The following is a 114,077-nucleotide window of genomic DNA, read 5'->3' on the forward strand; positions in this document are numbered from 1 at the left end:
TTACTGCCATTTGGGCGCAAGCGTGCTGCAGCGAGAGAAAAATATCGACAGTTTGTACATGCAGGAGCCGGTGATAGTTTATGGGATAAGCTAAAACAGCAGGTGTATTTAGGGAGCGATGAGTTTATAGCCCGTCATCAACTGGATTTGTCAGTTGAATCTGGAGATATCAGTGAGGTACCCGCGTGTCAACGTCGAAAGCAGCCACGAGCATTAGTTGACTATCAGGAAATGGAAGAGACGAGGGATGGCGCGATCATTGCGGCATTTAATAGTGGAGGCTATACACAAAAAGAAATTGGTGAATTTTTTGGACTTCATTATTCTAGAGTTAGCCGCATAGTGGCAAGAGGAAAGACCTGACCCCTATGGTTTCACATCTAGATTCGCTCTCTTTTCCATTGTATGCAGATGTTTGTGAACGAGAGGATGAACTTAAAATGAAAGTAGCGGATTACAAGCGAAGTAAAATGAAAGCATGGGGAACGTACTAATGAAATGGTCAAATTATTATAGATTTCTCTCAGTAGCTTTTATTTTTGGTTTTTCATCGTTACTTCATGCCAACCAGCCAATTGATGGGCTAACACCCGAGCAAGCTTACCAGCAAGGTACGCTGCTCTACCAACAGAATAAATATAATCAAGCCAAACCACTATTAAAGTTTGCGGCAGACCATAATCATTCTCCGGCCGCAGCAATGTATGCTTCAATGCTTTTTTCCAATACATTTATTCAGTCAGAAGGAGAACACGAATACACTTTAAAATCTGCGGAACTGGGTAATGTGTTGGCGATGGTTGCCGCATCGAGTCGAAGAGCATTGAGTGGCCGCGAGCATTGGCGAACAAAAGTGACCCCAATACTAGAGCGACAAGCAAAAAAAGATGATGCGTTGGCGATGCGCTTGCTTTCAATGCTAACCGCTTTCGAAGATGAATCGGTTTCGTTTGATTGGTTAGTTGAAGCCGCAGAGTCGGGAGATGCATTCTCACAGCATCAACTTGCGCGGCACTATGAGATGGGCGACGGTTGGTTTATTCTCCCCGGTAAACGTGAGAAAGAAACGGAACGTTTTTTCAAAGCGGCAGCGGATTCAGGTTATTGGTTAGGTATGCTCGATTATGCAGATCGCCTTAAAAATCGCGGTAATATTAAAGGTTATCAATCAATCATTGATGAGCTAGTTGAAGCTGGGGACGCATTGTCAATTTTGGGGATCTCGGGTAGCTATGTTGATGCTAGGGAATATGAGTTAGCTGCGTATTACAGCAAAATTTATCTAGATTCTATGGGCAATGAAGGCAAGCAAAGTGGATATAAGGCAGCTCAGTCAATTTATGATGAAGCTACTTTACCTCTTACCCCAGAACAGATTAAACAAGTCGATTTAAAAGTCCAACAATACCTAAAAACTCACACGGTTCGTTATCAAAAACGCATCAAGGATTACGAGTACACGTTAGATTCTTTTCAATGATTCAATCCCCACCAGGGTCGCACATCGCGGCCTCTTTTGTACTTAGCTCCTGAGCTACAGCCATGATTTCAAACACTCTATCGTGCTAACTACTTAAATAAAAATTTAATAAACAATTTGATTACCTGTCTTCATTTAAGATGAAAACTCGCATGTTTGTTGTTCGAAGAGGCTATTGCGAGATGGCTCGTTATGCAAAAAATGTCGTATGTGATTGTGTTTATTCATTTGCGTTTTTATGTGAATAAATAGGGTGTAATTGGCCAGATAATCATCGATAAATCTAAGTTTTCACTTAAACGATGCAATGCATGCAGTAAAGTGTGATTTGCGTCCAAATTACTTGTGTAACAAAACATAAATAGCGTTAGAATAAAGTGATAAAAATTAAATAGTTTGCTGACTTTTTTATTGCTTATGCTGCTTAAATTTCGAAATTACACTGGCTTTACTCTTGTTGAGCTGGTGGTGACAATCATTATCCTCTCAATTCTAGGAGCCGTGGCCTACACGAGGTTTCCGTCTATCTCGGGTTTTACCTTACCAAGCTATTGCCATGTGGCGAAGTCGGCGGTGCGCCGCGTGCAAACCCAAGCGATGAATGATGTTGCGAGTAGCTCTGCTTATCAAATCATCGTCACACCCACTGAATTGACTTGGCATAATGCGAGCCTTGATCTCAACGATAGTCCAAACTGTAGTGGTTCATTTTGCAGTCGATTGGTTGCGATCAGTGAGAAAGATCTTCAGCGTGGGGTTCGCTTTTCACCACAACAATTCTCGTTTGATACCATGGGCCGCTTTGTTAGTGCCGCTCGTAGCAGTAACAACCAAGCGTTAATAGAGCTTTCATCACCGCGAGAAGCCAGTAAGCAAATCATCGTCTACCGAGAAGGATACGTTGATGGTTGCTCATAACCCCCTTTGCTCACTCAAGAGTCATCACCGTTCCCATCAGCACGGGTTTAGTCTAATTGAGAATGTCATCGCGATTTGCCTGGCAGGATTTTTGATGATTGCCTTTTCCTCGTTGCTGGCCCCTGCGGCGGTGCAGAGTGCCGATGCTTTGACTCAACAACGAGCATCACAACTTGCTACCTGGCTGCTGCAAGAGATGTATTCGCGTGAATTTGATGAGGTCAATATTCAGCATATTGAGCGATGTGGTAGTGATTCTCTTGCCTGCTCTAGTGAGGTAGGAATAGACAGCAATGATATGAATAACCTTCGCGATGATTTTGATGATTACGATACCCATGGTGTCGCTATGCCCATTAGCGAGTTTGGGTTAAATATTGATGGTGCGTATCAAGGCTTTTTGGTCACAATAGCGGTTCGTTATGCAAATGACCAATTTCAAGCTCTACCGCTTGGAAGTGCTCCCACTCCGACCAAAATAGTTACTCTGACGATTCAACGCGGTCAAGATGGACAAGCGCTGACGTTTAATGCGTTTCGGAGTAATTATTAATGCTAAAACAGACGATTGCCCCGATGTTAACGACGAAACAAACACGCCCAAGCTTCGGCTTTACGCTGATTGAGATGGTGGTGAGCATGGTCATTATTGGCATCATTAGTATTGGACTGATCAATTATGGCGTCATTAGCTCCACCTTGTATATGGACTCAAAATACCGCTTATCAGCATTAGAAGAGGCGCGTTTTCTTCTTGCCCGTTTTGGTCGTGAATTGCCCAATTCGGTGCCGATGAGTCCAAGAACTCTCGGTGAAGGTGAGTGCATTGAATATATCCCCATGCTTTATGTGGGTGAGTTTTTGCCTGACCAGTTAGATCTTAGTGTTCAGCACACTGAAACGGTCATTCCTCTCACTCATCCTATTCGAGCGTCGTTGCTCGCGCAGTGTTTTATTGATGCTAAGCAGCCCTGTTTAGTCAGTATCTATCCGAGAAAATCACAAGAACTATATCTTGGAGCGAACGTAGATAACCAAATTTACACTTTAAAGTCGGTAGGGAATCAGTCTTTAACCGTTGATGAAAGTATGTTGAGAAGGCCGTTAACCCCTTCAAATCGACTATTTGTCTATCAGCCCTTTGCACGACAAATGTGCGCAACAGCGCAGCAAATGCGTTATTACCCCAACTATCCCTTGAAAGAGGCAGGACAAGGTGTGGTCAACACAGAAGAGTGGACGCCCTTTGCCAAGCAGTTGAGTGGGAGCCAACCTGTTTTTTCTCTCGGCTTTAATGGTACCTATTCGAGCACCGCGAGTATGAAGTTTTCGTTGAAGGTTAATCAAGGCACAGAAACAGTGGAGTTTATGCAAAATGCACAAATCCTCAATGGTCAATAAACGACAGCAAGGCAGTGCGCTTTTGGTGATTTTGTTTGTGATAGTGATCGCCACCTTCTTTGCCGCGCAGTTGTTTCAGTTAACCAAACAATCTAACCAAGCCAACACTTATGAAGTGCTTAGTACCCGTGCTTACTGGGGCGCTCGCTCATTGGTAGAAAGGTTGGTGTATGAAATTACCCCCGTCGCGGGAACGAAAAAAGCATCATGTTTGCCTTCATACCAGATAGAAGCATTTCCAAGTTGCCGTTTTGAGGCGAGTTGTACCCCTAATGGTGAGGCGACGATAGTTACCTCTACCGCCATATGTTCTGAGCAGGCGTATCGAGTGAGCCGTAAGTTTGAAGTAGAGGTTAGACCGTGAGTAAAAAGCTATTTTTATTGATGTTGACGCTGTTTTTCTCCGCATTCGCATCTGCCCAAAATGGTCATAATCAAGGTAATGGTAATCGTCATCCTCATGGTTATTCAGTTTCTGGCTTTGTCTTCGAACACTACAATTTTGGTGGTTACTCACGTGACTTTTTCCCCGGAGCTAGTGGCATGGTGGCGATGGATAGAACGCCAATCGATGTCAGGTTGAGCAGCAACAATAATCAGAATCGAGTCTACACCGCTCGCACGGACTGGCGAGGCCAATTTTGGTTTAATCGGATTCCCAATGGAACGTACATATTAACGTTGCCCTATGTTCGCCCGATGGGCGCGGATAAAGATGGTCAAATTTATTCTGAGCGTGGCGACTGTAATGAGTGTCTACCTGTTCAGGTATGGCCATATGTAAGCGATCACTATCAGCGAACAGTGGTCGTTAATGGTGGTAATGTTTACGATGCCAACATCGGTTTTAGCTATAGTGTGGTGAACAATAATAACGACTCCGGCGTAGGCTCATTGCGTCAGTTTTTGCTCAATACGCGTTACTTAACCACTGGGCGTCATCCTACCCGCTTAGAGAAAGAAAATCTGCGTCAAGAGTGGCACCCAAGTGGGGTCGACAATGCGATTTTTACTCGTCAACTGGCTGACATCGTTCTGCAATCACCACTGGAAATTTACGATACCGAAGACACTTATGTTGATGCTCGTGTTCGTTTAGGAAGTGGGCGACCACTTACACTCAATAACCGTCGAAACAAACCTCAACAAGGTGATTACGGGATAAAAATCACCAACAGTGAAGAGCTTCGGATTGCAGGAATGAACTGGAATTATTTTGATGATGCGGTTTATCTTGATCATAGTGAAGAGGTCGAAGTTACCGATAACAGTTTCAATCATACCCGCGATTCCGGTGTTAAGTTGGTACGCAGTGATGAGAACATCATTTCACGCAATATGTTTAACGACACGGTAAACAAAGAGGCCAATCAGGAAGAGGCGGCCGCCGTTTTCTTAGAGTATTCCTCAGAAAATCAAGTAACTGGAAATGCGTTTTATGACACCGGTGATGATCACCAATCGGACAGCCTATTTCGTTGGCACGTTTCAGCGGTACGTGTTTACTACGGCAATAAGAACCTCATAAGCCAGAACACTTTTTCTAATACCCGCGGGTTAGCGATTGACTTACGCTCGGTCGAGCATGCTGGGCAAATTACACGCAATAATGGGCTTTATGACTGGTCTGCAGGTGCCAGTAATAACGGGATTGATTACCCAATGTTGCAAGCCGTAAACCTTGATGGCACCGCATCTGGCACGGTGACACTTAGAAACATTGGTGACGGGAGTGCGGTGTGTCGCCAAACCATCAGTGATGTTTCGGTAGAACTGTATAAAGCTGATGGTCAAGTAAGTGATTCGACCATTGAAGGTACTGCGTTTATAGGCTCTTGTCGGTTAAATTCCCAAGGCGCTATCGCGGGTTGTAATTTAGACCATTCTCGCTTTGCTGCCGGTGATCCAATTACCTCAATCGCGATTGATAAGTGCGGTAATACCTCTGAAATGGGTCAAGTGATCACCAGTGAAGACGATGGGAGTTATGATTACGGTGATGCGCCGAACCAAGATTTGCATACCGGTTGGGGCAAGGCTCGTTTTCCAGTACTTAAAGCCGATAATGGCGCCAGACATCGCGTGAAAGCCAATACGTGTTTGTTACCCGTTGGGGCTAGTGAGTGCGCATTTCATGTGGATGAAGAGAAAGAGGGCCAGCCGTCACGTTATGCGAGTGCAGATCAAGAAGATGATGGCGTAAAAATTAATCCAAATAACAGCGAATTAAGCAACGCAGCGATGCCGGTTCTTATGACGGGCTATCTGGATCGTGATGGACGTGAGCAACGTGTCGACAACCAAATTTCTGTTAATGCATCGAAGGCTGGTTATATCTCGGTGTGGTTAGATAAAAACCAAGATGGCAGTTGGCAAGGATTTGAGCGCAATACTCGTCCAGTGTCAGAAATGCTACTTGACCGTTATCCAGTTAACGCCGGTGAAAATGTGATTAATGGGCTTTATCTTTCGCCTTACGATGTGCATGGTGAGAGTTGGCTGCGTATTCGTTACTCGACCGATCAAAACGCTGTAGCACAACCGACGGGTGTCGCGCTTGATGGTGAGGTAGAAGATTACCGTGTTTGGATTGCAGCGCCTTCGCTCGAAGTTGCAGGCTGTGAAGCCGGGCTGCAAAACGGCTCATTTGAACACTTCTTCATTGAGAAAGAACATAATGGCTGGGATACGCCAGAAAGTTCAGTTGCCGGTTGGTCGATTGAGCAACTTGATCCGACACTCAATCCACAAGACTATTTTCCAGTCGAACCGCGCCGGAGCAATATTGAGTTTAACCGTTATGACTATTATGTGAGGCAACCTTCGTCTGATGGCAGTCTTAATGTGGCGGAAATGAACGTTTATAACCCAACCATGATGTACCAAGATATTGTGACAAAACCGGGTGATAAAATTCGTTGGTCATTTGATTACTCTAACCGCACAGTGCCCAACGATGGTAAAAATGACCAGATTTCGTTGTTGTTTGGTAGCCCAAATAGCCAGTTGGTTGAAGATCGTGTGATTGATGGCCAAGATCGTTGGGTTAAATATACCGGCGTTTATACAGTACCTGCTGGTCAGTACGTTACACGTATTGCGTTTCGATCTAATTATCCTACGGTGGCATCGTCGGGGAATATCTTAGATAACGCTAAATTTGGTTGTGAAATTGGCTATGACTATGGTGATTTACCAAGTCGTTATGGTCAATTAAATCAAACTCGTTATGAAGTCGTGCCGAACCTTTATATCGGTGAAGAAGCGCCTGATACCGAATTAGCGGCTCAGATCTCTGAGTCTGCTAGTGGCGATGATCAAACGGGCTTTAACGATGAACGTACCTTTGCTAGTCCTGTAATACTTAAAAAGCAACATAAGCTAGAAATAGCAGACTTGAAAGTGGTCAACAGCACTGGGAAAGCCGCCAAACTTGATGCATGGATTGATTTCAATCGCGATGGGGTGATGGAAGACAAAGAGCGCGCCGCGCCGCATACGATCCAATCAAAACATGGCGCGCAAAACGTGACTTTGACTTGGAACGGTATCAACCCGAATAAATGGACCACGCAAGACTCTTCATTCTTACGCTTAGTGTTGTCACAAGATTCCTCTTCTCGCCGTCAAAATGGTGAGGTAGAAGATCATCTGGTCTATTTCACAAATGATGATCTCTTGCCACAACCGGGTCGCTGCGATGGATTTATTCAGGTCAAAGACCCACAAGGCAGCGGCCGTTATCAATACGCAAAATGGGTCGCTAGTGGCGGGCAATTAGCGATTGAAAGCATTAACCCCGCACTTGCGACTGATGAAATTAAGGTGGTAGGGCAAAATCCCATTGATGGTTTAACCTACGGAGTGGGCTCTGATCTCCGTTATGGTTGCACATCTGGTAGTCGATCTGGCTGTGAAGTGCACTTATTTGTTGCAGACCAAAGTCGTAATCCGGCTGCTGAGTTTCATCATTTAGTGCCGTTGCGTGCAGCACATGATGGTGTGACTATCCTTGATAAAGAGGGGCATCGCTATACATTCCGTGCTGATGAAATCTTTAATACGCAAAAGAGTGCTGACAATGGCTCGAAAAAACTATCACGTGCCAATTCCGGTGATGTCAGTCTGGATGGGCGTTACTTAGTGATTGGCCGCGGAGTATGGCGTAGCTTAGTTCGTATCGATTTGAAGACGGGCGTGTTTGATACCATTCAACTTGATATTCCACAAGGAGAAGGTACGCCGTGGAGCGCCGATTTTGCGTTTAATCCGCAGTTCGGCGACAGCCGCTACGTGTATGGGTTATCGGGGGACCTCAAGTCACTGTATCGAATCGCTATTGTCGATATCTCTGCGCGTGAAAAAGCGGGCAGCTATTCTCGCTTGCCGTTGAAGTTAGTGCTCAATTCCAGTTTGTCGGTAAACAATCCGCAATGGCCAGTAAAAGATCGTAGCGGTAAGTTAGCTTCTGGTGGTGTTGGTATCAACAAAGGCGGCATTGTCTTTGCGATGACGAATGGAGGTTTGCATGATCTTAACCAAAATGGCCGACTCGATTCAGCAGAGCTAAAGATGCCAACGACGGCACTGTATTCGATTGATATTGCTAAACAAGAAATTCGTTTTGAGCTACAAGGTGTTGAAGAGTCGACGACTAGTAACGATGCGGGTGGTTGTGCGATTCATGCCGATTATGGTGATGTACCTGAAGCGCTCGAAGGCGGTAACCCTGCGCGTCACTTAGGTTCAAGTGAATTACTTAAGTTGGGTCATCACTGGTCGGCGGATATAGGCCCGGGTCATGATGGCTATGCTGATTCCGATTTTTCCGATGATGGTGTGATCATTCGTGACAAAACCAGCGGCAGCGAAATAAGTTTGCCGAACGGAGCACTGCTGCCACTGCGAAGTTATGCGATTTTACTTGATAAGCGTGGTGGCGGACAAGCGACGGCATGGGTTAACTGGGGTAATGATACCCAATGGCACAGTGTCAATTTGAATAAGGGCATCGATGTGCCTCTTAATGCAGGAGCTCGAGGTTATTTACGCGTTCGCTACGCCGATCGTGCTGTCTCCAGCCCTTATGGGGAAGCGCCTTCGGGTGAAGTTGAAGACATCAGTTTTGCGATTGGTAACCCAATTAAAGGTATCAAGGTGACCGCGCCCGGTTCACCACTGACCTGTGAAGTGGCGGAATATCGTATTCTTCTCGACGTGGAAGGCGGCGTGTTATCACAAGATCTCAATGTTGATGTCAGCTTTGAAAATCCACCGAGTGGCTGCTGGTTTGACGCATCGCCATTTGGTCGTGCAGATGCCGCTTCGCATTCTCGATGTTCAGGTAACAGCAAAACAATATTGTTCAATAAGAATGGCAGTTTGAATCGTTCAATTTGGGTCGCAACCGATTCTGAATTAGGTCCGGTCACATTAAAAGCCAGTGCTAAAGATGTTGGTTTTGATAAAGATTCGGCGCAATTTAGTAAAACGGGCTTTAAGATCGTGCCATATCAAGCGCCTCAATATTATAAAGCCGGACAAGAGTTTTCTCTGCAACTGGCTCGTAAAGTCGCTCTAGAAGATCAAACAAGTTGCGCGATTGATACCGACTACCAAGGGGATAAAACATTTACATGGCGCTATAACCAAGGCCTTGAGCCTGTTCTGGGTGACATGTCTCTGCAAGGTAAAACGCTCAATGCCAAAGGTGAAAAGCGCACGGTTTCGTTCTCCAATGGCGTGAGTGAAGTGTTGCCAGCAAGCTACACAGAATCAGGTAGCTTGAATATTGAAGCTGATTACCAGTTAGCAGAAGGGTTGCCAAAATCGGCGGATATAAGCTTGAGCGTTAATCCTTATGCGCTGGTGGTAAAACGTAATTACAGTGCCAACGATAGCAAGGTGGAAAACCGGGGTATTCAGCAGCCTTTTGTCTCGGCCGGTACTCCTTTTATGGTTGAGGTTGCGGCGGTAACAAAAGATGGCACGGTCACCCGTAATTTCAATGCCTCGCTAGCCAGTGGTAAAACAGGGTTTGATAGCGGTGTTGTGGTACCCGTTAGCCAAACGAGCAACGCACCACGATTAAGTGCACCGAATGGATTGAATCGCGTTTTTACCAACGGGCTATTAACCAACCGTTTTGAATATGACAACGTTGGTGCGATAAGTACTCATTGGGCGGTAGACCGCTATGCAGGGCAAACAGGATTAGCCAGTTTCCTCGATACGCAGCAAACCAGTGACGCATTGGAGAATTACGACCAAGTCGGATATTTTTATCCTGACTATATGTTGCTATCGAGTCAATTCTCAGTACCTATGACGCACGATGGTGAACCGTGGACATATTTCGGTAAGCCGGATGTGGCTCTCGCATTTTCGCTTAGTGCAAAAAGTGCCAATCATCGTGATTTGAGTTTTTATGATGCGAGTGTACTAAGTGCTGCTGAGAAGCCACTGCTTGCAAGTATGAAATTTGATTACGGTAACCTAGCAATGCCAAGCTGCAATCAACAACTGTTGGTTGATGAGGACAATCAGCCACTTGATTTCGCTCAGTCATGGAGCAAGGGCCAGTGGCAGTTAAAAGATTACACCGCGATGTTTTATCGAGATGTGGGATGTAAGCAGCCGTTGAGTGATGTGGCATTGCAAGCGTCAGTGTCTAGCAATGTGGCGGGACGTACGATTCCCATTTACCAAAATAGCGATATGGACACCGATCTCAGTGGTGAACCTATTCCGCTTGGTGAATCTGTCGATGTTCGATTTGGTCGCCTAGTGGTTAATAACGCATCAGGGCCGATTGATCAGTTATTACCGATGGCGATACGTGCAGAATATTGGCAGGGTAGCCGATTTATCAATAATGAGTGGGATCAATGGTCTCAGATTGGCCAAAGCGGTATTGCCAACTTACCGACGATGGAGCACATAAAAACCTCTCCAGCCAAAGATGGACAAGCGGCCCCAGTCATCATGGCGGGATCAATGGAGACAAATAGCATCAGCAATGGCCAAGTGACCACGCATATCGGCGGCAATACACCGGGGTACGCTCGCGTGCCATTAACTTTTAGTGGCGGCGCTGAAAAATGGCTCGGTTATTGTTGGTTAATTGATGATGCATCGACATCTGCGTCAAGCGAGTGTCGTCGCCAAGTGGATTACTGGCAAGCCCCTGAGGCTCTCGCAACATTTGGGGTATCGGCTGGCTCGAATAACGTGATCTATTTTATGGAAAAATATCAGTAGTGAAGCGCTATCTAGCGGTGAAAAAGTAGCGATTAAAAACGAGATTTAATCTATAAGTAAAAGCCCCAAAATTTGGGGCTTTTTTAGTTGTGCAGCATGGCTAGTTTCGAGTGTTAGATAAGCGACAAATAAGCCATTTGATTAAGGGGCAAAGGCTCGCACAATGGTGGTCACGATGGTTGATACCTTATGTTCCAGTTCCTCGGCTTCAGGGCGAGGAAGAATATCGAGAACTTGAGGCCAAAAAAGCAGTCCTTGGAACACGCTAACATAAACACTGGTAATGGTTTGTTCATCGTCGGCGACCAGCTTGCCGCTTGCGAGTGCTTTGCTAAACCAGGCGCTGACTGCGCGAGTACGATAGAGGCGCTGGGTAATGCTTTTGGCTAGATCAGGCTGGCGGAAAAATTCCATCACAATGGTACGTGATAGAGCGATACCATAAGTGTTATACATCACATCAATTTCACGTAATGTCACAAGCCTTAACTGCTCTTCGAGTGGTGCGTTTTCATCAAATGGATAATCGACATTGCGCACAATATTTTCTTGAATATCAACCAGAACTTCTTCAAATAACAGTTCTTTGCTTTCGAAGTGGCGATATAAAGTCCGTTTAGAAACTTCTGCTGCAGCGGAGACATTGTTCATGTTCGCGGCTGAAAACCCATTTTGAATGAACTCTTCTTTTGCGGCTTCAATGATAGCAAGCCGTTTTTGTTCTGAACGGGTCATCTAGCTTCTCCTTAAGTGCGATGTGACGCGGGCAATATCACTAGTCTAGCAATATGCGCCGCGAAGGTAAACTTTTGAGTTTACTTTACTTGAAAGCTCCAATAAAATCCCAAAAAATAAACTCATGAGTTTACATTTATTCGCTCTAATTTAGAGCAGATGCAATCTTTGCCTCTTAGGAGAACAACGTGAAAAAAGCGCACAATACCGCCACTTCTGCGAAGTTAAAATCACTCGCATTGGCGATAGGTATCTCTTTATCTGGTGTAATATTGACTGGCTGCGGTGCTGAAGCCGAAACGCCAGTGGTTAAAAAATCGGTTAAGCCGGCATTAACGGAAACCGTAACGGCAAGTCGTGGCGACAATTTGAGCTTTAATGGTGTGGTCCGTGCTGCAGAGCGTGCAGACCTATCGTTTCGTATTGGTGGCCGTTTAACTGACATCATGGTGAAAGAGGGTGATCGTGTCATTCAAGGTCAGCTATTAGCCCGTTTGGATTCTCGAGATGCGGAGATTGCATTAGCGTCAGCTCGTTTAGAGTTAAATAACGTTGAAGCCGAATACCAACGCGCAAAGGCGATTTACGAAAAGAGCAAAGCGATTTCAAAAAGCAGTCTCGATGAGCTAACTACACGTTATAACTTGGCGAAAAACCGTCGTGATGAAGCGCAACGTCAGCTTGATTACACTCGTATTGAAGCGCCATTTGCCGGCATTATCGGCCGCAAGCTGGTTGATAACCACATGCAAATCCAAGCAAATGCGCCAGTGTTCACTTTGCATGATTTGAGCGATATGGAAGTGGTTATCCACATTCCTGATAGCGTGATGCTTTCGGGCTTACGTAGTACAGAAGCGAAAGCGGAAATCAGTGCGATTCCAAGTCAGTTATTTGATTTGAGTTTACGTTCTTACGCGACTCAAGCCGATCCAATCTCGCAAACTTACGCCGTGGTATTAGGGTTTAAAAATCTTAATGGTTATCGCGTATTGCCGGGTATGACGGTGAAAGTGTTGCCTGCCGAGCAAGATAATGATCTTGAGAATCCTTTGATTACACTGCCAATTACCGCGGTTGTGCCGGATAACCAAGGCAAGCAGTTTGTTTGGCTAGTTGGAGCCGATAACACTGTAGAGAAACGCTTTGTTGAGGTTGGGGCATTAAGCCGTGATCGCGTCGTGATCAACGACCACCTTGAGTTAGGCGATAAAGTGGTGATCGCTGGCGTATCAAGCTTATTAGAGGGAATGGAAATCCGCCCAATGAGTAATGATGCCCAAGGCAATAACGAGGCGCACTGATGAATATTGCTCGCTATACCATCGCAAAACGCACCAGTGTGTGGGTGATGATTGCCCTGATTTTGTTGGGTGGTTACATCAGCTACTTAAAATTGGGCCGGTTTGAAGACCCTGAATTTGTCATTCGCCAAGCCGTGATCAATACCGCTTACTCAGGCGCGACAGCGCAAGAAGTTTCGGATGAAGTGACCGATTTAATCGAAGGGGCGGTGCAATCGCTGCAAGAGCTCAAAGAGGTTAAATCAGTCTCCAAACAAGGCATGTCGGAAGTCACGGTTGAGATCAAATTGGAATTTGCCAAGAGCTCAGCAGAACTGCAACAAGTGTGGGATAAGTTAAGACGTAAAATTGCCGATGTGCAGCGTCAATTACCTCCAGGAGCAGGGCCGTCGATTGTTAATGATGACTTCTCCGATGTTTATGCTTTGTTCTTTGCGGTAACCGGTGACGGTTACAGTGACAAGCAGTTACAAGATTATGTTGATGGCCTACGTCGTCAGTTGGTGCTTGTACCGGGCGTCGCAAAAACGGCGACGCTAGCTGAGCGTCAAGAGACCATTTTTGTTGAGATCTCGAGTGAGCGCTTAGCGAAGTTTGGCGTTTCGGCACAGCAAGTGTTCCAAGTATTGCAAAAGCAAAACGTGGTGACGGTGGCGGGTGCGATCGAAACCACTGATATGCGCATCCCGGTGATCCCAGATTCCAATATTCGCTCGTTTGATGATCTGCGTAATCTGCAAGTGGGCGTCGGCCAAGGCAATACAGTGATGCGCTTAGGCGACATTGCCACGGTGACTCGTGGCTATCAAGAGCCGGCAAGCATGTTGATGCGTTATAACGGTCAACGCGCGGTTGGATTTGGTATCTCGAATGTCACTGGCGGTAACGTGGTGGATATGGGCGACGCGGTAAAAGTGCGCCTTGCTGAACTTGAAGACCAACGTCCTTTGGGAATGGAATTACACGTTATTTCGATGCAGTCAGATTCGGTTCGTGCTTCAGTGGCGAACTTTATCGATAACCTGATTGCGGCGGTAGCGATTGTATTTATCGTATTGCTGCTGTTTATGGGCGTACGCTCGGGCATCATCATCGGCTTTGTATTATTGCTGACGGTTGCCGCCACGTTATGCATCATGTTCATCGAAGATATCGCCATGCAGCGTATTTCGCTGGGCGCATTGATTATTGCTCTGGGTATGTTGGTAGATAACGCTATCGTGGTAACTGATGGCATTTTAGTCCGTTTGCAACAAAACCCAGAGGAAGACAAAGAGACCATCGTTTCAGAAGTGGTGGATGCGACTAAATGGCCGCTGCTTGGTGGTACCGTTGTGGGTATCTGTGCGTTCAGTGCGATTGGTTTGTCACCGTCGGATATGGGTGAATACGCAGGTTCATTGTTTTGGGTAATTCTTTACTCAATGTTCTTGAGCTGGGTGTTTGCGGTGACGATTACGCCAATGCTCTGCTTTGATTTCTTAAAAGTAAAAGCGAGCAAAGGGGAAATCAAAGTTGGCCGTATGATGTCGATGTACAAAGCGCTATTGGCTTGGGTACTAAGACACCGTTTGGCCAGCATGATGATGTTGCTGGGTTTGATGACTGTGGCGATCTACAGTTTGAAATATGTGCCTCCGGGCTTTATGCCTGATTCACAGCGCCCGCAGTTCGTGGTGGATGTTTACTTGCCGCAAGGTTCGGATATCAGCCGTGTTGAGCGCATGATTGCGAATATTGAACAAGACGTTAAAGCCAAAGAAGGCGTGACCAATATTGCGAGTTTCATTGGTGGCGGCGGTTTACGCTTTATGCTGACCTATTCACCAGAAGCACGTAATACCAGCTATGGTCAGTTATTGATTGATATCGATGACTATAAAAAGATCGCGCCGTTATTAGTAGAACTGCAAGACGAACTCGCGGTGAAATACCCAGATGCGTCGATCAAAGTATGGAAATTCATGCTAGGTCGTGGCGGCGGTAAGAAGATTGAAGCGGGCTTTAAAGGGCCAGACAGTACCGTGTTACGTCAACTTGCGGAACAAGCAAAGGCAATCATGCAAGCTGACAGCAATCTAATTGCTGTGCAAGATGATTGGCGCCAACAAGTACCTGTGCTTCGTCCAGTTTATTCAGCCGAGAAAGCGCAGCGCTTTGGTCTGACAACGCAAGAGATCAACCTAGCGATTGCCCAGACGTTATCTGGCCGTAATGTGGGTGTTTACCGTGAAGGGGATGATTTGATCCCAATCGTCGTGCGTTCACCACAGAATGAGCGTAACCACCAACGTGCGGTAGAAAATACTGAAGTGTATAGTGCAACAGCGGGTGGTTACATTCCGGTGAGCCAATTAGTCGATTCGGTTGATGTGGCTTGGCAAGATGCCATTTTGCGTCGTGTTAACCGCATGCCAACGATTATGGTGCAAGCTGACCCCGCGCCGGGCGTACTCACGTCGGATGCCTTTAATAACGTACGCGATAAGATTGAAGCGATTGAACTGCCTGCAGGTTATGAGCTGATTTGGTACGGTGAATATAAAGCGTCAAAAGATGCCAATGAAGGTCTTGCGATTTCAGCGCCATACGGTTTTGCGGCGATGATTTTATCGGTGATCTTTATGTTTAACGCAGTGCGTCAACCTTTGGTTATCTGGTTAACTGCGCCGCTTGCCGTCATTGGTGTGACGGTCGGTTTGATCGTATTCCAAACCCCATTTGAGTTTATGGCGATTCTCGGCTTCTTGAGCCTTATCGGTATGATGGTGAAGAATGCCATTGTTTTGGTGGATCAAGCGGATGTGGAAATTGCCCAAGGCAAAGCAGCCTATTTTGCGATTATTGATGCTGCAACTAGCCGTGCGCGTCCTGTATTGCTGGGGGCGCTAACCACGATTCTCGGTGTCGCACCACTGCTGATTGACCCGTTCTTTAAGAGTATGGCGGTGACCATCATGTTTGGTTTGTTGTTCGCAACCATCCTGACGTTGATTGTTATCCCTCTGTTCTACGCTCTGTTTTTCAGAGTGAAAGTCGTACAAGAGTAACCATACGCTATCGTTCAATAAAAGGATTCGATAAAAAAGCCTCCAAATTTGGAGGCTTTTCTTTGGCTACGAATCGGTATTATGTTGGCAAGGCTAATGGCTTGCGCAGAGAGAAATTGCCCCGATGTAACAACTAGAGACACATTCCCCACAGCCGTTACAGTTATCATTTAGCGTAGGCAACTGATTTGGCTGCAGCTCAATGGCACTGCGAGGACAGTCTTCATAGCACTCTTCACAATTACCGAATAATCGGGCATTGCAGCTATTAGTGAATTTAGGCCTCAAGCCAGTATCCATCGTATTGAGTGGATTTAGTGCTTGCGTGTCGCAGGCATGAATACACTTTTGGCAAAATGTGCAGTGATTTAAGCTGAGATCCAATTCTGGTCCACGAGAAGAGAGGTTAATCACGCCTTGAGGACAAGCCGCGGCACACTCGCCACATTGATTACATAAACGGTTAAACAGCGACTCTTGCACCGCTCCGAGTGGACGACCAACGTTAATGGTGGGAACGTCTGGTGTTTCAAACGTTTGGCTGACGCCGCGAGTCGCGGCTCTAAAAAAACCGCGGCGACTGGTATCAATATCGCTTTTCTCTGCCATTAACTCGTCACTGTTTGTGCTCATTTATTCTGTCTCTTGCCAGTAGTTACGGCGTTCAGTAATCACCAATTGTTGATCTTCACAGTAATACTCTAACCAACCTAACGAGAATTCAGCCAGCTGCGCGTAGAAAGCCGTTTCGGCATTGTTTTGCATGGCTGTAAGCATATAAGGTGCAAACGGCATAAGGTGTTGACTCAGTAGTTGGTTCGCGCCAGCTACATCATCTTGTTCTAAAAGCAAAGAAGTTAACATGAACATTAGGCCAATATGGTCTTCTGGCTCTCTTAACCCTGTGTCACATTGTAGGCCTTTATCGCGAATAAACTCGCGAAATTCTAAAGTCGATGAGCCAAATAAAGCGTTCTCTTTATCGAGATAAGCCGAGCCCCATGGAGGAGAGGGCATATCACCACTACCTTGTAGTAGTTGAAAAAAATCCGCTTCAAGTAAATCGGCCTCACATTGCTGTGATGACTCTGCAATATTCTTTAATATTTTGTCATCTTGAGCTGAGAAGCTATTGAGGATATTTTGCGCGGTTTCAGAAGTCGGTGAGTGAAAAAGTAGCCCACCGATTAAGCGAAAAAGGGTTGATTCATTGTGCATAGGATAAGTTTCTGAGTGTTTTCGCAGAGAATACCGAGTTACGCTTCATAATGAAATGCGTTTAATCAATAAAATATATGCAATAAATTGTTCTTAATAATGCGAAGCATTTCGATGTTATGTTTCAATAAATGTTAACTAGTTCAAAAATATGATCAGGATCTCATTTTTGAATCAGGGTGGGTTGTTTTGTGAGTAGCACGCAAAAATAGTTGATTAAGCGCAATATTAACCTTACTACTTAAGGGGTAAAAGAAGGGCAGCAAAGACCAAAGAGTCTTTTCTCACAACCAATGAGAAATTGTCCTATGAAAAAAACACTGAAAGCATTAATAACTGGTGGCCTGACAAGACGTGATTTTATCAAGTCTTCAAGTGCTGTTGGTGGTCTGGCTGCCACAGCCAGTGCAATCTCACTTCCTTTTAAATCTAGCCCTGTTGCTGCTGCTACTAACGACGCGATTGAAGAAAAAATTGTGTGGAGTGCGTGTACGGTAAACTGTGGTAGCCGTTGTCCTTTACGTATGCATGTTGTAGACGGCGAAATTAAATGGGTTGAAACCGATAATACCGGTGATGATGAATACGGTAATCACCAAGTACGTGCGTGCCTACGTGGTCGTTCAATGCGACGTCGTGTCTACAATCCGGATCGATTAAAGTACCCGATGAAACGTGTTGGTAATCGTGGTGAAGGTAAATTCAAGCGCATCACTTGGGAAGAAGCGTACGATGAAATTGCCAACAACATGAAACGCATCATTAAAGAGCACGGTAACGAAGCTATTTACCTAAACTACGGCACGGGTACGCTAGGCGGTACCGTCACTAAGTCGTGGCCACCGGCAGGCTCTTTGATCGCGCGTATGATGAACCTAAGCGGCGGCTATTTAAACCATTACGGTGATTATTCAACTGCTCAAATCAAAGAAGGTCTTAATTACACCTATGGTGGTTGGGGCGCTGGTAACTCATTCTCTGATCTTGAAAATACCAAGCTTATCGTGCAATTCGGTAACAACCCTGCTGAAACACGCATGTCGGGCGGCGGTCTGATTCACCATTTGATGGAATCGAAAGAGCGCTCGCAAGCTCGTATGATCATGATTGACCCTCGCTACACTGATACCGCGGGTGGTCGTGAAGATGAATGGATCCCAATTCGTCCGGGAACCGACGCTGCATTCATTGCTGCGATGGCTTACGTAATGATCAAAGAAGAGTTGGTTGATCAGCCATTCCTTGATAAATACTGTGTTGGTTATGATGAGAAAACCCTACCAGCATCAGCGCCGGCCAAAAGTGATTACAAGTCGTACATTTTAGGTGAAGGCCCAGATGGCATAGAAAAGACACCGGAGTGGGCGGCGAAAATCACAGGCATCCCAGTTGATACCATCATTAAAACTGCGCGTGAAATTGGTTCGACTAAGCCTTGTGCTGTGCTTCAAGGCTGGGGTCTTCAACGTACTGCCAATGGTGAGATTGCATCTCGTGCCATCGCAATGTTAGCGCTATTGACTGGTAACGTAGGTATTAACGGTGGTGGTACTGGTGCTCGTGAATCAGATTACAATATTCCGTTTGTTCGTTTCCCTACCTTAACTAACCCTGTCGCGGCTTCAATCCCGATGTTCTTATGGACAGATGCGATTGTTCGCGGCACGGAAATGACCGATCTACGTGACGGTGTTCGTGGTGTTGAGAAGCTGCGCTCGCCAATTAAGATGATCTGGAACTATGCCGGCAACTGCTTGATTAACCAGCACTCAGATATCAACAAAACTCACGATATTCTGCAAGATGATACAGCGTGTGAATTAATCGTTGTTATCGATAACCATATGACTTCTTCAGCGAAATACGCCGATATCGTTCTTCCTGACTTAACAACATCTGAGCAAGCCGATTTCTGTATGGATACTAAGGCGGCCAACATGCCTTACTTCATCTTCGCAGATAAGGCGATTGAGCCTCAGTTTGAAGCGAAAGGCATCTACGAGATCTGTTCCGAAATTTCCAAGCGAATGGGTGTGGGGGAAGCGTTTACTGAAGGTCGTGATCAAGAAGGTTGGCTACGTCACCTTTACGCACTAACTCGCGAACAAGACCCAACATTACCAGATTTTGAAACCATGCGTGAAATGGGTATCTACAAGCGACGTGATCCTAATGGTCACTTTGTTGCTTACAAAGCGTTCCGTGAAAATCCAGAGCAGAATCCACTCACTACGCCATCAGGCAAAATTGAGATTTACTCAGAGCGCTTGGCACACTTGGCTGCCACGTGGGAATTGCAAGAAGATGAAGTGATTCACCCTCTACCAATTTACGTGTCAACTTTTGATGGTTGGGATTCTAAGAAGCGACAAACCTTCCCACTTCAATTGACCGGTTTCCATTACAAAGCTCGTTGCCACTCAACTTACGGTAACGTTGATATTATCAAAGAAGCGGCTCGACAAGAGATGTGGATTAACCCGTTAGATGCGCAGTCTCGTGGTATTGAAAATGGTGATTTGATCCGTATTTTTAATGACCGTGGCGAAGTTCATATTCCGGCTAAAGTCACCCCACGTATGATGCCGGGTGTTGTCGCACTAGGTGAGGGTGCTTGGTACGCACCAGATAAGAACAAAGTGGATAAAGGTGGTTGTATTAACGTTTTGACGTCTCAGCGTCCGAGTCCGCTGGCTAAGGGTAACCCTCAGCACACTAACTTAGTAGACGTTCAACTGGTGAAGAAGGCATAAGGTTAAATCATGAAACAATACGGCTTTTATATTGATTCAAGTAAGTGCACCGGTTGTAAAACGTGTCAGCTTTCTTGTAAAGACAACAAAGATCTCGATGTGGGTGTGAACTTCCGTCGAGTGTATGAGTACGCTGGCGGTAACTGGGTAGAAGATAACGGTACATGGCGTCAGGACGTATTTTCTTACTACGTATCAATGGCATGTAACCATTGTACGAAACCTGCGTGTACTAAGGTTTGCCCAAGTGGTGCAATGCATAAACGTGCAGAAGATGGCTTTGTCGTCGTAGACACTGAGAAGTGTATCGGCTGTCAGTACTGCGGCATGGCGTGTCCTTATGGCGCTCCGCAATACAACAAAGAAAAAGGTCACATGACTAAGTGCGACGGCTGCTACGAGCGTGTCGCTGAGGGTTTGCAACCAATCTGCGTTGACTCTTGCCCACTGCGTGCGCTGGAATTTGGCCCGATTGCCGAGCTGCGTGCTAAATACGGTGACTTTGCTGAAGTGGCTCCACTGCCGAAAGCATCGTTAACGCAACCAAACATTATCATCAAACCAAACCGCCATGCGCGTCCTTGTGGGGATACCACAGGCCACTTGGCTAACCCGAAGGAGGTTTAATATGGCATGGCATGAATGGCCGCTCATCGTATTTACGGTGTTAGCGCAAACTTCGGTAGGTGCGTTTTTGGTGTTAGCAGCAATGCTTTTATTTAAGCGTTTGTCAGAGCCGACGGAAACTCGTCTACATAAAGCGATGTTTGGCTTATGGGCAATTATGGGTTTCGGCTTCTTAGCTTCAGTTATGCACCTTGGTAGCCCTTTCCGAGCGATGAACGCTTTGAATATGGTGGGCAGCTCTTGGCTATCTAATGAGATCGCGTCTGGCAGTGTGTTCTTTGCACTCGGAGGCCTGTTCTGGCTGTTGTCCGTATTGGACAAAGGCAGTGTCGCGCTGCGTAAAGCTCTGATGATTGGTGCGATGGTGGTTGGCGTGATCTTCATGTACTCAATGACGATGGTGTACATGATTGATACGGTACCAACGTGGTTCACATGGCTAACGCCAGCAGCGTTTGGCTTGACCATGGTTGTGAGCGGTTTGGCACTGGCGCATACCCTATTAGCGGTTGCAAAGCATGACAATGATTGTGCTGACAAAGCGCTGTCAGTAGCTGGTCTTATTGGCTTGTTTGCGGTTGTGATTGTGGCAATGCAATTGTCAGTTCATCTTGGCGAAGTACAAACGAGTGTAACCTCAGCATTGGCCGTTCTTCCTGATTATGCGGCAGTACAAGCGACACGCTTAGTGTTGCTCTCGATTGGCATGTTGTTATGGTTACTACCAATCATTCGCCGCAAGCCAGTGACAGCGGGTCCAATGGCGATTGCTTTTGCACTTATTGTGGTTGCTGAACTGCTAGGTCGTAGCGTGTTTTACGGCATGCATATCACCGCTGGCGTATAAACTCGAGCCGTGATGAGCTAACGAATTAGCTTTTAAACACCAAACAATATACACGAACCCAAAGCCCCGCAGAGCAATCTTGCGGGGCTTTTTATTTCGCTAAAATATCAAGTTGGCGTAGAAAGGATGATTTGTGGTTTTCTTGGTCATAATTGAGCTGATAGGTGTTGTGAAAGCCCATCGAAAGCTCAACGCCTTTGCCCTTTAGATAGACGTTATACCCATCGTAATCGGAAAATGCTTCGATGCCTAAGTAGCTTTTTCCAAGCTCCGTTTTACAACCGTTACGCATCACACATTCATACGCTAATAAAATCACATTGGAGTCGAGGTCGTTCTTCATTGTGCTCTCCCAACAAAGTTAAATTTAATTTTAGTTGGCCACTATAAATGTTTCGCTGTTCAAATCAGTATGGCTAACGAGCGCAAACCCTACCAGCCTAACGAGCAATATCAGTGCTCGGTGCTTTTACTTGGCCTAAGTTTATACGTAGCTAAACCGCTCTGAGTTTTGCGTGGGAAGGGAAAAGGGTGACAGTGGATAAGGGGGAAAATACAGGTACAAAAAAGCCCCCAAAGTTGGAGGCTTTTAATTACTTAATTCATCGGTGAATTAGGTAACGATTATTTGTTCGCTTGCTCAGCTTGATCTGCTTGGATAGCCGTTAGTGCAACTGTGTACACGATATCGTCTACTAGCGCGCCACGAGACAAGTCGTTTACAGGCTTGCGCATACCCTGCAGCATTGGACCGATAGAAACTAGGTCAGCTGAACGTTGTACTGCTTTGTAAGTCGTGTTACCAGTGTTTAGATCTGGGAATACGAATACAGTCGCTTTACCAGCTACTGGAGAGTTAGGAGCTTTAGAAGCTGCTACGTTTTCCATGATTGCTGCGTCGTACTGTAGAGGACCGTCGATGATTAGGTCAGGACGTTTCTCTTGAGCGAGTTTAGTTGCTTCACGTACTTTATCAACGTCTGCACCCTTACCAGATTCACCAGTAGAGTAAGAGATCATTGCTACGCGTGGTTCGATACCAAATGCTGCTGCAGAGTCAGCAGATTGGATAGCGATTTCAGCAAGCTGTTCAGCCGTTGGATCTGGGTTGATCGCACAGTCACCGTAAACCAATACTTGGTCAGGTAGTAGCATGAAGAACACAGAAGATACGATTGACGCATCAGGCGCAGTTTTGATGATTTGGAACGGAGGAACGATAGTGTTTGCTGTGGTATGAACCGCACCAGAAACTAGACCGTCAACTTCGTTGTTCTCAAGCATCATTGTGCCTAGGAATACTGAATCTTGTAGCTTCTCACGAGCCACAACTTCAGTCATGCCTTTCGCGCCACGTAGTTCAACTAGACGAGCAACGTAGTTTTCACGAACTGCATCTGAATCGATGATTGTTACGCCAGCACCTAGTTCAACGCCTTGTTGCGCTGCAACGCGACGGATTTCTTCTGGGTTACCTAGCAGCACACATTCAGCGATACCGCGCTCAGCACAGATAGCCGCAGCTTTAACTGTACGTGGCTCATCACCTTCAGGAAGTACGATACGCTTACCAGCTTTACGAGCGAACTCAGTAAGTTGGTAACGGAATGCTGGTGGGCTTAGACGACGAGACTTTTGCGTGCCTTCAGTCATAGACTCAATCCAGTTGCCGTCGATGTGACCTGCAACGTGATCGTTAATGAATTCGATGCGCTCTTTATCGTCCGCTGGAACTTCGATGCTGAAGCTTTGTAGGTTCAGCGAAGTCTGCCAAGTGTTACCTTGTGCTTTGAAGATTGGCAGGCCAGTATCGAATGCAGGTTTACATAGACCTTCAATTTCTTGAGGGATGTCGTAACCGCCGGTCAATAGGATTGCGCCGATTTCTACGCCGTTCATTGCTGCAAGTGCCGCTGCAACGATAACGTCAGGACGGTCAGCAGAAGTAACAAGTAGAGAGCCTGGTTTAAAGTGCTCAATCATGTTTGGTAGTGAACGTGCACAGAACGTGATGCTCTTGATGCGACGAGTGTTGATATCACCAGCGTTGATGATGTCAGCGTTTAGGTGTTGAGCCATATCGATCGCGCGAGTTGCGATTAGATCGATTGACCAAGGCACACAACCAAGTACACGAATTGGAGAAGTGTTGAAGATTTCCATCACTTTCATTTCGTTAGTTTGTGCGCTGTCTGCATCGTCAAACATTTCTGATAGGTCTGGACGAGTACGGCCAGCTTCATCTACAGGAGCGTTAAGCTTGTTGATGATAACACCAGAGATGTTTTTGTTCTTAGTACCACCGAAGTTAGAACATGCTACTTCGATACGCTCTTTAAGCTGAGCTGGGTTGTCTAGACCAGGAGTCGCAACAAGTACGATCTCTGCGCCAAGCGTTGCCGCGATTTCCGCGTTCACTTGGTTAGCGAATGGGTGCTTACGAGTTGGTACTAGACCTTCGATCAAGGTTACGTCCGCATCTTTGTTGATTTGGTTGTAACGTTCAACGATAGTTTCTAGAAGCTCATCCATGTTGTCGTTACCGATTAGGCTTTCAGCAACAGACATTTGCATTGGAGTGCCGATCTTCATATCGCTGTTCGCGCCAACGATAGTTGAAGTCAGATCAGGCTGATCGCCGCCAGAACGTGGTTGTGCGATAGGCTTGTAGAAAGAAACTTTAACGCCCTTGCGCTCCATAGTGCGCAGAACACCCATGCTAACACTAGTAAGACCAACACCAGCGCTAGTAGGGATAAGCATAATAGTACGAGACATCGACTAATTACCTTACATTATTGGATTAAAAGCTCAATTACGTATTCCCTGAAGAGTTCATGGAATAGGAGTTGAGCCCCTAAATTTCTATTTATAGAAAAACTGGCCAGCCCGAAGGCTAGCCAGTTGAGTCAATTACAGACCTGCTAGACGTGCAGTGTCTTCAGCGATAACTAGCTCTTCGTTAGTAGAGATAACCATTGCTGGGATGCGGCTGTTTGCAGTAGTGATAGTACCTTCACCACCGAAACGTGCTTTAAGGTTTGCTTCGCTGTCTACTTCGATACCGAAGATAGCTAGACGGTTAAGAACCATTTCACGGATTGGGCCAGAGTTCTCGCCGATACCGCCAGTGAAAGTGATTGCGTCTAGACGACCTTCTAGAGAAGCAGTGTAACCAGCTACGTATTTAGCTAGACGGTGACAGAACACGTCCATTGCGCGAGTTGCTTCTTCTTTCTCACCGTAGTTGTCTTCAACGAAACGACAGTCTGAAGTCACTTCAGTTAGACCTTGTAGGCCAGACTCTTTAGTTAGCATGTTGTTGATTTGCTCAACAGAGTAACCTAGTGCGTCGTGTAGGTGGAAGATGATCGCAGGGTCGATATCGCCACAACGAGTACCCATTACTAGACCTTCAAGAGGAGTTAGACCCATAGAAGTATCTACAGATTGACCGTTCTTGATTGCACATACAGATGCGCCGTTACCTAGGTGACAGTTGATGATGTTAACTTCTTCAACTGGCTTGTTTAGTAGGCCTGCAACTTCACGAGTGATGAATAGGTGTGAAGTACCGTGCATGCCGTAACGACGGATGCCGTGCTCTTTGTATAGGTTGTATGGAAGAGCGTATAGGAACGATTCTTCAGGCATAGTTTGGTGGAACGCAGTGTCGAATACAGCAACGTTTTGTAGCTCAGGGAAGTTGTGTTTAGCAGCTTCGATACCGATAAGGTGAGCTGGGTTGTGAAGAGGTGCGAAAGTCGCAGCGTCTTGGATGCCCTTAAGAACTTGATCACAAATAAGTGCTGATTGAGTGAACTGCTCGCCACCGTGAACGATACGGTGACCGATCGCGCCTAGGTTAGCTTTAAGCTCTGGCTTAGAAGCAAGAATAGTTTCTACCATGAAAGATAGTGCTTCTTCGTGTGCTGCGCCTGCGCCTAGTTGAGCTTCGTGCTTACCATCAAGTTTCCACTTCATACGAGCTTCTGGAAGACCAAGACACTCAGCAAGACCTGTTAGGTGCTCAGCACCAGTCTCTGCATCAACAATTGCAAACTTAAGAGAAGAACTACCGCAGTTTAAAACTAAAACTAGCTTTGACATGTATGACTACCTGTTAATCGTCTGATAAAAATCAGTTAGGATGAAATTTAACCACAAGAATAGTCGAGTCTAGTGTAACTGCGTACCATTCTTGCTTAAAAAGCGCTTAAATCCATGTATAAAAAGAGGTCGCTTTACCATGAAAGCAACTTGTGCAATCCTTGCAGATATCTCTCAACGTTGCCTAAATTGTAAATAAGAGCAACAATGAGATTGAGGGCGTGCCAAGGATAGCGATAATAGACAAATATAACAAAAAAAATTTGAAAGAATATTAACTTTCGTCTAATTTTTACGCGTTTAGTTGAAAGTTTCAACTTATTTTGAAGTTAAGTGCCTTGTACCGGAAGTGAGAGAGTAATATGAATAATAAAGTCGGTCTCGTTCACAGCTTACGTGATGGTCAAAAGTACATGGATACTTGGCCTGTGCGCAAAGAACTCGCGCCACTGTTTCCAGAGCAGCGCATTATAAAGGCAACACGTTTTGGTATGAAGGTAATGCCAGCCGTTGCAGCTATTAGTGTGCTTACACAAATGGTCTTTACCAATCACCAAGCGTTACCGCAAGCGGTGATAGTGGCTCTGTTTGCTATCAGTATGCCAATCCAAGGTATGTGGTGGCTAGGCAATCGCGCTAATACACAATTACCACCATCACTTGCTGGCTGGTATCGTGAGTTGCACCAAAAAATTATTGAAAGCGGTTATGCTCTAGAACCACTAAAAGCTAAGCCTCGCTATAAAGAGTTGGCGCGCATTCTAAATCGCGCGTTTCGTCACTTAGATAAAACGTCACTTGAGCGTTGGTTCTAGCAGAGAAGACTGTTCGGCCCGCCTCACTTCGGGAATCGAGATGCGGGAACGCTGCACTGCGAGAAAATACGGATAAACGAAAGGGTTGGCATTGCCGACCCTTTTTAGTTCTGGATGCGGGAACACTTCGTTGCGAGAAATACAAGAACAAATTAAACGGTTGGAGTTGCCGTAGCAGCGAGATAACTCGCTGTGTTCTCGTCTCCGTAGTTAAGCGCAACCGCGCAAAACGTTCCATAATCCGTGACCACAGAGACAAGTGTCCCCCTTGGAAAAAGAGATGTCTTTAAGTGCTTTTTTCAAAATTAAGAAAAGTTACATGGTTTGTTGGCTTGATGATAACTATGTCAATCATTCGCTTAAGTAATTGATTAACGATAGGGCTTAAAAGAATAATCCTCGTGAAAAGTTTAGGTACCCCCGTTTCATTATTTTAGGCAAGCCAGTTACGACACATGCTTGCTGCCATCTTCGAAACACTTGGGGTACCTTAGTGGACAACATCAGCGGGAATTACTTTTGAAAATACATTTTATAACCCTATTACTCGGTTTTTCTACGGCTCAAGCACTGGCTGAACAAGTGGCTTACATTGGCCAATGTGGCGTTTTAGGTATAGATAGCCAGCCAACATTCACTCATCTTAAAGCAGATACAGTCGAGGTCTACCATTACTCAGAGTTGGTGAGTGCCATTGAACAAGGCGTGGGGAACATTACGATCCCTGACGGTGTGACTATTGGCGTACCAAATCAGCGTGGGGCTATTACATTGAAACCCTATCAGTCGCTAACGAGTACAAGAGGACGATCCAATGAGCCAGGGAAATTAGTGATTGAGCCTAATTTGACCAATGACAGTGATACATATCCGGTGATCGTAGTGTCATCGGGCGTGACTATCTCTGGGCTGGTAATTGAGGGGCCAGTAAAGGTGAGTGATTCATCTAAGAAAACGATTGGAATTCAAACAAAGAGCGCTGCTCAAGGCGTTACAATCGAAAATAATGAATTGTTCGGTTGGCCTTGGGCGGCCGTATCGTTTAAGTCATCAAAGAACAATGTGGTTAAAAATAACTATATCCATAGTAACATCAAATCAGAACGAGGCTATGGAGTCGTTGTGCAAAATGGTCATGCTACAGCAAGGATAGAATGCAATGTCTTTGATCGTAATCGCCATGCGATTGCGGGAGCTGGCTTGCCAGGTGAAGGTTATGTGGCACGGTATAATCTTGTTATGCAAGGCGGGGGCCGTGGTGCTTATCACCAGTTTGATATGCATGGAGATTCGATGGGTAATGCGGGAAGTTTTGTCAAAGTTTATAGTAACTGGTTTGATTTTGGCGACTATGGCACATCGAACCGCTCTGCCATTATGGTTCGAGGCGTTCCGATTGAAGGTTGGTTAGAAGTTAGCAACAATGTGTTTAAATCGCCGTTTAAAGTCACGTCAAGGAACAACGCTATCACGGGTGTCTCTGGGGCGTTGCCAGCCATTGAGGAAATAATGCGACAAAATCAGTTTGAGCAGGCTTTCGTGTATCGTAAAAATCTATCAGGGCAATGTGAAATGCAGGTTGCTCATGAAACCATTCCACTCATTTGCTCTGCAATTGGGTATTGACGACACAGGTGATGATTAACGTAGCGAATCAAGGCATGCCTTGATTCGCTGTACAAATGGAGCTAATTAAACATTTCTATGGCTGCGTCTGGTTCGACGTAATCAAGCCCAAAAGCTTCGGCCACTTCCTTACAAGTGACTTTACCGTGAATCACATTGAGACCTTCCAAGAAGCCTTTATCGTCCAATAGAGCTTGGCGGTAGCCTTTATTGGCTAATTTGACTATATAAGGAAGCGTTGCATTATTCAGTGCAAAGGTTGAGGTACGCGCGACCGCGCCCGGCATGTTGGCGACACAGTAGTGCACGACATCATCGACGATATAAGTTGGATCGGCGTGAGTAGTAGCATGTGACGTTTCAAAACAACCGCCTTGGTCGATGGCGACATCAACAACGGCAGCGCCGGGTTTCATTTTGGCAATGTGCGCTTTCGTCACCAACTTTGGTGCCGCAGCGCCTGGAATTAATACCGCGCCAATAACAAGATCAGCAGATAGAACGTGTTTTTCGATGGCGTCTTCAGTTGAATACACCATTTTTGCGCGCCCTTGGAACTCTTCGTCCAATTTGCGAAGCGCATCAATGTTTCGATCGAGAATCGTTACATCGGCACGCATGCCGACGGCCATTCTGGCAGCGTTCGCACCGACCACACCCCCACCAATTACTACGATTTTGGCCGGTTCGACCCCTGGAACACCGCCAAGTAATAAACCACTGCCACCATGGGATTTTTCCAGTGTTTGGGCGCCAGCTTGAATCGACATACGTCCAGCAACTTCCGACATTGGTGCAAGTAGTGGCAAGCGACCCATATTATCTGTTACAGTCTCATATGCTATACAGACGGCTTTACTCTTGATTAGCTCATCAGTTTGTGGAAAATCTGGGGCTAGGTGTAGATAAGTAAATAATATCTGCCCCTCGCGGAGCATTGAACGCTCGGTAGCTTGAGGTTCTTTTACCTTAACGATCATTTCTGCTGTCGAGAAAACGTCAGCAGCAGTAGGAAGAATGGATGCGCCTACAGCGATGTAATCATCGTCTGAGAATCCAATGCCGGATCCGGCTAGGGTTTCAACAAAAACTTGGTGACCTTGAGACACTAGCTCGCGAACGCTGGCTGGAATCATGCCGACGCGATATTCGTGGTTCTTGATTTCCTTTGGTACGCCAATGATCATCCTGACTCCTCATTTTTTTTTGGTTGTAATAACTGTGTGTAGGGTAGTATTGTCGAATTAATATCTAGTATAAGAGCAAATGTTTAACATTTGATACTAAATATTAAGAAGATGTAGTATATATTTTTGCAAGGAAGTAATAAGGTGGAATAAAAAATGGCAGACAACAATAAGAAGCCGTCCAAGGATCTAGACCGTATCGATCGCAATATTCTTAATGAATTGCAGAAAGATGGTCGAATTTCAAACGTAGAATTATCAAAGCGTGTGGGCTTGTCACCAACACCATGTTTAGAACGTGTTCGTCGTCTCGAACGCCAAGGGTACATCACGGATTACACTGCGTTACTTAACCCACAGTATCTTGATGCGTCTCTATTGGTGTTTGTTGAAATTACGTTAAATCGTGGTGCGCCAGATGTGTTTGAACAGTTTAATACCGCGGTACAAAAACTGGATGACATTCAAGAGTGCCACCTAGTATCAGGTGATTTTGACTATCTATTAAAAACGCGAGTAGCTGATATGGGTGCATATCGTAAGCTGCTTGGCGATACATTACTGCGTTTACCGGGTGTAAACGACACACGTACTTACGTAGTAATGGAAGAAGTAAAACAAACTAATCAGCTAGTGATCAAAACCCGCTAATTATAGTCATTGAGGAGATGAGACCAAGCTAACAACATTTGGTTAGTGAGCCTTTGGTGCCGTTAACTAGGGTCTTTTTTGGTCAATCTCCTAGATTGTTATGTGCGCAGAGTGACAGAGGTGGAATCCCTTTCGATATTCTGACGTTAGACAATTGGGTTTTTAGCTTTGATATGGTTAAATCTATAGTCCGAGTAGCTTTGCTGCTCGGGCTATTTTTTTCCTAATAAAGATAAGTAAGTTATGTTCAAAAAGAACAGCAGTAAAGTCGAAACAATTATAAAAACCGGGGAAGAGCCTCAGTCTACCCGTTTATCGGGGCCTGAACGCCTGAAAGAGTGCAGCCTTATTGTGGCAGTACTGGCGTCTATTTTGCTCTATGTTGCCTTATTAACCTTCAGTCCTGCTGATCCATCCTGGTCGCAAACGGCGTGGGCGGGAGATATTGCGAACGCTGGCGGTATCATTGGTGCCTGGTTTGCCGACACTCTGTTCTTTTCATTTGGATCACTGGCTTACACTATTCCTTTGTTAATTGTCGTCACCGCTTGGGTTTGCTTACGTAAGCGTGATGAAGATGATCCACTTGATTTGATGCTTTGGGGTACTCGTTTCCTTGGCTTCACGATTTTAGTTCTGACCAGTTGCGCTCTTGCCGATATCAACTTTGATGATATTTGGTATTTTTCCTCTGGTGGTGTGATTGGCGATGTACTGACTAGTTTGGCGCTTCCGACGCTTAATGCCCTCGGTACGACATTGGTACTACTGTTTCTTTGGGGCGCCGGTTTTACCCTCCTCACGGGCATTTCATGGTTAACGATAGTTGATTGGCTTGGTGATTCTGCGATTAAGGCATTCACGCGCCTATTTAACCGCGTTCGTGGTGAACAAGATGAAGTGATGGAACCACAGCTCAAACAGGCGGATGAGTTTGAACGCGCATCTGTTAAAGCAACGGCTCAAGCGGATCATGACCAGAACAGTGAGCAGGATCATGAACAGCCACGTCGTTACAATATACATATGCCAGAAGCGGTCAGTGCGGTAGCAACAAGTGGTGTTGCGAATATTGCCGCGGAAAGTATTTCTGTCTCGCCGCAACAGCAAGAAGGATATCAGACTCAAGCATCAACAGTGTCGGAAGAGCCGTTGCATGAAACGTATCAACCTCACGAGGCGCCAAGCGCTGTGGGTTATAACGAACAGCAGGATCAACCATATACACAACAAGAGTTCACCCCACAGGAAGTCGCTCCGCAAGAAGCCCCTCACTATGATCCGGTTTCGAATGGTGAAGTTGAGCGTACGCGCCAACTTGAAGCGACGATTGAACAACTAGAGCAGGATGCGACTCAAGCGGATGATATGGCCGAACAGTTCATCCCACCTTGGCAGCAAGAGACAATGCCGGCAGGTGCTGCTGTTATTCAGCCTACAGAACATAACCAAGCTCCGAATGAAGTGCCTTGGCAGCAAGTTGAGCCACAAACTGCACCAGAGATTGATCAAACGCAGTTGGATGAAATTACTCAGCAAGTAGAACCCAATTCTACCCATATTGAACCAACCATTAGCTCGTTTGATGTCGTAGAACCGAGTGAACAACCGACCGCCCAACCTGCGGCCGTTGATGTGCCAATGACCGAGCCTGTGACGCTTGAACACGACAATCAAGATGAAGATGTTTCAGCATTCCAGTCAATTGTCGCTGATGCTCAAGCGAAGGTCGTTGCGAAACAAAACCCGTTCTTAGTACAACAAGAACTGAATTTACCTAAGCCGACAGAGCCACTGCCGACTTTAGAGTTGCTTTACCATCCAGAGAAGCGTGAAAACTTTATCGATCGTGAAGCGTTAGAAAATATTGCTCGTTTGGTTGAATCCAAATTGGCTGATTACAAAATTCAAGCGACCGTGGTTGATATTTTCCCAGGTCCTGTGATTACCCGTTTTGAGCTTGATTTAGCACCGGGTGTCAAAGTAAGCCGTATTTCGAGCCTCTCAATGGACTTAGCTCGCTCCCTATCTGCGATGGCAGTGCGTGTGGTTGAAGTGATCCCTGGTAAGCCTTATGTCGGTCTAGAGTTGCCGAACATGAGCCGTCAAACGGTATTTTTCTCTGATGTAGTGGGAAGCCAAACCTTTATTGATGCTAAGTCACCGACGACAGTCGTCCTTGGTCAAGACATTGCCGGTGAAGCGGTTATTGCCGATATCGCAAAAATGCCACACGTATTAGTGGCGGGTACAACCGGTTCTGGTAAATCGGTCGGTGTAAACGTGATGATTCTAAGCATGCTGTATAAAGCATCGCCAGAAGATCTGCGTTTTATCATGATCGACCCGAAAATGTTGGAGTTGTCGATTTACGAAGGTATTCCACATCTATTGTCCGAAGTGGTTACTGACATGAAAGACGCGTCCAATGCACTGCGTTGGTGTGTGGGTGAGATGGAGCGTCGTTATAAGCTGATGTCGGCACTCGGTGTACGTAACATCAAAGGCTTCAATGACAAGCTGAAAATGGCAGCCGATGCTGGTCACCCAATCCATGACCCATTGTGGAAACCGGGCGATAGCATGGATGAAGAAGCGCCATTGCTAGAAAAATTGCCTTATATCGTGGTGGTGGTCGATGAATTTGCCGACCTTATTATGGTGGTGGGTAAAAAAGTTGAAGAACTGATCGCTCGTTTGGCGCAAAAAGCACGTGCAGCCGGTGTCCACTTAATTTTGGCTACTCAGCGTCCTTCGGTTGATGTTATTACTGGCTTAATTAAAGCGAACATTCCAACCCGTATTGCCTTTACCGTTTCAACCAAAACGGACTCGCGCACGATTCTTGATCAAGGCGGTGCGGAATCATTGTTAGGTATGGGTGATATGCTCTACCTAGCGCCAGGTTCAAGCCATACTGAACGTGTTCACGGTGCTTTCGCTTCGGATGATGATGTGCATGCCGTAGTGAATAACTGGAAAGCACGTGGTAAGCCAAATTACATCGAAGAAATCATCAGTGGTGAACAGGGGCCTGAAAGCCTGTTACCAGGCGAATCGATGGAAGCGGATGAGGATACTGACCCACTATTTGACCAAGTGGTTGAGCATGTTGTGCAATCACGTCGAGGTTCAGTTTCAGGTGTTCAGCGCCGCTTCAAAATTGGTTATAACCGCGCGGCACGTATTGTTGAGCAACTTGAAGCTCAAGGCATCGTGAGTGCACCAGGACACAACGGTAACCGTGAAGTGTTAGCACCAGCGCCAGGGCGTGACATGAACTAGAACAAAGCAGGCGCAGTCTGCTTTTTAACTCTCGTCAGTGAAAATGTGGACGAGAGTTAAAGCACACGATAGCAGAAGCGCAGGTTATTCCTGCGCTTTTTTATCGATGTAAAAAAGGGCTGGCATATCGCCAACCCTATCAGTCATCGCAGACCGTTAATCTCGCTTCTAGCTCTCGCTTCTAGCTCTCGCTTCTAGCTCTCGCTTCTAGCTCTCGCTTCTAGCCCTTGCTTCTAGCTCTCGCTCTTAGCAAACTGTGCAACAACAATAAACGCCAGTGCAACCAGATTACCCGCAAAAATCACCACTAGCCATTGTGGCATCGAAAGCGTTAAGAATTGCCATACCACTTCTGCGCAATCACCGTAGGCTTCAAACATACCTGGAATCCATTGGTTCAGTGGTGCCCAGCTAGGGAAGGTCACGAACAGATCGCAAGTAGCGAAAGGGGATGGATTAAACTGGTACTCAACGTGCTGTAGAGCAAGCTCTAGGCCCTTGTAAGCTGTTGCTCCCCATGCCGCAAGACCCAGCCAGCGGACGAACGGATTTTGCGGTGCGATTAAGCCAATAATCGCTGCGCCACCAATACCCATCATTGCCACGCGCTCATAAATACACATCACACAAGGAGCCAACTCCATAACATGTTGGAAGTAGAGTGCACAGGCTTCAAAGAGAACGATGGCGAGCAACAAAAGAGACCAAGAGAGTCGCCCTTGCGAGAATGTTTTGAGTGTTGAGAGAAAATTCACGAGTAATGTCCTTTACAGAAATAAAAAAGCTCTGAATACTCAGAGCTTTTTAACGTGTAACAGTTCCCTAATCAAGGGAAATTTAGTGACCGCCTGTGACAGCAGCGCTAACTTCACCAACGTGTTGGCTGATCCAACCTGCATCGTAGAACCACGCAGTCGCAGGCTCTAGGAAGAACACGATGCCCGCTAGGCCAACTAGTGCTAGTACTAGGGTGTATGGCAGAGCCATGATAACCATGCGTCCGTATGATAGACGAATTAACGGTGCAAGTGCTGAAGTTAACAAGAATAGGAATGCAGCTTGACCGTTTGGTGTTGCAACAGAAGGTAGGTTAGTACCCGTGTTAATAGCAACCGCTAGTAGGTCGAATTGATCGCGAGTAATTTGACCATCGATCAGTGCAGATTTCACTTCGTTGATGTAAACCGTACCGACGAACACGTTATCCGATACCATCGATAGCAGACCGTTAGCAACGTAGAACAGAGCCAACTGAGTACCTTTGTCTTCAACGGCAAGTACCGCGTCGATAACAGGTTTAAATAACTCTTGGTCGATGATTACAGCCACAACCGCAAAGAACACGGCAAGTAGTGCAGTAAATGGCAGCGCCTCTTCAAACGCTTTACCCATCGAATGCTCTTCGATAACGCCAGTAAATGCGGTTGCAAGGATAATCACGGATAGACCGATTAGGCCAACAGCAGCAACGTGTAGTGCAAGGCCAACGATTAGCCATACTGCAATCGCACCTTGAACCCAAAGTTTTGCTACATCTTGGTTAGTACGCGTTTTGCGCTCTTCGTTATCGAAATCAACTAAAATTTGACGCACGCTATCAGGCAGCTCTGCACCGTAACCAAAGACTTTAAACTTTTCAACCATTGCACAGGTGAGCATGCCGCAGAAGAATACTGGGATGGTAACCGGCGCCATACGAATTAGGAATTCAGCGAATAACCAGTCAGCTTGGTCTGCGATGATCAAGTTTTGTGGTTCGCCTACCATGGTCATTACACCACCAAGGGCGGTACCCACACCTGCATGCATCAGTAGTGAACGAAGGAATGCGCGGTAGTTCTCAAGGTCATCACGAGTTAGCTCTGTAATGGTTTCATCTTGAGTATGGTCATGGTCACCAATTGGGTTACCAGAAGCCACTTTGTGGTAGATAGAGTAGAAACCGACTGCAACACTAATTACAACCGCAATAACGGTTAGTGCATCAAGGAAGGCAGAAAGGAATGCCGCGGCAAAACAGAATGCCATTGAAAGCAGAACTTTTGATCGAATACCAAGCAGCAGTTTAGTAAAGATGAACAGCAGTAGCTGTTTCATGAAGTAGATGCCAGCAACCATGAAAACGAGTAATAGCAGAACTTCGATGTTCGCCACCAGTTCATGTTTTACTTGATCGGCACTGGTCATTCCAATGGCGACAGCTTCAATTGCCAGTAGACCACCAGGTTGAAGAGGGTAGCACTTTAATGCCATCGCAAGAGTAAAAATAAACTCTGCAACTAATAGCCAACCTGCAACGAACGGATCGATGAAAAAGAATACGATCGGGTTGATAATAAGAAATGAGAAAATGGCAACTTTGTACCAATCAGGGGCTTTACCAAGAAAGTTCTTAATAAATGCATTTCCGAGTGACATCGGCATGATTCAATTACTCTTATATGTTGTTACGAATAGACACTGCGCACGCTTGAATTCACGTGGTCGGTAAACTTATGGCATACCGATGAAACAGCGACTTAGAAAAACAACACTCCGAAAACTGTCATGTGGTCTTGCCAAGTCACTCCCTGAGAAAGACAAGCACTTTTAACTTCGGTCGTCACTCTACTCTTCAGCGCTATTTAGTCAATCATTATGTTTATATTGACAAAATACGCGGCAATTAATTGTAAAAAACGCGAGCGAAGTGGCGTAAGGCTAGCATACGAGTTGTGATAAATTCTGTTTGCTGTCTCACGTCGTGCGAAAGCCAAGAATATGACGTTCTATTGAAGTGAAATAACCCCTTATATATCTGGGTTTTTGCGTTTTTGCAAAATAAGATTTAATAGAAATCCCTTTGTTTATGGGCGTTTCAGATATTTTAGCAGAGGTTAAAGTACTATTTTTTTAGTTTAGAGTTATAAAGAAATAATGACCCAGCCTTACCTGGATTAGTGTTATTACTCTATTATTGTTTTGCGAGAACTTTACAGTCTGTTTGTTTCCGATACGTAATAAGTAGTGGTATGATGAGTTTATCTGATCCCCCTATAAATAGAATATTGGAACAACTCAATGGTCATAAAGGCAAAGAGCCCTGCAGGATTCGCAGAAAAATACATAATCGAAAGTATTTGGAAAGGGCGCTTCCCTCCTGGTTCCATTCTTCCTGCTGAGCGTGAGCTTTCAGAGCTGATTGGTGTCACTCGAACCACACTACGTGAAGTACTTCAGCGACTTGCACGAGATGGTTGGTTGACAATCCAGCACGGTAAACCGACCAAAGTAAACCAGTTTATGGAAACTTCAGGTTTGCATATTCTCGACACTATGATGACCTTAGATGCTGAGAATGCGACTTCTATCGTAGAAGATTTGCTTGCAGCACGTACTAATATCAGCCCGATATTTATGCGTTACGCTTTCAAAGTAAATAAAGAAAGCTCAATGCGTACGATGCAAAATGTTATTGAATCTTGTGAGGCGCTTACAACCGCAGAATCATGGGATTCATTTATGACCGATTCACAATATGCTGACAAGATTCGTCAACATATTAAAGATGACGGTGAAAAAGATCCGCTTAAGCGTGAAGCTATTTTGATTGCGAAGACATTCAATTATTACGACTACATGCTATTTCAACGCCTCGCTTTCCATTCAGGTAACCAGATTTACGGTCTGATCTTCAATGGTCTGAAAAAGCTTTATGATCGTGTCGGCAGTTACTACTTCTCAAACCCACAAACGAGACTGTTGGCGTTGAAGTTTTACCGTGACTTGTACGAAGTTTGTGAAACGGGTGAGCGTGAACAGATCCCAGCGATTGTTCGTCAGTATGGTATCGACAGTGGCCACATTTGGCACCAAATGAAAACGACACTGCCAACCAACTTTACTGAAGATGACAGCTAGTAAGTCGCTTTAGCGAATTAAGTTGAATAAAAAGCCCATCATAGCAATATGATGGGCTTTTTAATGGCAAAAAAGTCGCATTGCTAGCCAATCTGCACAGCAAGATCGCTTTCAATGGTTGACGAACAGGCCAGAACATAGCCCTGTTCAATTTCTTCGGCGCTTAATGTCTCAAGGCTTGTGCTGCGCACAGATCCGGATGTCACCTTGCATTTGCATGAACCACAAATGCCACTACGACAGGCAACAATCAGGGGCAGTCCTGCAGCCTCTAATGTGTCAGCTAACACCGCGCCTTGCTGGGCAACGACTTCTTTGCCGAACGCTTCGACAGCAACGGATACCGCTTTCTCTTCCACTTGATCGTCTCGTTCTGACTCTGTTGTTGAGCTAACAGGTGTAAAACTTTCTTGAAAGAAATTGTTCATATCAAACCCCAGAGCCTGCAAGTTATCGTGTGTATCTTGCATAAACTGGCTTGGGCCGCACAGATAGACTGTTCGCTGCATTAAATCTGGCACCAATTGCAAAAGCCATTCTTTGTTTAAACGACCTTGTGGATGCGTTGTTCCGCTGGCATCTTTTAGTAGTAGTGACAACGTGAACTGATTTTCGGTTGCAGCCATTGACTCAAGTGCATCAAAGTAGATGGTTTGTTGAGCAGACTTCGCGACATGCAAAAACTGAACATCAACATCAGCACCATTGGCTAGCCACTGCTTGGCCATTGCATAGACGGGCGTGATGCCGCAACCTGCGCTCAGCAGTAATGCTTTTTTATTATCATTGATGCGCACTGGTGGATGATCAATCGTATTGAAGTCACCACTTGGCGGTAGGGCGAGTAGGGAGTCACCGACTTGAAGAGTATCAAGTAAATAGTTGGACACTTTACCGCCTTCCACTCGCTTGATGGTGAGTTGTAAATGAGATTCGCCAGCGATCGAACTAAGTGAATACGCGCGATATTCCATTTTTTGCTCAATTTCTACACCAACCGTAATGAATTGGCCGGGTTTAAAATCGAACTGGATGGAATCAAACGCGGCAAGTTGGCTTTCTAGCGGCGCAAGTTTAATGCTCATGGTATCGGGTGTTTCAACATACTTGTCGATGCAACGTAATTGGACGGGATGAGAGCCCTGCCATTCAAAGTACATATCTGATCTCGTTAACTATTTTCACGTAGTGGTGGCTAACGTTATGGCTAAAATGAAACTCGGCCGGATGGCTGATTAGCAGCATAACGACAAGCGCAGTGGGGTGATGGGCTGAAATTGGACCAAAAAGCCTACCCTCGAATGAGGGCAGGCTACTGGATTAAGCGCCTAGAATCGCTTGTAGGTCATCTTCAACGTTTGAGATAGAACGCATATCGAACTTCTCTTGGATGATGGCCAATAGGTTGTCGGTGAGGAATGCTGGCGCGGTTGGACCGGTATAGATGCCTTTTACACCTAAAGCGAATAGGGTAAGTAGGATCACGATTGCTTTTTGTTCAAACCACGAAAGTACCAAGGTAAGCGGAAGCTCGTTGATACCACAGTCAAACTCGTTCGCCAGGGCTAATGCTAGTTGGATCGCTGAATAGGCATCGTTACATTGACCCACATCGAGTAGACGAGGAATACCGTTGATGTCGCCAAACTGGTTTTTGTTGAAGCGGAACTTACCACAAGCAAGCGTTAGGATCAGCGTGTCTTCTGGTGCGCTAGCAGTAAAATCGGTGTAGTAACTGCGTTCTGCTTTGTCACCATCACAGCCGCCAACTAGGAAGAAGTGACGAATGTTACCTTGTTTCACTTGATCAATAACGGCAGGTGCCGCATTCATAAGCGCATTGCGACCAAACCCAACCGTGATCATCTGCTCGATCTCGTTGTGCTGGAAACCTGGTTGACTTAGAGCACATGCAATCACTGCTGAGAAATCATCACCTTCAAGATGAGCAACACCAGGCCAACCGACGATACTGCGTGTGAATAGACGGTCAGCATATTGACCCACATCTGGGTTAAGTAGGCAGTTTGATGTCATCACGATTGCGCCTGGGAAGTTAGCAAACTCTTTTTGCTGATTTTGCCATGCGCTTCCGTAGTTACCTGCAAGATGAGGGTATTTGTTCAGTTCTGGGTAACCGTGCGCAGGAAGCATTTCACCGTTGGTATAAACGTTGATGCCTTGGCCTTCGGTTTGTTGCAGAATTTTCTCTAGGTCGTGCAAGTCATGGCCTGAGACTAAAATACATTTACCTTGGCGAGTTTTTACGTTCACACTGGTTGGGGTTGGGTGACCAAAAGTCTCGGTTTCACCAAGATCAAGCATCTCCATGACTTTGTAGTTCATCAAACCGATTTCCATTGAGCACTCAAGTAGCTCATTAAGATCAGTCGGTTCAGTGCCTAGCCATGCCATGATTTTATGGTACTGCGCAAAAATAGCGGTGTCTGTTTGGCCAAGTACGCGAGCGTGTTCCATGTAAGCCGCCGCGCCTTTGAGGCCATAGAGGCAAAGAAGGCGTAAGCCTACGACATCTTCGTTGACCTGCTCTTTACCGCGGTTAACCGCTGCATTAGGTGCAAAAGCGAGGATCTGCTCTGCGTTTTCAGGTAGCTCAAAGTTCGCAACTGGGGGCGCAGATTCAAGGGTTTGGTTGGCCAGCGTTGCCGCCGCTATGGTGCTTTGCTTAAGACGATCTTTGTAGAGTGCCGCTTGGCTGGTTAGCTCCAAAATACGCTCTGGGTCGAAGTTTACGTTAGTCAATGTGGCAAAGAAAGCGCGTGGTGCCCACATATCAATTTCTTGGTCAACGATGTCAAAACGACGTGCTTGAGAAGCCCAGTAAGAAACACCTTGAAGTAGGTAAACGAGAACATCTTGAAGATCAGAGACCTCAGCGGTTTTGCCACACATGCCTTGGGCAAATGAGCAGCCTTTGATGGTTGGGGTTTGAATCGTCTGTTCACATTGAATACAGAACATAAGGGCTCTCCAGTTTACTCTAAATAATAATTGCGTGGGTCAGCAATTGTTGGCTCACACATCTGTTGTATGAAGCCTATAGAGCACAGAGTGTGCCAAAAGTTATCTTGTTGATTTTATTGTATAAATAGAATCTCATCAATCAGATTTGTTGTAATAAAGACAACGCCCTTGATGTCTTTATTACAACGTGGCGTGGCTGATCGTTAGGATTTAATCGAGAATTTTTTTCCCATTCGATATAAGTTGCCGCGATCCATTTGAAGAAAATCAGCAGCTTGTGACCATGTATTCGACGATTTGTTTAAGGCGTGCACAATTAAATCTTGTTGGTATTGCTCAACCAACAATCGCATTGGTTGACTTTCAGTAGGAAAATAGCGCGATGTGATTTTTACATCACCTCTCTCTTCTGTATCAAATTGGCTTTTTAATTCGTCAAAATGGTCGAGTTGAATTGTGGTTTTATCCTGCTGAATGGCATGTAAGGCCGCGCGTGTTAAGCAGTGTTCAAGTTCACGTATATTGCCTGGCCAAACTTGGTTTTCTAGTACTTGTAGTGCCTTCGGGTGAACATGTAGGTTCGGAGAATTAAATTGCAAACGTACTTTTTCCAGCAGGTAACCAGCCAGCACCGCTATGTCGCCCTCACGCGTACGGAGTGGAGGAACGTGAATTGGAAAAACGTTGAGACGATGGTAGAGATCAGCGCGGAAGCGACCCTGTTCAACTTCTTGTTCCAACTGACGGTTGGTTGCGGCAACGATACGGACATTAACCGTTAAATGTTGATCGCTACCGACGCGTTGCAGTTCCCCTTGTTGGATTACTCGCAGTAACTTGGCTTGCAAGATCAGGGGCAGTTCACCGATCTCATCAAGGAAAATAGTCCCGCCATCGGCTAATTCAAATTTACCAGAGCGATGGTTGTTTGCGCCAGTGAATGCCCCTTTTACATGGCCAAACAGTTCACTCTCGGCCAAACCTTCAGGCAATGCAGCACAGTTGACGTAAATCATCGGTTTATCCGCGCGGTGAGATTGCGCGTGCAGGTTGTGCGCAACCAACTCTTTACCTGTGCCGGTTTCACCGCTAATAAGCACGGCAAAATCCGATTGTGCGACGGTAGCGATATTGGTTTTTAGGCGCTCAAACTGCGGGCTAAGGCCGATCATCTCACCTTGTTGCGAGCGAGCTTGGTGGATCAGCGTTTGTGTTACGCTGCGGTGTTTACGGTTCTGCGCTTTGAGGCTTTTAAACTGGGCGATGTTACGTAACGTCGCCGCGGTTAAGGCAGCAAAGGTTGCCACTTCAACCGGATCTAAATAATCAAAGGCTCCCACGGTGAGGGCATCCATAGTTAACACGCCAACTAATTGGCCTTCTACATATAAGCTGCAGCCCAGACAGTCATGCACATCAATGGTTTGCTCTTCAGTTAACAGTACTCCATCGAAGGGGTCAGGCAGTGAGCAATTGGCATCAAAACGCACCGGTTCACGGCTATGCATAATTTGTTCAAGGCGTGGGTGGGCGCTGGGGTAGAAGCGCCGCCCTAGGATTGAGGTGGAAAGTCCTTTAACTGCGACAGGAGTAAGAAAGCCTTGTTCATCGAGAATAAACAGCGCCGCAGCATCACAAGGAAAAACGGTACTCACGCCTTCCACAAGATGCTGATACTGCTCATCACTGGTTAGGTTAGAACTTAAATTTAAAGCAATGTTGAGTAGGGTTTGTGCAAAAGGGGATGTAGGTAAAGATGACATAGCGGCGCTCAAATAAAGTAACCAGGCTATGCTAACGGCGTGATGTCAAAAGTACATCGTGCGAATGTTAAGGATGGCGTACGTTTGATTTCGATCAAAAAAATAGCCTCGAATATATCGAGGCTATTGATGAGGTTGCATAACGATTGTAAATCGATTCAGCTTAGCAATCTGAACAGTCTTCTGAGCCGCCAGCTTCCACAAACCATTGGGTCAGGTATGTTTTAAGATCTTTGAGTTCTTCAGGGCCAATGAGCGCGAGGCCAAGATCTTCTGCGCGGGTGATGTCGTTATAACGTAACGGACGAAAGCTCACCAACATCGCGCGGGCTTGTAGGCCGCCGAGTAGGTCGCGCAGCGATTCCAATTTATACAGAGTATCATCGCCATCATCACGCATGCCTTTGGTCTTACATTCAATGATGTGGAGTTTATTGTTGACCACTGAAGCGACATCCAGCTCGTTACGTACTTCACGTTCACCGAGTTGGCGATAAACTTGTACGTTGAGTGAGTGATCTTGGATGGTCGGCATATCTTGTTGAATTTGACGTACCGTGCTGTGCACTAAAGTCTCTAGCCATTCACCGTTAGAGAAGCGACGAGCTTCTTCACTGGCGAACGTTAGGATACCGGCTTGGTAGGTGGCGATATCTGCTTCAACCAAGTCGCTGAGTAGCATGTTGAGCTCACGGTAACCTTGTTGCTTTTCTGATAACTCAACGCTCAGGCGCTGCTCTTTACGACAAGTGGTTGCGAGATAGTTTAGCGTTGCGAGGCCAGGGCCTAACTCTAATGCATTACTTGCCCAACGTTCACCTAGTTCGTACAGCTTTTGGTCAAGCTGAGGGGGGGAGATCATGATCGTTGAACTCACCACGTGCACCAAACACGGTTAGGTAATCATCAATGGTGATGCGATCTTCAACTTGAGTATCTTCTTTGCCTTCTGGGTATAACCAGCAAAGTCGGTCGCTGTTTGGTTCGACAACGAAAATAGGCCAATGCAGGCTGCGGAAAACTTCGTATACCGAGAGTAGGCGATGACGAAGCCCACAACTGGCATTTAGTTTCACTTCTTCACCACGAGACTTGAGGTCACTGGCAAGTTGGCAAACAGCTTGTTTGATCTTAGCAACGTTGGCGACGTTAGGAATTTCAAAAAATTCTGAGCTGATGTTGCGTTTAGCCAGCACGCTATGAAGACGGTGGTACATCTCTTCCTGAGTTCTCACACCAATAAAAACGATGTGCTGACTGATAGTACGATTATCAAGTAGTGGCGTGACTAGTCGAATTGGATCCTGGTCAATAATGCCAACATGAACGGCCATAGTTGTTCCTCATGTTTGGCTTGCGAAACGGAAAGTTAATATGGGTAAACTAGCAAGCCTTCTTACCATATAATGTTCCCGCCTTAAAAAAACAAGGGCGATTAATCAATTTAATCGCCCTTGTTCAGTTATTTAGCCAAAAATTTACAATCACACCTTAAATCGGTGTACCAATTCGCCTTGTTGATTCGCCAATTGGGTTAGGCTACTACTGGTGTTCGCAATCTCAGCCATAGCGTGATAGCTGGAATCTGCAATGCCGTTAATCTCTTCAATGCTTTGCGCGATTTCAGCCGCCGTTTGATTTTGTTCAACCGCAGCGCTGGAAATGTGCGCACTCATATGGCTGATTTCCAAAATCAGAGATTGGATCTCTTCCATTGCACTATTGGCATTAGAAGCTTGATCAACAGACAGAGTCATATCATCCATACAGCTTTGAATCACACTGTTGGCAGACGTTGAACTGCTTTGTAGCGCGCTGATCATGTTTTCGATTTCAGAGGTGGATTCTGTGGTTCGTTGTGCCAGCACGCGGACTTCATCAGCCACCACGGCAAAACCACGGCCTTGTTCACCCGCACGCGCTGCTTCAATTGCCGCGTTCAAGGCCAGCAGATTGGTTTGTTCTGCGATGTTACGAATGACATCAAGAATAGAACCGATCTGGCTACTCATGTTTTGTAGTTCTTTCACCGCGTCAACGGACTGGTTTAAGCGTGTTTCTAATTGGTTGATAGTGGTGATGTTGGTGCTCATGATTTGGCGACCTTGTTCAGATGCCAGTTCCACTTGTCCAACCATTTCGAGTGAGCTTTGAGCGCTCTGAGCCACTTCTTCAACCGAGTGCGACATCTGGTTCATCGCTGTTGCCACGCTGGCGGTTTGCTGACGTTGCTGATTGAGTTGTGATTGTGTTCCAGTCAGTGTTTCTTGGTTGGTATTGGCGGTATGAGTAAGGTCATCAGATGCTTCATTCAAACGGACCAGTATATTGTGCAGGTTATCAGCCAAGTCATTGATGTGACCGCTAACACGGCTAAACTCGTTGTTGTAACGAATTTCGATGCGTTGAGTCATATCTCCACCGCTAAGCGCTTCTAACGTTTTTAGGATGCGAGTGAGTGGAGTACGCACGCTATGTGCGATGTGGTAACCGATACCCGCAGCAAGGGCAACGACAACCAGACAGAGGAAAATGGAACGAACTAAGCCTGAGTCATAAACCTTGCCCGCTTCAACCAAAGAAGCATTTAGGCCGTTCTGCGCGGTTTCACTGAATGAATTCAACAGCGCCATAGAGGTGTCAACTTCTTTAGTTAGGTTGGCAATGTTGCTGTATAGCGCTTGACGGGAAAGCAGGTAGTTATTGTGTTGATCGAGTACGCCACCTTTTTGGCCAATATCAATAGTGAACTGATTGACAGGCGCATCAAACTTCTCTTTCAGTGATGGCAGTTGGGTTAACAGGCCGCGGTATGAATAGTTAAGGTGTGTCACCGCTTTTTTGTTTTTCGCGACGGCTTTGGCCACAAATTCGGTGTCACTGCTTGCCAATGCATCAGAAGTAATCACTTCTGCGTCTTTCAATTTTTCAAAATAGCTGCGTGCCATTACCTTAACAGCGATCTTATCTTGGTCATCCACATACTCTTTCATTCCTGAGCTAAGCTCGGCATGTAGGCGCTGGAATTGACGTGTTGACTGTTGAACTAATTCTTGTGCTTCAAACATATTGCGATAGTTGTCCATCGCATCCGCCGCTTCAGCAAAGTAACGCTGTTCCATCGCTTTTACTTGTTCGATACGTTCGATGAGCTCAGGGCTAGTCGCACTTGCTTGTTCAAGGTCGATTAAAGTTTGATCGAAGTTGGCTTTGGCATCGATAAATTCGCCACGAATGACGTCCATGCGTTCAAAGCTCTGCGTGGTTAAATAGTCTTTGAAAAGTTTATCAGCTGTTAGTAACGCCACATTGGTTCTGTTAGACATTGAAACCAGCGGCAAAGATGTGTTGGTGACACTCGCGAAATTTTGATGAATTTGTTCCATTCCACGTAATGCTAAAATGGTGGATACTGCGAACATCAAAATGATCAATGCAAAGCCAGCGTACATCCTCCTGATCACTGAACCTTTCATAGACCTCTCCTTGTTTGAATAATTTATTATGAAAATTATCAGACTTAGGACACTTGTATTGATATCGAGACACGCATTTTATGACGCACAAGACAAAAAAAATTTTCTGGTAACAAAATTTGAGTGGTTTAGGTTAAATGAACGTTGTTTTTTATTGTGATTTTGCGAAGCATGGCGCATACTCATTCGACTATTTAGTTAAGTAAGTTTATGGAGCCACCATGGCCGAAGAGACCATTTTTAGCAAAATTATTCGTAAAGAAATTCCTGCCGATGTCGTTTATCAAGACGAATTAGTGACGGCGTTTCGTGATATTAATCCACGCGCACCTAAGCACATTTTAATCGTGCCAAACAAGCTGATCCCAACGGTCAATGATATTGAATCCGACGATGAAATGGCGATGGGTAGAATGTTTACCGTGGCTAAAAAATTGGCGAAAGAAGAAGGTATCGATCAAGACGGTTACCGTTTAATCGTGAATTGCAATTCACACGGTGGTCAAGAGGTGTATCACATTCATATGCATTTAGTGGGCGGTTGTCCATTAGGCCCTCTTTTGATGAACTAAACTGCACTTTATGTGGTCTACCAAAAAGCACGACATAACGACGTGCTTTTTCTTTTAATAAAATGGAGTGCGAATTGAAACTAACTTTTCGACTCAAGCCAGTTCGACTCATGCTGGTCATCAGCAGCTCTGTTCTGCTTTCCGCTTGTGCTAACTTCTCAGCCGGTAATTTATTTAGCCACTATAGCGCGCAAAATGAATCTGTGTATCAATCTGTTAAGCGCGGTGATTACCTCCAAGCGAAAGAAGAACTGCCGGAAGATATCGCTGGCGAGATCCTAGATAATTTCGAAAAAGGCCGCGTTTACCTGCTTAACAAAGATTATCAACAAAGCCAAGACGCTTTAGAGTTAAGTGATCGCGCGGTGAGAGTTGAGCAGGACAAAGCGGTGATATCACTCTCGGACACGGCGTCGAGTGTCGGTTCATTAGCTGTCAACGATAATCTCAAAATCTACCAACCTGCTGATTATGAATTAGGCTTTCTCCATCTATACTTAGGTTTAAATTACGTTAAAGCGAATCAACTTGATGACGCGCTAGTGGAAATGCGCCGTGCCAATCAAGTGCAAGAGCAGGCGCGTAAAGAGCGTGAACGAGCACTAGAGTCAGCGGAAAAAGAGATGAAGTCGCAAGGCCTCACTCCTAATCTTGGCAGTGTGTTAGCGAATTATCCTGATGCGGGCAAAACGCTACAGGCAGTACAAAACGCCTATTTAATGTATGTGTCGGCCCTGTTGTATGAAGCCGATAATGACTTAAATAGCGCCTATGTTGATTATCGCCGAGCATTGGCTGTGATGCCAGATAACCGTAGTGTGATTGACGGTACGATGCGTGTGGCAAAACGTTTAGGGATGCGGGATGATTTACGTCAACTCGAAAGACGTTATGGTAAAGCGCAGAACTTAGCTAAAGGACAAGCGAGAGTGATCGTCTTACAAGAGCAAGATGTGGTCGAAGCTCTGCAAGGCTGGAAATTATCTTTACCGCTTTATGACAGTCGCGGTAATGGCGCACTGTATTCTTTAGCTTTACCTTATTACCCATCGAACAATGCGCTACGTTTTGTAACGCCAAGATTGAATCAACAAGGGTTATCACAAGATTTACTGACCGATGTGAATTTAATGGCTCAGCGTGATTTGTCAGAACGAATGCCAAATATCGTGATTCGCCAAGCATTACGTGTGGTGGCTAAAGATCAATTACGTAAAGAAGCTGCTCAAGGCGACGACGTGGGTAACTTAATATTCAATGTTTGGAACACGCTCACTGAGCAGCCAGATACGCGCAGTTGGCAAACCTTGCCAGCTTCAGTTTATAGCAGTTCGACGGTGGTAAATGCCGGCGATCAGCAACTTGATATCAATGGACAGTTATACAACTTCAATGTGCCGCAAGGACAAACGGCGTTGGTATGGCTGTCTCGTCAGGGAAATAACGCCACACTGTGGCATAAGCAACTAGGAAGATTGTAATGAAGAAATTCGTTTTAGTGATCTTATCAATGTTTGCCATTGCAGCTTGTACTACTAATACATCAGGTCTGCGTATTGATGGTGGCTCGCACAGAGTTCTGTTTGCTGATTCATCCATGTCACGCAGCTTGAACGTGGATGACATCACGACCACAACGGTAGATGGTCATGCGCAAGGTATCGTGAGTTTAACGAATAATCTCAGTAGCGATCTTGACCTGCTATACCGCTTTTATTGGTATAACGATCAAGGTTTAGAGGTTAATACCAAGGTGGGAAACTGGCGACGTTTGATTATTCGCGGTGCCGAGACGCGCTCTATATCTGAAGTGTCGGTCAATCCTGACGCGACGCAATTTCGCGTGCAAATTCGAAGAAACAACGATTGAAAACGGTGGGAACTAAAGTGCTAACGCTTTGGTCAAACTGAAAAATAATGAAGGAAAGTATCATGAAAAAAAGTGTCATTGCACTGTTGGGCTTAGCGGTTGTGTTGGGCGGGTGTTCAAACCAAGTTAGCTATGGTGATGCACAAGCTGTAGAGACCACTACCATCGATTTCGGCTCAACAGATTTACAAACCATCGCTGGAGAAATGGTGGATAGCATGCTGAACTCAGGTTCTGTTGCTGCGATTACTCGTGATTCGCGTCCTATCGTATTTGTTGAGCGTATTAAAAATAAAACCAGTGAGCATATTGATACTGAGTCGATCACCGACAGTATCAGCACTAAAATGCTTAACTCGGGTAAATTCCGTTTTGTCGACATGGATCGTGTAGAAGCGGTACGTGACCAACTAAACTTCCAAAACAACGATGAGTTAGTCAATCAAAGTAATGCGATTCAATTTGGTAAAATGGTCGGTGCGCAATACATGCTGTATGGCAACCTCTCAAGCATTGCGAAATCAGCAGGCAGTGATAAAGACGTTTACTACAAAATGACCATGCGTTTGATGGATCTTGAGTCTGGCCTGATTGAATGGGCGGATGAAACAGAAATCCGCAAACAAGAATCAAAAAGCTTTTTGGGCTTGTAGTTACTAGCCAATATACGATTGGCATAAAAGAGCAAGGAACGACTTATGGCACGAATGTCATGGAATGAAGCTTGTCAGCTAGACCGCACATTGCTGTCATTAGATCGTTTCTTTGCTATGCCTCCTAACTATGGGCAAACCCTAACAGGGGGCTTAACCAATCGTTGTTGGAAAGTGGTAGAGGATAGTGGAAAGGCCTATGTTTGGCGGCCAAATACACATATAACTAAAGCTTTTTCAATTTCACGTTTTCAAGAATATCAGATTCTTGCTTCAATCGAGTCCGCGGGGATTAGCCCAAAACCAATCCATATCAATGACCAAGGTCTGTTGGTTGAATGGTTAGAAGGCCAAGCTCTCACTGATACACTCAGCGTTGATCAGTTACTTGACGCCCTTGTCGCTGTCCATTCCTTATCAACGACACGTATTCCTGTCGCTCCATTTAGTTTTACCGCTCGTGTTGATCATTATTGGATGCAACTGAAACCAGAGTTGAAGACCGAATTATATCAAACCATCTACCGTGACTGGCGCAATGCGCCGAGTTTAGCCGATGTTGGCCACACCTTATGTCATTTTGATCTTGCTGGTTACAACATGGTGGCGAGTGAGCAGGGGGCAAAAATCATTGATTGGGAATACGCGACGATTGGCGATCCGCGCTTAGATCTTACTTTAAGTATCGATGTGGCGGGCGTTGACGAAATGGATGCGATTCAGCGCTATTGCCAGCAACGTGAGCTAGAAGGGATCGACGACTGGGTTGAAGGCGTGAGAGCGTGGCGACCTCGTGCGACCATGATGGCGATGCTTTGGTACTTACTTGCGTATCAATTGTGGGGGGATGAGCATTATTTTCAGCAGGCTGAGATCCTTAAACAGCAGTTCGCTTAACCACAGTTTTGCTGTTGAGATCACTGTTTCGTAGTAGGCAAGCAAGAATATGGTTTCTCTCCCTTTAAAACCTTAGCTTTCGTGTTAGATTAAATTACGTTTGTTGCATTTAAGTGAGCTTTTCGTGAGCTGGCGTTTAAACAAACCGATTAGAATAAGGAAATAACATGATCATCTATTTACATGGCTTCGACTCTACCAGCCCAGGTAACCACGAAAAAATTCTTCAATTGCAGTTTATTGATGATGATGTCCGTTTCATCAATTACAGCACGCTTCACCCTAAGCATGATATGCAGCATCTACTCAAAGAAGTGCATAAAGTGATTGAGCAGTCAGACGATAAAAATCCCATTATTTGTGGGGTAGGGCTTGGGGGCTTTTGGTCTGAACGCGTTGGTTTCTTATGCGGTATTAAACAGGTCATTTTCAACCCAAACTTGCATCCAGAACGCACAATGCAAGGCCGTATTGATCGTCCTGAAGAGTATGATGATATTGCGACCAAATGTGTGCAAGAGTTTCGCGTTAAAAATAACAAACGCTGTTTAGTGATTTTGTCACGCGAAGATGAAATTCATAATAACCAAATTACAGCGCAAGAACTGGATGGGTACTACGATGTCATCTGGGATGAAAAACAGAGTCACAAATTCAGTAAAATCTCGCAGCACTTACAAGCGATCAAGGCTTTCAAAGAGAGCTGATTCTATCGTTATTTAAAGTTTGGCTTGAATCAAACGACGTTGCTTCAACGTCGTTTTTGTTTTTTCTATACCTTAAAAGAGGCCTTAACCAGATACCTCAGATTGTCGTCTCAGCGATGATAATCGTAAAATTTAAGCACCTCGTTACATAAAACCATACAGATTATAGTGAGTTTTTCTCATTCTCTAGTTGCGCAGTGCGTTTTGCTCTATATAATGAGTAAAATAAAATTTATTTGATAAATATCAAAAAAAATTGAGAGCGAGTGAAAAAACTTGCCCAATATTGCTGGTTGAGGCGTGTTTTTGCCCGATGAGCAAGCGACTGATACAGTCTTTCAATCCAAATACGTGTTTCATTGAGTGAACCTCTATCGCGGCGTAAGCGCGAGCTAAAAATATTTCTTCAGTTTGCAGTGCGAACTGACTCAATTTCTTAGTTTTATTATTTTAGAGGATAGTTGCTGTGACACGAATTATCGTAGTAGGTGGCGGCGCAGGCGGTTTAGAGCTTGCGACCAAACTAGGCCGTACACTTGGCCGCAAAGGTCGTGCGAATATTACTTTGGTTGACCGTAAGGCGAGCCATTTGTGGAAACCACTGTTGCATGAAGTGGCGACCGGTTCGTTAGACGAAGGGGTTGATGCATTGAGCTACCGTGCTCATGCGAAAAATCACCACTTTGATTTTCAGCTTGGTAGTCTGCAAGACATCGATCGCGAGCGCAAAGTGATCATCCTTTCTGAATTGAAAGATGAGCAAGGTGAGTTGTTAATGCCAAGCCGTGAGCTTGAGTACGATATTTTGGTACTCGCGATCGGTTCAACATCGAATGATTTCAACACGCCGGGTGTCCGTGAAAACTGTATCTTCCTAGATAGTCCTGAACAAGCTCATCGCTTCCGTACAAACATGAACAATGAGTTCCTTAAGCTGCACGCCAAAAATGGTCAAGGCACGGTGGATATTGCGATTGTTGGCGCGGGTGCAACGGGTGTTGAATTATCGGCTGAGCTACATAACGCAGTCAAAGAGCTACGTACTTACGGCTTTGGTGACCTGGATTCAAGCAAACTAAATGTGAGCCTTGTGGAAGCGGGTGAGCGTATCCTTCCTGCATTGCCACCACGTATCTCTGGTGCGGCGCATCAAGAGTTAACGAAGCTTGGTGTGAATGTACGCACCGCGACCATGGTCACTCAAGCGGACAAAGATGGCTTAACAACCAAAGATGGTGAAAAGATCCATGCGCAAATCATGGTGTGGGCTGCTGGTATTAAAGCACCTGATTTCATGAAAGAAATTGGTGGTCTGGAAAGTAACCGTATTAACCAATTGGTGGTAAAAGATACTTTGCAAACCACTCGTGATGACAACATTTTTGTTATCGGTGATTTAGCGCAATGTACGCAACCTGATGGTTCATTTGTACCGCCACGCGCTCAAGCTGCGCACCAAATGGCTAGCCGTGCGTTTAGCAATATTGTCGCTAAACTAACCGGTCGTGAGCTGAAAGCGTATGTCTACAAAGATAATGGTTCTTTAGTCTCACTAAGTCGTTTCTCGACGGTGGGTAGCCTGATGGGCAACCTGACCAAAGGATCGATGATGATCGAGGGACGTATTGCTCGCGTGGTGTACATTTCACTGTACCGTATGCACCAAATGGCGCTGCACGGTGTGTTTAAAACCGCCCTGATTATCTTGATGGGCCGCATTAACCGCGTGTTACGCCCGAACTTGAAGCTTCACTAAGCCGATGTTCTAGACATAAAAAAGAGTGCCAATGGCACTCTTTTTTTATGTCTAAATGATGGGGATCAACTGGGTATAATAGAATAGACCGCTCCACACTTGGGTTTGCCATTAAAGATAAAACGGTTCTCAGCATAGGTTTCAAATTTGGCACCGCAGGCAAGTGCTAATTTTTGACTCGCAAGATTATTTGGGTCACAAACCACTTCCAGCCGAGTCAGTTTTAAAATACCAAAACAAAACTCAATCAATGCGTCGAGCGCTTTGCGGCCATAGCCCTGCTGTTGAAATTCATCGGCAATCCAATAACCTAGGCTGGCCATATTGAAGGTTTGGTAAAACTCATTAATCGCCACCATTCCAATTAACACATCGTCACTGCGTCGGAAAATCCCAAAACCATACGCATCCGATTTAACCCAATTTAAACGCGTCGCTAATAGAAAGCGTTCTGCTTCTTTGGCGCTAAACTCGCTATGACACCAATCCACCCAGTGGTGAAGGTTTGGGGATCGGACAATGAGGCGCTCAAGCTGGCGGCTCTCTTCGGCATCGATTAAGCGTAACGTAAACTCAGTGGTAATAATTTGGTAGTCAGGACTCATAGGTGATCACAATTAACCGCAGTGAATGGTGAGTATATACCGAAATAGAGAGGGGTGTTGTGAAGCGCTCGTTGTTCGTGTCTGGCGCAAGTTATACGCTTTGGGAAAATAAAAACGCCCTCTACCTTAGAGGGCGTTTTTGATATTGCTACTGCGTGTTAGATCAAGCGACTAAGAGTCGTTGCATCAGTTGACGCGACGCACTTGAATGATCATGCCCAGTAATGGGTGGTCAAGGAAGTGGGTTTCACCGCTGCGCATGCGACGTTTTTGATCCATGCGATAGCTTTTAAGAAACTCTTCGGTATGCACTGTCGGTGTAATCTCTGTCATCAAACCCGCTTGAACCGTGTTGTCTGTGCTAAAAGTTGCGGTTTCACCAATCTCAATTTCGCGATCTTCAAGAATGATGTCACGTACACTTGGCTCTTTTAAGTCCATTTGAACATCAGCATACAGATAGTGTTCAACGTAAATCTGTAACTTACCATCAAGCTCATACAGCGGTTTAGGGATGGTGTGCTCGGTTACGCCATCAATGACGGATTCATTGCCTAGGCCAATTGGTGAACCATCAGGATTAAATTGACCAGAGTAGTCTTTACCCGCCGTGATATGGAATATCGGGGCTGATAAGCGACCTTTATCACCTTGGCGCCACGCTTTATGCATTAACACTTGAAAACCAGCGTGATTACGCAGTTTTTGTGCTTGAGCATCGAGCTTATAGTTTGCACGAGAAAGCATCTGAACGCCTTTACGAGCGCGGTAGTTGGTGTCACCAAAGCTACCTACTTTATCCATAGTGATCTCAGGCAGAGTGTTTGGCCACGATTCAGTAACTTTCTCTGCATCCACTGCGCGTTTAAATATGATCACTTCGACATCAAATTGTCGCTGCGCCAAGCTTGGCATAGCAACAAAGAAGAGAAGCAGTGCGATCAGCTTTTTCATCACAACTCCGTATTTGGGTAACTTTACCCAAAATATCTAATCTTGTTTTGGTAATAAATTTTGCTGGAATTCAGCCAGCATGTCAGTAACAAATTGAATTCTTTGCCGTCTATCCGCTAATGATACAATAAACTTGAACTTAGTTGGTCCTTCCATTGCGAATTTCTGTGGCTGAGATTGTAACAGTCTAACCAAATACATGGGATTTATGTCAGCATCAGGATAGAACTCAATATAGCCGCCCTTGTCATGAGCTTCAATCTTCTTCACTTTTAGCTGCGCTGCGGCCAGTTTAAGCTCAGCAACGGAGAGTAGATTTTTCGCCGCATCGGGCAGTAAACCAAAGCGATCAATCAATTCTACCTTTAAGTTGTTGAGATCATCTTTATCAGCCACACTTGCGATCTGCTTATACATTGATAAGCGTGTGTTCACATCTGGGATATAGTCTTCAGGCAGCAAGGCTGGGATGCGCATTTCAACTTCGGTTTGCTCACGCAGTAAGTCATCGAGTGACGGCTCTTTGCCTTCACGTAGTGCTTCTACCGCTTGCTCCAGCATTTCCATGTAGAGGGTAAAACCGACCGATTGGATTTGACCGCTTTGTTCGTCACCAAGCAGTTCACCCGCACCACGAATTTCTAAATCGTGGGTTGCCAGAGTAAAGCCAGCCCCCAAGTCTTCCAATGAAGCAATCGCATCAAGGCGCTTGATTGCGTCTTTGGTCATCGCTTTAGGATGAGGCGTGAGCAAATAGGCATACGCTTGGTGGTGTGAACGTCCTACACGACCGCGCAATTGGTGCAACTGCGCCAAACCAAGGTTGTCTGCGCGATCCATAATGATGGTGTTGGCGGTTGGTACATCAATACCCGTCTCGATAATGGTGGTACACACGAGCAAGTTAAAGCGTTGGTGATAGAAATCGTTCATCACTTTTTCTAGTTCACGTTCGCGCATTTGTCCGTGAGCGACGGTGACACGAGCTTCAGGGACTAACTTCTCTAAATCCTCGGCGACCTTATCGATGGTTTCCACTTGATTGTGTAAGAAGTAGATTTGGCCACCACGCATAATTTCACGCAAAATAGCTTCGCGGATCACAGTGTCTTCACGTTGACGGACAAAGGTTTTGATCGCCAAACGGCGTGCTGGTGGTGTGGCGATGATCGAGAGATCGCGCATGCCACTCATCGCCATGTTGAGCGTACGTGGGATTGGCGTTGCGGTTAACGTCAGAATGTCGACATCCGCGCGCATCGCTTTCATTTTCTCTTTCTGGCGAACACCAAAGCGGTGTTCTTCGTCAACGATCAGCAGACCAAGATCTTTAAAGACGATGTCATTGGACAGTAGCTTGTGTGTACCAACCACAAGGTCGACTTTGCCATCCGCGATGTCTTGCAACACCAGCTTTTGCTCTTTGGCGCTTTTAAAGCGTGACAGTACTTCGACGCGGATTGGTAAATTGGCAAAGCGGTCACGGAAGTTCTCAAAGTGCTGCTGGGCAAGCAGTGTAGTCGGCACGAGTACCGCGACTTGTTTGCCGTTGTCGGTGGCGACAAACGCCGCGCGCATTGCGACTTCGGTTTTACCAAAACCAACATCACCACACACCAAGCGGTCCATGGCTTTGGCTTGGCACATGTCTGACATCACAGCATTGATGGCCATGCTTTGGTCATCGGTCTCCTCAAAGGGGAAACCGGCTTTAAAGGTCGCGTATTGGCCTCGATCAAGCGCAAACTTGTAGCCAGGCTTGAGCTCGCGTTTGGCATACACATCGAGCAGTTCGGCCGCAACATCACGCACTTTTTCTGCTGCTTTGCGGCGCGCTTTGGTCCACGCTTCTCCACCTAGTTTATGCAGAGGTGCGCTGTCTTCAGCCCCTCCGGAATAACGGCTAATTAGATTCAGTGATGCAACAGGAACGTACAGTTTGGCTTCGTTTTGATACTCAAGCGTCACGTATTCGGTGATCATGCCGCCCGCTTCAAGCGTTTGTAAACCAAGATAACGGCCGATACCGTGATCAATATGTACCACAGGTTGGCCGGGTTTTAGCTCAGCAAGATTGCGAATAACGGCATCGCTATTGGTCGCTTTGCGATCTTTTCGGCGGCGCTGGATAACGCGATCACCCAGCAAATCACTTTCACAGATGAAGGCAATTTGATTGTCGCCATAAAGGAAGCCATGTTCGGCAGCACCAATGACGAGGGTGAATTTCTCTTTGTGTGCGAGAGCCTCGCAGAAGCTGGCACATTCAATCGGGCGCAGCTTGATACGCTGTAGTAGCTCTAACAACGCTTCGCGGCGACCTTCAGATTCTACCGAGAAGATAATCTTACCGTTGTAGCCTTCACTAAATTGACGCAGCGTGGCCATTGGCTCTTTATTTTGATGTTGAACGGTGAGTTCAGGTAGTGCCGTTATGTCTGGATTTTGGCGACCTTGTTTTCTCTTAACCGTGTCAACGCTAAGCAGTGCTTGTGGCAGTGCTTTAAATTGGGCGAATAACTCGTCCTTTTTCAGCCACAATTCATGGGGCGGAAGTAATGGTCGTAATGGATCGACTTTGCGTTGATCGTAGCGATAGTCAACATCAGTGAGGAATTGGTCGATCGCTGCTTCAATATCGCCTACCGCTATTAACTGACTGTTGTCGGGGATATAGTCAAACAGCGTTTCCGTTTGCTCAAAGAACAACGGTTGCCAATATTCGATGCCTGCAGGCCAAGTGCCTTTGCTAACCTGCATGTAGACAGATTCAGGTTCACGGCGCGCTTCGAATCGCTGACGCCAACGAATGCGGAAATCTTCAATCGCGCTTTCAGAGGTCGGAAATTCATGAGCAGGTAGCAAGCGAATTTCACTAACGTCAGTAATAGAACGTTGATTCTCGGGATCAAAGGTGCGAATGGTATCAATTTCGTCATCGAAGAAGTCGATACGGTAGGGATCATTTGACCCCATCGGGAACAAATCAATGATTGAACCTCGGCTAGCATACTCACCGGGACCAAAGACTTGATCGACATGGCGGTAACCCGATTTTTCTAACTGTAGACGCAGCTTTTCAAGTGAGAATAGATCACCGGTTTTTACCATTAATGTGTGCTGCATTAAGAAATCGCGTGGCGATTGGCGTTGCAACAGAGTATTAATCGGTACGATGGTGATGCCGTCACTTTGGGTCGGCAATTGATAGAGTCTTGCGATACGATCAGAGATGATCTCTTGGTGAGGAGAAAAATTATCGTATGGCAGGGTTTCCCAGTCAGGGAATAGACGCACGGTATGCTCAGTGAACTGCTCCAACTCTTGTTGCAGTTTTAGTGCGCTTTGCGGATCAGGCGTCGCTAACAACGTATGACCAGCGTGTTGCTCTGCTAACTCAGCAATGGCTAAAGCCAGTGCTGAGCCTGGTAAATTGCCAACGAATTTCTTATCGCCAGCACCTTGTGGATTTACAAGGTTAAGTAATGATGGTTTTGACATGTTGTTACGCTATTTTTCGCGGTTTAGAGAGCGCTGTCTTAGCAATTTTTGTTGTTGATAAAGGGCGGCCTTTATTAACAAATCTTGGTCTAAATCGCGGAGTAGGTCGTACTTGACGGAAATCACATACTGCTGGTTTTCTTGCGTACATTGAGTCACGGAGCCATAACAATAAATGGCGGCAGCAGGATGGTCGAGAAACAATTTAATGCGCAGCTTCTGGCCGATGTTTAAAGCGTTTTCGGCTTGATAGCTAAACTGGCTGGCACCAAAGGTTAATGTTTGATGACGAAGCGTAGGATCATCTTGCTGCGATAACATAAAGGTTAGCAGAAGATTGAGCTTACTATTTTGGGTGTCTAACAATTGAATGACGTGCTTAAAATCATTGCTTTTAAGTTCTGCACGAGCGGCATCATTCAGTTGGTCTAGAAAACTGAACTCACTGGCGACCAGAAATGGTGCGGGGATTTCAGACTCAAATTGGTCGAAGGTCGGATAAGGCGCATCTTCTGCCAAGGCTTCGACGTTGGCGATCATTTGATAATGAACGGAGAAATATTCTTGGTCAGACATGCAACTTTTCCTTCTATTGATGTTCTGATTATCGTCATACACGGCAACTAATCAAGGTATGTCATTGTTATCGGCGACTTAATTGCTAAATTTAACCGTGAAATGGCAATTTAACGCTATCAGCCCTTTAAATTAACCGTTACAGTATTCGTCATTATTTGGCTTTGGTTTTTGTTATGTTTCATCCAGTGTCGACCTATATTGGATTGCGCTACTTACGTGGCCGCTCTGGTGATAGGTTTAGCCGTTTTGTTTCTTATATGTCGACGGCCGGTATCACGATTGGTGTGATGTCTTTGGTGACCGTGCTCTCGGTCATGAATGGTTTTGAAGGCCAACTTAAAGGCCGCATCCTTGGTGTTCTGCCGCAGGCAATTGTTTCTCATGATGGTGGTAAAACACCGCGCACTGAGAGCGCACCGGAATTTATTCAAGCGATGTCGAGCGCCGGCCATCCAGAGCCGATTGTGCAAAGTGAAGCGGTGATTCAAAGTGCTAAAAAACTTAGCGCAGGTTTGCTTATTGGCATTGAGCCTGGCGAACATGACCCGATTGAAAAACACTTGATTGCAGGTCGCCTTTCAGATCTGCAAGCGGGTAAGTACCAACTTTTTCTCGGCAGTTCACTGGCACGTTCAATGGACTTATCGCTGGGCGATAAAGTGCGTTTGATGGTGACCAGCGCCAGTCAATTTACCCCTCTTGGCCGTATTCCTAGCCAGCGTATTTTCACTGTCGCGGGGATTTACAATACGGGTTCTGATGTTGATGGTCAGTTGATGCTAACTCATCTGGATGATGCTGCGCGCTTGATGCGTTTGAATAAAGAGACGATGACGGGATGGCGTTTATTCTTTGATGACCCATTTGTGGTCAGCGATATGAGTAGACAGCTACTACCAGAAGGGTGGCAGTGGCAAGATTGGCGTGCGCAACGAGGTGAACTGTTCCAAGCAGTACGCATGGAGAAAAACATGATGGGCTTGATGCTTGGCCTGATTGTCGGCGTTGCAGCATTTAACATTGTTTCTGCACTCATCATGGTGGTGATGGAAAAACAAGCCGAAGTGGCTATCTTGAAAACTCAAGGCATGACCGATCGCCAAGTGATGGCCATTTTTATGGTGCAAGGCGCGAGCAGTGGTGTGGTCGGTGCCGTGATTGGTGGCGGACTTGGTGTGCTCCTCTCGGCAAATCTAAATAGCTTATTAGAGAGTGCGGGTATTGCTTTGTTTTCATTTGGTGGTTCATTGCCTGTGGTGATTAATCCGCTGCAAATATTGGTTGTCGTTTCTTTGGCTGTGATGCTCAGCCTACTGGCAACACTGTTTCCTTCTTATCGAGCATCGTCTGTTAAACCTGCTGAGGCATTAAGATATGAGTGATTTACTACAGTGTCGTGATGTAACCAAGATTTATCATGAAGGGGCGCTGGAAACTCAAGTTTTGAAAGGCGTCAGCTTTGATTTGAAACGCGGCGAACTGGTCTCAATTATTGGTACCTCTGGCTCGGGTAAAAGTACCTTACTGCATGTGTTAGGCGCTTTAGATGACACTAGTGCCGGACAAGTGACTTTCTTAGGGCAAGAATTGTCCAAGCTCAGCTCAAATAAACAAGCCAAGTTGCGTAATAAGCACTTAGGCTTCGTCTACCAGTTTCATCATTTGTTGGCCGATTTTAGCGCGTTAGAAAATGTCGCAATGCCTTTGTTGATTGGTGGTATGAAAGTGGCTGAAGCGAAGCAAAAAGCGCTCGCGTTGCTCGATAAAGTCGGTCTTTCTCATCGCGTTGAGCATCGCCCATCGGAATTGTCAGGTGGTGAACGCCAACGTGTCGCGATTGCCCGAGCCTTGGTGAATAGCCCTGACCTAGTGTTAGCGGACGAGCCGACTGGCAATCTTGACCATAAAACCGCGCTGGCGATCTACGATCTGATGCGAGAGCTAAATCAGGAGTCTGGTACCGCGTTTTTAGTCGTGACTCACGATGGTGAGTTAGCTGGGAAGATGGATCGCCAATTGCACATGAAAGATGGTTTGTTGGTTGATGTGGAGGGCGTGTAGTGTTCTCTTCACTTTCCCTGTTTATTGGTCGACGTTTTAGCCGCGCTAAGCAGCGCAATAAAATGGTGTCGTTTATTTCACTCTCATCGACCATTGGTATTGCGGTAGGCGTGGCGGTGATCATCATTGGTTTATCGGCAATGAATGGCTTTGAACGTGAGTTGAAAGATCGCGTTTTATCCGTGATTCCCCATGGCGAATTTGAAGGGGTGCATGGCGCAATTCAAAACTGGCAGAACTTGCTGAACCAAGCAGAAAAACATCCTCAAATTGAAGCGGCAGCGCCTTATGTCAAACTGACCGCACTTGCGGAGCGTGGCCAGCAGCTTAAAGCGATTGAAGTCCGCGGTATTGATCCTGATAAAGAGTCTTTGGTCTCTAACTTGAGTCAGTTTATCGATCAAAAGAGTTGGCAGGCATTTCAAGCTGGACAACAACAAGTGATCCTTGGTCAAGGTGTCGCAGAGCGATTAAATGCGCAAGTAGGCGATTACATTAGTCTACTGATCCCATCGTCGGGCAGTGCTAGTAAAGTACAAACACCGAAACGCGTGCGTGTGAAGGTGGTGGGGTTACTCAAGTTGAATGGTCAGATAGACCATAACCTTGCTTTGATCCCGCTCGCGGACGCGCAAAGTTATGCCAAATTAGGCAATGGTGTTTCTGGTGTTTCGGTACGCGTGACTGATGTATTAGATACCTTGCCAATCATTCGTGAAGTGGGTAATACCCTAAATGAAGTGGTCTATTTACGTTCTTGGCAGAGCAAATATGGTTACCTTTATCGTGATATCCAGTTAGTTCGTACCATTATGTACTTGGTGATGGTTCTGGTGATTGGTGTTGCCAGTTTCAACATTGTCTCTACCTTGATGATGGCAGTCAAAGACCGCGCCGCAGAGATCGCCATTTTGCGCACCATGGGCGCCACCGATGGTTTGGTGAAGCGCATTTTTGTCTGGCAGGGCGTCTTCTCGGGCGTATTAGGCAGTCTTTTTGGTAGTGTGGTTGGCGTGCTGGTTGCGCTGAATCTCACCCCTATCATAAAAAGCCTCGAAGCACTGATTGGCCATCAATTTCTCTCTGGGGATATCTACTTTGTCGATTTCTTGCCTTCACAAGTGCTGTCGAGTGATGTGCTGTTGGTCTCGGGTACGGCGGTGGTTTTGAGTTTGCTTGCGACTTGGTATCCAGCTTCTCGTGCCAGTCAGCTAAATCCTGCTGCTGTGTTAAGTTCCAAGTAGCCGTTTGTCTTGGTAGTCGCGCCGTTAATTATCTAACGAACATAAAAAAGGACCGAAAGGTCCTTTTTTATGTTCGTTAGAGAGTGCGACTCGTTAGGCTTTAAAGCAAATATTCATACTCAAGCAACATACCAATTTCTTGATGAAATGATGGCCATTTTATATTGCTAAAAATTATTCGTTTGTCGTTGTGTCTGAGTCTATCTTAGCTTTCTAGGTAAACGGAAACGACGTTTTTGCCAGCTTCGGACCACTGAATAACGCCAAAGTCCTTTAATTCCAAAATAGCCGATCATCGCGGAGGTGACACCGCAGATCATGCAACCCAACAGGAACGGAGGACCAATGGTGCTCATTTGGTGCAGGATAAATTCCCAAGATAGCTCAAAGTGGAACGGCTGTGGAGGAACATGCATGACCAAAGCGCCCAGTTTGTAGGCAAAGTAAAACAGTACCGGCATGGTAATTGGGTTGCTAACCCATACCAAGGCGACGGAAAGAGGTAGGTTAACACCGCAGACAATCGCAAGCCCTGCAGACATGATCATTTGGCTTGGTAATGGCACAAAAGCCATAAACAAACCAACTGCAAACGCTCCTGCTGCTGAGCGGCGGTTAAGGCACCATAAGTTTGGATTATAAAGTACGTTGCCAAAAACCTTTAGTGCCTTTTGACGTTTGATCATCTCATGATCAGGCATAAAGCGTTTTATGAATTTTCTTGGCATAGGAAATTATGTCTCTCTTTCTTCATTATTGGACATTAGCGTCATTCGCTACCTTGATCATAACCGCATCACACTGGCCTAATATGCCGTCGTGGATGTGGTCAGTTCCTTGCCTAGTTTGGCTATTGCTTAGTTTCTATTGTAGAAGGCTTCGATGGGGCTGTGGAGTTGCCGCGGCACTAATCGTGATTTTGACTAGCGGCAATCTGCTACACCATCAATCAAACACCCTGTTTCAAGCCGGTTCGAATGTTACCATAAATGCCGAAGTTGACAGTCTTTTTAAGCCAATTAACCATGGCTTTCAAGGCATAGCCTCGGTTAGATCAATCAATGGTGAAAGATTGAACTACCTTTCTCGCCCTAAAGTCTACTTAATTGCTCCTAAAAATCTACAGTTGGGTGATCAGATAACCGCACAAGCTCGATTAAAGCCCGTAATTGGCGTGCTTAATGAGGTGGGGTTTGATCGAGAAAAGCACGCAATGAGCCAAGGTGTCGTGGGCATTGTTTCTATTAACCGCAATTATTCATATTTCATCGAAAGTCAGTTGTCATTCCGACAAATTTTATTTAACCGGATGTTTCAAGCATCGAATTCTCTAGCGAATCAAGGCTTGCTGTTAGCGCTTAGTTTTGGTGAACGAGCCCATATTGAACCGTCACAATGGCAGGCATTGCAGCAAAGTGGTCTTAGTCACTTGATCGCTATCTCAGGCTTACATGTCGGAATTGCATTTTCAGTGGGGTGGTTTGTTGGTTTAGGCTTAGTTCTACTCGGTTGTAAAAAAGTCTATTTACCCGTGATCTGTGGGGGCGTTGGGGCATTGGCTTACACTTGGTTGGCTGGGTTTGCGATTCCGACACAGCGTGCAATGTGGATGGTCGCGGTACTCATGGCGCTGCAGTTGACACGTACGCATACCTCCTATCGGTTTACTTGGCTGTTGGTAGTTTGTGCTTTGCTATTCACCGACCCAAAAGCGGCTTATGCCAGCAGCTTTTGGCTTTCGATTACAGCGGTCGCGATTATCTTTTTATTTCTGTCGTTGAGATTACCGTGGCGCTCAGTAATGCTTAAGGCGCTACTGATGCAACTCTGTTTGGTGGTGGTGATGGCGTTGCTGGTGGCTTGGCTCTATAACGGTCTGAGTTTGCATGGATTGCTCTACAATCTCATTTTTGTGCCTTGGTTTAGTTTTGTCATTATTCCCTTGCTGCTGTTTACTGTGGTGTTCGCCGTTTTTTTTCCGCCGCTCATTCAGTGGCTACTAAGCACTATTGATCTTCTCCTCCTGCCGCTGAGTTTGGCGCTACCACTCAGTCATTGGTTATGGTTTGAATTATCAGCACAACAGGTGTTGTTGCCTATTGTGGTTCTGTTTGGGTTGCTACTTGCATTGTTCGTGCGCGGAAAAGCGCTGTTGATCGTGTTCTTAAGCATGATCTTGGCGTTAAACGTGCGCAAAGATGAGCGTGTTTGGCGGCTGGATTTGCTTGATGTCGGCCATGGGCTCGCGCTGGTGATAGAGAAAAACAATCGGGCATTGCTTTACGATACGGGCGCGGCATGGCAGCGCACCTTCCGGGGAGCAGGCCTTAATTTGAATCAAGATGGTGTTGACGACCGAATATCGCAAGGCAGTTATGCGCAGCAGTTGATTATCCCTTGGTTGAGTCGTCGCGGAGTGATGCTCGATGGGGTTATTGTCAGTCATTTCGATAACGATCATGCTGGTGGATTAGCGGCAATAAGGCGTCGTTGGCCTGAGGCTAAAGTCTGGTCTAGCCAAACAGAGAATCGAATGACCACGGTCAATGAGGCATGCATCAAAGGGCAGCGTTGGCAATGGCAGGGAATTGATTTTGAGGTATTGTGGCCGCCAAAACTAACCTCTCGTGCTTATAATCCCCACTCCTGTGTGGTACGTGTACATGATCGAGAATATGGACATACAGTGTTGCTGACTGGGGATATTGAAGCTGTCGCACAATGGATGTTATTGCGAGGAACAGAGGCTTTACACAGTGACGTGATCGTGGTGCCACATCACGGCAGCAAAACGTCTTCTTCTACCGCTTTTATTAAACGAGTCTCGCCCCAGTTGGCTCTATCTTCGAGTGCTTTTCAAGGTCGTTGGCAGTTGCCCAACCCAGCCGTTAAAGCTCGTTATCTGGCGGCTAACGCTCAATGGCTTGATACGGGCAGTTCTGGGCAGGTAACGTTGTTCTATCGCGGGAAAAATCGCCGATTAATAACAATGCGTTCAAGCAAAGGTCTGGCATGGTATAGGCAGATGCTGCGTAAGCGAGTAGAATAGAAAGATTATTGTAAAAAGAATAAAGCACTTCTATGTCTCTAGATCAAGATGAAACAACGTGGCAAACCTTTCAACGTTTGTGGGCGTATATCCGCTTATACAAACTGGGTTTATCTGCCGCTGTGGTTGCCCTTATCATCAACGCGATTGCTGATACCTATATGGTTTCATTGTTAAAGCCCTTATTAGATGAAGGTTTTGGCAATGCGGAATCTGACTTTCTGAAAATTCTGCCATTTATTATTTTTGGTATGATGATCGTCCGTGGTTTAAGTGGGTTCGTATCTACTTACTGTTTGAGTTGGGTATCGGGCAACGTCGTGATGAAAATGCGTCGTGCTATTTTTAGTCAGTTCATGCATATGCCAGTCGCTTACTTTGATAAAGAATCGACAGGCGGACTGTTGTCTCGCATTACTTACGATTCTGAGCAAGTAGCAGGTGCGACGAGCCGTGCATTAGTGAGCATTGTTCGTGAAGGTGCGAGTATTATCGGCCTTTTGACGCTGATGTTTTGGAATAGCTGGGAACTGTCGTTGGTTCTGATCGTGGTGGCTCCAGTTGTAGCGTGGGCGATTGGCGTGGTTTCGAAACGCTTTAGAAAAGTATCGAAAAACATGCAAGATACCATGGGTCATGTCACTTCTTCTGCAGAGCAAATGCTTAAAGGTCACAAAGTAGTCCTCAGTTATGGCGGTCAAGAAGTTGAGCGTGAGCGTTTTGATGTCGTGAGCAACAGAATGCGTCAACAATCAATGAAGTTAGTTTCTGCACAAGCCGTGGCCAACCCTGTGATTCAGTTGATCGCGTCAATTGCGTTGGTGACAGTTCTGTTTCTTGCCAGTGTTGATTCGATACGCGAAACCTTAACTCCTGGTACATTCACTGTCGTATTCTCAGCAATGTTTGGTTTGATGCGCCCTTTGAAAGCGCTGACTAACGTAACCTCTGAATTCCAACGTGGTATGGCAGCGAGCCAAACCTTGTTCGCTTTGATTGATTTAGATACTGAACAGGATAACGGTAAATTTGAAAGCCAAAATGTACGTGGTGATGTAGAAGTAAAAGACGTGACGTTCACATACGCTGGTAAAGAGAAACCAGCATTGTCGAATGTGTCGTTTACCATTCCACAAGGTAAAACATTGGCTCTTGTCGGCCGCTCTGGCTCAGGTAAGAGTACTATTGCGAATCTATTCAATCGTTTCTACGACGTGGACTCAGGTTCGATTAGCCTCGATGGCCACGATGTGCGCGATTACACCCTAAAGAATTTGCGCAGCCACTTCGCTTTGGTTTCGCAAAACGTCCATTTGTTTAACGATACTATCGCCAACAATATTGCTTATGCAGCGACAGAAAAATACAGTCGTGAGCAGATTGAGCACGCGGCGCGTCTTGCACATGCGATGGATTTCATCGATAAGATGGATGAAGGGCTTGATACCGTTATTGGTGAGAATGGTGCCAGTCTATCCGGCGGTCAGCGTCAACGTATTGCGATTGCACGCGCGTTGCTGCGTGATGCGCCGGTACTGATTCTTGATGAGGCAACTTCCGCGCTGGATACTGAATCTGAAAAAGCGATTCAAGCGGCGCTGGATGAGCTACAAAAAGATAAGACCGTATTGGTGATTGCACACCGTCTTTCAACGATTGAAAAAGCCGATCAGATTTTGGTGGTTGACGAAGGTGAGATTGTTGAACGTGGTAGCCACCAAGAGCTTATTGCGCTTAAAGATGGTGCATACTCTCAGTTACACCGCATTCAATTTGGTGGTTAAGCTGTGATTGAAAAGCTTTGGTTTGAGAATCATCCAATTAAGTATCTGCTGTGGCCGCTATTATGGCCACTCAGTAAGCTATTCGGTTGGATTAGTCGCTCTCGCCGTCAAGACTATCAATCGGGTAAAAAGAGTGCTTATCGTGCTCCGGTGCCGATTATTATAGTTGGTAACATTACCGCAGGTGGTAACGGCAAAACACCAATGGTGATTTGGCTGGTGGAAAAGCTGCAAGCGCTAGGTTATACACCGGGCGTTGTTTCACGTGGCTATGGCGCAAAAGCGCCCAGTTACCCGTTAGTGGTTAACGCGGAGACTTCCACCGCTCATTGTGGCGATGAACCGAAACTGATTTTTAAGCGCACTCAAGCCGCTGTTGCGGTTGATCCAGTGCGCGCAGATGCCGTTAAAGCATTATTGCCACTGGGTGTGGACATTATTATCACCGATGATGGATTACAACATTATGCTTTAGAGCGTGATATTGAATTTGCAGTCGTGGATGGTAAACGCCGTTTTGGTAATCAACAGCTATTGCCTTTAGGTCCTTTGCGCGAAAGTGTGGAGCGCTTAGGCGAGGTCGATTTTATTGTGACTAACGGTGGACAAGCGCAGCAAGGCGAAGCTGCGATGACGCTAACACCTAGCTTAGCCGTAAATATGAAAACTCGTGAGCAAATTCCAGTAAGCCAACTCAAGGGGCTGGTTGCGATGGCGGGGATTGGTCATCCTCCGCGATTCTTCAATACACTGGAGCAATTGGGGGCGGATTTAGTTCACTGCCAAGGCTTTGCCGATCACCAAGATTTTGCGATTGCGCAATTGAACGAGTTAGCCGCTCGCGGTACACATCTGATTATGACTGAAAAAGATGCCGTCAAATGTGCGAAAGAAGCGCAAGAAAACTGGTGGTATTTACCCGTATCTGCGACTTTCTCTCATGATGATGAAATGCGCATCTTAGAACGAATTAACCAAATAAAGGAACATTATGGATCACCGTCTGCTTGAAATCGTTGCGTGCCCTGTGTGCAAAAGCAAACTGACTTACGATAAAGATAAACAAGAGTTGATTTGTAAAGCGGATCGCCTTGCTTACCCAATTAAAGAAGGCATTCCAATGCTACTCGAGCCTGAAGCACGCTCGATGAGTATGGATGAGGGCAGATAATGTCATTTACGGTTGTTATTCCAGCTCGTTATCAATCGACGCGCTTGCCGGGTAAGCCTCTTGCTGATATCGGTGGTAAGCCGATGGTGCAATGGGTATATGAGCAAGCGGTGCAAGCGGGCGCCGATCAAGTGATCATCGCGACTGACGATGAGCGTGTCGAACAAGCTGCCAAAGCATTTGGTGCGCAAGTGTGCATGACGTCACCGAATCATGAGTCGGGTACTGAACGTTTGGCAGAAGTGGTTAAGCTGATGGGCATTGCCGATGACCACATCATCGTTAACGTTCAAGGTGATGAACCACTGATCCCGCCATCAATCATCACTCAAGTGGCAGACAACTTGGCTAATAGCCAAGCACCGATGTCGACTTTGGCGGTAGAAATTAGCGATGAAGCGGAAGTCTTTAACCCGAACGCGGTTAAAGTACTGACTGACAAAGATGGTTACGCGATGTATTTCAGTCGCGCGACGATTCCTTGGGATCGCGACAATTTTGCTAACAACAATACCATTGCTCAGCCATTACTGCGCCATATCGGTATCTATGCTTATCGCGCAGGCTTTATCAATACCTACATTAACTGGCAGCCTAGTGTACTTGAGAAAATCGAGTGCTTAGAGCAGTTGCGAGTGCTGTGGTACGGTGAAAAAATTCATGTTGCCGTTGCGAAAGAAGCACCGGCAGCAGGGGTTGATACACCAGAAGATCTTCAAGCGGTGCGCGATATTATCGCTAACCGATAATAAGATCACCGCATAGAAAAAGGGGCTCTCAGAGCCCCTTTTTGTTGCTTGTTATTTGATGCTAAATACCAGAATCATAACTATTGCGCTGTGGGCAAGAGCCGATGATTTCTCTGCGGCCTGTGTCTTTGAGCTCCTCAAGAATAATATCAAAGCCCCATAGTCGATAGAGATGTTTTAACACTTCAGACGAGCTCTCATGCAGTGGGATACGGTCATGAGGTACATACTGCAATGTCATTGAGCGATCGCCACGCACATCGATATTGAACACCTGAATATTCGGTTCAAGGTTGCTGAGATTGTATTGCGCAGCTAACTTCTCGCGTATCGCCCGATAGCCCATGTCATCATGAATATGGCTAATCTCAACATAGTTCTTACGGTCATCATCGACGATTGAAAATAGCTTAAAGTCGCGGATTAACTTTGGTGACAGATATTGGCTAATAAAGCTTTCATCTTTAAAGTTCTTCATCGCAAAATGGGCGGCCTCTAGCCAATCGGTACCGGCAAGATTCGGGAACCACTCACGGTCTTCATCTGTAGGTTCTTCACAAATTCGGCGAATGTCGCGGAACATAGCAAAACCAAGCGCATAAGGGTTGATGCCACTAAAGTAAGGACTGTTGTAAGCGGGTTGAGCGACGACCGCGGTGTGACTGTGTAAAAACTCTAGAATGAAGCGTTCAGAAACCACTCCTTCATCATACAGGTGGTTCAAAATGGTGTAGTGCCAGAACGTAGCCCAACCTTCGTTCATTACCTGTGTTTGCTTTTGTGGATAGAAATACTGGCTTACTTTGCGCACGATACGGACAATCTCACGCTGCCATGATTCCAGTAGCGGTGCGTGTTTCTCGATAAAATAGAGAATGTTTTCTTGTGGTTCAGAAGGGAAGCGTACCTTGGCATCTTCTTCTTTTTCAGCTGATTTCGGTACAGTGCGCCACAAGTCATTGACCTGAGATTGTAAGTAAGCTTCACGTTCGTCTTGGCGTAGCTTCTCTTCGGCAATCGAGATTTTCTCGGGGCGTTTATAACGGTCAACGCCGTAGTTCATCAGGGCATGGCAGGAGTCGAGTAAATCTTCCACTTCATTGACGCCATACTTTTCCTCGCATTCAGCAATGTATTTTTTAGCAAACAACAAATAATCAATAATCGAACCGGCGTCAGTCCAAGTTTGGAATAGGTAATTGCCTTTAAAAAAGGAGTTGTGCCCGTAGCAGGCGTGTGCCATCACCAAAGCTTGCATGGTGACCGTGTTCTCTTCCATTAAATAAGCGATACACGGGTTAGAATTAATAACAATCTCGTAAGCTAAGCCCATTTGGCCATGCTTATAACCTTGTTCAGTTTGAATGAATTTTTTACCAAATGACCAGTGATTATAGTTAATCGGCATGCCAATACTTGAATAAGCATCCATCATTTGTTCGGAGGTAATCACCTCAATTTGATTGGGGTAAGTATCGAGGCGGTAGTGTTCAGCGACACGTTTGATTTCAACGTGATAGCGTTCAAGTAGGTTAAAGGTCCAATCGGGACCGTCGGGAAGTAACTTGCTGTTAGTCGGCTGCTTTGTCTTTGTTGTCATATTGCCTCCCTAAGCGTTTTCTTTGCTGAATAGTTCCCTAAACACAGGGAATATATCGTCAACACTGCGGATGTTTTTCATGGCAAAGTTACCAAATGCACTCTCGAGTTTTTCATATTCGTGCCACAAGGTTTGATGAGAGCGACGGGTGATTTCGATGTAAGAGAAATACTGGCACTGCGGTAACAGTGACTCTTGCATCAATTCTCGGCAGCGAGGTGAATCATCCGCCCAGTTATCCCCATCAGAAGCCTGTGCTGCGTAGATATTCCACTGTCCGACAGGGAATCGATCCGCGACGATTTCGTTCATGAGGCGCAGGGCGCTGGATACGATGGTGCCCCCCGTTTCTTGTGAGTAGAAAAACTCATGTTCGTCGACTTCTTTCGCTTGTGTGTGGTGACGAATAAAGACCACCTCGACGTTTTCATACGTACGGGTAAGAAATAGGTAAAGCAATACGTAGAAGCGTTTAGCGATATCTTTAGTCGCTTGATCCATTGAACCTGAAACGTCCATGATGCAGAACATCACCGCTTGGCTGGATGGGATAGGGCGGCGTTCGTAGTTTTTAAAGCGTAAATCGAACGTATCAATAAACGGAACGCTGTCGATTTTTTTTCGTAGCGCTTGGATCTCTTCTTTCAAGCGGCGCTCTTCAATCAGTTGCGCAGGCTCTTGGTTTTGGATTCGGTTTAACTCTTCTTCGAGTTCATGCATCATACGGCGTTTACCCGCAGTCATTGCGGTTCGACGTGCTAAAGATTGTTGCAGTGATTTGACGATCGCGATATTAGCTGGCACCCCAGCGGTTTGATAACCCGCACGATGGGTTTTCCACTCGGTGATTTTGTTGACTTGTGTTTTTTCTAAATTGGGTAGAGCGAGGTCTTCGAAGAGAATATCCAGATATTCATCTTTAGAGATTTGAAACACAAATTCGTCTTGCCCTTCGCCATCTGGGCTTGCTTCACCTTCACCCGCACCGCCACCTTGACCACCGCCTTTCGGGCGTTCAATCTTATCACCCTTAATAAATTGGTCGTTACCGGGATGCACACGTTCTTTTAAGCCGCCTTGACCTTGATGGAAAATAGGCTCATTGATGTCTTTATGCGGAATCGCAACGTCTTCGCCTGTTTCGGTATTGGTGATAGAACGACGATTGACGGCATCCGCTACCGATTCCTTGATTTTCTCTTTATGACGACGAATAAAACGCTGTCTATTTACAGCACTTTTATTCTTTCCGTTCAGTCGTCTATCGATAAATTGCGCCATGACTCACCCCTTATTTACCATGCTATTCGTCCATCGTTGATGGTAATCATTGACGGCCCGCATTGGAGACATAGCGCCAATGCGGGTTATCGTCCTTATGAGGACTTACGAACGCGTAGATACCATTCAGATAGCAGGCGTACCTGTTTCTCGGTATAGCCTTTCTCCATCATACGAGCGACGAAATCGTCATGTTTCTTCTGATCTTCAGAAGAGGTTTTACTGTTGAATGAGATAACTGGCAGCAACTCTTCGGTATTCGAGAACATTTTCTTCTCAATAACGGTACGAAGTTTCTCGTAGCTGGTCCATACCGGATTAGAGCCGTTGTTGTTGGCACGAGCGCGTAAAACGAAATTGACGATCTCATTACGGAAATCTTTCGGATTACTGATGCCAGCGGTTTTCTCAATTTTCTCTAGCTCATTGTTCAAGGCTGAGCGGTCAAACAGTTGGCCAGTTTCAGGATCACGGTACTCTTGGTCCTGAATCCAGAAGTCGGCATAGGTAACATAACGGTCAAAGATATTTTGTCCGTATTCAGAGTAGGACTCTAAGTAAGCAGTTTGAATCTCTTTACCAATGAATTCGACATAACGAGGCACGAGGTAACCTTTCAGAAATTCTAGGTACTTTTCAGAGACATCTTGTGGGAATTGCTCGCGTTCGATTTGTTGTTCGATAACGTAGAACAGATGCACTGGGTTCGCTGCCACTTCGGTTTGATCAAAGTTAAACACACGTGAAAGGATTTTGAAGGCAAAACGGGTAGAAAGCCCTGACATACCTTCATCGACACCAGCGTAATCACGGTATTCCTGATAGCTCTTCGCTTTTGGATCGGTATCTTTCAGTGTTTCACCATCGTAAACACGCATTTTTGAGAAAACCGACGAGTTTTCAGGCTCTTTCAGACGCGACAGAATACTAAATTGCGATAGCAGCTCAAGCGTACTTGGTGAGCAGGGCGCATTAGAGAGCTCTGAGTGGTCGAGTAGTTTCTGGTAAATCTTAACTTCTTCAGAAACACGCAAGCAGTAAGGCACCTTAACAATATAAACACGGTCTAGGAATGCTTCGTTGTTTTTGTTGTTACGGAAGGTTTGCCATTCCGACTCGTTCGAGTGAGCGAGGATCATGCCATCAAATGGCAATGCTGAAAGTCCCTCTGTACCGTTGTAGTTACCTTCTTGCGTTGCAGTTAATAGCGGGTGTAAAACTTTGAGCGGTGCTTTAAACATCTCAACGAATTCCATGACACCTTGGTTTGCTTTACATAAAGCACCGGAGTAGCTGTAGGCGTCTGGATCGTCTTGTGAGAAATGCTCTAGCATGCGGATATCGACTTTACCCACAAGTGATGAAATATCTTGGTTATTTTCGTCACCCGGCTCGGTTTTAGCAATCGCTAACTGATCAAGAATCGACGGTCGAACTTTAACGACTTTGAACTTGGTAATATCACCACCAAAGTCATGTAGGCGTTTGGCTGCCCAAGGTGACATGATTGATCGCAAGTAGCGCTTTTCTATGCCGTATTCTTGTTTGAGCAATTCGCCATCTTCTGCGACATCGAACAAACAAAACGGGTGGTCATTCACCGGGCTGCGTTCGCCATCAGCAGAGAGTATATAAACAGGTACTTGCTGCATTAATGCTTTTAGTTTTTCAGCTAAAGATGATTTACCACCACCCACAGGACCAAGTAGGTAGAGAATTTGTTTGCGCTCTTCCAATCCTTGAGCTGCATGTTTTAGATAAGAGACGATTTGTTCAATCGCATCCTCCATGCCATAAAAGTCTTTGAATGTTTCATAGCGCGAAATGACGCGGTTTGAAAAGATCCGACTTAGGTGAGGATCTTGAGCCGTGTCGATGACTTCTGGTTCACCTATGGCCATGAGTAAACGTTCGGCCGCGTTTGCGTATGCGCTTTTGTCATCTTTACACAATGCTAAGAAATCTTGTAAAGATAGCTCCTCATCCTTAGACGCTTCATAGCGCGCTTGGAAATGGTCGAAAATGCTCATAATGATTTCCCCTCTGAACCTGTCTAACTGACATACAACTCGCTAATAAATAACTAATCCCTCATTAATTAAGCCTAGTGTGGATTTCTAATATTGCTTAAAAAATATGGATTTATTTGCGATTAATGAAGTGACGAATGGAAGAAATAAGTGACTGATATTGAGTATGTGACGTGATGAATAAAGCGCTGAGCAATCAAACGAGCCACCTTGCGAAATGTAGCTGATCGCAACACATTGATCTGCATGGGGGATGATTTGAATTATAGAATGTCATTCTGTATAGTGCTGGTGAATGAATTTTGAACAGAGATTAGGGTATACCGTGAAAAAACAATTATTGGTCACGATGCTTGCATGTTACGCAATGTCTCCGACACTTGTGCTAGCAAACATTTCACAATGGTCGCTAGGTGTCGCGGCTTCTTATTCTCCAGCGGTGTATAAAGATACGCCGGCCAATAAGGCGGTGATTCCTGTGATTGGCTATGAAGGTGAGCATTTCTTTATGCGTGGCTTCAGTGCTGGTTACCGTTTGAATCCAATTGGTTCTACACACAATATCGTTTTTCGCGCTGTTTATGATCCTCGAACGCTCAAGCCACAAGATTCGGATAACGCTGTTGTACAACAAATGAACGAACGTAAAAGCACCATATTAGGCGGCGTAAGCTATCAGTTGATTACCATGGTGGGTATGTTTGAAGCAACGGCAGGCAGTGATATTGGCGGTAAGCACAACGGCTTATATGCTGAAGCGGCGTGGCGCTTACCCATTAGAGGGCGAGGTTGGGCTATCACGCCGGGTATTGGTTATGCCTACAACAGCGACAAGATCAATGAGCATTTATACGGGGTGAGTAAGAGTGAAGCGGCTCGTGCCGGGATTGACCACTTTGATCCTAGCTGGGATGGTCAGTATTTCATTGGTGCATCGGCCTTCATGCACCTAACACCGAACATTCGCGTCACCGGTGGTATTCGTTATACCAATTTAGAAGGTGAGATAGAAAAAAGCCCATTGATTGAATCGGGTGTTAACACCACGGGTAATATCGGTATTGCTTACGTATTTTAGTCTAGAAGATAGATGCGTATAAAAAAGGGTTGCAAGTGCAACCCTAAGATAAGCGTAATATTATTAAGCGTTAAAAATTTGCTTTAATTCGTTGGCGCACAAGTGGTATTGACGCGGACACTTGCGCCATGTCGCGAGCATGCGGCGATATTTTTCCAGCATTGGCATCTGTGCGTTGAAGTGGTGCTCACCTTTTTCAAACTGCGGGTAAAGACCTTCAGATTCCACTAGGAAACGGACGTAGTGTACTAATTTGCACTCAGTACCACAGTCAAAGCCAAGGAACTGTAAGCGGCGCTGATCGACTTCTTTGCGTTCGTGCTCTTCTAGCATGTTGTTGGATTCTTGCATCGCATGATACATTTCCATGATGTCAGTAATTTCACGACATTCATCTTCTTCAATACAGCCAAAATCTTTATTTAACTCACGCATTTGCATTACGTAGCCGCGTTCGACAATCGTTTGTAAGCGTTTGTATTTAGCCGCATTTGTTGGATCCATTTGCGACATTAAGTAGTACTGGTTAGATAGGATCAAACGTTGAGCGTTTGTCATTTCCATTGGATGGCCTCATAGTTCTAATACATCTTTATTGTGCTTAGGTTAGCCTTTTGTTGTGAGATGAAACATGATCTCAACACAGGTTTGTGAGCAAAAATGAAAACTTTTTATCTCAATATATCGGTATTTAATCTTATGTATCATCAAGATCGAAATTAGGCGAGAAATAGGGGGGGAGGCTTATGAAATGTGGCGGATAGCTTTGTTTATTTGGCTGGATAGGTGTAGTTTTAAACAGACAACTTAAGCTGCCATCGAGCAGAGTTTAAATCGATAACATCGAGTGTGATTGAATTATGAAAAAATCGATACTAGCGTTAATTTGCGCATCTTGTTTTAGTTATGCTGCCAATGCCTGCACGGGCATTTCTCTTTCCACAACCAATGATGATTACATTCAAGCGCGTACGATTGAGTGGGGACACAGTGATCTCAACAGTAAGCTGATCGTTTCTCCGCGCGATTATCGCTATACCTCAACCATGCCAGATCAAAAACAAGGGTTGAGTTGGCAGAGTAAGTACGGTTTTGCAGGTATTTCTGTTAGTGATGACAAATTTATCGCGGAAGGAGTGAATGAAAAGGGCTTGAGCGCGGGATTGTTCTATTTCCGCAATTACGGTTCGTTAGCAACTTATGACCCGCAAGACACCAGCAACAATATCACCGACATGGACTTTGTGCGTTGGATGCTGAGCCAGTTTGAAACGGTCGAGCAGGTTGAAGCTGCGCTGAGTAAAATTAAGATTGTGACCGTCTATTTTGATCAGCAAGGTAATCCGTCACCAACGGCGCACTGGCGTGTGTCGGATAAGCAAGGCAACAGTATTGTGATTGAAATAATGGATCACGGTAAAATCAATATTCACAAAAATACCGCTCAAGTGCTGACTAACTCGCCAGATTATTCATGGCATGTCACCAACTTAAACAACTACATTAATTTACATCCCGGCTCTAGTCCAAATCAAAAGTTTAACGGCGTTGATGCACAATCGTTTGGGGTCGGTTCAGCGTTTGTCGGCTTACCAGGTGACATCTCGCCTCCGTCTCGCTTTGTGCGTGCAGCGTTTTATGTTAACTCAGCTCCGGAGTTAAAAAATGGCGAGCAAGCGGTATCACAGGCGTTCCATATCCTGAACAATTTTGATATTCCATTGGGCAGTGAGTTTAATGACAAATCACATATTCCCGACTTGCCGAGTGCCACACAATGGACATCGGTTATCGATCAAAGTAACGGCTTCCTGTTCTACAAAACCATGCACGATAGCACCATTCGTCGAGTGGATTTGAATACGCTTAACTTTGATGCCAAAGCAGAAACCAAACAGGCACTGGATAGCGGCTCATTCAGCTATCAAGATGTGGTGATTAAGCCATAGATAAGGCTTTTGTTGTGTAACAAAAAGGGCGCTCCCATTGGGTAGCGCCCTTTTTAAATCGACTTGAAATAGATTAGTATTTCACATTTGAGTGGTATTGGCTGAGGATGGATTGAATGTTTTCCATCGTCTCTTTTGATGGCGGTTGTACGCCGTCAAGTGGATAGTCAAAGCCAAGTGCTTCCCATTTATGAGCACCAAGTTTGTGATAAGGCAACAGTTCAATTTTCTCTACGTTATCCATATCTTTGATGAACTCACCAAGCATGTGAGCCGCTTCATCTTCATCGGTGTAACCTGGAACCACCACGTAACGGATCCACGTTTTTTGACCAATTTTTTGTAAGTAGCGAGCAAAATCCAATACACGACGGTTGGAAACGCCAATAAATTCTTGGTGGATTTCATCTTTCATGTGCTTAAGGTCAAGCATCACCAGATCGGTCGCTTCAAGAACTTCGTCAACCACATCGGTGTGTTTGCGAATGTAGCCATTGGTGTCAAGACAAGTGTGGATGCCTTCTGCTTGAGCCGCGCGGAAAAAGTCACGGACAAATTCTGGCTGCAGCATCGCTTCACCGCCTGAACAAGTAATACCACCGCCAGATGCTTTCATGAAGTGACGATAGCTTTTTGCTTCGTTGATGATCTCTTCAACGGTCACTTCTTTACCGTCATGGGTATCCCACGTATCACGGTTATGACAATACATACAACGCATTAAACAGCCTTGAAGGAAGACAATAAAGCGAATTCCAGGACCATCGACAGTGCCACATGATTCAAAAGAATGAATACGACCAGTTGTAGACATGAGCTCATCTCTTATAAATTATTTGCCTGTTATTTTATTACAAAAACACCTTTTTAAATAGGGGTTAGCGGTCGGTGAGGGCAAATAAATGGCGTAGATACTGACATTCGAATAGCAGAATAAAAGTGTGTGCGTAATAGGTATAGAAAAGCACCTTTAAACCAATTGAACAGGGTGGACTTCAATTGGTTTATCGGGATGACGTTTAGAAGAAAGTGAACAGCGATAGACTGCCGGTACCATAGATATCGTCAGGAGCGTCTTTGTAGTCGGCGGTTTTGATGGTGGTGGCTAAACTGAGGCCATAAGAGGCGTTGTACCATGCGACGCCAACAATAGCTGTTGCTTGGTTGTGTGCGAGTGAAACCTCATATAAGTCGGGGTCTGGTAAGCCAGGGCGATCACCTTCAATGGTGATATCGTTAAACCGGTAACGCGCTTCGATGCCACCGTAAACAAACCAACCACCATTGGAGGCCCCTATCATCCCGGCTCGAAATGGATTTTCGCTATCAATATTGGCCGCTCCCATATTGCCTGCTAAATCCGTTCCCCAACGAAACATGATGCCAGTTGAGACATCACTACGGAAATTACCCACATTAAGCTCTGATACATTGGCAATTTCAAATTCGGTATTGCTACTAATGCGTTCGCGATACCAGTTAAAGTGACTGAGATAGCCGAGGTTAGCGACCATTTGATCACCAACTTGGTAGTGCCAACCTTGCGGATCATCGGAGCCGGTAATGCCATGGACAATGTCTTGAGCCTTGTCTGCAAGAGAGTTTTCCCCTGTGGTACCCAAGGTGAAATTAAAGCGTTGGGCTTGCTGAGGGTGCAAGCTGATGTAGTTTAACTCGGCATGGAGAAATCCAGCATAAGGGCGGTTATCGGCGAGAGGTTCTGTGGCTTCAATATCGGTAGGGGTGTACATTTTGTGGCCAAGAGTAATCTCATATTTATCTAAAGATGAGGCTCCCCAAAACGATAAGCTGAGCGGTTTTAAAAGGTTGTTAGGTTGGATGGCCGATGACGTGTAGGAGAGAAAAAGCCCGTTGGTGTAGTCTTGATCGACACCGAAGACACCATCGTTATCAATAGAAAACGAGAGGGTAGATCTTTCGGAAGCATAGCTAATCGACGAGGTTAACAACATCAATGTCACGATGCTCATCGACACAATGTGGACTCTTTTCATAAGACAACTTCCATGCACAAACAACGAGAGTAGAGCTCTCATAAAGATAGGAGATTATGTTACTACAAGCCCGGTGATAGGGAGCGATTAAGCGTCAAGGTTGTGCGCTTAATCCGATCTAATTTGCAGAGTTATTCAGTGGCTAAATGTGGTGGTATTGCGTATTGAAATAGGTAATAAACACACGAGTGCAGATTGAAATGCAGGCAAAAAAAAGCCCCGCTAAAAAGCGGGGCTTCATCAATCATTCAACCGAGAATTATAGAGACTCAGTGAAAGTACGTGCGATTACGTCAGCTTGTTGCTCTGCAGTTAGAGAGTTAAAGCGTACAGCGTAACCAGATACACGGATTGTTAGCTGAGGGTATTTCTCAGGGTGCTTAACTGCGTCTTCTAGAGTTTCACGGTTAAGAACGTTCACGTTTAGGTGTTGACCACCTTCGATGCCAGCTTCGTGGTGGAAGTAACCATCCATTAGGCCTGCAAGGTTAGAACGTTGGCTATCTTCTTCTTTACCTAGTGCGTTTGGCACGATAGAGAATGTGTAAGAGATACCATCTTGAGCGTCAGCAAACGGTAGTTTACCTACAGAAGTTAGTGATGCTACAGCACCTTTCTCATCACGACCGTGCATTGGGTTTGCACCAGGAGCGAAAGGAGCGCCAGCACGACGACCGTCTGGAGTGTTACCAGTTTTCTTACCGTACACAACGTTTGAAGTGATAGTAAGGATAGACTGAGTTGGGATTGCATCACGGTACATCTTAAGTTTACGGATTTTGCCCATAAACGTAGAAACTAGTTCACATGCGATGTCATCTACGCGTGAATCGTTGTTACCGAATTTAGGGTAATCGCCTTCGATTTCGAAGTCGATTGCAATGCCATCTTCGTCACGAACTGGTTTAACAGTTGCGAATTTGATTGCAGATAGTGAGTCAGCTGCAACAGATAGACCTGCGATACCACATGCCATAGTACGACGAACGTCACGGTCATGAAGAGCCATTAGAGACGCTTCGTAGCTGTATTTGTCGTGCATGTAGTGGATGCTGTTTAGTGCAGTCACGTATTGCTTAGCTAGCCAATCCATGAAGTGATCTAGACGATCCATTACTCTATCGTAATCAAGAACAGCGTCAGTCATTGGAGCTTCTTTTGGACCAACTTGCATTTTCAGCTTCTCATCAACGCCGCCGTTGATTGCGTAAAGCATAGTTTTAGCAAGGTTAGCACGAGCGCCAAAGAACTGCATTTGCTTACCAACGATCATTGGAGATACACAACATGCAATTGCGTAGTCGTCAGATTGTAGGTCAGGACGCATTAGATCATCGTTTTCGTACTGGATAGAAGAAGTATCGATAGATACTTTAGCACAGAAACGTTTGAAGCCATCAGGTAGCTGCTCAGACCAAAGTACAGTGATGTTTGGCTCTGGAGAAGGACCCATTGTGTATAGGCTGTTTAGGAAACGGAAGTTAGTACGTGTAACTAGTGTACGACCGTCAAGGCTCATACCACCCATTGACTCAGTAGCCCAGATAGGGTCACCAGAGAACAACTCATCGTATTCAGGAGTACGTAGGAAACGAACCATACGTAGCTTCATTACGAAGTGGTCGATCATTTCTTGAGCTTCAACTTCAGTGATCTTGCCAGCAGCGATATCACGCTCGATGAAGATGTCTAGGAAAGTCGAAGTACGACCTAGAGACATTGCAGCACCGTTTTGTGATTTAACAGCAGCTAGGTAGCCGAAGTAAGTCCACTGGATAGCTTCTTGAGCAGTTTGAGCTGGCTCAGAGATATCGTAGCCGTACTTAGCAGCCATTTGTTTGATTTGACCTAGAGCGCGGTGTTGCTCTGCAATTTCTTCACGAAGTTGCATAGTAGCCGTTAGGTCTTCGCCGTTCTCAAAACGCTCTTGAAGAGATTTGAATTGAGCTAGCTTGTCCTTCATTAGGAAGTCGATACCGTATAGTGCAACACGACGGTAGTCACCGATGATACGACCACGGCCGTAAGCATCTGGAAGACCAGTCAGAACACCAGACTTACGACAAGCTAGGATATCTGGAGTGTAGATATCGAATACGCCAGCGTTGTGAGTTTTACGGTACTCTGAGTAGATTTTTGAAATCATAGGGTCAAGAGTTTCACCGTATGCTTTGCAAGAACCTTCAACCATACGTACACCACCGTTAGGGATGATTGCACGTTTAAGTGGTTTCTCAGTTTGTAGACCAACGATAGTTTCTAGATCTTTTTCGATGTAGCCTGCATCGTGAGCAGTGATGGTAGAAATAACGTCAGTATCGAAATCAAGAGGCGCTTTAGTTGCGTTCTCAATTTTGATACCTTCCATTACTTTAGCCCAAAGCGTGTTAGTCGCTTCAGTACCTTCAGAAACTAGGAAAGATTCGTCGCCTTCATATGGAGCGTAGTTCTTTTGGATGAAATCACGAACGTTTACTTCGCTTTGCCACTCACCTGCAGCAAAACCTTCCCAAGCTTTAGCAAATTGCTCTGCCATGACATACCTACCTTTTTAGTAGAAAAAACACGTACTGGTTTCGCTGTTGAGCCAGCTATCCCGAGAATCGGGAACAGTACACTCTAATTAATAACAATATGTATAGCCTGTACCGTTTCGGTATTGAAACCGATCACAAACCTATAAATATTGTCACTACTCTTTATGTGGAATCTTACCAGTTCATTTTCAAGGTTACACTAAAAAAATTTTTAAACCTTAAACTAAATCAATAAATCCTAAAAAATGTTGATAAAAAAGGGGGCATATATGTTTGCCCCCCACAGTTATAGCTTAAAAATTATAGGAATGCCTTGATGCCGTATTGACCTTCAAGCATACCAACTGCAAGCATTGCAACCAAACAGATTACAAGAACACCTACAGGGATAACAATCTTATCAACGAATGATAGACGAGCAGCACGCTCTTTATCACCGATTAGACCGTTGTTATCAAGAAGCATAGTTAGTGCCCAAGCAAGAACAGGGTTAACAACTGCAGAACCAAAGATACAGATACCTGCAGCTTGTGAATCTTTAGAGTCTTTAACCATCTGCATACCTGCTTCAAGTAGAGGTAGAGATACACCTACAAGTAGAGCAACACGCATTACTGGTGGCCATACCGCGATATCCATTGGGAAACCTAGGATTGCGATGATCATAACCAATAGACCTAGCAAGATTGCGCCGCCAGGGATAGGGCGTTTAGCAATCGCTGCTGGGATCATGTATGTACCCCAAGAAGAAGTAATGTTACCACCACCAACAGCAGTACCAACCATCTGACGGATAGAACACATGGTCATTGTATCATCAACGTCCATCAGTACTTTTTCAGTCTTACGTGGGTAGTTCAGTTCTTGGAAGATACGGTGACCTAGGAAGTCTGGTGACCACATTGCAACCGCTAGAATAGCAAACGGTAGTGATGCGATGAAGTGTTGCGTGTTTGGTAGACCAAGCATCCAACCTTCGTCTGTGCTACCCCACCAGTAAACTGGGTTTAGGTTAGGAAGACCAGTTTCAGTTACGAATTTAATATCGAAACCTGCGCCTAGGATTAGAGCAATGATAAGACCGGTAAATGCACACACTGGAATTGCCAACCAACGCTTGTTCACTTTTGCAAGTAAAGCGTAAAGAGCAATCGTCACAGCAAGAACAATCAGACCAACATAACCCATGCTACCCGCTTCAACGGTGCTAGATTGCAGACCAACCGCCCACTCTTGAATAGAGGTGATTTGGCTCATGGTACCTGTTAGACCTAGGAAGATTAGCAAGCCACCGGCTGTACCTTCTGAGGTAAGGTTCACCAGTTTTGAGCCACCTTTAAGGAAGCTAAGAATCAGGCCAAAGATACCAATCAAAATTGCTAACGCAAGAGGGTGTGCACCGGCAAGAGCGATCGTACCGATTAGTGGGATCATTGGACCGTGGTTACCCGCAAGGTTCGCTTTCGGGTTAATAAAGCCAGAGGCTAGAACACAGAACAAGAATGCTGGGATAAGCATTTCTACACGAGCAACTTCGATCGCGAATTCTTTACCAAGATTTACGTGATCCCAAGCGGCTGATAAGCCTTCTGCCCAAGACATCATTACCGCTGAGTACATCGCGATGATGCCGATTGTACCAGCTAGTGCTGGAACAAGGTCTTCTAATTCGAAACGGAAATCACGACCAGGAAGGTTTAGAGCGAAGCGACGAGGCTTCATAATTTGTAGTTCGTGATCTAGGTAATCTGAACGGGTTTCGAACTCCGAAGCTGGACGGTGCAGCTCTTGGTAGCTCTTGTTCTCGATATCCGAATCAGAGTGCGGCTTATTGACTGCGTCTGACATAGATTCCTCATATAATAAAAGTTAATGGTTTTTTAAAGTCGCTTGTCTTTAATTGTGTTCTAAGCGACTGCGTAACAACGTTAAGCTTCCTGCATTGAGATCTTTATACCGCCTACGTAGCACGAAGTCTATGTGCTTTAAAATAGACGAAGATCCGAACAAAAGATCCTATTGGGGCTTTTATCTCTCGGGAGTTTAACGTGCTAATCCTGAGCAGTGATTGATTTAGATCACTTTATGAAAGAATGTGAAAGAAAACTACGCAGAATGGTTAAACTTTGACTAAGTGAAATCACAGTGCTGAAAATAGGTTTCATAATGTAATTTTTACTAGACGTATCTGAATTGTTTTATTTAGGTAGCGTGGTTGCGATGGTTGCTGAGTAAAAAGTGAGATTGTGGACGTTATTGTTAATCTTTTTGCGGGAGGTTGGCTTGATTGATTTATGGTTAATATGCAAAGAAATAAGTTTATTACACTGCGTGATGCATTAATACTCACTCATATTGATTAAATATCGAACTTATCTAGGTTAATAATTTGTTGCATGTTTTTGGTGTTAGTGCTAGTTTCAAGTTCATTGTGGGAGGAGCCCATGTAACTAAACGTGTCGTGATGCGTTTGGTTAAATTAAGTACAGGGAGTGACAGCGCATGAATGATGTACCAGCGCTTAATATCAAAAATCTGCATAAAACCTTTGGTCAAAACCAAGTATTAAAGGGCATATCTTTAGAAGCTCATAAAGGCGATGTTATCTCTATCATCGGCTCTTCCGGATCAGGTAAAAGTACTTTCCTACGTTGCATTAACCTTCTTGAAACGCCAACCGCTGGCGAGATTTGGGTCAATGGCGAATTGATCGAAATGAAAAACAATCGTGCAGGTGAAGCGATTCCAGCTAATGACAAGCAAGTACAACGTATTCGCTCCCGCTTAGCGATGGTGTTTCAAGGTTTTAATCTTTGGTCACACATGACTGTTCTTGAAAATGTGGTTGAAGCACCCATTCATGTATTGGGTGTGCCTAAAGCACAAGCGATTGAAAACGCCGAGTTGATCTTAAAGAAAGTCGGGCTTTATGAGCGTAAAGATTATTATCCCGGCCATCTTTCAGGTGGTCAGCAACAACGTGCGGCAATTGCACGTGCGTTAGCGGTTGATCCTGAAGTGATGTTGTTCGATGAACCCACTTCTGCGCTTGATCCCGAGTTAGTGGGTGAAGTGTTGGGGGTTATGCGTGATCTCGCCGAAGAAGGCCGCACCATGCTCGTCGTGACACATGAAATGGCTTTTGCTCGTGATGTTTCTAATCACGTGATGTTCTTGCATCAAGGATTGGTGGAAGAGCAGGGCAATCCTGACAATCTGTTTACTAATCCGGAATCAGAGCGTCTCAAACAGTTTATCTCTTCAATTTATTAGTCGTTGAGTAACACCGAAGGCGCCACATCAACCGTCACACCACCGTTCGGTTGTGACGAATTCGGTGCTAAAGACTGAAAGTGAACACAACATAAGTAACACTATAAAAAGCAACATAACATCTACAAGTAAAACAATCACAGGAGTATGGAAATGAAAAAGTGGTTAGTCGTAGCAGCACTGGCAGCTACAACCTTGACTGGTATGGCCCAAGCGAAAGAATGGAAAACCGTTCGTTTTGGTATTGAAGGTGCTTACCCTCCATTTAGCTGGACTGAAGCGGATGGCTCATTGAAAGGGTTTGATGTCGATATGGCCAACGCATTGTGTACCGAGATGGCGGTGAAATGTAAAATTGTACCGCAAGATTGGGATGGCATTATTCCATCACTATTGGCTCGTAAATACGACGCGATTATCGCGGCAATGTCGATCACCGAAGAACGTAAAAAGAAAATCGATTTCACGGGCAAATACGCACTTATTCCAAACAACTTTATTGCCAAGAAAGACGCAGGTTTGAACTTCGATAACCTTGCTGGAGTAAAAATCGGTGTTCAACGTGCAACGACGCACGATAAGTACCTAACTGATAACTACGAAGATGTTGAAATTGTTCGTTACGGTTCATTTGATGAAGCATACCTAGATCTCGCCAATGGTCGTATTGCTGCGGTATTGGGCGATGCATCAGCGCTTGAAGAAGGTGTATTGAATGCTAAAGGTGGTGATGGCTACGAGTTTGTTGGCCCTTCATTAACCGATCCACAGTGGTTTGGCGAAGGCTTCGGTATTGCGGTTCGTAAGCAAGATAAAGACTTAACCAAAAAGCTTGATGCAGCGATCCTTTCACTACGTGAAAAAGGTATTTACCAAGAGATTGCCGCTAAGTACTTCAACTATGATGTATACGGCGAGTAATTTCTCGTCTAGACATACCGTTCTCAATGATGAGTAATGATAGATAATGTCATTGTTCACTGAGAATGGTATCAGCGACCGTTGGCTTGTTCCTAGAAGTAGTCAACGGTCGGTTTCAAGTTTAGGGACAGGAACTTACCTATGCTGGATCTTCAAGGATATGAAGCCTCAATCTTAAATGGGGCCTTGGTTACCATACAAGTCGCGCTACTATCACTGTTGCTTGCGATGATATTAGGCATGCTTGGCGCATTAGCCAAATTAGCGCCTTATCGTTTCGCCCGCGCTATTGCCACCCTTTACACCACAATCATTCGCGGCATTCCTGATCTCGTACTGATGATGCTTATCTTCTTTGGTGGACAAATTCTTCTTAACAACAGTTTGTATTCCATCAACGAATGGCTCAATGAGTGGTTTACCTCAAGCGACCCAAACCATGAGTGGACGGCCTACTTACCAGATTACATTGATGTCAGCCCGTTTGTGGCTGGCGTTTTGACGATTGGATTTATCTTTGGCGCTTATATGGCTGAGACCTTCCGTGGTGCAATTATGGCCGTGGATAAAGGCGAACTTGAAGCAGCCAAAGCCTATGGAATGAGCTCAGCGTTGGCGTTTCGCCGTATTTTGTTTCCACAAATGGTGCGCCATGCGTTACCCGGCTTTGGTAACAACTGGTTAGTGCTACTTAAGACCACGGCTTTAGTTTCTATCATTGGCCTTGAGGACATGGTACGTGTAAGTGCGTTAGCTGCGGGATCAACCAAGATGCCATTTACCTTTTATATGGCAGTCGCGGTGATATTTCTGTTTTTTACCAGTGTTTCGACAGGCTTACTTAAGCTAGTTGAGCGCAAGTTTAGTATTCACGCGAGGTAGGGAATGGATTTTTCACTCATTATTGAAAGCTTACCGATCTACTTTGAAGGACTATGGACCACCACTTGGTTAGTGGGGTTAGCGCTGATCATTGGTTTAAGCGTTGCGATTCCGCTGGCGATTGCACGCAATAGTCACAACTACTTGCTCATCGCGCCGAGTTGGGCGTTTATCTATTTTTTCCGTGGCACACCACTACTGGTTCAACTTTATTTAATTTATTACGGCATGGATCAGTTTTTCCCGGTTAAAGATACCTTGTGGGAACATGCATGGTTTTGTGCGTTAGTGGCGTTTGTGCTTAATACCTCTGCCTATACCGCTGAAATTATTCGTGGCGCGATCAACGGTTTGCCAAAAGGCGAAATTGAAGCGGCGAAAGCCTATGGTATGAGCCCTGCTAAAACCTACCGACGTATCATATTGCCGAGTGCGTTGCGCCGAGCATTACCTGCATACAGTAATGAAGTGATCTTTATGCTGCATGGCAGCGCCGTCGCAGGCATTGTCACTATCTTGGATTTGACTGGCGCCGCCCGTTTGGTGAACTCGCGTTATTACGCACCGTTTGAATCTTTCTTAACAGCCGGCCTATTTTATATGGCGCTGACATTCATTATTTTGTGGGTGTTCAAAAATGCCGAGAAGAGATTTTTGGCCTACATGCGTCCGTTATCGTGAGCGATTTTTATTAATTAACCACGCATTATTTTTTAATAAAAGAGTCCCTTAAAATGGGACTCTTTGGTTTTACATGCCTTTAAACAAACTTTGTTGAGCGCGGCTTACTGGCAGTTTGTGTTGTTGCATGGTGACAAACATTCGTCCGGTAAAGTCTTTCGATACTTTTTCAATCGATGCCACTCTGACAACGGTAGAACGATGAATCTTCCAAAACTCTTCCGGATCAAGTTGAGTCAATAGCTCTTTGATTGGCGTCCTAATCAGATATTCACAATTGTCGTCGGTGTAAATTGAAACGTACTTTTCTTCTGCTTTGAAATAAAGCACCTCATTGACAGAAATTAGGTGGATATCTTCGCCGCGTGAGGCTTTGATCCAGCTTAGATACTGACTTGGTTTTGGGGTTAATTGACTAATATGAGCAAGCAGTTGATTGATGTCAGGCGTTTGGCTGGCGACGGAGAGGTGATTATCGATTTGTTGAATAGATTCAAGTCGCTGTTTTAGCTTTTCACAACATGCCGCAAGGCGATCTTCATTGAGTGGTTTGAGTAAATAATCCACCGCATTGTGCTCGAATGCTTTAATGGCATATTCGTCGTAGGCAGTAACGAAGACGACTAATGGCTGGTAGCGGTTTTGGGGTTTTGATAGAACACTCGGTTTTTTGTTTGATTGCGGATGTGGCTGGCTAAGCGCTTTCGCCACAGCCATACCGTCAAGTTCGGGCATACGAATATCAAGAAAGACCACATCGGGCTGTAAGGTGGTAATTTGGTCCAGCGCTTGTTGGCCATCACCACAAGTAGCCACAATCTCTAATTCTGGCCACACTTCAGCAAGGCTACGATCAAGATGATGACGAAGTAGAGGTTCATCATCGGCGATGAGGGCGGTGATAACGGTCATGTCAATTGCGTCTCCTTGTTGTTTAAGGACTGACTCATTGGGATAGAGATGGTGACACAAAATCCACCACATTGAGGTTGAGTGATGACAACACTCCCCAGTTGCTCATATAGGCCTTTGATTCGCTGTTTAATGTTGCTTAATCCGACACCGTGTCCTTTTGTATCGGTTGATTGATTTAAGCCGATACCGTCGTCTTTCACTTGGATTTTAAGTTGTTGTTGATGTTGCGAGAGTGAGACATCAATCGTACCGCCAGCGCCTTTGGGTTCAATGCCATGTTTAATGGCGTTTTCGACTAAAGGTTGGATCAGCATGGGTGGAATCAAGGCGTAAGTCAGTTTGTCATCAACGTTGATAGTGAAATTGAGCCGCTCATCGAGACGTACTTTTTGAATCGCAAGGTAGGCGCTCAACTGTCTAATTTCATCATTGACTGTGGTCTCGGCTAGACGCGAGTTGGCTAAAGTGGTGCGCAGTAGTTCCGTTAATTTATCAAGCATCATACGCGCCTTCGTGACATCTTGGCTCATAAGGGCACTGATATTGGCGAGTGTGTTGAAGAGGAAGTGCGGCTCAATTTGGCTTTGCATCTGCATTAATTGGCTGAGAATCAGTGCCTTTTCTTGCTCAGCCTGTTTGCGCTTGGTTTCTTCAAGTAACTGACCCGCAATGGCTTGTTGTTCTCGGTTATAGAAATAATAAAAGCACATACCGGAAAATATTACGCCTAACATGACGACGGGCAACAGGTCATTTAAGCTTTCACCTAAATACCCATCTAGCCATAACCAAGCGTTTAGCGACCCAAGCAGTACCGAGCTAGTGAGTGAAATCGTAATTTCCATGAGCCGCGGGATATTAGGGAAACAGTGCTCAAGGAAAAGCGAAGAAAGTAGAGCGGAATAACCAAACCCTAAACTGGTAAAAACGTGTACATACCAAGGGCCTCCCCAGACGGTATACGTGGTGAGTGCAACCAATAAGCAAAATAGACTAGTGATAATTAAGTTGCGCCACTTTGGGCAGAGGATATCGCGTGAGGTGGTCATTAAAACTTCCCTTTAATCGTAAAGACTAGTGTACGGCGATCGTTGATCTGCGCGTAAGCAGAATCCGACTTTCCGGTCAAAAATCGTGCAGTAAATTCCAAATCTACCGATGCAGCTCCGGTATCTATCCATTGATAAGTGAGCCATTGTGTCGCGATGACGCCGCCATCTTGTGGCGCAATTAATAGATCTAGCTTCGGTGTTACATTACTTAGCCAGTGCCAGTTGGTGTCAGATTGCCACTGTAACCACGCTTGGGTGTCCCAACTCCAGTGCAGCATAAGGCTATGTTGGGTGAGATTATAGTGGTTCAAACCTTGAGCATAAGAGGTTGCGAGTGGTGCAGTGGCTGGATTGGAGTGAAGTTGGTTGGCACGTGTTTTCGCCTCTTGCCACTCACTGGTGCTCCAGGCGCGGCTATCGTACCAATATTCCCCAATTAGGCTATGGCCAGTCATCGATGTATAAGTAAAGCCAGCAAGCGCCTGCCATGCATTACCTTGCTCTTTTATACCCACCGCTTGATACTGAGAGTTCGGTAGTTCATAGCCCACGCTTTTGTGTTGCCACAACACTTCACTATGCAGCTCCCACGCATCCCCAATTACACTGACCCAACTCCCACCAAGTGCGCCTCGACGAACATCATCGTAATAAGCGATGAGCTGATATTCATGTTGGGCGAGTAGCCCATAGTGACGTAGGCCTGCGCCTTGTTGTTGATTGGCCTCATCAAACGCATCGATACTAGCGTCACTCCAGTGCGAGTTGGTGTAGATCAAGCTCCATTCTCCATCGCCATCAAACTGTGAAATTGTCGCGACAGTTGCGCCTTCTTCGACACTTAAGCCAATCGGATTTTGTCGGTAAGGTTTGAACATATCTAGCGGTCGGTAGCCGTAACTCACCCCATAATCGAGACGAATTTTCCCCAAGCTTACATCAACATTATGTTGGCCAATATCAACATCGCCTTGCCATGCAAGTTCACGGACAATCCATTGATTATCGACGCCATCAAACCAGCCCTGCGGTTGGCTGTGATAAATATCTTGGCTGTATAGCGCAAAAAGACCACTCCATTGGCCATAGCCAATTTGAACATCAAGTAAACCGTCGACATGTGATGCTGAGTCGTAACGTGGTTGGATAAAATCGCTGCTTTGTCGCTGGTGGTGCTGAGCGGATACGGCCCAATCCCAATCAAACTGCCACTGTGTAGCTTGTGCAGGAAGCGTTGTGACCGCAGTGAGTAGAGCATAGAGTGGAATTAGGCGCATTATTACAGCTCCGAAGTGCTATTACGAGCGAGGAAGCTTGGATTGTAAAACTTGTCATCCAATTGCCATGGCGTGATCGATTGATACTCAATCACGGTTTTCTTATCCGTTTGTATTGCGTCGACCAATGTCATTGCCGTGACTGCTGGTGCATCATTACGCTCTCCGCGCGAGAAAGTGGCTTGTTTAGCCAACTTGCCCGAGCGCAGGTAAAGGTTGGCTTTGATTGGAAATCCAGTCTCTTGCTCAAGCCACAGATCTATCCTCTGATAGCTTGCCCCAGTCGTTTTTGCTGTTAACTCAATCAGATGTGTCGCATATCGGTTGTGACTTTCGTCATTGACGGACTCGTCACTCAACCACTTGCCTTGATAATCTTCGCTCCAAGTTAGGGTGCTGATGTCACCAACAGAAGCGTCACCGAGTAGTTTTTGCATTGGAGTGATGCGAATAGGACGGCGACTTTTTGGCATTTGCAGCCAAAAGTTGTCTTGTAGCATGAGCATTTTTTGCCCCGCTTCGACAGCAGATTTGAACACCACCAAAGATTCGCGATCAGGACGTGAATACACATTGTATTGACGGGTTTTCTCCAGTTCGCCGCCTTTGTATAAGTGAACCAACGATATAACACGTGCTGACACATCATCCATGCGATAGTCGTCAGCTTGTTTTACCAGTTGGCTGACTTGGCCATCATTCAAGGCTTGGGCTTGTGCCGTTAAGCTAAGCAAGGCCAGACTCATTACGAATGTGGTTAATATAGATTTGTAATTAGACATGAATTAGCGCCTCAGTGATCGGTTTATTTACCCCTTTACGGGCGGAGAAAAACGCAGCGGTTAGGCAGATGGCGAGTACGCCAAGCAGTGCCCATACGGCCAATGAAAACGAGAAATAAATCGTCAATGGATAACCTTGCGTCATACCCGGTGGCGGCGGCATTTGCACATCGACCACCATTAAAAAGAGGGTCAAAATACCCGTGGCGAGCACGCCGAATAGACTGCCGATTACCGCGAGTAATCCCGCCTCACGCATAAATCCACCAATGATTTCGTTGGGGTAATTGCCTAAAGCGGAGAGGGTGCCAATTTCGCGGGTGCGCTCAGTGACCGACATTGTCATGGTATTGAAAAGTGCAACAAACACGACCAACGCCATGATGAGTCCCATGATGCCAAAGATGCGATCATAGAGATTTTTAACGTTTTGATAGTAAAACGCACGTTCGTGCCATGGTGTAATCTCTAGTGCCTGAGCTTGCTGGGCGATCAATCGGTCAATCGCCTGTGACACCACTTCAGTCTGCTCTAAATCAAACAAGAATACAGAGATGGTGCTGACTTTCTCGCTATAAAGTAGGTCTTGTGCGCTATCGATATGGACAAACAGTTGGCGTTTATCCATTTCGGGTACGCCAGTTGAATAGATGCCATGCACCTTAAAATCGTAGGCATTGAGGGCACCATCGGTTGTGGTGGCGAGTAGCGTTACCCAGTCACCAATGGTCACGTTGAGATTGCGTGCCAGATCAACCGCCAACATCACTTCTGGTTCTGCTGGGTCATAGCGAGATGAGCGCAGGTTAGAGAGTGTTTTACCTTGCTGAACATCTAAGAACGGGCCTTTCATGTCAAATTCGCGTTCGTTAACGCCATTACCGATATAAATCGCAGATTTATTGCCATTGGAAATCAAACCGGTAAACGCAATATTTGGCTGCACGCCTCGCACGCTATCTAGGGCGATGATCTTTTTCACCAGATCATCGGGTTGCTCTAGGCCATTGGAGAGTGGCATCTCTTCATCTTTTTGAAAGTAATCAGGCGTTGAGATTATCAAATGACCAATGTCACGGGCTGTCGATTCTTTTAGGCTTTGATAGGTGTATAAGCCAAAGCCTCCAGTGGCGGTGAGCGCAAAGACAGCAATGCTAATAATCAACATCGACATGGCACTACGGCGTTGATTACGGCGCAAGTTGAGCCATGCAAGTCGCATTGAATCAGGTATCAGTAACGAGATTAACTTGCCCATGAGATCACCTCACTATTTTGTTCAAGCTGATGCAACTTGCCATCGAGGAGCTCAATGGTGCGATCACAACGAGAGGCCATACGTGCATCATGAGTGGCGACCACAAAAGTAGTGTTCATTTCATGACCGAGGTTTTTCATAATATCGATAACTTTATTCGCGGTTTGGCTATCGAGGCTGGCGGTCGGCTCATCGGCAATCACCAATCTTGGTTGATGAACCAAAGCTCGCGCAATCGCTACGCGTTGTTGTTGCCCGCCAGATAGGTTATCAGGGCGATGGTGGTGGTAGTCCTCAAGCCCAACGAGTTCGAGCATTTGCGCCGCTTTATAGTGTTGCTCCTTGCGACTAAAGCCATTAAGTAACAGAGGGTAGGCGACGTTCTCCATTGCGTTCATGACAGGAACTAGATTAAAGCGTTGGAAAATAAAGCCTAAACTGGTTCGGCGCAGCATAGCGGCTTGCTTGGCATTTTTGGGAAGTGGAATCCCATCCATACTGACGCTACCTTGGTATTGCATATCCAGCAAACCTAAGATGTTGAGTAAAGTGCTCTTACCGCTTCCTGAGGGGCCGCACAGCGCGACCATTTCGCCGGCTAAAATCTCGCCCGAGACATCTTTGAGTGCAGGGACGGTTTGATTCCCCAGTTGGTAATGACGTTCGATGTGGTTGAAAATGAGCATAACGCGTCCCTCAACCTTGGCTTGCGACAAGGCGTTTTGCGGCCTGAGTTTGTGGATTATTCGCATCAAAATCTTCCATGGTGCTTAACCAAGCTTGTGCTTGAGGCAAATCCTCCGCTCTAATCGCCGCAACGATGCCAGTGTGATAAATCCAAGCTGAAGCGGCAAAAGGTTGTTGAACGAAGTTCTCGTCGTTGAGCAGATTAAGATAGATGTCATAACCACGCTCAAAGTGATTGAACATGTCGGGTAGGGAGGTGTAGGTGACCGCTGCCATCGCCTGCGCTAAATACGCTTCCGGCAACCCTTGGATGCGCTCTTGTTGGTTGATATCTTCAGGTAAGGTATCAAGTAAGCCAATCCCTTTCGCCATGGTGGCTAATCCTTGCTCGGTGTACTTCATTTTGTTCCATGGCATAAAGGCATCACGGCCTTGCAGTGTTTGTGTGCTGCCTAAATAGACCATGGTGAGTGGTTTAGCGCCTTGTTGTTCAATCAGTGAATTGAGTTGGTCGTAGACGGTTTCAACCATGGCTTCATCGCCATCGGCGGCTTGTGAATAGCTGGCTAGAATGTCAGCGGTTGGGTTGGCATAAAGGTGAGTACTGCCAATTGACGTGGCCAGAACTGCGCTTAAAAGTAAAATTTTGCATGTTGTCATTGCGTGAATCCCTGTCGCTATGTGAATGATGACAGAATAGGCGTAACGACTAAGTGGTGTTGGTTGATGAGACAAACGGTCATTTACTGGGATAAATGGTCAGTGGCTCGGATGAATTGTGATGACAAAAGGTTCGCTCGCTTCGGTACTGCGCTTGGTATAAAGTGGCCGCTCAGTTTAGTGATGAGGTAAATCCTGAGCTGTAGACGTGACCAAAAATACAGGAACATAACTTTTATGAGCGAACTGAATCCTCAGCAAGAAACGGCTCTCGCTACGTTCAAAGCGAATCTTCATCTACCACATGGTGGCTTCTATGCCTTGATTGTCGAGCTGAGTAAAAAGTACCAATTGCCTTTTCAAACGGTGCGCTCTGTCGTGATGAAAGCACAGCGAGGGATTGAGAATAGTATTCGCACTGAGCCTGATACGCTGAGTGAGATTGATATTAGCCAAGCTCATTGGCGTAATGTTATCGATCAAGTACTGCATGATCTTGCCAAAGAGAATACCCAAGTGATGGATGACTTAGCGAACAATCCAAGCTATCAGAAAGCACTAAGCGCAATGTCTCAGATTGATAGTGAAGCGATGCGCGAAGAAGTCCTAGAGTGGTTAATGCAAGCCTACGAGAAAGAAGTGCTTAAACCTTTATTAGCGATGCTAAGAACCTCGCCACTCTATTGGAAATTGATGCTAGCGGAAGAACTTAATCAAATGAATGAAAGTTGTCGGTCTCAATTTCATGAGTATCCGCAGCACGTTGAAGCGGCCGCACATCTATTTGATTTAGATAAAAAAGTCAGAGCAATGACCTTTTAAAAGAATAGAAGTATTTAGAAATCCCTCGATTTATCGAGGGATTTTTTTTTGTGATGAAGAAAATCACGAGTGCGTCTCATGCTGGTTTATGTCTCGTGAGAAAGGATAACGGTACATAACCGCTTTATGGGAAGATCTAGGATGATTGACAAAAATAGATATTAGAAATACGACAAGGAAAGGTTAACGTGCAAAATAGTAAGTTTAAAGACGGTTTGAAAATGGTTGCGATCACGGTTGCTGGACTGGTGATCTTCAATGTCATGGCCGTGATGATGGGGTTTGTGACTTTTTATCTTTGTGAGGATGTCTTCAACATCTACGGTGATGAGGCCCCTATAGGCAGCGCCGCGTTTATTGCGGGGATTGTTTGCGTGCTGTTTCTTAGTGGCAGGGTCGCGGCACATTACCAGCAGGTTGCACCAGCGCAAACGTTGTTTCTATCAACCTCATTGCTTTATCTCGCCATAATTTTAATTGTTCGTCATATTGTTATTTCCTTCGGTTTTGATCAGTTGGTCAATACGATTGTTGTCGCTCAATTGTTGGTATATTTGTTCTTATTTGCCTATATTTCTTTGAAAACTCGCAAGGTAAACGCGCAGCAACAGGCATAGTGAGTGTTTGAGCGATTTAATGTGGGAAAGCCAGAGATAATTTTGGCTGGCCAGCGCGCACAGATGTAACCAAGATTAGCGCTAGTCTGAGTTTTACAATGATAGGCTATGCGATAGGTAAATACAGAGGAGCGTGTGATGGATATTGAAGTGTTGAGAGCGTTTTTTGGTTGGTGTTCAGTGCTAAATTTGCTGGTGTTAATCGTGGCGGGTTTTTCATTGTTCAATGGTCAAGAACGTATTATGAGTATCCACCGTCAATTTATCGCTTTATCTGATGATGAATTAAAAGCGCAGTATTTTCGTTACCTAGCAACCTATAAGCTGTTAATTTTAGTGTTTAATGTCGTGCCTTATGTGGCGCTATACATTATCGCTTAGGATTGAATGTTTACTATTCGGTAGCAGTGGGGCCGTCGCCCCACTGCTAATTCTTATTAGTTTTTCTTCTCGAAACAAACCGTTAGCTCAGTGGTTGATTTGTTGTCAGTTGTGTATTCTGACGTATAAACCATTGTCCAACCATCATAAGCCGCAAGTTCTTCGTTGGTATCTGAAGACCCAGTTTCCACTGTTACGCAACGAAACATTTTTTCTGAGTTAGTCGCGTCAAAATCACGCATTTGGCTGGTCACGTTAGCACCAGAACAAGCCGTTAACATAACAGCGATGATTGAAGCGAATAAGCCTTTGTACATAGAGTGTAAATCCATAGAGTTATATTTCGGCTGCGAAGTTAATGGAATGACACTCTGTAAGCAAGAAAAATCATTGAAAATAGTAACTTAGCTTGAGCGCAATCCATTGCGTTCAAGCTGTTTTTATTTGAAAAGGAACAAGTGTATTTTTTCACTAGCAGGATAAAGTAACAGTGCAAATGTGGCTTTACTCGCTAACAATACGATTGCCGCCGCAACTAAACGCAATAATTTGGCTAATGTGAGTGAGGCTACACCCACTTTGTTGCTGCCAATGCACAAATGCTTGATTGCATTGGCTAAGGGAACGCTTAGTATCTCGACCGCCCTCGACGATCTTGTAGCTACGTAAATACGCTTCCACATCACTGGATAAAATAAAGGTATCCACCCCCATTTGGCGCAATGCATAGGGACCGGTGTTGCCACCCAAACGTTGGCCATTTTTTTTCAAGTAAAGCCATAGGTCGGTGAGGTTTTCAGCTGGCCAGTTCGCAATCATCTTGCCCAGTGAGCCATGTTCAATACGCGCCTCGTGAATCATTTGCGCGTTGGCAGCAATCGACATGACTTTGCTATGGTGACGAATAATACGTTTGTCACTTGCTTTTGCTTCCCATTGCTCGTCAGAGAGCATGAGTAATGGATCGATCTTAAAACCAAAAAAGAGCTCTTCAAAATTAGGCCATTTATTGCGAACTACTTTCCATGCCATACCGCATTGAAATACCTTCATTGAAAATGCAGAGAGCCAACGGTCATCGCTAATCGCCGCGATCTCTTCGCGGCTGAGAGGCGTGGACAGCAGAGCTTCAAGTGCTTGCTCACCGCCTTTACGCTCCGTAGCGCGTTGGTAGATAGCTGTGAAGTGTTCTAAGTTCATCGCTTCAATCGGCATGGTGTGAATCCTAATAAAAAAGCCAGAACATGGGCTCTGGCTAGTGGAGTGTAGGGAAAATGGCGAGTGTAACGCCTATAGCGTCAGTAGGTAGTTAACCAACTGGTTGTACTCGGCGTAACTAGTGATCTTATTCGCGACAACGATGTACTTGTCATTCACCACCACCGCAGGTACACCGCGTAGTGTGCTGTTGGTGAATTTTTCATCGTATTCTTTTAGCTTGGCTTCTACCGCTTTGCTATTGTAAGCCAAGTCGAACGCGTTAGCGCTGACGCCTTTATCGATAAATAACTGGCGAATTTCCGCTTCACTTTGAGGCGCTTTACGCAAAATATGGATTTGTTCGAACATCGCAGGAACCATGCGATCTTCTACTTGCAGTACCACCATGGTGGCATACGCTTTTACCATGGAAGATGCCATTGGACCGCCCATAAAGCCGACATGCACTTTTTCGAACGTCACATCGTCCGCCAGCGCTGGTTTTAAGTTCTTCACGATCGATTCAAACTTGTAGCAGTGTGGGCAATAAAATGAAAAGTATTCAGTGACGGTGGGAGTGTCGGCTTTTGGCCCGTCGATAACCGTGTAGTAGTCGCCTTCAGTAAAGGTCGGTTTTGGTTGGTCGGCAGTGGCGGCTTGTACTGAAAATGCCATCATCAATGAGGCGAAAAGTGCAAAAATCTTGTTCATATTCTTATTTCCTAATGGTGTCGCTTTAAATGTAATACGCGTGCATACCGCACGAGGGCGATCGTTTGATCGGATTAACGAAGTCTAATATTAGGAGATAGGAGGACGAAAAAGTGTTTGGGTTCGGCTAATCGCTTTACCCACAACATCATGCCCGATCGGCGCAATAGCAGAAGGGGAAAGTTGTAATGCGTAATTGAGCGGCTCAAAAGGCATTTTCATCACACAGAATGACGAACAGCTCTGATGCTCAACTTTAGCATGATGATCGAGGTTAAGTGAGCGATTGCTATCAGGACATTCAACCGCAGAAACCGCGATTTGATTATGGTGAATATTGTCGTTGGTTTGATCAGGAAGGGCAGTATTGGCTTGTACGGAATTAAACGCGCTCAGCCATAGCAGGCAAAAAGCACTGAATAGAGCGACCAGTAATTGACGATTTGTTTGTGGCATCAATGGGCTACCTATTTCCTCATTGCCGATCATCTTACCCCAAGCTTGATTGAGAGGGTAGTGTTAAAAAATGCCCCCAAGCTGGAACAGCAAGAGGGCAGTTATAACTTTAAAACTAAATGTGTCGTACTGATGTTAGGCGAACAACGGCAATATTAGCTTTTTACCAGTGTTAATCCGTGAGGCAGTGCGTCACCAAATATACGTTTAGATTCACTCGCTGACAGCTCTTTGACTTCGGCAACTAACTCTAACCATGAATCTGGTACTTTACTCTGTTTCAATTTATCGAGTACTTGCTGACGATAATCCTCAGAGATATCAAATTGCCGATCCCCAGTTTTACGACAGATCATCACAGTAGCGAAAGCCACCATCGGCTCTTTCTGCCAATCTTGTTCAAGTAACTTAGGCAACCACTGTTCAGCTTGCTCACGGCTAACCACATTATGTTGGCTGCCATACAAAGGGGTACGAGAAGCAAGACGGCCCAAAGCCCACCAGTGTGCTTGTTGATATTGATTGTGGTTAATCGCTTTACTTAGGAACCAAGTGCTCAACAGCACCTTATCTTCAACATCCAGTTGTTCAAGCGACGCGGATAGACGCACCATAGATTCATAACCCATCTCTTGGGCGGCTTTAGCCGATTGAGGGTTCTTCATCGCTCCTGGGTGTAAGTATTTGGCAATGTCAGCCAAGATGGTTTCTTGTTGTTCTTGGTTCAAGCCACCAGCAATACGACGCCAGAATACCCACCAATCGGTCCAGCCTTGGTGATTTTTAAACTGGATCCCCTGTTGGTATAAGCTCCATACTTGCTCAATTCGCCAGCCATCAGTGGCATCACCAAAGCCGGGACGCAGAGCAAAACCGGCCAGACGCAGCCAGTTTTTCTCGTGTTGCTCAGAACGACGACGGCGCTTACGACCAGTCGCAAAGGCATCGAATAACTGACGAAGAGTGGTGAAATCCCAATCATCTCGTGGCCCAAGGCGCTTCTCTAACCCTTTCGCGAGCGTTTTTATTTCGTTACCTTCGGCACTTTTCTTGTTGGCGCTATAGATGCGACTGACAAGCTCTTTACACTCTTCTAAGCGAGGATGGATATTTTGCTCTTGCTGGTCGGTTTGTTGGTTGCGAACTTCAAATTCTAGCGCCCAACGTTTGTTGTCATCTTGGCTAGATACGCACTCCATTTTCAACGTGCCGACTTCGGTCAATTGACAGGCGAGCAATACTTCCACGCGCTCTTTTTGGTTGGCTTGCAGCTCCGCTCCCTCACTATCAAGGGTTGAAATATACGGAGGAAGTGGCTGGAAGAGGTCCGGATCCACATCCACCATCATGCCATTTTGTACCGTGGTGTGATTGTGCAAGGTATCGTGAGTTGAGGTGAGTAAGTTAAAGCGTACCGGTTCACCCAGAGTGAGTGAAAATCGGCGACCACTCAAACGAATTTCTTGGCCTTCCTCTGTCCCTTTGGCAAGTAGGCATAAGGCTTTACCAAGTTTGTTTTTTTCTTGTAGATGCAGGAAGTAAGAACGGGCAACACCACCACCAATTTTTAATTGCGCCCCACGTCGAGCCTTACCAAAGGCGACTGCGCCTAGCGCTACTGACCAGTCTGGGTGTGGGTTATCTAATACGGTGATCTCACCACCGCGCCAGTTTTCTAATAGCGTGGTGACTCGTTCGGTGATCAGTTCACTATTGAAGACGCCACCGTTAAGCAGCAAAGCAACCGGAATCGCATTTTGTGTCTCGTCTAACCCTAATGCTGCTCGTGAGACTTGTTGGTGTTGAGTTAAAAATTCGGCAACGTGTTTACTGACGGCAGGATCAGCAACGTATGGCAGGCCAAATTCAACCACAGCGCTGCGGCGCTTATCTGGCAGTTCGTTAAATTCACTGATTGGGAAGAAACCATCTAACGCAATTTGATGTACTTCTTGTTTGCTTAAATCAATACTTTTAGTGCCGCCGAGTAGTCGAGAGCCGCTGCCTAGCATGGTGATTTTTACCTGCTCAGGTGCGTTAGCTGATAGTAGGCTCTCTTTTGCTGCTCGCGTTTGTTGGATCAACTTGGTTAGGCTCGCCGCGTTGAGTTTTTTGTTTTGGCTTGATTGGGCAAAGCGCGTTTCGGCTAAATGCGCTAAAGCTAAATCCAGGTTATCACCACCCAGCATTAGGTGCTCGCCGACCCCAATACGATCGAGCGCTAACTCGTCAGTGTTGCCATTCTCTGAGGTAAAACGAGCTTCAATCAAGCTCAAGTCAGTGGTACCACCGCCCACATCACACACGAGAATCAATGGCAGTGCTTTGAGCTCTTGTGCTGCGGTTTGCTGGTGGCGTGCATACCAGTCGTAACAAACGGCTTGTGGTTCTTCAAGCAGCACAATGTTAGTCAGACCGGCCAGTTCAGCGGCTTCTAAGGTCAGCTTACGTGCCGTTTCATCGAATGAGGCAGGTACGGTGACCACGACGTCTTGATCTTCGAGCTTATTACTAGGGTTACGGTAGTTCCATGCTTGACGGATATGGTTGAGGTAGCTGGCACTGGCGATCAGTGGTGAGACTTTTTCAACATCACTCGCACCCGCCCAAGGCAAGATCTCCGAACGGCGGTCAACCGCTTGATGCGACAGCCAGCTTTTGGCGCTAGAAACCTGTCGACCCTCTACTTTTGCCCCCAGTTCGCGTGCCCATTCGCCGATGATGATGTTGTTATTGTCACCAGGAACCGCTTCATTTTGCCATGGTAGAGTAAGATCATTGGCAGAAACTTGCCCTGCCGCAGGGTGATAACGGAATGAGGGTAAAAGAGGTTTGCGTACGACTTCACCTGCACCGATCAACTGGTCTATTTCAAATAGGGAAACTTGGGATTGTTCAAGGTTGTCGGTGATTTCACAGTAAGCCACCACAGTATTGGTGGTGCCTAAATCAATACCAACAAGAAAACGAGGAGATGCCATACAAACCTTCTGCTGCTTATGAGGTGACGGATTATTATTGTTGTTGTTCTCGAAAAGAAGGTACGACTGAATCGAGAATCTCGCCACTGCAGTTAAAAATAGAATTCCCTAACTTGCTCGTACCCCGCGCTAGGGAAGGACATAACGATATAATTACGGCATCCATTTGGATGCCGTTTGACTCACGAGTTATTCTGCTTCGCTTGCTGCGTCTGCGTCACTGTTCGCATCTTCGCGCACATCGAATTCAACATGCCATTTCTGGCCATTGTCGGCGGCGATCGCCTCAAGATAAAGCGTGCCAAGTTCAGTGACGCGAGAGGCGAGGGTTACGGGTACCACTTCACCTTCACGGCGGCCTTCAGAAACCGGCAGCGTGACTTGAATTTCAGGTAGCTCTTCTAGTTCTTCTGGTGCCCAGTAATCTAAGTGAGTACCTGCGATATCGTCACGACGTACTGTTGAACCAAAGAACTGGAAGTTAACTGGTTGGCCGATAATCAAACCAAATGGTTGGCTTGGAACATCAACACTTGAACCTTCTTCCATACCAAATGGAGCAACACAAAGTGCTTCCATTGGTGGTGCCATACCCGGAATCGCTGGCATCGCGCTTTCAATGCCCACATAGTAGCTTGATGCGATACCACCGCGAATACGCACACCTTGGCCACGACGAACTGAGCCGTAGTATGATGCGCCACTGGCTACCGCAAGATCGAGATCCGTACCGGTTAAACGGGTTGGCAGCTCCGCGTCTGCTTCAATGAGCCACTCACCAATGGTCTCTTCTAAACGATTAGACAATAGGGTTGATTTCAACACACCGCCGTTAAACAGTAATGCTGTTGGCTTGATGAAATCCGCAGACACGGTTTCGCCACCCATGCCTGGCATGCCAGCAAATGGGTTGTATTCTTGTGCTGGCGTTGAAGCGCCACCATTTCCTGACACAGCAAGGGCATTCGCTTGTTTAGACAAGAATGCCGCGATATGACGAGTGATGCCCGCATCTTGTGCGTAAGGCAGACCCATTTGAGTCAATGCACCACGGTTACGTTGTACAGGGTGCTCAGTTACCGCGACTTTTGGGAAGAAGCCATCAACCAGAGTTTGTTGGACTTCTTGCTGCGTCAATTCAGTTTTCAGTGTTGCGCCAAGCAATTTAGAACCACGGCTTGGGACCACGATCGGTACCGCTTGCAGTTCAGCATCGTTAAGCAACGCTTCTTTTGCATCGCGACAAGCGTGAGTCATGGCTTGAACTTGCCATGGCTGTAGCTCTTTGCCTTCTTGCGCCAGCTTCATTTTTAGGCGGTAAGCAAGCGCGAGATCCATGTTGTCACCACCAAGTAGGATGTGTTCACCTACAGCGATGCGGTTGAGCGTTAGGTTGCCGTCTTCTTCAGTCACTTCAACTAAAGAAAGGTCCGTCGTACCACCACCGATATCGACCACCAGTACGATGTCACCCACCGTTACTTGATCGCGCCATGCATCGTTACTGTTATCAATCCAGTTATACAATGCTGCTTGTGGTTCTTCTAGCAAGGTGAGATGTGTCAAGCCAACGTTACGCGCCGCTTCTGCGGTTAGATCACGCGCAGCAGGATCAAACGAAGCTGGAACCGTGATGGTCACATCTTGCTCTTGCAGTGGTGCATTTGGATGAGTGTGGTTCCATGCCGCGGTTAGGTGCTCTAGATACAACTCGGTAGCACGTAATGGCGATACTTTTTCTACTTCTTCTGGACTACCAGCTGGTAAGAAAGCATCACGACGGTTTACACCAGCATGGCAAAGCCATGATTTTGCACTTGCAATCAAACGAATTGGGGTTTTCGCACCTAAGTTACGTGCAATGGCACCCACTAATGCTTTAGGTTCACTTGACCAAGGCAACACACGTGATGCGCTATCCATCTCGTTTTCGTGTGGTTGGTATAGGAATGAGCCAAGCTGATCACGGGTTTCTACCATGCCTGGCGCGGTCAGTTGAGCGATTGGCATCACTTCAACTTTGGCGTTTTCATCGCGGGTATCTAGGTATGACAGTACGCAGTGAGTAGTACCTAAGTCGATACCGACACTGAATGCAGGTTGGCTGCTTTCTAGTAGCGTAGCGTCTGTAGACTGGCTTTGTTGGTGTTCCATTACAGCTCTACCTCAGCTGGTGCAATCACTGATGCATTGTAGTTCTCAGCCAGTTTAGGCAGGGTCATGTCAGTTGCTTTCCAACCTTTATGTACCAATGTACCGCTAAATGGTGCTTGACCTGTTACATTGCCTGTTAGGCGAATCTCTTGAGGGTTGAAGCCAGCTTCAACGGTAATGCGAGTTTCTTCATCTTCGTTACGGATGTGCTCAAGCGTTACGTAGTCAGCCAATACTTTCTGACCGCCAGTGTGAATAACACGTGCAGCCGCGCCCACTTCTTCATCTGAGAATGAAGTCAGGTCTTCTTTTAGGAAGTCGATTAAGCGTGCTTCTTGTTGCATGATAGAAAGCAGTTGCATCGCTGAGTCGGTTGATGCAGTGGCAAGCTTAGATTCAACTTCAACCACCTTCTCAATCACTTTTTCAACTTCGACAATTTTTTCAACTTCAACGATCTTTTCGACCGGTTTTTCAACCTCAACGATTTTCTCAACTGGTTTTTCGATCACTTTCTCAATCACTTTAGATTTACGCGAAACCGCAATCAGAAGTAATAGGATGCTAGAAACCGCAAGGCCAGCATGCAGCATGTCAAAGGTGTGAGGAATCATTTGTAAATCGAACGTCATGACAATTCTCTTATAGGTTTCAGTTCAAGTTCCGCATGATACGGCCCTTGGGGTAATCTCAAATAAATTGGGATGAATGTTATCACATTCAAGTATGGATGCTTGTAGAAAACGCTTGTAAAGCATTATAGACCTTACTGGTTGGTCTGTTTTTGAGCAGGTTTTTGTGCCTGTCAGAAAAATCGGACTCTAATCTAATGAAAAAGGCTGATAAGTGCGCAAGAAAAGTTTTAGTCCTAACGGGAGAAGGAGTAGTATGAGAAGACTAGAACGATAAAATAAATGATTGAATGACTTTAACGCTTGAGAAAAAATGGCTCTATCCATTAATCACCTTTACCGTGACGGCGCTGATTGCGTTGTGTGTGGGGTATTTTTCTTACTTGTCCCAGCAGCGCTATAGCCAGACATTATTTGAGAACTTAGCTGAGCGACAAACTGAAGTTTTGGCCGAGTTTATTGGCAGTGATCTTGACCACATTGGTGCGGGAGCCAATTTCTTTCACGCAACAGATCGTGATGAATGGGATCACTTTCCTATTTTCGCTCGACAGGTGGTAGGTGCTTCGCAAACGCTGGTCACTTTGCAGTGGATGGAGCGAGTCGAAGAAGCGCAAGTTGATCAGTTTGTTGCCAATACCCGTCTTCAATACCCAAATTATCAAATCTATACGATTCCAAAAGGCGGCGAGAAAACCCTCGGCTACATCATGCCTGCCGAAGAGCCTATTTTTGCTGCGCGTGATATTTACCCACGCAATGCCAGCAATGAAAGTGTATTGGGCTTTTATTCTTCACGTCCACGCTTCCAATTGGTTGTGGATAATATGCGCATTCACCATAAACCAAGCTTGTCAGATAAGGTTCGCTTAATTCAAGATGGCCTCGATAGTAGCTTAGAACGCGATGGTATCTTGGTGTACCACCCGGTGTTTGATATGGAGACGAATCAGCGCTTGATTGGTGTTGTGATTGGTGTCATCCGCACCTCACACTATTTTGAAGGTTTAATGGTGCGCACCGCTGCCGAGCAAAAACTTGAAGTGAAAGTGGTCGATCTTGGTTTCGATGCCGAAGATGATCCAGTGCTATTTGAGAGCGATAACTGGGCGACGACGGATGGGTTAGAAGTACGCAAAGTGTTGGACTTACCTAATCGACAATGGGCTATCTATTTCAGGCTTGGTGATAAAGTGACCGCCAATGACCTGTTGATTGTTCATGGCATTCTTTTTGGCGGTTTTGTGATTGCTTGTCTGCTGAGTTATATCGCGTATCTGCAAGTCAGAGCCAAATCTAACCTAGAGTATCAATTGGCTCAGCGCACCAAAGAACTACAGTTTTTGGTTGAGCATGACTCATTGACAGGGCTTTATAGTCGCCATGCGTTTAACCAATTTATTGCGACAATGGTGGAAGAAGATCGCCGTTTTACTCTGATTGGTTTTGATGTTGATAAGTTTAAGTTAGTTAACGATAACTTCGGTCACGCAGGGGGCGATGAAATGTTGATTCATGTCGCTCGCACGGTAGAGCAGTGCTTAGAGCCAGGCGATATCTTTATTCGTCTTGGTGGCGATGAGTTCGGCATTATTAGTAATGTGATTGAACGAGATACGCTGAACACTTATCTCAATCATATTTGTTCCACGGTATTTGCCAGTAACATCCAGATAGCAGAGCAGGCGGTTTGTTGTTCTCTAAGTATCGGCGCGGCGATTCGAGAGCATGATTCGGTCGAGCAACTGATTCATTCTGCTGATGCACAAATGTATAAAAGTAAAAATGCAGGTAGAAATACTGTATCGATTGCTGAATAACTCAGCGAACAGCACTTGAGTTGTGATGGGTTACTTGGGTTAGCGTGAGCTTTACGGTAGAATTTCGCGCTTTAGTTATCTCTTGTTGGGCGAGTCATGAATCATAATCGTATCGTTTGTTTTGACCTAGAAATGTGCTGCTGGAATATCGATGGCGTCGGCACGACTGGCGAAATTATCGAGATCGGCTTGGCAGAGATTGATTTGGTTAAAGGCGAGATCGTTAAACGTGCTCAGTATTACGTTAAGCCCGAGCACGATGAAGTTTCCCTATTTTGTGCAGAGTTAACGGGCATCACGCCACGTAAAGTGGAAAAACAAGGGCGACCATTAGCGGAAGTGATCAAATCGATGATCAAGAATTTTGGCGGCAACAACAAAATTTACGCTGCATGGGGACGTGATGATTTGGTGTTAGCAAAAGAGTGCGCAGACAAAGGCATTGAAATGCCGTTTAAAGAGTATGTGAACCTCGCCACTATTTACCGCATTCAAAACCGCTTAAAAGAAAAACGTATTGGTCACAAGGCCGCACAAGAAGCGAAAGGTATTGAGTGGGAAGGTCGTCAGCATTCTGGTTATGTTGATGCCTACAACTTGGCGAAACTGGCGCTAACCATGCTGTAATCAATGTTCATACCGGTTGAAAGCGAGCTTATAAGCTCGCTTTTTTGTTATCTGATGTCGTGCTAGGCCGATTCACCACGCTATTTTTTCTGATCGGTCACCGAAATTTTTGCGCGAATGAAATCACGATGGTCAACATAGAGTAGTTCGGCTGATTTACGAATCACCGCATCTTCTTGTGGGTCGATTTCCCCATCGGCATGGGCCACTTCCCACATGGCTTTGATCAAGTTATAACGCGTCTCTTGGCTTAACTCTCGCAACTGGGTGGTGAACTCATACAAAGAGGCGGCGTCTTTGACTTTGGCTTCTGCACGGCTTAGTAAGGTTTGAGCTTGCGTTGCATCGAGCCCCAGCAGACGGGCAATCAGTTGTTGCTTTGCTTCTACTTCACTTTGCTCTATTTGGTGATCAGCTCCCGCCACTTCGCACAATAAGCAGGCAATGGCCAAGTTTGGGTCGGCTTTATTTTGGTTACTAAGGTCATGACCTTCTAAGAGTTGTTTAAATAGTTTACTGATTGAATTGAGCATCTTCATTGCCTTGCTTGGTTCTGTTGTGACTGATTTTAGAGCGTTTCGAGTTCTTTTGTGCCTATCGCACTTTTGCTGCGTTTTGGTTTTTCTGTATCGCTCTCGTTTGATCGCGCTCTCTTTTTATAGATAGTGGCTTTCCATTCAGATCACAAGCTTTCTTGGTCGGTTGGTGGAAAACGAACCGTTTTACCTTCTGCGGTCAAAATCGCAATTTCACTGGGTTTGCCGTGGCTATCGAGCTTTAATTCACCCACTGCACTGGCATTGACCAAGCGGCGAGAACCTTTGATATCAGGGTCGCGCTTAAACACTTTCAACCGTTTACGCTTGGTAAAAAAGTTTAATGGCGAGCGCGGCGAATAAAGCGCTCGGTCAAAGCGGTCACAAATCGCTAATAACGGCTCTGGGAATTGGTTTTTAAACCCGCTACAGGTGATTTGGTAGATGTTTGGGCTCGACTTTCTGAATCTCAATTTGATGTCGTAGGCGAAGGAATAGTGCACATCTCCCGACAAAATAACGAAATTAGTGGGTGTCTTAGTGTGAGTAAAAATACTCAGCAAGGTATTGGCACTGCCGGGGTGCGCCATCCAGTTTTCGGCATCGATTAAAAGCGGTTGGCCCAATAATGTCATGCTTTTTTGTAACGCTTCGATGAATTTGACGCCGAACATTGGCGCTGCCGAAATCACGATCACCTTATCTTGATGCATGAGTTGCTGCTGAAATTCGATCAGAGCTTCCCAATCCATTAGTCCGGATGGTTTGTTCATCCGTGATTCTGAGCGCCAGCGGCGAGTACGCGTATCCAACACCACGACTTTTGGTGAGCTATGAATGGTGTAGTGCCACTGTTCAAAGCTATACAGGTATTGAATTAAATCATCTTGCGCTTGTGCTTGTTCACTAGCACTGAATCGTTGCGCTAAGGTAAGTAATTCAAGTGGGAAGCTATCGGGTTCATTCCCCCATCCTTGACATAACCAGTAGCTGATCAAACCATTCCCGATGATACGTTTGGCAAACACATTATCGTAGGCCGCTTTTTCCCAACCAACGGTGAGATTCCAATCATCGGTAACATCGTGATCATCGAAAATCATGTAAGTGGGAATGTGGGCAATTAAGCGCCGTATGTGGCTTAAACCAGCAACAAATTGTTCAATATGGTTTTTTTCTTGGTGCCATTGTTTGATGTCCACCGCCGCCAATCGGTTTCCTACGTGTTGAAAATCCTGTTCTGCTAATCGATTAAGATTAACGTGCGACCAAAGCGTTGGCGACCAAACCAATAAATACATCGCGATGAATTCGCCAAAGCTAATCAGGTGGTTTTCACAGTCGCGTGAACTGAATATTGGGCTGTATTTGGCGTGTAGCCAACGGTTGAGCCTGTGGCTGTGGTCAAGATAGCTTGGCAGAAGTCGGTCGCGTTGATAGTAGCAATTTGGGTGTTCAAACAGTGCTTGGCTGGTTTGGATTGGAGCATCGACGAAACGTTCTTGTTTGAGACCGAGTAGATCACAGACCTGATGAATCGCATCCAGCATTGGGCCAGCAACGTGATCAGCGTAGATCTGATCGCCACTCATCATCAATAGGTCGGGACGTTCTTCAAGCGCTTGGGTTGAGACTTTTAAGTCCGCTTGAACTAAGGCATCTTTACTCGCGTGATGAGGATTACGGCACGAGCCATGAAGCAAATAATCGGCTTGGGTGCTGATGCGGAAAGTGGGCCTAATCTCATCCTCATAGAGTAAATCAGGCATTAATTCAGCAAGGCTACCTTGTGAGGTCTTCAGGTCGTAGCTTAAGGCGACATTCGCCGGAAACGTCCCTTTGAATTGAGCACAAACGACATAGGCGCGTTCACCGACTTTCAATGACTGGCAGTCGGTAAGTGGGGCTTGATAAATGAGCGCGTTGTCAGCGTCAGCATAGAGTTGAAATTCACCGGAAACCGGTTGACTGGTTACATACCACAGCACTAATTCAGACGGTGTGGTTTTTCTCAAAATAGGGCCGGCTAGAATAAGCGGCAAAGATTGGGTGTCGCTCATAGGGTATTCGATGATATGGTCTCGTTTATTTATTCGCTGACAGGTTATTCGCTGACTGATTCTTCAAATGCCAGTTGTTCATACTCAGCGCTTTCTAAAATTTCAATTACTTCGCCGCTGCTTTGTTCGTGGCCGATGAGAAATAGCGCCAAGAGCGCATCCGCTTTACTGCTGTTATCGGAATCTTCAGCAATAATTTGCTCAAACCGCTGACGAATCATGTCAATTTCATGATCGACGAAGCCGCGAGCTTCTTCACCTTGAATATCTTCGGGTGCATTGTCAAACTGTAAAAACAGCATATCGTCTACCGTTGAAGTAGCGACTAATTGCTCTGGTAACCATTCATCACCCGTGACGACATTTAAGTCGCAATCGGCTGGAAGGGCATTAAGTACATTCTTGAGTTCAGAAACTTTCACAATTTTTAGCATCGAGAGATCGTATCATTCTATTTTAACGGCGAATGTCAGTGAAACATAAGAGCAAAGTCGCTGATCTGGGTAAATTAATTTTCTTTTGGTTAAAAAAATGACAATTCACAACCGGCTACCAATTTTTATCGCAATAATCAGCTCCAGTTTCACCTCTCTGGTGGTGGCGAAACAAGCAGAACCGATCGCAGAACAAGATTGGGGGTTGGCGGCAATGTATCGTATTGCCAGTGTGCCATTTGCAACCGAAAGTGGCGATCAAACGGTAGGGACGTTTGTTCCCTTAATGTATTTCAGCAACGATTGGGTCTTTATTGACGGTCTTGAAGGGGGCGTTCACCTGACTCAATGGCAAGATGATAGCTTGCAGTTGAATGCGTTAACGCGGATGCGTTTTGTGGATATTCCCGCTTCTATTCAAAACGCTAACCAAGGTGATAGCGCTGATTTTGGTTTGCAACTACGCCAATCATTGAATGATGAATGGCATCTAGACTGGGAAGTCATGAGCGATGAAGATTTTCGCTTTCATACTAACCTTCGTGCTAGTGCCGAATATCAATGGGGCGACTGGAACCTCAAGCCAAGTGCGACATTGCGTTACAAAGACGCCGATTTTAATAGTCAATACTATGCATTTAGTGAGTATACCGCGCAAAAAATAGGTGCGGGAGTGGATGTTAATATCGGCGTTGATGCTCGCTATCATGTCGCCTCAAATTTGTATTTACTCGGTTCGACTAGCGTCACGCGTTTAGATCATAACGCTTATCATGCCCAAGCGGTGGAAGAGCGTTATCAGGGAGAAGTGTTTGTTGGTTTTGGCTTTTTTAATGACAGCAGTGCGCCTAAAAAAACACAGTTAACCAATTCACGTTATTTCAGAGTGGCGCATGGTTGGGCGACGCCGTCTAATATTGGCGATATTTTTGCCCTTAACCGTGAAAAAGACCCGTACAACAACCAATTGACTTCGTTGTTTTATGGCCATCCATTAACCGATGAATTGTTTGGCTACCCAGTCGATCTCTATTTCACGCCCGGAATCGTGCATCATTGGTCTTCCGATGTGCAAAATGCCAGTACTGAATGGGTGGCGGCAATTAAAGCCTATGTGACGGTCGAGTGGCCAACGCGCTGGCGTTTTGGTGTCGCAGAAGGGCTCTCTTACATCGATAACATCAGTTATATCGAACAAAGCGAAATGGACCGAAAAGGCTATACGCCGAGTCATCTACTGAACTACTTGGATTTTTCCTTCGATATCAATGTGGGTGACTTAGTCAATCAACCTTCATGGCAGCATGTTTGGTTTGGCTACTCCTTGCATCATCGTAGTGCCATTTTTGAAAAAGCCTCTCAGTTTGGCCGCATTAAGGGGGGCAGTAACTACAATACGGTTTATCTACAGTTCGATTTTTAGTCGGTGTTGCAGGCTAATTCCGACTATGTTTATTCAGTCAGAAGGCGAACAGATTCGCCTTATTGATTTGTTTATTAGCCCAGTCCTCAACGGCAAGTTACTTAGGGCTATTCTGTGATACAATTCGCGCAGTTTTGATAAGTAAAAAGAATAGGACACGCTTTGACCTCGTCACAGCCGAAAAAATCTCAGCCTAGCGAGACCGCAGTGCATGCAAACAATGCCGCGTCTCTGCGTAAGGCCCTTGAACAATGTATGATTCGAGACCGCTTCCGTTTGAGTAAGCGTATTTCTGGTGCAAGCAAAATCAATAAAGAAGCATCGCGTAATGCGGTGTTCGATGAAATTGCACTGGATATCGCCAAATCAATGATGGAAGTCGAGCAGCGCCATGCGCAGCGAATTACTATTGAATACCCTGAAATCCTGCCTGTTAGCCAAAAGAAAGATGACATCGCCAAAGCGATCGCTGAGCACCAAGTGGTGATCGTTGCTGGTGAAACTGGCTCAGGTAAAACCACTCAGCTACCAAAAATCTGTGCCGAGCTTGGTCGTGGGAAATTTGGCCTGATTGGTCATACTCAACCACGTCGATTGGCGGCACGTTCGGTCGCAAACCGTATTGCTGAAGAAATGCAGACTCAACTGGGTGAGTTTGTCGGCTACAAAGTTCGATTTAACGATCAAATTTCAGAGAATACTCAAATCAAGTTGATGACAGACGGTATTTTGCTGGCTGAAATTCAACACGACCGATTCCTTAATCAGTACGACACCATCATTATCGATGAAGCGCATGAGCGCAGCTTAAACATCGATTTTATTTTAGGCTACCTTAAAGAGTTGTTGCCGCGTCGTCCTGATCTCAAGATCATCATCACCTCTGCAACGATTGACCCTGAGCGTTTCTCAAAACACTTCAGCAATGCACCGATCATTGAAGTTTCTGGCCGCACCTATCCGGTTGATACTCGTTATCGCCCATTAAGTGGTTACGATGATGTCGATCGTGATCAGCTAGAAGGCATCTTTGAAGCGGTCGATGAACTGTGTGATGAAGGCTTAGGCGACATCTTGATCTTTATGAACGGTGAACGTGAAATTCGCGACACCGCAGATGCACTGAGCAAACGTAACTTAAAGGGCACCGAAATCGTACCGCTGTACGCTCGATTGTCTGCGAGTGAACAGAACCGTATCTTCCAGCCACATGCTGGTCGTCGAATTGTACTGGCGACCAACGTCGCTGAGACCTCGTTAACTGTTCCGGGTATTAAGTACGTCATCGATCCGGGTACTGCCCGCATTAGTCGTTATAGCTATCGTACCAAAGTTCAGCGCTTGCCGATTGAGCCGGTTTCTCAAGCGAGTGCTAACCAGCGTAAAGGTCGTTGTGGTCGTGTTGAAGAAGGTATCTGTATTCGTTTGTATTCAGAAGAGGATTTTAACTCCCGTCCTGAATTTACTGATCCAGAAATCCTTCGCACTAACTTAGCCTCAGTTATCTTGCAGATGACCGCGCTGGGCCTCGGCGATATAGAAGCCTTCCCATTTGTCGAAGCGCCAGATAAACGTAACGTGCAAGATGGTGTACGCCTGCTTGAAGAGCTAGGTGCGCTGAATGGTGATGTTAAAGAGGCTAAAAAACGTCTTACAAATACAGGGCGCCAGCTTGCTCGTTTACCGATTGATCCACGTTTAGCGCGTATGGTGCTTGAAGCGCCAAAGTATGGTGCGCTAAAAGAAGTGATGATCGTTGCGGCAGCACTGTCGATTCAAGATCCGCGTGAACGTCCAAGTGATAAGAAACAATCTTCCGATGATAAGCATCGCCGCTTTTTCCATGAAGATTCTGACTTCCTGACGTTTGTGAACCTGTGGGATTATATTCAAAAGCAGCAGAAAGAGCTGTCAGGCAACCAATTCCGTAAGCAGTGTAAGCTTGATTATCTCAACTACTTACGCGTAAGAGAATGGCAGGATGTTTACTTCCAAATTCACCAATCAATGCGTGAAATGGAGTTTAAGCTTAATTCTGAACCGGCGAATTACCAAAGTGTCCATAGCGCGATTTTGGTTGGCTTGCTGTCGCATATTGGTATCAAAGACCAAGAGAAGAGTGACTATCAAGGTGCGCGTAATGCACGCTTCCACATTTTCCCTGCTTCTGGTTTGTTTAAGAAACAGCCTAAGTGGATTATGTCGGCAGAGCTGGTGGAAACCTCGAAGCTTTGGGGACGCATCATTGCTAAGATCCAACCAGAGTGGATCGAGCCGTTAGCCGGACATTTGATTAAGCGCAGCTACAGCGAACCACATTGGTCGAAGAAGCGCGCTGCGGTCATGGCACACGAGAAAGTGATGCTGTACGGAGTGCCAATCGTACCAAAACGCTTAGTCAATTATGAGCGCATTGATGCCACCATTAGCCGTGAAATCTTCATCCGTAGCGCATTGGTAGAAGGAGATTGGGAAACCAAACACGCCTTCTTCAAGCAAAACCGTAAATTGCTGCAAGAAGTTGAAGAGCTTGAGCATAAATCACGTCGTCGTGACATCTTGGTCGATGACGATGAGCTGTTTGATTTCTACGATCAGCGTGTTGGCACCGAAGTGGTCTCGGGCCGTCATTTCGATACTTGGTGGAAAAAAGCGTCAAAACAAAACCCTGAACTGCTTAATTTTGAAAAAGAGATGCTGTTCAGAGGGGATGCGAGCCACGTAACCGATTTGGATTACCCGAACTTCTGGTATCAAAATGGCCTCAAGTTGAAGCTGAGCTACCAATTTGAACCGGGTGATGACAACGATGGTGTGACGGTACACATTCCGTTGCCGATCTTAAACCAGATCGAGATGGCAGGCTTTGACTGGCAGATCCCAGGTCTGCGCCATGAATTGGTGATGAGCTTAATTAAGTCACTACCAAAAACATTGCGTAAGAACTTTGTGCCTGCACCAAATTACGCTGACGCTTTCCTTGCTCGTGTGACTGCGATGGAAATGCCGCTGCTTGATGCGCTGGAAAAAGAGTTGCGTCGCATGACGGGCGTTGAGTTGTACCGCGAAGATTGGAAACTAGAACAAGTGCCAGAGCATTTGAAGGTGACTTTCCGTGCGGTCGACCATCGTAATCGCAAGCTAAAAGAGCACAAAGATCTGCATGAGCTAAAAGAAAGCCTCAAAGATAAAGTACAAGAAACCTTATCTAAAGTGGCAGACTCAGATATTGAGCAACAAGGTCTGCATACTTGGAGCTTCGGCGAACTGCCTAAAGTCTATCAACAAAAACGTGGCGGCTACGAAGTAAAAGCGTACCCAGCGATTGTTGATAACAAAGACAGTGTTGAGATCAAACTCTACGAAACCGAGCAAGAGCAAGTAGCAGCGATGCGCGCAGGTCAGCGTCGTCTTGTGCTACTTAACGTGCCGTCGCCGGTGAAATACTTGCACTCGAACTTGCCTAACAAATCTAAATTGGGTCTTTACTTTAACCCTTACGGTAAAGTGATGGACTTGATCGATGACTGTATTGCTTGTGGTATTGATAAGTTGATCGAAGAGCAGGGCGGTTTGGTTTGGGAATCAGCTCAGTTTGAAAAGATGAAAGAGCATATTCGTGCAGAACTCGGTGATACGGTGGTTGATGTTGCTCAACAGGTAGAAACTATTCTGACCACCGCGTTCAACATCAATAAGAAACTGAAAGGACGTATCGATTTTACCATGGCGTTTGCTTTGTCAGACATCAAGGCGCAAATCGAAGGTTTGATTTTCAAAGGCTTCGCGACCGAATGTGGCTGGAAGCGTCTACCAGATATTTTACGCTACATGAGAGCGATTGAACGTCGCATGGAAAAACTGCCAATCGATCCAAATAAAGACCGATTACATATGCTAAAAATTGAATCAGTAGTGAGTGATTACAAAGAACTATTGAACAAGATCCCGAAAGGCATGGCAGTACCGGACAACGTTAAAGAAATCCGTTGGATGATAGAAGAGCTACGTGTTAGCTTGTTTGCTCAGCAGTTGGGTACGCCGTATCCGGTTTCTGACAAGCGAGTGATCAACGCAATCAACGCTTGTTAGCCAACAAAATAGCAAGGTAAACCATTAAGCCCACTAGAGAATTTCGCTCTGGTGGGTCTTATTTTACTTACCGTTTACACAACGGTATGTAATTTGCATTATTTTAGCCCAATGGCAGAACTGTCAGAGATCCGGCAGAGCATTGCCGAGCTCACAAAATTATAAGAGAAGGTTAATTATGAAAAAGACATTACTCGCTCTAGCACTTTTAGGTGCATCTGCGACCGCTTCAGCTGATTCATGGATCTACGGTGGCGCGAGCGCAGGCCAAGCGGATTTAGGTAATGAGTCTGCGACTTCATACAATGTTCACGTTGGCACCGGCATTCTACCCTTCATCGGTCTAGAAGCGGGCTACCAGAACTTTGGTGATTTCGGCACAACTCAATACGGTAACAAGCTTATTGGTGATCTTGAAGGTTCTGCAGTTTACTTTGCTGCGAAACCAAGCATTGATTTTGGTCCTTTACACGTTTACGCAAAAGCGGGCGTACACTCATACGAGTTGAAGGGTACTAACTTTAAAGAAGACGAGTACGACACAATGTACGGCATCGGCGCTGAATACTTCGTTATGGGTCCTATTTCTCTAGGCGCGAGCTACAATGTTTTCTCTATGAAAGAAGACGACGTGAAGAACTTCTCTATCAACGCGACGTTCCACTTCTTGTAATACGCGATACCTGATTTTAAGAACCCAGCCAATGTGC

88 protein-coding genes and 2 pseudogenes are annotated in these 114,077 nt (G+C 45.7%); 46 read left to right on the plus strand and 44 right to left on the minus strand.

From position 1 onward, the window contains the following. From RH88_RS07495 to RH88_RS07525, 7 genes and pseudogenes are all read left to right on the plus strand, one after another. Window positions 1–363, plus strand: a pseudogene (locus tag RH88_RS07495) (addiction module toxin RelE); the annotation flags it as partial. A gap of 130 nt (window positions 364–493) precedes the next feature. Beyond that, on the plus strand, window positions 494–1,480 hold the full coding sequence (locus tag RH88_RS07500; protein ID WP_005594673.1) for an SEL1-like repeat protein: 987 nt from the start codon (window positions 494–496) through the stop codon (window positions 1,478–1,480). Between the two features lie 417 nt (window positions 1,481–1,897). Then, a complete protein-coding gene (locus tag RH88_RS07505) occupies window positions 1,898–2,398 on the plus strand; it encodes a pilus assembly FimT family protein (protein WP_241212168.1) in 501 nt (166 codons plus the stop codon). Next, on the plus strand, window positions 2,385–2,951 hold the full coding sequence (locus tag RH88_RS07510) for a type IV pilus modification PilV family protein (protein WP_005594676.1): 567 nt from the start codon (window positions 2,385–2,387) through the stop codon (window positions 2,949–2,951). The genes RH88_RS07505 and RH88_RS07510 overlap by 14 nt, the downstream gene beginning before the upstream one ends. Beyond that, window positions 2,951–3,799: a prepilin-type N-terminal cleavage/methylation domain-containing protein gene (locus tag RH88_RS07515; RefSeq protein ID WP_005594678.1), complete on the plus strand. Its 849-nt coding sequence runs from the start codon at window positions 2,951–2,953 to the stop codon at window positions 3,797–3,799. Before RH88_RS07510 ends, RH88_RS07515 begins: the two co-directional genes overlap by 1 nt. Beyond that, window positions 3,774–4,163 (plus strand): hypothetical protein, encoded by a 390-nt coding sequence (locus RH88_RS07520; protein WP_005594679.1) that lies wholly within the window; start codon window positions 3,774–3,776, stop codon window positions 4,161–4,163. The genes RH88_RS07515 and RH88_RS07520 overlap by 26 nt, the downstream gene beginning before the upstream one ends. Then, entirely contained in the window at window positions 4,160–11,059 is a 6,900-nt protein-coding gene (locus tag RH88_RS07525) for a DUF6701 domain-containing protein (protein WP_005594681.1), read from the plus strand. The genes RH88_RS07520 and RH88_RS07525 overlap by 4 nt, the downstream gene beginning before the upstream one ends. A gap of 141 nt (window positions 11,060–11,200) precedes the next feature. Here the strand turns inward: RH88_RS07525 and RH88_RS07530 are convergent, their stop codons facing one another. After that, the gene (locus RH88_RS07530; protein ID WP_005594683.1) at window positions 11,201–11,794 is read right to left on the minus strand and encodes a TetR/AcrR family transcriptional regulator; all 594 of its coding nucleotides are present in this window, start codon (window positions 11,792–11,794) and stop codon (window positions 11,201–11,203) included. Window positions 11,795–11,982: 188 nt separating this feature from the next. Between RH88_RS07530 and RH88_RS07535 the strand changes: the two genes are divergently transcribed. After that, the gene (locus RH88_RS07535; RefSeq protein ID WP_005594684.1) at window positions 11,983–13,098 is read left to right on the plus strand and encodes an efflux RND transporter periplasmic adaptor subunit; all 1,116 of its coding nucleotides are present in this window, start codon (window positions 11,983–11,985) and stop codon (window positions 13,096–13,098) included. Further along, window positions 13,098–16,148, plus strand: coding sequence for an efflux RND transporter permease subunit (locus RH88_RS07540; RefSeq protein WP_005594686.1), 3,051 nt, complete (start codon window positions 13,098–13,100; stop codon window positions 16,146–16,148). The genes RH88_RS07535 and RH88_RS07540 overlap by 1 nt, the downstream gene beginning before the upstream one ends. Window positions 16,149–16,241: 93 nt before the next feature. On the opposite strand, the gene napF is transcribed toward RH88_RS07540, so the two are convergent. Beyond that, window positions 16,242–16,781: a ferredoxin-type protein NapF gene (gene napF, locus RH88_RS07545; protein ID WP_005594688.1), complete on the minus strand. Its 540-nt coding sequence runs from the start codon at window positions 16,779–16,781 to the stop codon at window positions 16,242–16,244. Then, window positions 16,782–17,366 carry a TorD/DmsD family molecular chaperone gene (locus RH88_RS07550; protein WP_005594689.1) on the minus strand — a complete coding sequence of 195 codons (585 nt, stop codon included), beginning with the start codon at window positions 17,364–17,366 and terminating at the stop codon, window positions 16,782–16,784. A gap of 308 nt (window positions 17,367–17,674) precedes the next feature. Here RH88_RS07550 and RH88_RS07555 point away from each other — a divergent pair, with 308 nt between their 5' ends. From RH88_RS07555 to RH88_RS07565, 3 genes are read left to right on the plus strand one after another with little or no spacing between them, the layout of a single operon-like run. Beyond that, window positions 17,675–20,119 carry a DmsA/YnfE/YnfF family dimethyl sulfoxide reductase gene (locus tag RH88_RS07555; RefSeq protein WP_005594690.1) on the plus strand — a complete coding sequence of 815 codons (2,445 nt, stop codon included), beginning with the start codon at window positions 17,675–17,677 and terminating at the stop codon, window positions 20,117–20,119. Between the two features lie 9 nt (window positions 20,120–20,128). Next, window positions 20,129–20,746 carry a DMSO/selenate family reductase complex B subunit gene (locus tag RH88_RS07560; RefSeq protein ID WP_005594692.1) on the plus strand — a complete coding sequence of 206 codons (618 nt, stop codon included), beginning with the start codon at window positions 20,129–20,131 and terminating at the stop codon, window positions 20,744–20,746. 1 nt (window position 20,747) lies between these two features. After that, window positions 20,748–21,593 carry a DmsC/YnfH family molybdoenzyme membrane anchor subunit gene (locus tag RH88_RS07565; protein ID WP_005594693.1) on the plus strand — a complete coding sequence of 282 codons (846 nt, stop codon included), beginning with the start codon at window positions 20,748–20,750 and terminating at the stop codon, window positions 21,591–21,593. Between the two features lie 91 nt (window positions 21,594–21,684). On the opposite strand, the gene RH88_RS07570 is transcribed toward RH88_RS07565, so the two are convergent. From RH88_RS07570 to RH88_RS07580, 3 genes are all read right to left on the minus strand, one after another. After that, window positions 21,685–21,936, minus strand: a complete 252-nt coding sequence (locus RH88_RS07570; RefSeq protein WP_005594694.1) for a DUF3081 family protein — start codon at window positions 21,934–21,936, stop codon at window positions 21,685–21,687. Between the two features lie 281 nt (window positions 21,937–22,217). Continuing rightward, window positions 22,218–24,371 (minus strand): phosphate acetyltransferase, encoded by a 2,154-nt coding sequence (pta, locus tag RH88_RS07575; protein WP_005594696.1) that lies wholly within the window; start codon window positions 24,369–24,371, stop codon window positions 22,218–22,220. A gap of 135 nt (window positions 24,372–24,506) precedes the next feature. Next, window positions 24,507–25,703, minus strand: a complete 1,197-nt coding sequence (locus tag RH88_RS07580) for an acetate kinase (RefSeq protein WP_005594698.1) — start codon at window positions 25,701–25,703, stop codon at window positions 24,507–24,509. 362 nt (window positions 25,704–26,065) lie between these two features. Here RH88_RS07580 and yfbV point away from each other — a divergent pair, with 362 nt between their 5' ends. Next, window positions 26,066–26,518 carry a terminus macrodomain insulation protein YfbV gene (gene yfbV / locus RH88_RS07585; RefSeq protein WP_005594701.1) on the plus strand — a complete coding sequence of 151 codons (453 nt, stop codon included), beginning with the start codon at window positions 26,066–26,068 and terminating at the stop codon, window positions 26,516–26,518. A 519-nt stretch (window positions 26,519–27,037) separates the two neighbouring features. Continuing rightward, window positions 27,038–28,144, plus strand: coding sequence for a right-handed parallel beta-helix repeat-containing protein (locus RH88_RS07590; protein ID WP_005594703.1), 1,107 nt, complete (start codon window positions 27,038–27,040; stop codon window positions 28,142–28,144). Window positions 28,145–28,206: 62 nt separating this feature from the next. On the opposite strand, the gene ald is transcribed toward RH88_RS07590, so the two are convergent. Beyond that, the gene (ald, locus tag RH88_RS07595; protein ID WP_005594704.1) at window positions 28,207–29,331 is read right to left on the minus strand and encodes an alanine dehydrogenase; all 1,125 of its coding nucleotides are present in this window, start codon (window positions 29,329–29,331) and stop codon (window positions 28,207–28,209) included. 156 nt (window positions 29,332–29,487) lie between these two features. Here ald and lrp point away from each other — a divergent pair, with 156 nt between their 5' ends. Continuing rightward, window positions 29,488–29,982 (plus strand): leucine-responsive transcriptional regulator Lrp, encoded by a 495-nt coding sequence (lrp, locus tag RH88_RS07600; protein ID WP_005594705.1) that lies wholly within the window; start codon window positions 29,488–29,490, stop codon window positions 29,980–29,982. A 243-nt stretch (window positions 29,983–30,225) separates the two neighbouring features. Then, window positions 30,226–33,267 (plus strand): DNA translocase FtsK 4TM domain-containing protein, encoded by a 3,042-nt coding sequence (locus RH88_RS07605; RefSeq protein ID WP_005594707.1) that lies wholly within the window; start codon window positions 30,226–30,228, stop codon window positions 33,265–33,267. A gap of 233 nt (window positions 33,268–33,500) precedes the next feature. Here the strand turns inward: RH88_RS07605 and dsbB are convergent, their stop codons facing one another. Both dsbB and nhaB read right to left on the minus strand, forming a co-directional pair. Further along, complete coding sequence (gene dsbB, locus RH88_RS07610; protein ID WP_005594708.1) at window positions 33,501–34,022, minus strand: disulfide bond formation protein DsbB; 522 nt, start codon at window positions 34,020–34,022, stop codon at window positions 33,501–33,503. 82 nt (window positions 34,023–34,104) lie between these two features. Continuing rightward, window positions 34,105–35,691 carry a Na(+)/H(+) antiporter NhaB gene (gene nhaB / locus RH88_RS07615; RefSeq protein WP_005594710.1) on the minus strand — a complete coding sequence of 529 codons (1,587 nt, stop codon included), beginning with the start codon at window positions 35,689–35,691 and terminating at the stop codon, window positions 34,105–34,107. A gap of 636 nt (window positions 35,692–36,327) precedes the next feature. Between nhaB and fadR the strand changes: the two genes are divergently transcribed. Continuing rightward, the gene (gene fadR / locus RH88_RS07620) at window positions 36,328–37,167 is read left to right on the plus strand and encodes a fatty acid metabolism transcriptional regulator FadR (RefSeq protein WP_005594711.1); all 840 of its coding nucleotides are present in this window, start codon (window positions 36,328–36,330) and stop codon (window positions 37,165–37,167) included. An 83-nt stretch (window positions 37,168–37,250) separates the two neighbouring features. Here the strand turns inward: fadR and RH88_RS07625 are convergent, their stop codons facing one another. The 5 genes and pseudogenes from RH88_RS07625 to RH88_RS07645 form a co-directional block, all read right to left on the minus strand. Further along, on the minus strand, window positions 37,251–38,327 hold the full coding sequence (locus tag RH88_RS07625) for an FAD-binding oxidoreductase (protein WP_005594712.1): 1,077 nt from the start codon (window positions 38,325–38,327) through the stop codon (window positions 37,251–37,253). Between the two features lie 160 nt (window positions 38,328–38,487). Then, window positions 38,488–40,149 (minus strand): hydroxylamine reductase, encoded by a 1,662-nt coding sequence (gene hcp / locus RH88_RS07630; protein ID WP_005594713.1) that lies wholly within the window; start codon window positions 40,147–40,149, stop codon window positions 38,488–38,490. A 206-nt stretch (window positions 40,150–40,355) separates the two neighbouring features. Then, entirely contained in the window at window positions 40,356–41,915 is a 1,560-nt protein-coding gene (gene norR / locus RH88_RS07635) for a nitric oxide reductase transcriptional regulator NorR (protein WP_005594714.1), read from the minus strand. A gap of 163 nt (window positions 41,916–42,078) precedes the next feature. Next, a pseudogene (locus RH88_RS07640) lies at window positions 42,079–43,249 on the minus strand (DUF1887 family protein). Window positions 43,250–43,399: 150 nt separating this feature from the next. Next, on the minus strand, window positions 43,400–45,391 hold the full coding sequence (locus RH88_RS07645; protein WP_005594715.1) for a HAMP domain-containing methyl-accepting chemotaxis protein: 1,992 nt from the start codon (window positions 45,389–45,391) through the stop codon (window positions 43,400–43,402). Between the two features lie 221 nt (window positions 45,392–45,612). On the opposite strand from RH88_RS07645, the gene hinT reads away from it, so the two are divergent. From hinT to RH88_RS07680, 7 genes are all read left to right on the plus strand, one after another. After that, on the plus strand, window positions 45,613–45,963 hold the full coding sequence (gene hinT, locus RH88_RS07650) for a purine nucleoside phosphoramidase (protein ID WP_005594716.1): 351 nt from the start codon (window positions 45,613–45,615) through the stop codon (window positions 45,961–45,963). Between the two features lie 110 nt (window positions 45,964–46,073). Further along, window positions 46,074–47,444, plus strand: coding sequence for a COG3014 family protein (locus RH88_RS07655; protein ID WP_174269639.1), 1,371 nt, complete (start codon window positions 46,074–46,076; stop codon window positions 47,442–47,444). Further along, window positions 47,444–47,833, plus strand: a complete 390-nt coding sequence (locus tag RH88_RS07660; protein WP_005594718.1) for a YcfL family putative periplasmic lipoprotein — start codon at window positions 47,444–47,446, stop codon at window positions 47,831–47,833. The genes RH88_RS07655 and RH88_RS07660 overlap by 1 nt, the downstream gene beginning before the upstream one ends. Before the next feature lie 62 nt (window positions 47,834–47,895). Continuing rightward, a complete protein-coding gene (gene lpoB, locus RH88_RS07665; protein WP_005594719.1) occupies window positions 47,896–48,486 on the plus strand; it encodes a penicillin-binding protein activator LpoB in 591 nt (196 codons plus the stop codon). A 45-nt stretch (window positions 48,487–48,531) separates the two neighbouring features. After that, window positions 48,532–49,383 (plus strand): phosphotransferase, encoded by an 852-nt coding sequence (locus RH88_RS07670; RefSeq protein ID WP_005594720.1) that lies wholly within the window; start codon window positions 48,532–48,534, stop codon window positions 49,381–49,383. Between the two features lie 167 nt (window positions 49,384–49,550). Further along, window positions 49,551–50,090: an alpha/beta hydrolase YcfP gene (ycfP, locus tag RH88_RS07675; protein ID WP_005594721.1), complete on the plus strand. Its 540-nt coding sequence runs from the start codon at window positions 49,551–49,553 to the stop codon at window positions 50,088–50,090. Between the two features lie 466 nt (window positions 50,091–50,556). Beyond that, entirely contained in the window at window positions 50,557–51,846 is a 1,290-nt protein-coding gene (locus RH88_RS07680; RefSeq protein ID WP_005594723.1) for an NAD(P)/FAD-dependent oxidoreductase, read from the plus strand. 65 nt (window positions 51,847–51,911) lie between these two features. On the opposite strand, the gene RH88_RS07685 is transcribed toward RH88_RS07680, so the two are convergent. The 4 genes from RH88_RS07685 to RH88_RS07700 all read right to left on the minus strand — a co-directional run bounded on the left by RH88_RS07685 (window position 51,912) and on the right by RH88_RS07700 (window position 57,482). Beyond that, window positions 51,912–52,451, minus strand: coding sequence for a GNAT family N-acetyltransferase (locus RH88_RS07685; protein ID WP_005594725.1), 540 nt, complete (start codon window positions 52,449–52,451; stop codon window positions 51,912–51,914). A gap of 186 nt (window positions 52,452–52,637) precedes the next feature. Beyond that, window positions 52,638–53,405 (minus strand): peptidoglycan binding protein CsiV, encoded by a 768-nt coding sequence (locus RH88_RS07690; RefSeq protein WP_005594726.1) that lies wholly within the window; start codon window positions 53,403–53,405, stop codon window positions 52,638–52,640. A gap of 36 nt (window positions 53,406–53,441) precedes the next feature. Further along, window positions 53,442–56,906 (minus strand): transcription-repair coupling factor, encoded by a 3,465-nt coding sequence (mfd, locus tag RH88_RS07695; protein ID WP_005594727.1) that lies wholly within the window; start codon window positions 56,904–56,906, stop codon window positions 53,442–53,444. Between the two features lie 9 nt (window positions 56,907–56,915). Next, a complete protein-coding gene (locus RH88_RS07700; protein ID WP_005594728.1) occupies window positions 56,916–57,482 on the minus strand; it encodes a hypothetical protein in 567 nt (188 codons plus the stop codon). A 176-nt stretch (window positions 57,483–57,658) separates the two neighbouring features. Between RH88_RS07700 and lolC the strand changes: the two genes are divergently transcribed. The 3 genes from lolC to lolE are packed head-to-tail and all read left to right on the plus strand — an operon-like array spanning window position 57,659 to window position 60,790. After that, a complete protein-coding gene (gene lolC / locus RH88_RS07705) occupies window positions 57,659–58,867 on the plus strand; it encodes a lipoprotein-releasing ABC transporter permease subunit LolC (RefSeq protein WP_040757884.1) in 1,209 nt (402 codons plus the stop codon). Next, window positions 58,860–59,546 carry a lipoprotein-releasing ABC transporter ATP-binding protein LolD gene (gene lolD / locus RH88_RS07710; protein WP_005594731.1) on the plus strand — a complete coding sequence of 229 codons (687 nt, stop codon included), beginning with the start codon at window positions 58,860–58,862 and terminating at the stop codon, window positions 59,544–59,546. Before lolC ends, lolD begins: the two co-directional genes overlap by 8 nt. Continuing rightward, on the plus strand, window positions 59,546–60,790 hold the full coding sequence (gene lolE, locus RH88_RS07715; RefSeq protein ID WP_005594733.1) for a lipoprotein-releasing ABC transporter permease subunit LolE: 1,245 nt from the start codon (window positions 59,546–59,548) through the stop codon (window positions 60,788–60,790). Before lolD ends, lolE begins: the two co-directional genes overlap by 1 nt. Before the next feature lie 200 nt (window positions 60,791–60,990). Here lolE and RH88_RS07720 read toward each other — a convergent pair whose 3' ends face one another. Continuing rightward, window positions 60,991–61,518, minus strand: a complete 528-nt coding sequence (locus tag RH88_RS07720) for a DUF2062 domain-containing protein (RefSeq protein ID WP_005594734.1) — start codon at window positions 61,516–61,518, stop codon at window positions 60,991–60,993. Window positions 61,519–61,613: 95 nt separating this feature from the next. On the opposite strand from RH88_RS07720, the gene RH88_RS07725 reads away from it, so the two are divergent. Genes RH88_RS07725 through kdsB form a run of 5 tightly spaced genes read left to right on the plus strand, consistent with a single transcriptional unit; the run spans window position 61,614 to window position 67,543 of the window. Then, window positions 61,614–63,839: a DNA internalization-related competence protein ComEC/Rec2 gene (locus RH88_RS07725; RefSeq protein WP_160162584.1), complete on the plus strand. Its 2,226-nt coding sequence runs from the start codon at window positions 61,614–61,616 to the stop codon at window positions 63,837–63,839. A 32-nt stretch (window positions 63,840–63,871) separates the two neighbouring features. After that, a complete protein-coding gene (gene msbA, locus RH88_RS07730; protein ID WP_005594737.1) occupies window positions 63,872–65,623 on the plus strand; it encodes a lipid A ABC transporter ATP-binding protein/permease MsbA in 1,752 nt (583 codons plus the stop codon). Between the two features lie 3 nt (window positions 65,624–65,626). Further along, on the plus strand, window positions 65,627–66,634 hold the full coding sequence (gene lpxK, locus RH88_RS07735) for a tetraacyldisaccharide 4'-kinase (protein WP_005594738.1): 1,008 nt from the start codon (window positions 65,627–65,629) through the stop codon (window positions 66,632–66,634). Next, window positions 66,615–66,794 carry a Trm112 family protein gene (locus RH88_RS07740; protein ID WP_005594740.1) on the plus strand — a complete coding sequence of 60 codons (180 nt, stop codon included), beginning with the start codon at window positions 66,615–66,617 and terminating at the stop codon, window positions 66,792–66,794. Before lpxK ends, RH88_RS07740 begins: the two co-directional genes overlap by 20 nt. Next, a complete protein-coding gene (gene kdsB / locus RH88_RS07745; protein ID WP_005594741.1) occupies window positions 66,794–67,543 on the plus strand; it encodes a 3-deoxy-manno-octulosonate cytidylyltransferase in 750 nt (249 codons plus the stop codon). Before RH88_RS07740 ends, kdsB begins: the two co-directional genes overlap by 1 nt. Window positions 67,544–67,604: 61 nt before the next feature. Here kdsB and RH88_RS07750 read toward each other — a convergent pair whose 3' ends face one another. From RH88_RS07750 to RH88_RS07760, 3 genes are all read right to left on the minus strand, one after another. After that, on the minus strand, window positions 67,605–69,143 hold the full coding sequence (locus RH88_RS07750) for a SpoVR family protein (protein WP_005594742.1): 1,539 nt from the start codon (window positions 69,141–69,143) through the stop codon (window positions 67,605–67,607). Between the two features lie 9 nt (window positions 69,144–69,152). After that, entirely contained in the window at window positions 69,153–70,424 is a 1,272-nt protein-coding gene (locus RH88_RS07755) for a YeaH/YhbH family protein (protein WP_005594743.1), read from the minus strand. Between the two features lie 95 nt (window positions 70,425–70,519). Continuing rightward, on the minus strand, window positions 70,520–72,454 hold the full coding sequence (locus RH88_RS07760) for a PrkA family serine protein kinase (protein ID WP_005594744.1): 1,935 nt from the start codon (window positions 72,452–72,454) through the stop codon (window positions 70,520–70,522). Window positions 72,455–72,803: 349 nt separating this feature from the next. On the opposite strand from RH88_RS07760, the gene RH88_RS07765 reads away from it, so the two are divergent. Beyond that, window positions 72,804–73,532 carry a MipA/OmpV family protein gene (locus RH88_RS07765; RefSeq protein ID WP_040757887.1) on the plus strand — a complete coding sequence of 243 codons (729 nt, stop codon included), beginning with the start codon at window positions 72,804–72,806 and terminating at the stop codon, window positions 73,530–73,532. 63 nt (window positions 73,533–73,595) lie between these two features. Here RH88_RS07765 and RH88_RS07770 read toward each other — a convergent pair whose 3' ends face one another. Further along, window positions 73,596–74,096: a YfbU family protein gene (locus RH88_RS07770; RefSeq protein ID WP_005594746.1), complete on the minus strand. Its 501-nt coding sequence runs from the start codon at window positions 74,094–74,096 to the stop codon at window positions 73,596–73,598. Between the two features lie 296 nt (window positions 74,097–74,392). Here RH88_RS07770 and RH88_RS07775 point away from each other — a divergent pair, with 296 nt between their 5' ends. Then, on the plus strand, window positions 74,393–75,481 hold the full coding sequence (locus tag RH88_RS07775) for a linear amide C-N hydrolase (RefSeq protein WP_005594748.1): 1,089 nt from the start codon (window positions 74,393–74,395) through the stop codon (window positions 75,479–75,481). A gap of 73 nt (window positions 75,482–75,554) precedes the next feature. On the opposite strand, the gene pflA is transcribed toward RH88_RS07775, so the two are convergent. From pflA to RH88_RS07795, 4 genes are all read right to left on the minus strand, one after another. Next, window positions 75,555–76,295, minus strand: coding sequence for a pyruvate formate lyase 1-activating protein (gene pflA, locus RH88_RS07780; RefSeq protein WP_005594749.1), 741 nt, complete (start codon window positions 76,293–76,295; stop codon window positions 75,555–75,557). Between the two features lie 205 nt (window positions 76,296–76,500). Next, entirely contained in the window at window positions 76,501–77,496 is a 996-nt protein-coding gene (locus RH88_RS07785; RefSeq protein WP_005594750.1) for a lipid A deacylase LpxR family protein, read from the minus strand. Window positions 77,497–77,755: 259 nt separating this feature from the next. Next, window positions 77,756–80,032, minus strand: coding sequence for a formate C-acetyltransferase (gene pflB / locus RH88_RS07790; protein WP_005594751.1), 2,277 nt, complete (start codon window positions 80,030–80,032; stop codon window positions 77,756–77,758). A gap of 301 nt (window positions 80,033–80,333) precedes the next feature. Continuing rightward, entirely contained in the window at window positions 80,334–81,881 is a 1,548-nt protein-coding gene (locus tag RH88_RS07795) for a DUF3360 family protein (protein WP_005594752.1), read from the minus strand. Between the two features lie 654 nt (window positions 81,882–82,535). Between RH88_RS07795 and RH88_RS07800 the strand changes: the two genes are divergently transcribed. From RH88_RS07800 to RH88_RS07815, 4 genes are all read left to right on the plus strand, one after another. Continuing rightward, window positions 82,536–83,306: an ABC transporter ATP-binding protein gene (locus RH88_RS07800; protein WP_005594753.1), complete on the plus strand. Its 771-nt coding sequence runs from the start codon at window positions 82,536–82,538 to the stop codon at window positions 83,304–83,306. Window positions 83,307–83,459: 153 nt separating this feature from the next. Next, window positions 83,460–84,227 (plus strand): ABC transporter substrate-binding protein, encoded by a 768-nt coding sequence (locus RH88_RS07805; protein ID WP_005594754.1) that lies wholly within the window; start codon window positions 83,460–83,462, stop codon window positions 84,225–84,227. Between the two features lie 141 nt (window positions 84,228–84,368). After that, a complete protein-coding gene (locus RH88_RS07810; protein ID WP_005594755.1) occupies window positions 84,369–85,109 on the plus strand; it encodes an ABC transporter permease in 741 nt (246 codons plus the stop codon). 3 nt (window positions 85,110–85,112) lie between these two features. Further along, the gene (locus RH88_RS07815; protein ID WP_005594756.1) at window positions 85,113–85,790 is read left to right on the plus strand and encodes an ABC transporter permease; all 678 of its coding nucleotides are present in this window, start codon (window positions 85,113–85,115) and stop codon (window positions 85,788–85,790) included. 69 nt (window positions 85,791–85,859) lie between these two features. Here RH88_RS07815 and RH88_RS07820 read toward each other — a convergent pair whose 3' ends face one another. From RH88_RS07820 to RH88_RS07850, 7 genes are read right to left on the minus strand one after another with little or no spacing between them, the layout of a single operon-like run. Beyond that, a complete protein-coding gene (locus RH88_RS07820; RefSeq protein ID WP_005594757.1) occupies window positions 85,860–86,702 on the minus strand; it encodes a LytR/AlgR family response regulator transcription factor in 843 nt (280 codons plus the stop codon). Further along, window positions 86,699–87,754, minus strand: a complete 1,056-nt coding sequence (locus RH88_RS07825; protein WP_005594758.1) for a sensor histidine kinase — start codon at window positions 87,752–87,754, stop codon at window positions 86,699–86,701. Before RH88_RS07825 ends, RH88_RS07820 begins: the two co-directional genes overlap by 4 nt. Beyond that, on the minus strand, window positions 87,754–89,034 hold the full coding sequence (locus RH88_RS07830) for a hypothetical protein (protein ID WP_005594759.1): 1,281 nt from the start codon (window positions 89,032–89,034) through the stop codon (window positions 87,754–87,756). The genes RH88_RS07825 and RH88_RS07830 overlap by 1 nt, the downstream gene beginning before the upstream one ends. Window positions 89,035–89,036: 2 nt before the next feature. Continuing rightward, window positions 89,037–89,816 carry an outer membrane lipoprotein-sorting protein gene (locus RH88_RS07835; protein ID WP_005594761.1) on the minus strand — a complete coding sequence of 260 codons (780 nt, stop codon included), beginning with the start codon at window positions 89,814–89,816 and terminating at the stop codon, window positions 89,037–89,039. Then, window positions 89,809–91,074, minus strand: coding sequence for an ABC transporter permease (locus tag RH88_RS07840; protein WP_005594763.1), 1,266 nt, complete (start codon window positions 91,072–91,074; stop codon window positions 89,809–89,811). Before RH88_RS07840 ends, RH88_RS07835 begins: the two co-directional genes overlap by 8 nt. Then, window positions 91,062–91,760 (minus strand): ABC transporter ATP-binding protein, encoded by a 699-nt coding sequence (locus RH88_RS07845; RefSeq protein ID WP_005594765.1) that lies wholly within the window; start codon window positions 91,758–91,760, stop codon window positions 91,062–91,064. Before RH88_RS07845 ends, RH88_RS07840 begins: the two co-directional genes overlap by 13 nt. Before the next feature lie 10 nt (window positions 91,761–91,770). After that, window positions 91,771–92,421, minus strand: a complete 651-nt coding sequence (locus tag RH88_RS07850; protein WP_005594767.1) for a hypothetical protein — start codon at window positions 92,419–92,421, stop codon at window positions 91,771–91,773. Between the two features lie 237 nt (window positions 92,422–92,658). Here RH88_RS07850 and RH88_RS07855 point away from each other — a divergent pair, with 237 nt between their 5' ends. The 3 genes from RH88_RS07855 (at window position 92,659) to RH88_RS07865 (ending at window position 94,241) form a co-directional block, all read left to right on the plus strand. Beyond that, window positions 92,659–93,243, plus strand: coding sequence for a hypothetical protein (locus tag RH88_RS07855; protein WP_005594769.1), 585 nt, complete (start codon window positions 92,659–92,661; stop codon window positions 93,241–93,243). 188 nt (window positions 93,244–93,431) lie between these two features. Next, a complete protein-coding gene (locus RH88_RS07860; RefSeq protein ID WP_005594770.1) occupies window positions 93,432–93,860 on the plus strand; it encodes a hypothetical protein in 429 nt (142 codons plus the stop codon). Between the two features lie 138 nt (window positions 93,861–93,998). Continuing rightward, the gene (locus RH88_RS07865) at window positions 93,999–94,241 is read left to right on the plus strand and encodes a DUF6868 family protein (RefSeq protein WP_005594771.1); all 243 of its coding nucleotides are present in this window, start codon (window positions 93,999–94,001) and stop codon (window positions 94,239–94,241) included. Window positions 94,242–94,297: 56 nt separating this feature from the next. On the opposite strand, the gene RH88_RS07870 is transcribed toward RH88_RS07865, so the two are convergent. The 7 genes from RH88_RS07870 to RH88_RS07900 form a co-directional block, all read right to left on the minus strand. Next, entirely contained in the window at window positions 94,298–94,558 is a 261-nt protein-coding gene (locus RH88_RS07870; protein WP_005594772.1) for a hypothetical protein, read from the minus strand. A gap of 187 nt (window positions 94,559–94,745) precedes the next feature. Continuing rightward, entirely contained in the window at window positions 94,746–95,441 is a 696-nt protein-coding gene (locus RH88_RS07875) for a DNA-3-methyladenine glycosylase I (RefSeq protein ID WP_005594775.1), read from the minus strand. A gap of 90 nt (window positions 95,442–95,531) precedes the next feature. Then, a complete protein-coding gene (locus RH88_RS07880) occupies window positions 95,532–96,152 on the minus strand; it encodes a thiol:disulfide interchange protein DsbA/DsbL (RefSeq protein WP_005594776.1) in 621 nt (206 codons plus the stop codon). Window positions 96,153–96,242: 90 nt separating this feature from the next. Then, window positions 96,243–96,608 (minus strand): hypothetical protein, encoded by a 366-nt coding sequence (locus RH88_RS07885; RefSeq protein WP_005594778.1) that lies wholly within the window; start codon window positions 96,606–96,608, stop codon window positions 96,243–96,245. 155 nt (window positions 96,609–96,763) lie between these two features. Beyond that, window positions 96,764–99,589 (minus strand): Hsp70 family protein, encoded by a 2,826-nt coding sequence (locus RH88_RS07890; protein WP_005594779.1) that lies wholly within the window; start codon window positions 99,587–99,589, stop codon window positions 96,764–96,766. Between the two features lie 189 nt (window positions 99,590–99,778). Beyond that, complete coding sequence (locus RH88_RS07895) at window positions 99,779–101,743, minus strand: Hsp70 family protein (protein WP_005594780.1); 1,965 nt, start codon at window positions 101,741–101,743, stop codon at window positions 99,779–99,781. Then, window positions 101,743–102,375 carry a DUF2760 domain-containing protein gene (locus RH88_RS07900; protein WP_005594782.1) on the minus strand — a complete coding sequence of 211 codons (633 nt, stop codon included), beginning with the start codon at window positions 102,373–102,375 and terminating at the stop codon, window positions 101,743–101,745. Before RH88_RS07900 ends, RH88_RS07895 begins: the two co-directional genes overlap by 1 nt. Window positions 102,376–102,665: 290 nt before the next feature. Between RH88_RS07900 and RH88_RS07905 the strand changes: the two genes are divergently transcribed. Together RH88_RS07905 and RH88_RS07910 are read left to right on the plus strand one after the other, a co-directional pair. Then, window positions 102,666–104,195, plus strand: a complete 1,530-nt coding sequence (locus RH88_RS07905) for a sensor domain-containing diguanylate cyclase (RefSeq protein WP_005594784.1) — start codon at window positions 102,666–102,668, stop codon at window positions 104,193–104,195. 96 nt (window positions 104,196–104,291) lie between these two features. Continuing rightward, window positions 104,292–104,822 (plus strand): 3'-5' exonuclease, encoded by a 531-nt coding sequence (locus tag RH88_RS07910; protein ID WP_005594785.1) that lies wholly within the window; start codon window positions 104,292–104,294, stop codon window positions 104,820–104,822. Window positions 104,823–104,902: 80 nt separating this feature from the next. Here RH88_RS07910 and RH88_RS07915 read toward each other — a convergent pair whose 3' ends face one another. From RH88_RS07915 to RH88_RS07925, 3 genes are all read right to left on the minus strand, one after another. After that, the gene (locus RH88_RS07915; protein ID WP_005594787.1) at window positions 104,903–105,355 is read right to left on the minus strand and encodes a tellurite resistance TerB family protein; all 453 of its coding nucleotides are present in this window, start codon (window positions 105,353–105,355) and stop codon (window positions 104,903–104,905) included. 149 nt (window positions 105,356–105,504) lie between these two features. After that, window positions 105,505–107,418: a metallophosphoesterase family protein gene (locus tag RH88_RS07920; protein WP_005594789.1), complete on the minus strand. Its 1,914-nt coding sequence runs from the start codon at window positions 107,416–107,418 to the stop codon at window positions 105,505–105,507. A 44-nt stretch (window positions 107,419–107,462) separates the two neighbouring features. After that, window positions 107,463–107,852, minus strand: coding sequence for a VC1380 family protein (locus RH88_RS07925; RefSeq protein ID WP_005594790.1), 390 nt, complete (start codon window positions 107,850–107,852; stop codon window positions 107,463–107,465). Between the two features lie 97 nt (window positions 107,853–107,949). Here RH88_RS07925 and RH88_RS07930 point away from each other — a divergent pair, with 97 nt between their 5' ends. The 3 genes from RH88_RS07930 to RH88_RS07940 all read left to right on the plus strand — a co-directional run bounded on the left by RH88_RS07930 (window position 107,950) and on the right by RH88_RS07940 (window position 114,040). Beyond that, complete coding sequence (locus tag RH88_RS07930) at window positions 107,950–109,275, plus strand: MipA/OmpV family protein (RefSeq protein WP_005594792.1); 1,326 nt, start codon at window positions 107,950–107,952, stop codon at window positions 109,273–109,275. Between the two features lie 162 nt (window positions 109,276–109,437). Continuing rightward, window positions 109,438–113,367 (plus strand): ATP-dependent RNA helicase HrpA, encoded by a 3,930-nt coding sequence (gene hrpA / locus RH88_RS07935; RefSeq protein WP_005594793.1) that lies wholly within the window; start codon window positions 109,438–109,440, stop codon window positions 113,365–113,367. A gap of 178 nt (window positions 113,368–113,545) precedes the next feature. Continuing rightward, a complete protein-coding gene (locus tag RH88_RS07940) occupies window positions 113,546–114,040 on the plus strand; it encodes an outer membrane beta-barrel protein (RefSeq protein WP_005594795.1) in 495 nt (164 codons plus the stop codon). Window positions 114,041–114,077: the final 37 nt, after the last annotated feature.

It is taken from the genome of Vibrio scophthalmi LMG 19158 (genome assembly GCF_000222585.1).
Taxonomy (GTDB): domain Bacteria; phylum Pseudomonadota; class Gammaproteobacteria; order Enterobacterales; family Vibrionaceae; genus Vibrio; species Vibrio scophthalmi.

Coding starts and splice junctions, on each gene's coding strand:
- RH88_RS07510 (WP_005594676.1), top strand. CDS start 2,385: ATGGTTGCTCATAACCCCCTTTGCTCACTCAAGAGTCATCACCGTTCC.
- RH88_RS07605 (WP_005594707.1), top strand. CDS start 30,226: ATGTTCAAAAAGAACAGCAGTAAAGTCGAAACAATTATAAAAACCGGG.
- pflA (WP_005594749.1), bottom strand. CDS start 76,295: ATGTCTACAACTGGTCGTATTCATTCTTTTGAATCATGTGGCACTGTC.
- RH88_RS07835 (WP_005594761.1), bottom strand. CDS start 89,816: ATGTCTAATTACAAATCTATATTAACCACATTCGTAATGAGTCTGGCC.
- RH88_RS07775 (WP_005594748.1), top strand. CDS start 74,393: ATGAAAAAATCGATACTAGCGTTAATTTGCGCATCTTGTTTTAGTTAT.
- RH88_RS07865 (WP_005594771.1), top strand. CDS start 93,999: ATGGATATTGAAGTGTTGAGAGCGTTTTTTGGTTGGTGTTCAGTGCTA.
- RH88_RS07940 (WP_005594795.1), top strand. CDS start 113,546: ATGAAAAAGACATTACTCGCTCTAGCACTTTTAGGTGCATCTGCGACC.
- RH88_RS07845 (WP_005594765.1), bottom strand. CDS start 91,760: ATGCTCATTTTCAACCACATCGAACGTCATTACCAACTGGGGAATCAA.
- RH88_RS07670 (WP_005594720.1), top strand. CDS start 48,532: ATGGCACGAATGTCATGGAATGAAGCTTGTCAGCTAGACCGCACATTG.
- RH88_RS07915 (WP_005594787.1), bottom strand. CDS start 105,355: ATGCTCAATTCAATCAGTAAACTATTTAAACAACTCTTAGAAGGTCAT.
- RH88_RS07655 (WP_174269639.1), top strand. CDS start 46,074: ATGCTGGTCATCAGCAGCTCTGTTCTGCTTTCCGCTTGTGCTAACTTC.
- norR (WP_005594714.1), bottom strand. CDS start 41,915: ATGTCATCTTTACCTACATCCCCTTTTGCACAAACCCTACTCAACATT.
- pflB (WP_005594751.1), bottom strand. CDS start 80,032: ATGGCAGAGCAATTTGCTAAAGCTTGGGAAGGTTTTGCTGCAGGTGAG.
- RH88_RS07765 (WP_040757887.1), top strand. CDS start 72,804: ATGCTTGCATGTTACGCAATGTCTCCGACACTTGTGCTAGCAAACATT.
- RH88_RS07550 (WP_005594689.1), bottom strand. CDS start 17,366: ATGCACAATGAATCAACCCTTTTTCGCTTAATCGGTGGGCTACTTTTT.
- RH88_RS07770 (WP_005594746.1), bottom strand. CDS start 74,096: ATGGAAATGACAAACGCTCAACGTTTGATCCTATCTAACCAGTACTAC.
- RH88_RS07930 (WP_005594792.1), top strand. CDS start 107,950: ATGACAATTCACAACCGGCTACCAATTTTTATCGCAATAATCAGCTCC.
- RH88_RS07785 (WP_005594750.1), bottom strand. CDS start 77,496: ATGAAAAGAGTCCACATTGTGTCGATGAGCATCGTGACATTGATGTTG.
- RH88_RS07855 (WP_005594769.1), top strand. CDS start 92,659: ATGAGCGAACTGAATCCTCAGCAAGAAACGGCTCTCGCTACGTTCAAA.
- RH88_RS07500 (WP_005594673.1), top strand. CDS start 494: ATGAAATGGTCAAATTATTATAGATTTCTCTCAGTAGCTTTTATTTTT.
- RH88_RS07795 (WP_005594752.1), bottom strand. CDS start 81,881: ATGTCAGACGCAGTCAATAAGCCGCACTCTGATTCGGATATCGAGAAC.
- RH88_RS07900 (WP_005594782.1), bottom strand. CDS start 102,375: ATGACGTTCGATTTACAAATGATTCCTCACACCTTTGACATGCTGCAT.
- RH88_RS07565 (WP_005594693.1), top strand. CDS start 20,748: ATGGCATGGCATGAATGGCCGCTCATCGTATTTACGGTGTTAGCGCAA.
- hcp (WP_005594713.1), bottom strand. CDS start 40,149: ATGTTCTGTATTCAATGTGAACAGACGATTCAAACCCCAACCATCAAA.
- lpoB (WP_005594719.1), top strand. CDS start 47,896: ATGAAAAAAAGTGTCATTGCACTGTTGGGCTTAGCGGTTGTGTTGGGC.
- RH88_RS07895 (WP_005594780.1), bottom strand. CDS start 101,743: ATGGAACACCAACAAAGCCAGTCTACAGACGCTACGCTACTAGAAAGC.
- RH88_RS07925 (WP_005594790.1), bottom strand. CDS start 107,852: ATGCTAAAAATTGTGAAAGTTTCTGAACTCAAGAATGTACTTAATGCC.
- RH88_RS07720 (WP_005594734.1), bottom strand. CDS start 61,518: ATGCCAAGAAAATTCATAAAACGCTTTATGCCTGATCATGAGATGATC.
- RH88_RS07800 (WP_005594753.1), top strand. CDS start 82,536: ATGAATGATGTACCAGCGCTTAATATCAAAAATCTGCATAAAACCTTT.
- RH88_RS07920 (WP_005594789.1), bottom strand. CDS start 107,418: ATGAGCGACACCCAATCTTTGCCGCTTATTCTAGCCGGCCCTATTTTG.
- mfd (WP_005594727.1), bottom strand. CDS start 56,906: ATGTCAAAACCATCATTACTTAACCTTGTAAATCCACAAGGTGCTGGC.
- yfbV (WP_005594701.1), top strand. CDS start 26,066: ATGAATAATAAAGTCGGTCTCGTTCACAGCTTACGTGATGGTCAAAAG.
- RH88_RS07690 (WP_005594726.1), bottom strand. CDS start 53,405: ATGAAAAAGCTGATCGCACTGCTTCTCTTCTTTGTTGCTATGCCAAGC.
- RH88_RS07530 (WP_005594683.1), bottom strand. CDS start 11,794: ATGACCCGTTCAGAACAAAAACGGCTTGCTATCATTGAAGCCGCAAAA.
- hinT (WP_005594716.1), top strand. CDS start 45,613: ATGGCCGAAGAGACCATTTTTAGCAAAATTATTCGTAAAGAAATTCCT.
- RH88_RS07850 (WP_005594767.1), bottom strand. CDS start 92,421: ATGACAACATGCAAAATTTTACTTTTAAGCGCAGTTCTGGCCACGTCA.
- RH88_RS07685 (WP_005594725.1), bottom strand. CDS start 52,451: ATGAGTCCTGACTACCAAATTATTACCACTGAGTTTACGTTACGCTTA.
- RH88_RS07755 (WP_005594743.1), bottom strand. CDS start 70,424: ATGGCGCAATTTATCGATAGACGACTGAACGGAAAGAATAAAAGTGCT.
- ycfP (WP_005594721.1), top strand. CDS start 49,551: ATGATCATCTATTTACATGGCTTCGACTCTACCAGCCCAGGTAACCAC.
- RH88_RS07870 (WP_005594772.1), bottom strand. CDS start 94,558: ATGTACAAAGGCTTATTCGCTTCAATCATCGCTGTTATGTTAACGGCT.
- RH88_RS07540 (WP_005594686.1), top strand. CDS start 13,098: ATGAATATTGCTCGCTATACCATCGCAAAACGCACCAGTGTGTGGGTG.
- RH88_RS07555 (WP_005594690.1), top strand. CDS start 17,675: ATGAAAAAAACACTGAAAGCATTAATAACTGGTGGCCTGACAAGACGT.
- RH88_RS07515 (WP_005594678.1), top strand. CDS start 2,951: ATGCTAAAACAGACGATTGCCCCGATGTTAACGACGAAACAAACACGC.
- RH88_RS07580 (WP_005594698.1), bottom strand. CDS start 25,703: ATGTCAAAGCTAGTTTTAGTTTTAAACTGCGGTAGTTCTTCTCTTAAG.
- RH88_RS07750 (WP_005594742.1), bottom strand. CDS start 69,143: ATGACAACAAAGACAAAGCAGCCGACTAACAGCAAGTTACTTCCCGAC.
- lolC (WP_040757884.1), top strand. CDS start 57,659: ATGTTTCATCCAGTGTCGACCTATATTGGATTGCGCTACTTACGTGGC.
- lrp (WP_005594705.1), top strand. CDS start 29,488: ATGGCAGACAACAATAAGAAGCCGTCCAAGGATCTAGACCGTATCGAT.
- nhaB (WP_005594710.1), bottom strand. CDS start 35,691: ATGCCGATGTCACTCGGAAATGCATTTATTAAGAACTTTCTTGGTAAA.
- msbA (WP_005594737.1), top strand. CDS start 63,872: ATGTCTCTAGATCAAGATGAAACAACGTGGCAAACCTTTCAACGTTTG.
- RH88_RS07505 (WP_241212168.1), top strand. CDS start 1,898: ATGCTGCTTAAATTTCGAAATTACACTGGCTTTACTCTTGTTGAGCTG.
- RH88_RS07820 (WP_005594757.1), bottom strand. CDS start 86,702: ATGACCGTTATCACCGCCCTCATCGCCGATGATGAACCTCTACTTCGT.
- RH88_RS07905 (WP_005594784.1), top strand. CDS start 102,666: ATGACTTTAACGCTTGAGAAAAAATGGCTCTATCCATTAATCACCTTT.
- RH88_RS07810 (WP_005594755.1), top strand. CDS start 84,369: ATGCTGGATCTTCAAGGATATGAAGCCTCAATCTTAAATGGGGCCTTG.
- RH88_RS07840 (WP_005594763.1), bottom strand. CDS start 91,074: ATGGGCAAGTTAATCTCGTTACTGATACCTGATTCAATGCGACTTGCA.
- RH88_RS07880 (WP_005594776.1), bottom strand. CDS start 96,152: ATGAACAAGATTTTTGCACTTTTCGCCTCATTGATGATGGCATTTTCA.
- RH88_RS07875 (WP_005594775.1), bottom strand. CDS start 95,441: ATGAACTTAGAACACTTCACAGCTATCTACCAACGCGCTACGGAGCGT.
- RH88_RS07520 (WP_005594679.1), top strand. CDS start 3,774: ATGCACAAATCCTCAATGGTCAATAAACGACAGCAAGGCAGTGCGCTT.
- RH88_RS07890 (WP_005594779.1), bottom strand. CDS start 99,589: ATGGCATCTCCTCGTTTTCTTGTTGGTATTGATTTAGGCACCACCAAT.
- RH88_RS07645 (WP_005594715.1), bottom strand. CDS start 45,391: ATGAAAGGTTCAGTGATCAGGAGGATGTACGCTGGCTTTGCATTGATC.
- RH88_RS07740 (WP_005594740.1), top strand. CDS start 66,615: ATGGATCACCGTCTGCTTGAAATCGTTGCGTGCCCTGTGTGCAAAAGC.
- RH88_RS07700 (WP_005594728.1), bottom strand. CDS start 57,482: ATGTCTGACCAAGAATATTTCTCCGTTCATTATCAAATGATCGCCAAC.
- RH88_RS07825 (WP_005594758.1), bottom strand. CDS start 87,754: ATGACCACCTCACGCGATATCCTCTGCCCAAAGTGGCGCAACTTAATT.
- fadR (WP_005594711.1), top strand. CDS start 36,328: ATGGTCATAAAGGCAAAGAGCCCTGCAGGATTCGCAGAAAAATACATA.
- pta (WP_005594696.1), bottom strand. CDS start 24,371: ATGTCTCGTACTATTATGCTTATCCCTACTAGCGCTGGTGTTGGTCTT.
- ald (WP_005594704.1), bottom strand. CDS start 29,331: ATGATCATTGGCGTACCAAAGGAAATCAAGAACCACGAATATCGCGTC.
- lolD (WP_005594731.1), top strand. CDS start 58,860: ATGAGTGATTTACTACAGTGTCGTGATGTAACCAAGATTTATCATGAA.
- RH88_RS07660 (WP_005594718.1), top strand. CDS start 47,444: ATGAAGAAATTCGTTTTAGTGATCTTATCAATGTTTGCCATTGCAGCT.
- kdsB (WP_005594741.1), top strand. CDS start 66,794: ATGTCATTTACGGTTGTTATTCCAGCTCGTTATCAATCGACGCGCTTG.
- RH88_RS07760 (WP_005594744.1), bottom strand. CDS start 72,454: ATGAGCATTTTCGACCATTTCCAAGCGCGCTATGAAGCGTCTAAGGAT.
- RH88_RS07805 (WP_005594754.1), top strand. CDS start 83,460: ATGAAAAAGTGGTTAGTCGTAGCAGCACTGGCAGCTACAACCTTGACT.
- RH88_RS07560 (WP_005594692.1), top strand. CDS start 20,129: ATGAAACAATACGGCTTTTATATTGATTCAAGTAAGTGCACCGGTTGT.
- RH88_RS07885 (WP_005594778.1), bottom strand. CDS start 96,608: ATGCCACAAACAAATCGTCAATTACTGGTCGCTCTATTCAGTGCTTTT.
- RH88_RS07625 (WP_005594712.1), bottom strand. CDS start 38,327: ATGTACTTTGAATGGCAGGGCTCTCATCCCGTCCAATTACGTTGCATC.
- RH88_RS07910 (WP_005594785.1), top strand. CDS start 104,292: ATGAATCATAATCGTATCGTTTGTTTTGACCTAGAAATGTGCTGCTGG.
- RH88_RS07725 (WP_160162584.1), top strand. CDS start 61,614: ATGTGGTCAGTTCCTTGCCTAGTTTGGCTATTGCTTAGTTTCTATTGT.
- napF (WP_005594688.1), bottom strand. CDS start 16,781: ATGAGCACAAACAGTGACGAGTTAATGGCAGAGAAAAGCGATATTGAT.
- RH88_RS07815 (WP_005594756.1), top strand. CDS start 85,113: ATGGATTTTTCACTCATTATTGAAAGCTTACCGATCTACTTTGAAGGA.
- RH88_RS07830 (WP_005594759.1), bottom strand. CDS start 89,034: ATGCGCCTAATTCCACTCTATGCTCTACTCACTGCGGTCACAACGCTT.
- RH88_RS07570 (WP_005594694.1), bottom strand. CDS start 21,936: ATGAAGAACGACCTCGACTCCAATGTGATTTTATTAGCGTATGAATGT.